Below are 114,028 nucleotides of genomic sequence, written 5' to 3'. Positions count from 1 at the left end.
GTTCGAGGTCGGCAAGGACCGGCTCGGCACCGGCGGCGTGGTGCGCAGCGCCGAACTGCGGGCCGAGACCGTGCGCGAGGTGGCGCGCCAGGCCTGGGGGCTCGGCCTCGGGGTGCGCGGGGTGACCGCGAGCCCGCTGCCCGGACCTTCCGGGAATGTCGAGTACTTTCTGTGGCTGCGTGCCGGGGCTCCCGAACTGGACCCGGCGGACGTTGACCGTGCCGTGGCGGAGGGGCCCCGTTGACCCAGACCCGAGTGACCCAGACCCGAGCTCGTACCGTCTTCCTGCTCGCGCACACGGGACGGCCCGCGGCCATCCGCAGCGCCGAGCTCGTCGTGCAGGGGCTGCTCCGCAGCGGCCTCGGCGTACGGGTCCTCGAGGCGGAGGCCGCCGACCTGCCGCTGCCCGACGAGGTCGAGACGGTCAAGGAGGCCACCGCCGAGTGCATCGACGACTGTGAGCTGATCGTCGTGCTCGGCGGCGACGGGACGCTGCTGCGCGGCGCCGAGTTCGCGCGCGCCTCCGGGGTGCCGATGCTCGGCGTCAACCTCGGACGCGTCGGCTTCCTCGCCGAGGCCGAGCGCGACGACCTCGACAAGGTCGTCGACCGGGTGGTCACCAAGGCGTACGAGGTCGAGGAGCGCATGACGATCGACGTCGTCGTGCACCGCAACGGCGACGTCGTGCACCGCGACTGGGCCCTGAACGAGGCCGCCGTGCAGAAGGTCTCGCCCGAGCGGATGCTCGAAGTCGTCCTGGAGATCGACGGGCGGCCCGTCACCGGCTTCGGCTGCGACGGCATCGTCTGTGCGACGCCGACCGGATCGACGGCGTACGCGTTCTCGGCGGGCGGGCCCGTGGTGTGGCCCGAGGTCGAGGCGCTGCTCATGGTGCCGATCAGCGCGCACGCGCTGTTCGCCAAGCCCCTGGTGACCTCGCCCGACTCGGTGCTCGCCGTAGAGGTCCAGCCGCACACGCCGCACGGAGTGCTCTGGTGCGACGGGCGGCGGACCGTCGAACTGCCCGCGGGCGCGCGGGTCGAGGTGCGCAGGGGAGAGGTGCCGGTGCGGCTCGCGCGGCTGCACCACGCCTCGTTCACGGATCGACTTGTCGCCAAGTTCGCACTGCCGGTCTCCGGGTGGCGGGGGGCGCCGCACTGACCCTCGGGGTCAGGTCGTGCCGACCACCGAGATCGCCCGCTTGCGCATCACGGCGCGGACCGGCAGACCGGTGGCGAGCAGGGTCAGCAGCAGCGTGCCCGTCGCGACCCCGCCCGGCACGGTCCAGGGTAGGTACGGCAGCGCGGAGCCGAACGCGGTGCTGAGGATCGGCGCCAGCGTGCCGAGCGCGATCGCGCCGCCGAGCAGCAGCGCCGTCCCCGCGACGACCACGGCCTCCCAGGCCGCCATCGCCCGCACCTGCGCGCGCTGACTGCCGACGACCCGCAGCAGGGCCACGTCGCGGCGGCGTTCGAAGGAGATCATCGCGAGGGTGTTCGCCGCGGCGATGGCGGCGAAACCCGCGTACAGACCCGTGCCCACGTAGTCGAGCCAGACCTCGCCGGGGCTGCCCGCCGATCCGGTGCGGTGCTGTGCCGTCGTATGCATGCCGATCTTGGTGAGCCCGAAGCCCACGACGAGGACGAGCGGCACGACCGCGGCGGAGAACCGGCGGGGCTGCGAGCGGATGTTGAGCATCGCGAGCCGCGCGCTCGGGCCGAACCGGCCCACCATCGAGGAGACCAGCCAGGCCGCGGGGCCGACGATGCGCGGGCCGAGCAGCCCGGCGCCGGCGCAGAAGAGGATCAGCACGAGGAACGCGCCCTCGCCCGCCTCGTCCGCCGGCTGCTTCGACAGGAGTACGGCGACCACGCACGCCCCCGCGATCGCGATCACCCCGAGCGGCGCGCGCAGGAACCCGAGGCCGCGCCGTCCGGTCGCCGCCTCGCCGAGCGCGCGGGCCGGGCGCAGCAGGGAGAAGCGCAGCGCGGAGAGGAACGCGGCGATGGTCGTCGTCACCACGGCCACGCCGACGCACACGGGCAGCGCGAGCCAGCTGAAGCGGAAGACGGCCTCGGCGGGCAGCAGCCCGTGCGAGACCATCCCCGCGTGCCACCAGCGGGCCGCGAGACCGCCCAGGGCGAAGCCGACGAGGGCGGCGGGGACCGACGCGCCGAGCGCCTGGACCGCCACGGCACGGCGGACCTGGCGCGGCCGGGCGCCGATCGAGCGGACCATGGCCAGCTCGCGGTGCTGCTGTGCCACGGCCGTGCCCATCGTCGACGCGACCACGAATATCGACATGTAGATCGAACCGATCAGCAGGACGACCGCCATGTCGCCCACGCCGTTCTCCGCGATCCGCGCGCGGGCGGCCGCGGAAAGCCCCTCGGTGGCTCCCGAGCCCGTCGCGGCGAGCATCATCGTGGACGCGCTCACCACGGTCGCGGCGAAGAGCGCGGCCACCGCCGTGCCCACGAAGGCCGGTCGGTGTGCGCTGAGAGCGGCTCGTGCCAGTCCTGTTGCCATGTGGATCATGGTCCTGCTCGGCGGCGGGTGAGGGCCATGTGGCGGGCCGGTGGATCTTTGGGGGGTTAACCCCACCGCGTGCCGGGGCCCGGCGACGCGGCGCGAGCCCTGGCCGTTCGGCGGCCCCGGGGGCGCCCACCAGGCGCCCACTCCCGCGAGTGACAGCGCCCCGGGGTGCGCCGCCGCCACCTGCGTCTTCGCGGAAGGAGGCCAGGGCCCGTCGCACACCGGGTCCCTGACCTCGTAAGGTCTTGTCCGTGTTGGAGGAGATGCGGATACGGTCGCTCGGAGTCATCGACGACGCGGTCGTCGAGCTGTCACCAGGTTTCACCGCCGTGACGGGTGAGACGGGTGCGGGCAAGACGATGGTGGTCACGAGCCTGGGCCTGCTGCTCGGCGGGCGCGCTGATCCCGCCCTGGTGCGGATCGGCGCGAAGTCGGCGGTGGTGGAGGGGCGCATCAGCGTGCCCGACGGTGCCTCGGCGGTCGTCCGCGCGGAGGAGGCCGGGGCCGAACTCGACGACGGAGCGCTGCTCATCAGCCGTACCGTTTCCGCCGAGGGGCGCTCGCGCGCGCATCTCGGCGGGCGTTCGGTGCCGGTCGGCCTGCTGTCCGAACTCGCCGACGACCTCGTCGCCGTGCACGGCCAGACCGACCAGCAGGGGCTGCTCAAGCCCGCCAGACAGCGCGGCGCCCTCGACCGGTACGCGGGCGACGCCGTCGCCGTGCCGCTGGCCAAGTACACGGCCGCCTACCGCAGGCTGCGGGCCGTCACCACCGAGGTCGACGAGATCACCACGCGCGCGCGTGAACGGGCCCAGGAAGCGGATCTGCTGCGTTTCGGCCTCGACGAGATCGCCGGCGTCGAGCCGCGCGCCGGCGAGGACGTCGAACTGGCGGGCGAGGCGGAGCGGCTCGGCCACGCGGAGGCCCTCGCCTCCGCCGCCACGTCCGCGCACGCCGCCCTCGCGGGCAATCCGGAGGACCCCGAGGGCGTCGACGCCACCACCCTGGTGGCGGGCGCCTCACGGGCCCTCGAAGCCGTCCGCTCCCACGACCCCGCGCTGTCCGCGCTCGCCGACCGGCTCGGCGAGATCGGGATCCTGCTCGGCGACGTCGCGGGCGAGCTCGCCGGATACGCGGACGACCTCGACGCCGACCCGCTGCGCCTGGCGGCCGTGGAGGAGCGGCGGGCCGCGCTGACCCAGCTCACCCGGAAGTACGGCGCGGACGTCGACGCCGTCCTCTCCTGGGCGGAGGAGGGGTCCGCGCGCCTCGGCGAACTGGAGGGCGACGACGACCGGTTGGGCGACCTGACGGCCGAGCGGGACGCGCTGCGGGCCGAACTCGCCGGGCTCGCCGCGGCGTTGACCGACGCGCGGCAGGAAGCGGCGTCGCGGTTCGCCGCGGCGGTCACGGAGGAACTGGCCTCCCTCGCGATGCCGCACGCGCGCGTGTCGATCGCCATCAGCGCCACGGAGGTTGCCGACGGCGGGGACGGGGTGGTCGTCGGTGACCGCACGGTCGCGTACGGGCCCGCGGGCGTCGACGAGGTCGAGCTCCTGCTCGCCCCGCATCCGGGCGCGCCGCCGCGGCCCATCGCCAAGGGGGCGTCGGGCGGTGAGCTGTCGCGCGTGATGCTCGCGGTCGAGGTCGTCTTCGCCGGTACGGATCCGGTGCCGACGTATCTGTTCGACGAGGTCGACGCGGGGGTAGGCGGCAAGGCGGCGGTCGAGATCGGCCGACGCCTCGCACGCCTGGCCAAGTCCGCCCAGGTCGTGGTCGTCACGCACCTGCCCCAGGTGGCGGCGTTCGCCGACCGGCAGCTGCTGGTGGAGAAGACGAACGACGGAATGGTGACGCGGTCCGGGGTCCAGGTGCTGGAGGGGGAGGACCGGGTACGGGAGCTCTCGCGGATGCTGGCGGGCCAGGAGGACTCGGAGACGGCGCGGGCGCATGCGGAGGAGCTGTTGGCGACGGCTCGGGGGGACGGGTAGGGGGCGGGTCGCTGGGCGCGGGCCGGGGCGGGGATTGTCTGCGGGTCTGGGTGGGCTGGTGCGCGGGGTTCGTCTGTGGGGCGGGGCCGTGGGGGTATGTACGTACTCGCTATCCCGGGGCGGGGCTCACTTGGACTTGCTTCCTTGCCTCGGTGGCCGCTTGTGCTCCGTGCGCACATACCCCCACGTCCCCTCGGGACGGCTGCGCGGCCGTCGGCCGGTGGGGGTCGCCCCACATGCACCCGGACCGTGCCGCTGTCCCACCGGTCCGCAGTCGCGAGACGGCCTGAGGGGACGTGGCGGTATGTCTGCCCGGAGCACAGAGGGCCGCGTGCCGAGGTGCATGAGGGTGGCGGCTCACCGGGATAGCGAGGACGGACATACCGCCGCGGCCCCGCCCCACGACGCACACCCGGCGAGACAGGAGCCACCGGCCCCTACAGGCCACCCACAAAGGCAACAGATTCACCCGTGTGGGTGATAGCTAACTGGGAGTTGCCCGTTCAAACGTGGAAGTGACCTTTCGGCGGTGCCGGAACGCCCGTGCGGACTGGCATCCTTGGCGCAGCATCTGCCCGACCCGCCCGAGCACCTACCGACGCAGACTCAGGAGCCCCGGCCACGTGAGCCACGTGAGCAGCCACTCGCCGCACGGACAGACGTCGCTGCACACCGTTCAAGTCCTCGGCGGCGGCAGCGCGGGCAGCAGCGCGCATGTCAGATCGCTGGCGGCGGGACTTGCCGCCCGGGGCGTACGGGTCACCGTGTGCGCCCCCGAAGAGGCCGCCCGCGCGTACGACTTCGCGGCCACCGGCGCCCGGCACGTCCCGGTGCCGCGCAGCGGTGACCCCGCGTCCGTCGCCGCCCTGCGCGCGGCCTGCGCCGAGGCCGACCTCGTGCACGCGCACGGACTGCACGCAGCCCTGCGCGCCTCCGTGGCGCTGACCGGACGCCGTACCCCGCTCGTCGTCACCTGGCACACCCGCTCGCACGCGGAAGGCTCCCGCGCCCGGGTGCTGCGCCTCCTGGAGCGGCGCGTGGCGAAGGCCGCGGCCGTGGTGCTCGGCACCTCGTCCGACCTCGTGGACCGGGCCCGCAGCAGGGGCGCCCGCGACGCCAGGCTCGCGGCCGTCGCGCTGCCCCCGCCGCGCAGGACGGGACCACCCGAGGAACCGGACGGCCTCCTGCACAAGGCCCGTGCCGAACTCGGCGCCGTGGACCGCCCGTTGATCCTGGCCGTCGGCGCGCTCGAACGGCACCGCGGCTACGACCACCTCCTGGACGCCACCCGAGGCTGGCGGCACCTGGATCCGCTGCCGCTGCTCGTCGTCGCGGGGGAGGGGCCCGAACGGGGCGCCCTGCAACGGCGCATCGAGGCCGAGGGGCTGCCCGCCCGGCTGGTGGGGCGGCGCGACGACGTGCCCGAGCTGCTCGCGGCCGCCGATCTCGCGGTGGTGCCGGGCAGCTGGGAGTCCCGTTCCGTGCTCGCCCAGGAGGCCCTGCACGCGCGCGTGCCGCTCGTGGCGACCGCCGTGGGCGGCATCCCCGAACTGGTCGGCGACGCCGCCGAGCTCGTCCCGTACGGCGACGCGGAGGCCCTCGGCACCGCTGTGGCACGCCTGCTGGCCGATCCGGTGCGCAGGGACGAGCTGAAGGACAGGGGCGACGCGCAGATCGCCACCTGGCCGACCGAGGACGACACCGTCACCCAGGTGCTCAGCGTGTACGACGAGTTGACGCAGCCCGTGCCGTACAGCTGAGGCGCCTCACGTCACGTGGCGGCGCGCCCGCAGGGCCAGACTCAGGGCGAGCACCGTCTGGGGGTCGTCCAGGTCGGTGCCGAGGAGTTCGCTTATCCGGGCCAGGCGGTTGTACAGGGTCTGGCGATTGAGGTGGAGTTCGCGTGCCGTCTCCGCCTTGCGGCCCGCGTGCGCCAGATACGTCTGGAGCGTGGGCAGCAGCGGCGGCTTGGAGCGTTCGTCGTGGGCGCGCAGTGGGCCGATCGCGCGGTCCACGAAGGCCGCCAGGTCGGGGTGGTCGCGCAGCCGCCACAGGAGCAGGTCGATGTCCAGGCGCCGCGCGTCGTACCAGGGGCGGTCGGACAGGCCCTGCGCGGCGGCCGCCGTCTCCGCCGCGTGCCGCAGGCCCGCGGAGGCCGCGGCCCAGCCGCCCGCGACCCCGACCACGACGACCGGCGGCTGCGCCCCGGGGCGTCGCATCCCGGCCCGCTCCACACCGGCCCGCAGCGCGGCCGCCACGCGGTCGGCCACGGCGGTGCGCTCCGACTCCGAGCGCAGCCCCAGGAGCAGGGGTACGCGGCCCTCCACGGGACGTACGCCGAGGAGTACGGGCACCCCCACCGACGCCAGCTCCTCGGCGACGGCGCGGGCGAGGACCGCCCAGCCGCCGCCGGTCGGCAGCCCGTCGGCGAGCCGCATCACGACCGGCAGGAGCGGGCTCTCGCCGGGCTTGAAGCCGAGGACGCGGGCCTGCGCGGGCGCGTCGTCGGCGGCGATCCTGCCCTCCGCGAGATCGGTGAGGAAGTCACCGCGGCCGCGCGCCGCGAGCTCCTCCTCCTGGCGGGCCTGCATGAGCACCACCGCGAGGCTGCTCGCGGCCCGCTCCGCGGCGATGCGGTGCACGGGGAGCGGCGCGGCCTCCACGGCGAGCAGTACGAGCCTGGCCCGCACCGAGCCGGTTCCCGGGCCGCCGCCGGGCACGTCGACGAGGACCGCGCCCGCGGGCGGCCCGTCCTTGCGGTGCCCCCGAAGTCCCTCCCACACCTGGAGCGGGTCGGCGCACTCGGTGCCCGCGCCCGCGGCGTACAGGAGCTGGCCGTCGGCCGTCTCCAGGAAGACCGGGTTGCCGCTGAACTCGGCGAGGATGCCGAGCACTTGGGGCACCCCGCCGCCGCCGAGGAGCGCCTCGGTGCAGCGCCTGTGCACCTCCTCGGCCCGCTGGAGGAGCGCGTAGTGGCCGTTGACGATCTCGGTGTGCACTTCTTCGGTGACCGTCACGAACGGCACCTCGCGGTGCAGCTGCACCAGTGGCAGACCGGCCGCCCGCGCGGTGTCCACGATCGCCGCGGGCAGCCGGGTGAAGCGCGGACCCAGCTCGACCACGAGCGCCGCGATGCCGCGCTCGGCGAGGTTGCGCACGAAGGCCCGCTGTTCGGCGGGGCGCGCGCCGAGGCCGAGGCCGGTGGTGAGCAGCAGCTCGCCGCCCTTGAGCAGCGACGCGATGTTGGGCACCTCGCCCGCGTGTACCCACCGCACGGTCCGCTGCAGCCGCTCCGCGCCCGCGACGATCTCGGGGAGGCCGCTGCGCAGGCCCGGCAGTTCCAGCGCGCGCTGCACGGTGATGCCGGCCTGAGTGCTGCCCTGACTGTCCATGGCGCGGACGCTACCGGGGCGCACGTTCCCGGCACATCTCCGGCCGATCGCGGCCCGGGGCGAACGGCCGGGCGGGGCGACAACTCATCGCTTTTCCGCGGGAATTGCGCGACCCCCTGTCGGTTGTGACGTACGTCACAACCGACAGGGGGTCGGGGTGCTATCCGCCGTACGCGCCCGACGCCGTCAGCCGCAGTGCCGTGTCGATCAGCGGCACGTGGCTGAAGGCCTGCGGGAAGTTGCCGACCTGGCGTTGCAGGCGCGGGTCCCACTCCTCGGCGAGCAGGCCGAGGTCGTTGCGGAGCGCGAGCAGCTTCTCGAAGAGCTTGCGGGCCTCGTCGACCCGGCCGATCATCGCGAGGTCGTCGGCCATCCAGAACGAGCAGGCGAGGAACGCCCCCTCGTCCCCTTCGAGGCCGTCCACGCCCGCGTCGTCGCCGGAGGTGGGGTAGCGCAGGATGAAGCCGTCCGACGTGGACAGCTCGCGCTGGATCGCCTCGATCGTGCCGATGACGCGCTTGTCGTCGGGCGGCAGGAAGCCCATCTGCGGGATGAGCAGCAGCGAGGCGTCCAGCTCCTTGGAGCCGTACGACTGCGTGAAGGTGTTCCGCTCCTTGTCGTAGCCCTTCTCGCACACGTCCCGGTGGATGTCGTCGCGCAGCTCGCGCCACTTCTCCAGCGGGCCGTCCGCGTCGCCGGACTCGATGAGCTTGATGGTGCGGTCCACCGCGACCCAGACCATCACCTTGGAGTGCACGAAGTGGCGGCGCGGCCCGCGCACCTCCCAGATGCCCTCGTCCGGCTGGTCCCAGTGCGTCTCCAGGTAGCGGATCAGCTTGAGCTGGAGCAGCGAGGCGTAGTCGTTGCGGGCCAGGCCCGTCATGTGGGCCAGGTGCAGGGCCTCGGTGACCTCGCCGTACACGTCGAGCTGGAGCTGGTGCGCGGCGCCGTTGCCCGCCCGGACCGGCTGGGAGTTCTCGTACCCGGGAAGCCAGTCGAGCTCGGTCTCGCCCAGCTCGCGCTCGCCCGCGATGCCGTACATGATCTGCAGGTTCTCCGGGTCGCCCGCGACCGCCCGCAGGAGCCACTCGCGCCAGGCGCGGGCCTCCTCGCGGTAGCCGGTGCGCAGCAGCGAGGAGAGCGTGATCGCGGCGTCGCGCAGCCAGGTGAAGCGGTAGTCCCAGTTGCGCGAGCCCCCGATGTCCTCGGGCAGTGAGGTGGTGGGTGCCGCGACGATCCCGCCGGTCGGCGCGTAGGTGAGCGCCTTGAGCGTGATCAGCGAGCGGACCACGGCCTCCCGATAGGGGCCGTGGTACGTACAGTGCTCGACCCACTCCCGCCAGAAGGTCTCCGTGGCGGTGAGCGCCGCCTCGGGCTCGGGCAGCGCGGGCGGCTCTTTGTGCGAGGGCTGCCACGAGATGGTGAACGCGATCCGGTCGCCCGGCGCCACCGTGAAGTCCGAGTAGGTGGTCAGGTCCTTGCCGAAGGTCTCGGCCGAGGTGTCCAGCCAGACCGAGTCGGGTCCCGCGACGGCCACCGTGCGCCCGTCGACCTTGTGGACCCAGGGGACCACTCGGCCGTAGCTGAAGCGCATGCGCAGTGCCGAGCGCATCGGCACCCGGCCGCTGACGCCCTCGACGATCCGCACGAGCTGCGGGGCGTCGGTGTCGCGCGGCGGCATGAAATCGATCACGCGGACGGTGCCGCGGGGGGTGTCCCACTCGGATTCGAGCACCAGGGAGTCGCCGCGATAGGTGCGGCGCGCGGCAGCCGGTGGCTGCGCTTCCGGTGCGTGTGCGGGCCCGAGGCGCCAGAAGCCGTGCTCCTCGGTGCCCAACAGGCCGGCGAATACGGCGTGGGAGTCGAAGCGGGGCAGGCACAGCCAGTCGACTGTGCCGTCCCGGCAGACCAAAGCGGCGGTCTGCATGTCTCCGATGAGTGCGTAGTCCTCGATGCGCCCGGCCACGTGCATCTCCAGTCGAACGGCCACGTTCGCCCCGCGGGGCGCTTACTGGTCAGCGGTCAAGTGATCGTTGACGAGCGCTTGTTCCGGGTGCAGGGCGGGGTGATGCCGTGTGCCGGAGGGGGCTCGGCAGCGAGTGTCCGAGCAGGATACGACGCACCCTAGTGATCTGCGCGCCCCTCCGGACAACGCGGCTACGCCGAACGGGTGAGCGCCTGGTGAGAGGGGGTGTGCGGGCCCACAAGAGGGGCGTGCGGGTCTGGTGACCGAGATGTGTGCGCCCCGTGGCGGAGCGTGGCCGGAAGCGGTCCCGTCCCGTCGCTGATACCCTGGTAGCCCGTGAGCCGGTGGTCATAGAACCCCCGAACCGCAGCGACGGCGCCTCCCCGAACCCCTGGTGAGGGCGCCGGAACGCACCTCCAGACCGCGACCACGGGAGCCCCCCTTTGGCTATGCAGCCCGCTGCTTTTCGAAACAGCACAGCCACGACGACCAAGCACATCTTCGTCACCGGGGGTGTCGCCTCCTCGCTCGGCAAGGGGCTGACGGCCTCCAGCCTTGGCGCGCTGCTCAAGGCACGGGGTCTGCGCGTCACCATGCAGAAGCTCGACCCGTACCTGAACGTCGACCCGGGCACGATGAACCCGTTCCAGCACGGCGAGGTGTTCGTCACCAACGACGGCGCCGAGACCGACCTGGACATCGGCCACTACGAGCGCTTCCTCGACGTCGACCTCGACGGCTCGGCGAACGTGACCACGGGCCAGGTCTACTCCCAGGTGATCGCCAAGGAGCGGCGCGGCGAGTACCTCGGCGACACCGTCCAGGTCATCCCGCACATCACCAACGAGATCAAGCACCGCATCCGCCGCATGGCCACGGACGACGTCGACGTCGTGATCACCGAGGTCGGCGGCACCGTCGGCGACATCGAGTCGCTGCCGTTCCTGGAGACCGTCCGCCAGGTCCGCCACGAGGTCGGCCGCGACAACGTCTTCGTCGTGCACATCTCGCTGCTGCCCTACATCGGCCCCTCCGGCGAGCTGAAGACCAAGCCGACCCAGCACTCCGTCGCCGCCCTGCGCAACATCGGCATCCAGCCCGACGCGATCGTGCTGCGCGCCGATCGCGAGGTGCCGACCGCCATCAAGCGCAAGATCTCGCTGATGTGCGACGTCGACGAGGCCGCCGTGGTCGCCGCCATCGACGCCAAGTCGATCTACGACATCCCGAAGGTCCTGCACACCGAGGGCCTGGATGCCTACGTGGTGCGCAAGCTCGACCTGCCGTTCCGCGACGTCGACTGGACCCAGTGGGACGACCTGCTCGACCGCGTGCACAACCCCGAGCACGAGGTCACCGTCGCCCTGGTCGGCAAGTACATCGACCTGCCCGACGCCTACCTGTCGATCACCGAGGCCATGCGCGCCGGCGGCTTCGCCAACAAGGCCCGCGTCAAGGTCAAGTGGGTCACCTCGGACGACTGCAAGACCCCGGCGGGCGCCAAGAAGCAGCTCGGCGACGTCGACGCGATCCTCATCCCCGGCGGCTTCGGCGACCGCGGTGTGAACGGCAAGATCGGCGCGATCCAGTTCGCCCGCGAGAACAAGGTGCCGCTGCTCGGCATCTGCCTCGGCCTCCAGTGCATCGTGATCGAGGCCGCCCGCAACCTCGCGGACATCCCCGACGCCAACTCCACCGAGTTCGACGCCGCCACCGCCCACCCGGTGATCTCCACCATGGCCGAGCAGCTCGACATCGTCGCGGGCGACGGCGACATGGGCGGCACGATGCGCCTGGGCATGTACCCCGCCAAGCTCGCCGAGGGCTCCATCGCCCGTGAGGTGTACGACGGCAAGGAGTACGTGGAGGAGCGCCACCGTCACCGTTACGAGGTGAACAACGGCTACCGCGCCGAGCTGGAGAAGAAGGCCGGGCTGCAGTTCTCCGGCACCTCCCCGGACGGCAAGCTCGTCGAGTACGTCGAGTACCCGCGCGAGGTGCACCCCTACCTGGTCGCCACGCAGGCCCACCCGGAGCTGCGCTCGCGCCCGACGCGTCCGCACCCGCTCTTCGCCGGTCTGGTGAAGGCCGCCGTCGAGCGCCAGCAGGGCGGCAAGCCGGGCGCCAAGTCCGGTAAGTAACACCGGGGAGTTACCGTTGCCGGGGTGCGTGCCTGAAGAGGCGCGCACCCCGGTTTCTGTTTGCACGTGTGGGAGGACAGGGCGACATGACGATCAAGGACACCGCCGAGGAGTGGCAGGTCACGGCGAGCCGGACGCCGTTCGTCGGGAACAAGACGTCCGTCCGCACCGATGACGTGGTCATGCCCGACGGCACCGTGGCGCACCGTGACTACCAGGTGCACCCCGGCTCGGTGGCGGTCCTCGCGCTCGACGACGCGGGCCGCGTCCTGGTCATCCGTCAGTACCGCCACCCCGTCCGCCAGAAGCTCTGGGAGATCCCCGCGGGGCTCCTGGACGTCCCCGGCGAGAACCCGCTGCACGCCGCCCAGCGCGAGCTCTACGAAGAGGCGCACGTCAAGGCCGAGGACTGGCGCGTCCTGACCGACGTCTACACCACGCCCGGCGGCTGCGACGAGGCCGTGCGGGTCTTCCTCGCCCGTGATCTCTCCGAGGCGGAGGGCGAGCGCTTCGAGGTCTCCGAGGAGGAGGCCGACATGGAGCTGGCCCGCGTTCCGCTGGCGGAGCTCGTGCGGGGTGTGCTCGCGGGGGAGTTGCACAACAACTGTCTCGTGGTGGGTGTGCTTTCGCTGGCCGCGGCGTTGGGGGGTGACGGGGTTGATGTGTTGCGCTCTGCCGAGGTGGCGTGGCCTGCGCGGCCCTTTGAGGTGTGAGTACGTTTCTGGCGGGGCGCGGCGGGGGAATCTGCGGGCCGGTTGTGGCTGGTCGCGCAGTTCCCCGCGCCCCTGAAGGATTGCGCCGTTCCTCGCGCCCCTAAAAGATTGCGCAGTTCCCCGCGCCCCTAATCCGCCGCGCCCCTAACCTTCCGCGCCTCCCGCCCCCCCCGCGCCCCTGACACCCCTCGCCGCTCGACCCCGCGGCAGTTGGCCCTTCCGATATGACGATCCACTGATCCGATCGGGGGACTTGTGCGCGGCGTGCGGCCGGGAGGGGTGTGGGGGCTGAACTAGGCTCTGAAAGCGTCCCGCCCGGAGTCCCGGCGGGTTCGTGCAGGCGGACGGGAGCGTGGCCCGTGACGGATCAGGCGGTCGACACGGACGGTGCGGCGGCGGGTGGCGCTGTGCCGTCGCCCGTGGGTGCCGCGGCCCGGCCGACGAAGGATCAGTTCGTCGGCAGACGCCGGGAGTTGAAGGAACTCCGCGCCGACATCGACCGGGCGGGCCTCGACACCCTCGCGGGCCGCAAGACGCCCCGGGCACGCGTTCTGCTGATCGCCGGACGCCCCGGCTCCGGCCGCACCTCGCTCGCGGTGGAACTCGCGCGGCAGCTCGCGGACGACTACCCCGACGGGGTGCTCCGCGCCCGCCTCACCGAACCCGACGGCGCCCGGGTCCCCACCGAGCGCACCGCCCGTGAGCTGCTCGACGCGCTGGCCGTGCCCGCGCCGCCCGGAGCCTGTGAGGACGACCTCTCCGGCGCGCTCAGGGACGCGCTCGCCGACCGCAGGGCGCTGCTCCTGCTGGACGACGCGGCCGACGCCGAACAGGTCGACCCGCTGCTCCCCGACGCCCCCGACTGCCTGGTCGTCGCCGTCTCCGAGGGGCCGCTCACCGGCATCCCCGACGTACGGCCGTGCACGCTGGGCGGTCTGGACAAGGGCGCAGCCGTCGAGCTGCTCGCGCGGGCCTCGGGCCCCGTGCGCATCACCGTCGACCCGCGCTCGGCCGAGTCCCTCGTCGAGGCGTGCCAGGCGCACCCCGAGGCGCTGGTGCTGGCCGGCGGCTGGCTCTCGGTGCGGCCCAAGGCCGCCGTCGCCGACCTGGCCAAGCAGGTGCACGACATGCCGGACGAGGGGTCCGCCCTCGCGCGTGTCTTCCACCACACGTACGCCTCGCTGCCCGCGCCCGCCGCGCGGATACTGCGATTCCTCTCGCTCGCCCCGGCGGGTCACGTCGACCCGCACACCGCGTCCGCTCTCGCGGGCTGCTCGGTCTCCGCCGCCCGCACCACCCTGGACGACTTCGTGGCGCTCGGCCTGGTGCGCGCCGTGGACTCGCCGCTGCCGCAGTACGAGGTGCCGGGCTGTCTGGTGCCGCTCCTGCGGGCCCGCACCGAGAGCCAGGACCGGCCCGCCGAGGTCCAGCTGGCCAGGGCCAGGATGCTGGAGCGGACCGTGCGGCTGCTCCAGTCCTGCCGCGCCGTCACCGAGCCGGACGGCTCGGCGGCCCGCAAGAAGCTCGCGGGGCTGCCGCGCGCGCTGCGCTTCCCCTCCGCCGCCGCTGCCGCCGAGTGGCTGGCGATCCGGCAGCCCGCGCTGCTCGCCGCCGCCCGCCTCGCGGTGGCCGACGGGGAGCTCGACACCCTGGCGCGGCGCCTGATGGCCGCCCTGGTCAGGGCCCTGGTCGCGCACCGCGGCACGGAGGACGCGGCGCCGGTCCTCTACGGGATCCATCAGCTGGTGCTCGACGTCGCCGAGCGGCGGAAGCTGCCGCGTGAGCAGGCCGCCGCGCTGCTGAACCTCGCGGACCTGGACGCGCAGACCGGACGTACGCGGGAGGCGCTGGCCCGCTACCGGGCGGCGCTGGACGCGGGACGCGCGGCGGGCGACCCGTACGCGACCGGACGCGCGATGGAATCCGTAGGCGGTGCCTATCAGGAGCTGGGGGACTGGCCGCGGGCCTCCGACTGGTACGGCAGGGCGCTCGCCCAGCGCCTTGCCCGCGACGAGCGCGCGGACGCCGCCAGGCTCTACGGCCGGATCGGTGCGGTGCACACCTACGCGGGCCGCTACGGAGAGGCGCTGCGCAACTGGAGTTCGTCCGTCACCGGGCACCGCAAGAACGGCGATGTGGCCGCCCAGGCGCGGGCGTTGAGCGAGATGGCGCGGGTCCAGGAGTACGCGGGGCGGCCCGAGGAGTCGCTCCGTACCTGCCAGGAGGCCGTGGAGTGGGCGCGGCACGCCAAGGACGTACGCCTCCAGGCCGCGTTGCAGCTCAGGCTCGCGGACACCCTGGAGCGCCTCGGCGACCCGGCGGCCGCCCGGCTGCACCGGGGCGCGGCCGAGCGCATGCTGGGAACGGAGTTCCCGGCAGCCGCCAGGCTTGAAACGAACGGTGGAGCGGAGCCTTCCGCCTGCGAAATCCGTAGTGCATCCACAGAAGATTGAAGTATTGAAAGGCTAGACAGCGAGAAATCCTTCATTAGACTGGCTCCGCCGCGTACATCCGTGGTGTCTCCCGTTGCGCCCTCGTGTGCACCGGTCTGTGTTGCATTGCCCGAGAAATCCCCTGAGCCAAGGACCGTGATCCACGATGAAGGTCGGCATCCCCCGCGAGGTCAAGAACAACGAGTTCCGGGTGGCCATCACCCCCGCCGGCGTGCACGAGCTGGTGCGCCACGGCCACCAGGTCGTCATCGAGCGGAACGCCGGCGTCGGCTCCTCGATCACGGACGCCGAGTACGTCTCGGCCGGCGCACGGATCCTGGAGACCGCCGACGAGGTCTGGGCCACCGCCGACCTGCTGCTGAAGGTCAAGGAGCCCATCGCGGAGGAGTACCACCGCCTGCGCAAGGACCAGACCCTCTTCACCTACCTCCACCTGGCCGCGTCCAAGGAGTGCACGGACGCGCTCCTGGAGTCGGGCACCACCGCCATCGCGTACGAGACCGTGGAGACCGCGGGCCGCGCGCTCCCGCTGCTCGCCCCGATGTCCGAGGTCGCGGGTCGGCTCGCCCCGCAGGTCGGCGCCTACCACCTGATGGCGGCCAACGGCGGCCGCGGCGTGCTGCCCGGCGGCGTCCCCGGCGTGGCCGCGGGCAAGGCCGTCGTCATCGGCGGCGGCGTCTCGGGCTGGAACGCCGCGCAGATCGCCATCGGCATGGGCTTCCACGTGACCCTGCTCGACAAGGACATCAACAAGCTCAAGGAAGCCGACAAGATCTTCGGCACGAAGATCCAGACCGTCGTCTCCAACGCCTTCGAGCTGGAGAAGGCCTGCCTGGAGGCCGACCTCGTCATCGGCGCCGTGCTGATCCCGGGTGCCAAGGCCCCGAAGCTGGTCACCAACGAGCTCGTCTCGCGGATGAAGCCGGGAAGTGTCCTTGTCGACATCGCGATCGACCAGGGCGGCTGCTTCGAGGACTCGCACGCCACCACGCACGCCGAGCCGACCTTCCCGGTCCACAACTCGGTCTTCTACTGTGTCGCGAACATGCCCGGCGCGGTGCCCAACACCTCGACGTACGCGCTGACCAACGCGACGATGCCGTACATCGTCGAGCTGGCGAACCGCGGCTGGGTCGAGGCCCTGCGCCGCGACCCCGCGCTCGCCCTGGGTCTCAACACCCATGACGGCAAGGTCGTTTACAAGGAGGTCGCCGAGGCCCACGGTCTGGAGCACCTCGAGCTGGAGACGCTCCTCGGCTGACCCAGGTGACTGACTTCGGTCAGTCTCCGACACTTTCGTCAACGAGAGTCGTCAATCTCACGCCAACGGCCGGACCTTGAGAGGGGTCCGGCCGTATGCGTATCAGTGTGGACACGCTCAACTCGCCTTGAACGTAACCCTTTAACCGTTTCGCCCACCCCTGAAACGTGCCGATGGCATGCCGCACACCCTTGACATCAGGGTGTTCCGTTGCCGACACATCGGGTCCGGTCCGGCGGATTGTGTTGCTGTGGACCGGTGACACGCCATAGAGTCGCCAACCGTCGGCATGGTGCCACGCTGACCTATCGAGAAATTTCCTGGTCACCAAGGAGGTAAGACGACTTGTGAATGAGTCGACATTTGCTCCCGGGGGTGGTCAACCAGGAACCTCTGTGCGGGGCCAAGGACCCGTGGGGCTCGAGGCCGTCGGCTCGGTCGCTGTCCGCACCTTCGAAGCCAGGCAGAGTCCCCAGCCGACACAGTCAGCACCCCAGAGCATGGATGGCCATCACGTGAACGCCATGGCCGGCGACCGGAGTGGCGATAACACCCACACCCACCTCGCCGACTACGAGGAACTGCCCCAGGGGCACTTCTACGACCCCGACGCCGAGTACGAGCCCGATCCGGAGTACGCGGCCACGCTCGCGCCGGACGCCGCCCGTCAGCGCCGCGAGCGCATCGGCCCCACGGGACGCCCGCTGCCGTACTTCCCGATCCCGGGCCCGCTGACCGACCACGGTCCCGCGAAGATCATCGCGATGTGCAACCAGAAGGGCGGCGTCGGCAAGACGACGTCGACCATCAACCTGGGCGCGGCCCTCGCGGAGTACGGACGCCGGGTCCTGCTCGTCGACTTCGACCCGCAGGGCGCCCTCTCGGTGGGCCTCGGGGTGAACCCGATGGAGCTGGACCTGACGGTCTACAACCTCCTCATGGAGCGCGGCATGTCCGCGGACGAGGTGCTCCTGAAGACGGCGGTCCCCAACATGGACCTGCTGCCCAGCAACATCGACCTGTCCGCCGCCGAAGTGCAGTTGGTGAGCGAGGTCGCCCGCGAGTCCACGCTGCAGCGCGCCCTGAAGCCGCTGATGCAGGACTACGACTACATCGTGATCGACTGTCAGCCCTCGCTCGGCCTGCTCACCGTGAACGCCCTGACGGCGGCTCACAAGGTGATCGTGCCGCTCGAATGCGAGTTCTTCGCGCTGCGCGGTGTGGCCCTGCTGACCGAGACGATCGAGAAGGTCCAGGAGCGGCTCAACCCCGACCTGGAGCTCGACGGCATCCTCGCGACCATGTACGACTCCCGCACGGTGCACAGCCGTGAGGTGCTCGCGCGCGTGGTCGAGGCCTTCGACGACCACGTCTACCACACGGTCATCGGGCGCACGGTGCGCTTCCCGGAGACCACGGTCGCCGGTGAGCCCATCACGACGTACGCCTCCAACTCGGTCGGTGCGGCCGCCTATCGCCAGCTCGCCAGGGAGGTGCTCGCCCGGTGTCACGCCGAGTGAGTCTGCCCGGGGCCGACGAACTGTTCCGTACGACCGGGGGGATGGCGCTGCAGTCGTCGTCTCCGCGGCGCCCGGCCAACGGCGAGGCACGCGTGCCGGGGCCCGCGGGCGAGAGCGACGAGACGGCGGCGTCCGACGAAGCCGCCGCACAGGGCGACGGCGGTGAGCCCGCCGAACACGCGGCCGCGGACGCCGAGTCCGGCTCCGAGTCGCGCAGCAGGGCGGCCGCCGCCGGCGAGGCCGAGAAGGGCGCGGGGCGCCGTGCGGCACCGGCGCAGGAAGGTTCGGCCACCCAGGGCGGCGGCAAGTCCGGCGCCTCCACCGCGCAGGCCCGGCGGCGGGCCAGGGCGGCCAACCGGCGGCCCAGCGGGCGCGAGCGGCACGACGAGAAGATCACCGTGTACGTCTCCGCCGAGGAACTCATGGACCTCGAACACGCGCGCTTGGTGCTGCGCGGCGAGCACGGGCTCGCGGTCGACCGCGGGCGCATCGTGCGCGAAGCGGTCGCCGTCGTCCTCGCCGACCTGGAGTCGCGCGGGGACGCGAGCATTCTCGTACGACGGCTTCGCGGGCGGTAGGGGTAGCGTTCCCGCCTGATGGCCACGAACGACTGCTCCGCACCGCCTCCCGCCGCTCCCCGCCGTGCCTTGGGGCGCGGTCCAGGGGCGGCTCCCGCGGAACCGGAGCCGGAGCCTGTCGGGCCGGAGCCCGTGGAGCCGGCACCTGCGGAGCCAGCACCCGTGGAGCCGGAACCCGTGGAGCCCGGACCCGCCGTGGTCGAGGCCCCGGAGTCGCTGGTACCCGCCGAGCCCGATGACGGGCGGTTCAAGGTCCGGCTCGCGAACTTCGAGGGCCCCTTCGACCTGCTGCTCCAGCTGATCTCCAAGCACAAGCTCGATGTCACCGAAGTCGCGCTGTCGAAGGTGACCGACGAGTTCATGGCGTACATCCGGGCGATGGGGCCCGACTGGGACCTGGACCAGACGACCGAGTTCCTCGTGGTCGCGGCCACCCTGCTCGATCTGAAGGCGGCGCGGCTGCTGCCCGCCGCCGAGGTCGAGGACGAGGCCGACCTGGCGTTGCTGGAGGCGCGGGACCTGCTGTTCGCGCGGCTGCTCCAGTACCGCGCGTACAAACAGATCGCGGACATCTTCAGCGCGCGGCTCGAGGAGGAGGCGCGGCGCTATCCGCGGACCGTGGGCCTTGAGACCCATCACGCCGAGCTGCTGCCCGAGGTCGTCATCAGCATCGGGGCCGAGGGGTTCGCCAAGCTCGCCGTGAAGGCCATGCAGCCGCGGGCCAAGCCGCAGGTGTACATCGACCACATCCACGCCCCGCTGGTCTCCGTGCGGGAGCAGGCGGCCGTCGTGGTGGCCCGGCTGCGGGAGCGGGGCGAGCTGAGCTTCCGGGTGCTCGTCGAGGACGTGGGGGAGGACACCCTCACCGTCGTCGCGCGCTTCCTCGCGCTCCTCGAGCTGTACCGCGAGAAGGCCGTCGCCCTGGACCAGGAGGACCCCCTGGGCGAGCTGATGGTGCGGTGGACCGGCGGGGAGGGTGCCGACGAGCCGACCGTGACCGACGAGTTCGACCGGGCCCCCGAGCCGCTTGACCGTGAGGACCAGGAGGAGAAGGCGTGAGTGGCGTGAGTGCGGAACGTCCCGTGGGTGAGCTCGCCGGTGCCGTCGCGGAGCTTGAGCTGCGGCCCGCCCTCGAAGCCGTCCTGATGGTGGTGGACGAGCCCGCCACCGAGGAGCACCTCGCCAAGATCCTCCAGCGGCCCAGGCGCCAGGTCTCCGACGCGCTGCGGGAGCTCGCCGACGAGTACACGGTGCAGAAGCGGGGCTTCGAGCTGCGGCTCGTGGCGGGCGGCTGGCGGTTCTACACGCGGCCCGAGTACGCCGCGGCGGTGGAGGGCTTCGTCCTGGACGGCCAGCAGGCGCGGCTCACCCAGGCGGCCCTGGAGACCCTCGCGGTGGTCGCGTACCGCCAGCCGGTCAGCCGTTCCAGGGTCTCCGCGGTGCGCGGGGTGAACTGTGACGGGGTGATGCGGACGCTTCTCCAGAGGGGTCTGGTGGAGGAGGCGGGCGCGGAACCCGAAACAGGTGCGATCCTGTACAGGACGACGAACTACTTTCTGGAGCGGATGGGCCTGCGTGGCCTTGACGAGCTTCCGGAGCTCGCGCCCTTCCTCCCCGAGGCGGACGCGATCGAGTCGGAGACGCTGGAAGGTGTCCCGTCGTTCGATCCGGACGCACCCGATGCGCCGGGTTACGAGTACACCCAGGACACAGCCGACTAGACGGAACTTTGATGCGAAGCAGCAGCGGCAGGAACAGCAGCGGAAACAACGGCGGGAGCCGTGGTGGCAACAGCGGCGGCCGCGGCAACGGCGGCGGCCGGGGAGGCTCCGGCGGCCGCGGCAACAGCGGCGGCCAGGGCGGCTCCGGCGGCCGCGGCAACTACCGGGGTGCCGGTAACGGCCGTGACGACAAGCAGGACGGCGGCAGGCCCAGCAAGCCGCGTCCCGAGGAGCGGCGCTACGACGTGAGCCCCGCCGACGGCGGCGGCGCCCCCAAGCGGGGCCGTGGCGCGGCGGCGCGCGGCGGCGCCAAGGGCGGCCCCCGCACCTCCCAGGGCACGGGAGCCCGCGGCAGCCGTCGCGGCGCCTCCCCGGCGACCTCGCGGGAGTACGACGCCCGGCAGGAGGAGCGCAACCGCGAGCGGTACGCGGGCAAGCCCAAGGTGAGCCCGCCCAAGACCTTCCCGGGCGCCGAGCAGGAGGGCGAGCGCCTCCAGAAGGTGCTCGCCCGTGCGGGCTACGGCTCGCGCCGTGCCTGTGAGGAGCTGGTCGACGAGGCCCGCGTCGAGGTCAACGGCGAGATCGTCCTGGAGCAGGGTCTGCGCGTCGACCCCGAGAAGGACGAGATCAAGGTCGACGGCCTGACCGTCGCCACGCAGTCGTACCAGTTCTTCGCGCTGAACAAGCCGGCCGGTGTCGTGGCCACCATGGAGGACCCCGACGGCCGCCAGTGCCTGGGCGACTACACGAACAACCGTGAGACGCGGCTGTTCCACGTGGGGCGTCTGGACACCGAGACCGAGGGCGTCATCCTGCTCACCAACCACGGCGAGCTCTCGCACCGGCTGACCCACCCCAAGTACGGCGTGAAGAAGACCTACCTCGCGCACATCGTGGGTCCCATCCCGCGCGACCTGGGCAAGCAGCTCAAGGACGGCATCCAGCTGGAGGACGGGTACGCGAAGGCGGACCACTTCCGCGTCGTCGAGCAGACCGGAAAGAACTACCTGGTCGAGGTCACCCTGCACGAGGGCCGCAAGCACATCGTGCGGCGCATGCTCGCCGAGGCGGGCTTCCCGGTGGACAAGCTGGTGCGGGTGGCCTTCGGGCCGATCACCCTGGGCGACCAGAAGTCCGGGTGGCTGCGCCGGCTCTCCAACACGGAGGTCGGGATGCTCATGAAGGAAGTCGATCTGTAGACCCGCGCGGATCTTCGGGTCCTCAGGGGTTGTGACCGCCCGCCCGCTCTCTTTATAGTCGTAACGACTATTAAGGGGGTGGGCGGGCATGTCCGTGTCCGGGACCTACGACAAACACGCCTACGAGCCGTTCGCCGTCACCGTCGACCTGGCGGTGTTCACCATCCGCGACGGCGCGCTGCACGTGCTGCTCGTCGAGCGCGGCCAGGAGCCGTACGCGGGGCGCTGGGCGCTGCCCGGCGGCTTCGTGCAGCCCGACGAGTCCGCGGAGCGGGCCGCCGCGCGCGAGCTCGCCGAGGAGACCGGGCTCGCGGACGTCAGCGGGCTCCATCTGGAACAGGTGCGCACCTACAGCGAGCCGGGCCGCGATCCGCGCATGCGGGTCGTCTCCGTCGCGTTCGCCGCGCTGGTGCCCGATCCGCCCGAGGCCCGGGGCGGCGGTGACGCGGCCCGCGCGGCCTGGCTGCCCTACACCCCGGCGACCTACCGGCCGCTCGCCTTCGACCACGACCGGATCCTCGCCGACGCCCACGACCGGGTCGGCGGCAAGCTCGAGTACACCGGCCTGGCCACCGCCTTCTGCGCGCCCCAGTTCACCCTCGGCGAGCTGCGGCAGGTCTACGAAGCGGTCTGGGGCGCCGAACTCGACCCCGCCAACTTCCGCCGCAAGGTCGTCGGCACCGCCGGGCTCGTCGAGGCGATCCCCGGCGCGGCACGGCTGACCGGCGGCCGCGGCAAGCCCGCCGCGCTCTTCAGGGCGGGCACCGCCAGCGCCCTGCACCCGCCGCTGCTCCGCCCCGTCCCGGAAGGAACCTCCTCATGAAGCGCGCCGCCACCGGATCCCTGCTCGGGCTCGCCCTCGGGGACGCGCTGGGCTTCCCGACCGAGTTCAACGACGTGCCGTCCATCCTCACCAAGTGCGGCCCCTGGCGCGAGATGGAGCTGCCGAGCCCGGCCTTCATCACGGACGACACCCAGATGACGCTGGCGCTGGCCCGCGCGCTGCGCACCGCCATGGACCGGGGGATGCTCGGCCCCAAGCGTCTGGAGCGGCCCCTGCGCGAGGAGTTCGTGGACTGGTACCAGTCGCCGGACAACAACCGCGCGCCCGGCAACACCTGCCTGCGGGCCTGCAACCTCCTCAAGGACGGCAGGCCCTGGGAGCAGGCCAGCCAGGTGCACTCCAAGGGCTGCGGCGCCAACATGCGCGTCGCGCCCGTCGGGCTCGCGCAGGGGCTCAGCGACGAACAGCGGGCGGGCGCCGCCCAGTTGCAGTCCGCGCTCACCCACGGCCACCCCACCGCGCTCGCGGCCTCCGACCTCACCGCGCACGCCGTCCGGCTGCTCGCCGAGGGCGTCGAGCCGACCGGCCTCGTCGGGCTCCTTCGCTCCTACGCGTACGAGAACCGCGAGACGTACCACGAGCGCTGGCTCGGCGAGCTGTGGCGGCGGGGCGAGGCGCCGACGCCGGGGGCGTTCATCGCGCAGGGCTGGGACGAGTGCCTCGGGGTCCTGGAGCGGGTCAGGGACGCGCTGCGCTCGCCCTCGCCCGAGACCGACCCGTGCCTGGCCACCGGCGCGGGCTGGATCGCCGAGGAGGCGTTCGCCACCGGCCTGCTGTGCTTCCTGCTGTTCGTCGACGAGCCGGTCACCGCGCTGCGCAGGGCCGCCTGCACGTCCGGCGACTCGGACTCGATCGCCTGCCTGGCCGGGGCCTTCGCGGGCGCCCACCTCGGGGCGGACGCCTGGCCCGCCGCGTGGACGGCCCGTATCGAACACCGGGACGAGCTGCGCGCGTTCGGCGCGCTCTGGGATTCCTGAGTCATGAACGCTGATCTCGGCCTCGCCGTCGACCTGGAATCCGTCGTCGCCGAGCAGGCCGACCCGCTGCTCTTCGCGACGGTCTCCGGCGCGCATCTGTACGGCTTTCCGTCCCGTGACTCGGACGTCGACCTGCGCGGCGTGCACCTGCTGCCGGTGGCCGACCTGGTGGGGCTGCGCGAGCCGGACGAGACCAGGTCACGGATGTGGCTGAGCGACGGGGTCGAGATGGACCTGGTCACGCACGACCTGCGCAAGTTCGCGCGGCTGATGCTGCGGCACAACGGCTACGTCCTGGAGCAGCTGCTCTCGCCCCTGATGGTGCACACCAGCGAGGCGCACGCGGAGCTCGTCGCGCTCGCGCCGGCCGTCCTCACCAGCCACCACGCCCACCACTACCGGGGGTTCGCCAGGACGCAGTGGCGGCTCTTCGAGAAGAACGGCGAGCTCAAGCCGCTGCTCTACACGTACCGGGTGCTGCTCACCGGCATCCATCTGATGCGCAGCGGCCAGGTGGTCGCCGATCTGCCCACGCTGGTGGGCGAGGTGGCGCAGGCGCCGGACCGGCTGCCCGAGCTCATCGACGCCAAGCGCGCCGCGGAGCACGGGCGCGCCGACGTGGACCACGCGCGCGTGGCCGCCGAAGTGGAGCGCCTGCACGCCGTCCTCGACGAGGCGCAGGCCGGCTCAGTCCTGCCCGGGACGCACTCCGCCCACGGTGCCCTGCACGACCTCGTCGTCCGGGTGCGGCTGCGCGGAGCCGAGGGCTGACGCCCGCCGCGTACGGAAGAGGAAGTCCTCGACGCGCCGCCGGTCGGGCCCGGCGGGCAGCGGGCTGTGTGCCGCCGCCTCGTCGGCCTCGGCGGCCAGCCGGTTCATCCAGGACTCGACCTCCGGCCAGCCGAGTTCGCCGCGCTTCACCGCGAGCAGCTCCTCGCGCCGGTCGCCGACGTCGATCGTCAGCTCGCCGGTGCGCAGCAGGTCGCGGCAGGAGATCAGCAGGCGCAGCAGGTGCATCGCGTGCTTCCAGCGCGGGGCGCCGTGCGTGCGGACGTCGGCGTCGAGCTTCTTGCGCTGGCCGAGCGCGTAGCGGGCGAAGGTGTCGTGGGCCTGGCGGGAGAGGAACGCCTCGCGCAGGGCGAGCAGTTCGCGGCCGGTGTCCGTGAGCCGCTCCACGAGCGGGGAGTGCAGGCATTCGAGGACGTTCGGATTGGCGCGCAGCGCGAGCTCGCAGAACCGCTCCAGCTCCCAGCCGAACTGTTCGTCGGCGGGCCCTTCCACATGCGTCGGCGGCTTCTCGAAGCGCCAGAACAGCGGCGTGGGGGCCAGGAAGACGCCCCTGCGGTCGGTGTCGCTGCCCTCCGTGGCCAGGCCGAAGGCGCGCGAGCCCATCACGCAGGAGTAGACCGTGTGGTCGCGTACCAGGTCCTGAGGGTGCATGCCGGGAGCGTACGGGGAGCGGCTAGCCGAGCGTGATCGAATTTCCGGTGACGGTGATCTTCCGAGGGGGCAGCGGGCGCGGCGCGGGTCCGTCGGCGACCGAGGCGTCGGCCACGCGGTACTTGCTGCCGTGGCAGGGGCAGTTGATCGTGCCGTCCGCGACCTCGGAGACCGTGCAGCCCTGGTGGGTGCAGACCGCGGAGAAGGCCTTGAACTCGCCGCTCACCGGCTGGGTGACCACGACCTTCTCGTCCTTGACGACCTTGCCGCCGCCGACCGGGATGTCGGAGGTCTTCGCCAGCTCGGGGCCCGCGGGCGGCTTCGCGGACCCGGGCGCGGAGGACTTCCCGCCCGGGGCGGAACCGGACGGGGACACCGAGGATGCCGCGGGCTCCGACGCCTCCGGCTCCGCACCCTCGTCGCCGTACTTGCTGCACCCCGCCGCGAGCGCGCCCGCGCCCGCCACGATCACCGCACGGCGCGACGCCCGCCCCGCGCCGCTCACGTCGTGACCCCGACCGTGCGGAAGAACCAGAGCGCCGACGTCAGCCAGAGCACCGTGAGCGTCACGAACACCACGCCCGCGACCACCGGGAGCAGCCAGCCGGGCAGCCGCTGCGAGCGGAGCAGCAGCATCTTGGCGCTGAACGCGCCGAAGAAGAAGCAGCCGAGCAGCGAGTGCCACATCACGCGGGTCGAGTACGTCTGGTAGCCGAGCGCGTAGAGGCAGTGCACCGCCACGGGGACGGCGATCAGGAACGCGATCCGGCCCGACCAGCGGTGCAGGGCCGCCGACCAGGAGGGCCCCGGGATCCTGCCGTACAGCATCAGGGCCGAGACGACCTGCACCAGCGCGAAGGCGAACGCCGTCGTGGCCAGCCAGGACTTGACGGCGCTCGTGCTGCTGAACCCCGCGAGGTTGAAGGCGGTGCCCGCCGGGTCGTGGACCTTGCCGTACGCCCCGAGGCCCACCGCGACGGCCGCCGCGAACAGCGCGGGCACCAGATAGCGGGCGGCGCCCGGCCTGCGGTGCTCGCCCGCGCCCGGGGGCACGGGGAAGCCGCCCTGGGTGGGGGCGTTGGGGTCGACGCTCATGAGGGCTCCCTCTCGGCGTGAGTGGTACGGACGCCCGGCGGCGGGGCGGACGGGCGGCTCTACGGCGTGACGGGGCGGGCGGTGACGACGTCGCCGTCGACCCGTGCGGTGCCGGTGCGCGGGTCGAGCCGCGGGGCCTTCGCGGGCTTGCCGTCGCGCTTGACGATGCCGACCTGACTGCCGTCCGGCAGGACGATCCAGCCGCCGTCGAGCTTGGCGCCGCGCACCTCGGTGGTGGCCCGGTAGAGGCCGGACGGCTTGACGGCCTTGGCGGCGGTGAACGCGTGGCGTCCGTCGGTGGCGTCGACCGTGCCGCGGACCCGCTTGCCGGTGAGCTGCCCGGTCAGCTTCGCGCCGTGCTTGCCGGTCAGGCGCATCGACCCGTCGTCCTCGACGTCGCCCTTCAGCCAGGACTCGGTGTCGCGGCCGTCGCAGTAGTACGCGATGGCCTTGCCGTCGCGCAGCGAGAGGGAGACGGCCGAGGTGTCGTCGTCGGTGCGGCCCGCGTAGTCGGCGTTGGGCGGTGGCTTCTCGTCGGGGCTCTTCGACGGGCTCTTCGACGGGGTCGGGCTCTTCGTCGGCGTCGGGGAGGGCTTCCCCTGGCCCGTCGCGGGGGAGGAGGCCGCGGTGCCGGGCGCGTCCCCTCCGTACGACGAACTGCCCGTCCCCGTCGTCGCGTTGAGCGACAGCATGAACAGGGCGAGCAGCAGCCCGGCGAGAAGGGTGTACAGAGGTCCTGAGCGCTTCATACGAGCCCCCCGAGGCGCTGTGCCTGCCGGCCCTTCCATGCAAGCGGACCCGCCCGTCCGCGTCCATAGCCAGTCCGTAGCGAAACGACCCCCAATCGGCCCAAGTGGCGACAGGGGGCGATTCGGGTGACATTGGCAGGGTCTGAGGCCCCGCCGCGCACCCGGCGCGGGCCCGGCCACTCACTCGAAAGGCACGACCATGGCGGGTAACGATCTCGGCAGCCTTCTCGGCGGTCTCCTCGGCGGCGGCCAGCAGGGCGGCGGCTCGTCCGGCGGTGGCGGTGGCGGCAACATCCTCGCCGCGCTGCTCGGCGCCCTGATGAGCAAGGGCGGCGGCGCGGGCGGGAGCAACCCGCTCTCCGGCCTCCTGGAGGGGCTGACCAAGGCCGGACTCGCCGACCAGGCCCAGTCCTGGGTCGGCACCGGCGAGAACAAGGACGTCTCCGGCGCCCAGGTGCGCGACGCCCTGCCGGACGACACCCTCCGCCAGGTCGCCGAGGAGGCCGGAGTCTCTCCTGAGCAGGCCGCGAACGAGATCGCTCAGGTGCTGCCGCAGGCCGTCGACAAGCTGACGCCCGAGGGCCAGGTGCCCTCCGGCTCGCTGGAGGACCTGATCAAGCAGCAGCAGCTCTGACCCACCCCGGTATGGTGCGCGGCGTCCGTCTCGGCAGACGGGCGCCGCGCACTCCTGTGCCGGGCGCTGACTACGCTTGTCGTACGAAGGCGGCGGCGGAAGCCGTCGGCACGCGAGCGAGGAGCAGCACTGTGGCGGTACGAGCGGTCCGGGGCGCCGTCCAACTGGAACGGGACGAGGCCGGGCACATGGCCGAGCAGGTCAGCGCGCTGCTCACCGCCGTCCTCGAGCGGAACGGGCTGACCCAGGAGGACCTGATCAGCATCTGGTTCACGGCCACGCCCGATCTGCACTGCGACTTCCCCGCGGCCGCCGCGCGCGGCCTCGGCATCGTGGACGTACCGCTGATCTGCGCCCAGGAGCTGGACATCGAGGGGGCCATGCCCCGCGTGGTCCGGGTCCTCGCGCACATCGACACCGACCGGCCGCGCTCCGAGGTCGCCCACGTCTACCTCGGCACCGCCGCCGCACTCCGCAAGGACATCGCCCAGTGAGAACCGCCCTCGTCATCGGCACCGGCCTGATCGGCACCTCAGCCGCCCTCGCCCTCGTGTCCCGCGGTGTCACCGTCCACCTCGCCGACCACGACCAGGCCCAGGCCCGCACCGCGGCCGCGCTCGGCGCGGGCACCGACGAGGCGCCCGCCGGGCCCGTCGACCTGTGCGTCGTCGCCGTGCCGCCCGCGCACGTCGCGGCGACCCTGGCCGACGTGATGCGGCGCGGCGCCGCGCGCGCCTACCTCGACGTGGCCAGCGTCAAGGGCGGCCCCCGCCGCGACCTGGAGGCGCTGGGCCTCGACCTCACCCCGTACATCGGCACGCACCCCATGTCGGGCCGGGAGCGCAGCGGCCCGCTCGCCGCCACCGCCGACCTCTTCGAGGGTCGGCCCTGGGTGCTCACGCCGACCAGGGACACCGACACCGAGGTCCTCAACCTCGCCCTGGAGCTCGTCGCGCTCTGCCGCGCCGTCCCCGTCGTCATGGACGCCGACGCCCACGACCGCGCGGTCGCCCTCGTCTCGCACATGCCGCACCTGGTCTCCAGCATGGTCGCGGCCCGCCTCGAACACGCCGACGAGACCGCCGTACGGCTCTGCGGCCAGGGCATCAGGGACGTGACGCGGATCGCCGCGTCCGACCCGCGCATGTGGATCGACATCCTCTCCGCCAACCCGGGCCCGGTCGCCGACCTGCTCGCCGCCGTCGCCACCGACCTGGACGACACGGTGGCGGCACTGCGCGCGCTCCAGTCCGCCGACGAGACGCAGCGCACCGAGGGCGTGGCGGGCGTCGAGAACGTGCTGCGGCGCGGCAACGCGGGCCAGACCCGGGTGCCCGGCAAGCACGGCGCTGCCCCGGCCTCGTACGAGGTCGTCGCGGTGCTCATCGACGACAAGGCGGGCCAGCTGGCCCGGATCTTCGCCGACGCGGACCTGGCGGGCGTCAACATCGAGGACGTGCGCATCGAGCACGCCACGGGACAGCAGGCCGGCCTGGTCCAGCTGATGGTCGAGCCGAAGGCGGCGCCCGTGCTGAGCGCGGCGCTGCGGGAGCGCGGCTGGTCGATCCGGCAGTAGCGGCGGCGGGCGGCCCGGGGGCCGCGAGGGCCGGTGCGCGGGGGCTGCAAGGGCAGTGTGTGCGAGCCAGTAACCTTGTGCGGGGCGTGTTCGCGCCCCGCTTCCCCGCTCCGAGTACTGCGAAAGGTGTCCGCTCCCCGTGGAAACCGCAGCAACCGCCGCCCCGGCAGCCGTGATCGTCGCCATCGACGGGCCCTCCGGCACGGGCAAGTCGAGCACCTCGAAGGCCGTCGCCGCCCAGCTCGGCCTCAGCTACCTGGACACCGGCGCCCAGTACCGGGCGATCACCTGGTGGATGGTGCACAACGGCATCGACCTCACCGACCCGAGCGCCATCGCCGCCGTCGCGGGCAAGCCCGAGATCGTCTCCGGCACCGACCCGGCCGCGCCGACCATCTCGGTCGACGGCACGGACGTCGCGGGCCCGATCCGGACCACCGAGGTCACCTCCAAGGTCAGCGCCGTCAGCGCGGTGCCCGAGGTGCGCACCCGCATCACCGAGCTGCAGCGCTCCATCGCGGGCTCCGCCGAGCTGGGGATCGTCGTCGAGGGCCGGGACATCGGTACGACCGTGCTGCCCGACGCCGACCTGAAGATCTTCCTGACCGCGTCGCCCGAGGCGCGCGCCGCCCGCCGCTCCGGCGAGCTCAAGGGCGCCGACGTCAAGGCGACCCAGGAGGCCCTGATCAAGCGGGACGCGGCCGACTCCAGCCGCAAGACGTCCCCGCTGGCCAAGGCCGACGACGCCGTCGAGGTCGACACCACCGAGCTCACGCTCCAGCAGGTCATCGAGTGTGTCGTCACCCTCGTCGGGGAGAAGCGGGCGGCGAAGTGAGCGAGGCTCCCGCAGGCCGGGGCGGCGCCGACCGGGGTGCTGCCGAGCGCGGCGCTTCCGAGCGCGGTGCTTCCGAGCGCGGTGCGGAGGTCGGCCGCCGGATCGGCGTCGGCCTCATGTACGGGCTGTGGAAGCCGCGGGTGCTCGGCGCCTGGCGGGTCCCCGCCACCGGCCCGGTGATCCTGGCCGTGAACCACTCGCACAACGTCGACGGCCCGATGGTCATGGGCGTGGCGCCCCGGCCGACGCACTTCCTGATCAAGAAGGAAGCGTTCATCGGACCGCTCGGCTCCTTCCTGCACGGCATCGGCCAGGTCGAGGTGGACCGGTCGATCGCCGACCGCACCGCCATCACCAGGGCCCTGGGCGTCCTCTCGGACGGCGGCGTCCTCGGGATCTTCCCCGAGGGCACCAGGGGCGAGGGCGACTTCGCCTCGCTGCGCGCGGGCCTCGCGTACTTCGCGGTACGCGGCGGAGCGCCGATCGTCCCGGTCGCCGTGCTCGGCAGCACGGAGAAGCGCGGACGGCTGATAAAGCAGCTGCCCCCGCTGCGCAGCCGGGTCGACGTCGTCTTCGGAGACCCCTTCGAAGCGGGCGACGGCAGCGGGCGGCGCACGCGCAAGGCGCTGGACGAGGCGACCGTGCGCATCCAGGAGCGGCTCACCGGCCACCTGGAAAACGCCAGGCGCCTGACCGGGCGCTGAGCGAGACTTATCAAGTAGTGCGCAGGACCGATACGCGGTGCGGCGCACCGATCACCACGATGAACGACGAGGTACGGACTTCATGAACGACCAGACACAGCCCGAGGGCGACGGCTTCGCCGAGCACGACCACGGGGCGCTCGGCGACGCCGAGTACGCACAGTTCATGGAGCTCGCCGCCGAAGAGGGCTTCGACATCGAGGACGTCGAGGGCGCCATCGAGGAGGCGGGCCACGGCCCGCTGCCCGTCCTCGCCATCGTCGGCCGCCCCAACGTCGGCAAGTCGACCCTGGTGAACCGCATCATCGGCCGCCGCGAGGCCGTCGTGGAGGACAAGCCGGGCGTCACCCGCGACCGCGTCACCTATGAGGCGGAGTGGGCGGGCCGCCGCTTCAAGGTCGTCGACACCGGCGGCTGGGAGCAGGACGTCCTCGGCATCGACGCCTCGGTGGCCGCCCAGGCCGAGTACGCGATCGAGACCGCGGACGCCGTCGTCTTCGTCGTCGACTCCACGGTCGGCGTCACCGACACCGACGAGGCGGTCGTACGCCTGCTGCGCAAGGCCAACAAGCCGGTCGTGCTCTGCGCCAACAAGGTCGACGGCCAGTCCGGCGAGGCCGACGCCACCGCCCTGTGGGCCCTGGGCATCGGCGAGCCGCACCCGGTCTCCTCGCTGCACGGCCGCGGCACCGGCGACATGCTCGACGCCGTCCTCGAAGCACTGCCCGAGGCGCCCGCGCAGACCTTCGGCGCGGGCATCGGCGGCCCCCGCCGCATCGCGCTCATCGGCCGTCCGAACGTCGGCAAGTCCTCGCTCCTGAACAAGGTGGCCAACGAGGACCGCGTCGTGGTCAACGAGCTGGCGGGCACCACCCGAGACCCGGTCGACGAGCTCATCGAGCTGGGCGGCATCACCTGGAAGTTCGTCGACACGGCGGGCATCCGCAAGCGCGTCCACCTCCAGCAGGGCGCCGACTACTACGCCTCGCTGCGCACCGCCGCCGCCGTCGAGAAGGCGGAGGTCGCGGTGATCCTCATCGACGCCTCCGAGACCATCTCGGTCCAGGACCAGCGCATCGTGACGATGGCCGTCGAGGCGGGCCGCGCGATCGTCGTGGCGTACAACAAGTGGGACACCCTCGACGAAGAGCGCCGCTACTACCTGGAGCGGGAGATCGAGACCGAGCTCGCCCAGGTGGCCTGGGCGCCGCGGGTCAACGTCTCCGCGGCCACCGGGCGGCACATGGAGAAGCTCGTCCCGGCGATCGAGACGGCCATCGCGGGCTGGGAGACGCGCGTGCCGACCGGGCGTCTGAACGCGTTCCTCGGCGAGATCGTCGCCTCGCACCCGCACCCGGTGCGCGGTGGCAAGCAGCCCCGCATCCTCTTCGGCACCCAGGCCGGCACGAAGCCGCCGCGGTTCGTCTTCTTCGCCTCCGGCTTCATCGAGGCGGGCTACCGCCGCTTCCTCGAGCGCCGGCTGCGCGAGGAGTTCGGCTTCGACGGCACGCCGATCCACATCTCGGTGCGGGTCCGCGAGAAGCGCGGCCGCAAGAAGTAGCAGTAGAAGTAGCAGCAGCAGGAGAACAGGCGAATGCCCGGCTTCCCCTCGGTGGGAAGGCCGGGCATTTCTCTGTTCGCTGTGCTCCCGGGCTCCGTGCTCAGTGCTCGCGGCGCGGGCCGGGCGGCAGTGCGGCGGGGAACTGGTGGTGGCCCGTCGCGTGGTGGTGCGTCGCGTGGTGGTCGTGCTGGCCGTAGCGGGCGACCTGGAACTGGCCGAAGGCGCGGGCGTCGTGCCGAGGGTCGTGGCCGCGGTGCTGGATGCCGTACGGCCCCGAGCCGAAGGCCGTGAACCCGAGGTCCTCCTCGCCGGTCCGGTCGCCCGGCAGCGCCCTGAAGGCCCTGAGGTACTCCGAGTACAGCGTGTCGTAGATCGGCGTGGCCGAGTGGTCGCCCGATGTGTCCTGCGCCGTGCGCATGGACGGGATCGGGTTCTGGTACACGGGCCGGGGGCGTGAGGGGTCGTATGTGTGCACGTCTGTGCCAACGAAACGACCGGCAGACAGATGCGGGGGCCGCGCCGCTTTCCCGGACCGGTGGGGGTGTGACCGGCGCATTCGGGTCGGCGACGCGGCCCCCGCGGGAGGCCGGACCGTCAGGTTCCGGCGAGCGGCATCGCGCTGGCGACCAACTGGCCGTGCGCCGCGGCCTTGTCCAGGGCGTCGCGCAGCAGGTCCTCGCGCGGCTGGCGGCCGATCACGCCGACCGGGGCGGCGAAGAGCAGCACGGTCTGCGTCTTGTTGGCCGCGGCCCGCCAGGCCTCGGTGACCTGGAGCGGGTGGTGCGCCTGCCACCAGGCGACGGGGGAGCCGTTGGTGCCGGGCTGGAGGATGGCGTGCAGCTGGCCCATGGCGAGCAGCACGGACCAGCCGGGCAGCGCGGGCGGTACGCCGTCGAGCGAGGTCACCGGCATGAAGCCCTGCTCGATCAGGAGCGGCAGGAAGTCGTCGCCGCGGCCGGTGCCCGGCGCGGTGCCGGGGCGGGAGATGGGGCCCGTCGGTTCGACGACGAGGGCGGGCCGCAGCTCGCCGTCGATCAGGACGAGGCCGCTGGTCACGCCGAGTACGGCCTGGTCGGGGACGACGTCGGCGGCGCCTTCGCCGTCCTCACCGGTGATCGACCGCACGGCGCCCTGCAACTGCTCCTCGGAGACCGCGACGATCTGGGAGGGCAGGCAGGTGGCGTGGGCGAAGGCGAGCACGGCGGTCTCGTCGCCGACGAACAGGACGGTGCTGGTGCGCTCCTGCTCCGCGTCGCCTGGGGTGCGGCAGGAAGTGCAGTCGTAACTGCCGGGGGTGTTGTCTCCGGCGAGCAGCCGGTCGGCTTCTTCGTCGCCGATCTCGGCGCGTACGTCGTCGCTGACGTCGAGCATGCGCGGCACGGTGGCTCCTCGCGATCATCACATTGGGGTGCGTGGGATGGGTGTGACGGCCGGGCGGTGCCCGGCTCATAAGAAGACAACGGTGGATCAGTGGCGCAAGTCACGCACGGAAGCGAACGGAATCGAACCATCCGCAGCGGAGGGTGAGCCGGGCGGCGGAATCTGTCACTCCGCGCCAACACGTGCTGGGTGCACAGAACTTCGGCCGGTGAGGTGGGTCACAGATCACCGGGTCAACTGGTCGACAAATGCCGAAATCCACGAATGAAGTGGGTGGCCGAAAGTCGCCGATACCCCGGGTAACGCTCAACTGGCCTGGAATGACAAGGAGTTGGTTGATAGCGGGGCGAGAGGGCTCCTAGATTCCACCGCCGTGTGCAGCGAGCACCGCTCGGGTACGTCCGCCGGTCGCACCAGCCAGCTCAAGCACCGACACCGGCGGTCGGGGCCGGACGGGACCCCAGGCGCCGGATGCGCGAGGGACCCGTACGGCCAGGGGGAGCCCGGGTCCTTCGAGAGGGAAATTCATGTCCGCACGTCCCAAGTGCATTCGCAAGACGGCAGTGATCGCAGGGGCGACGCTGATCGCCCCGCTGGCACTGCTCGCCGCGACCGGCCAGGCCGGCGCGGCGGACAGCGGAGTGTGGGACCGCATCGCACGGTGTGAGAGCGGCGGAAACTGGCAGACCAACACCGGGAACGGCTACTACGGCGGGCTGCAGTTCTCCGCCGGTACCTGGCGCGCGTACGGCGGTGGGGCCTACGCGTCCACCGCCGACAGGGCGTCCAAGGCGCAGCAGATCGCTGTCGCCGCCAAGGTGCAGCGCGCGCAGGGCTGGGGTGCCTGGCCCACCTGTGCGGCCAGGGCGGGCGCGTACGGCAGCGCGCCGTCCGCCGCGGCCCCGGTGCCGAAGGCGGCCAAGCCCGCGCCCAAGGCCCTGCCGCGGCGTGCCGAGCGGGCACCCGACCGGGTCGACCGGGGGGCCTCGCGGGGCGCCGTCGGCAACTACACCGTGCGGCAGGGCGACACCCTCAGCCGCATCGCCGCCCGGCACGGCACCAGTTGGCAGCGGGTGTACGCGGTGAACAGGGCGGTCATCGGCGGAGATCCCGACATGATCGTGCCGGGCCAGCGGATCCGCGTCTGAGACGCGCGAGATCCGGCATCGCGCCTGGTCGGCCGACCGGGTGGGGTCGCATCCGCGGCGGCGCGGCACGCCCTGGGGCTGTCGTGAGGCCGCCTAGCGTGACCCGATGCACCCGAAGCTGAAGCTGAAACCGACCAGGCGTTCCCGGTCCGTGTCCCTGCTGCTCGGCGCGCTCCTGGCAGCGGTGGCACTGCCGGGGACCTCCGCTTCCGCGGCTCCGCCACCGCCGCTGCCGGGGGCCGCTTCCGCGGCGTACGACTGTTCGCTGGCCAAGGGTCCGTGGCACTGCCTCGCCGAGTGCGAGAGCAGCGGGCGCTGGCACGCGAACACCGGCAACGACTACTACGGCGGACTCCAGTTCTGGCAGCCCACCTGGGAGGAGCACGGCGGGCTCAAGTACGCGCCGCGCGCCGACCTCGCCACCAGGGCGGAGCAGATCAAGGTCGCCGAGGCGGTGTTGCGCACCCAGGGGTGGGAGGCCTGGCCCGTCTGCTCCAAGAAGGTGCGGATCGACCGGTTCGAAAAGCCTCGTGACAAGGGGCGCGCCGACCGGCGCGTCCACACCGTCAAGACCGGGGAGACACTGAGCTCCATCGCCCGGCACTACCGGGTCAAGGGCGGCTGGCAGGCGCTCTACAAGGCCAACCGCGGCATGATCGGAAGCTCTCCCGACCGGCTCAATCCCGGGACGCTGCTGGTCATTCCCGGGGGCAAGAAGGGCTGACCCCGGCCGGTGACGGGCCGGGGCCGGTTCCGCCGAACTCGCCCGGTTCGCCGCTGAACACCACGGTGCCGCGGCGCAGTTCGTGCACCAGCGCCGTTCGTCCTGTGCCCCCGCCGGGGCGCAGGGCGGGCGGCAGCCGCTGTTCCGCCACGACGACGCAGGCGTCCAGGGCGTCGAGCAGCTCGTACGTACGTGCCGCGAGGGCGGGCGACATGCCCTGGGTCGGCTCGTCCACGAGAACCACACCGGCGCCCGACAGGGGAGCCCTGGACAGGGCGAGGATGCGCTGCTCGCCGCCGGAGAGGGTGCCCGCCCGGCGCGGGAGCAGGGCGCGCAGCTCGGGGTAGATCTCCAGGGCTTCGGTGAAGTCGCCCTCGGGATGGGCCAGTTCGAGGTTCTCGCGCACGGTGAGCGAGGCGAACACGGTCTGCCGGTCCGGGATGAAGCAGAGACCGGCGGCGGCGCGCGCGTGCGCAGGCCGGTGCGTGATGTCCCTGCCGTCCCGTACGACGCTGCCCCGGGTGAGGGGGAGGGTGCCCGCGAGGGCGCGCAGGGTCGTGGTGCGGCCCGAGCCGTTGCGGCCGAGGAGGACGGTGAGGGCGGCGGCCGGGGCGGCGAGGGTGATGCCGTGGAGGGCCTCCAGGGGGCCGTAGTGGACATGCGCCTCGCGGAGCTCGACTCCCCTCATGACGTGGCCAGGACCTGGTCCGGCGGGCCCGTGGTGACGATGCGGCCCGCCGTCATCACATGCACGGTGTCGGCCAGGTCCGCCACCAGGTCGAGGTCGTGCTCCACCACCAGGATCGCCGTGCCGTCGGCCGCGAGCGCGCGCAACAGGGTTGCAAGGGCGGCCACTTCGGCGGTGTCCAGGCCCGCGGCCGGCTCGTCCAGGAGCAGGGTGTGGGGTGCGCCCGCCAGGGCCCTGGCCAGTTCCGTGCGTCTGAGGGCGCCGGTGGGGAGCTCCGTCGCGGGGTGGGTGCGCAGGGCCTCCAGGGAGAGGAGGGCGAGGGTGGTGCGGGGCCCGGGGGCGGCGCGGCGCCGGGTCTGGTCCTCGGCCACCCGGATGTTCTCCTCGATCGTCAACGACGGGAAGACCGCGAGCTGTTGGAACGTGCGGCCCATGCCCAGGCGGGTGCGGGCGTGGGCCGGGAGCCTGGTGATGTCCCTGGCCGCCAGCGTGATGCTGCCGGAGTCGGGGCGCAGCGTTCCCGCCAGGCAGTGGAACAGGGTGCTCTTGCCCGCTCCGTTGGGGCCGACGATCGCGGTGACGCGGCCCCGGGGGACCGTCAGGGAGACATCGGTCAGCGCGGTGAAACCGTCGTAGGCCAGGGTGATGTGATGGGCCGTCAGAGGGGCTCGCGCCGTGCCTTCCCCGCGTCGCGGGTGCGGGGCCACGGAGGCGTCCGCGGGCTCCCCGTCCCGTGGCTCGCGCCCGCGGAGTGTGCTCCCGCCCGCGCCGGTACTCCGCTCCTCGGCGGTGACGGGTGCCGGGCCTCGTGTGGCCAGGAGCGTGTCGCGCAGGTGCGCGCCCCTCGCCGTCAGGGCCGGGGTGCGGCGGAAGACGCGGGTCGCCTTGCGCAGGGCCTCGTAGGGGCCGCCGGGGAAGCGGCCGATCAGGATGGCCAGGAGGCCGATGAGGGCCGCGGCCACGCCGCCCCGGGTGCCCGCGTCCAGGCCGACCAGGAGCGCCGCGGCGGCCAGCGCGCCGAGGACGCTGTCCGAGCCGAGGACCAGGACCGCCGCGAACCAGAGGAGGCCGCGCACCGGGTCGTACGACCCGGCGTCGAAGGCCCGTTGGCCCATGGCGAGCATCCCGCCGCCCAGCGCGGCGAGCGCCGCGCCGGTGACGAAGGCCGCCAGCTTGAGCGCGGGGACCCGGACCCCTGCCGCCGCCGCGCCCTCCTCGTGGTCCCGCATCGCCGCGAGCGCGCGGCCCGTGCGGCCCCGGCGCAAGGCGGTGACCAGGAGCAACGCGCCGGTCAGCAGGGCGAGTTCGAGGACGTAGTACGCGCGGTCGCCGGTGAAGCCCGCGGGGCGGTCCAGGGTCAGGCCCGACGTCGCGTACGGCTGCGCGAAGACGAAGCGGCTGACGCCCACGCCCACCGCGAACGTCGCGAGGGCCAGCGCCAGGCCGCGTCTGCTGATCGCGGGCCAGCCGGTCAGGAGGCCCAGCGGCGCCACGAGGAGCACCGCCACCGCCAGGGCGGGGAGGTGCGGGAGTTCGGGGACGCCGGGGAAGCGGCCCGCCGTGAGGAGCGCGGTGAACAGCGCGCCGAGGCCCGCGTACGCGGCCTGGCCCAGGGAGATCTGGCCTCCCCTGCCCGTCACGATCACCAGCGAGAGCAGGATCACCGCGAGGGCGGGGACCTGGACGGACGTGGTGAGGTCCGAGCCCGCGAAGCCCAGCGGGATGAGGAAGAGGACCGTGGCCACGATCCAGGCGCCGGGGGGTGTGGGGACGCGGGCCGTCGCCGTGCGGGGGAGCGCGTCCTGGGCGCCGATGCCGGGCAGGACGAGGGCCGCGACCAGCAGGGCGATGACGAACAGGTTCGCGCCCGCCGTCTGGAGGAGTTGCTCCTGCCAGCCGGCCGGGTGCAGCCGGGTCAGCTGGCTCTGCGCCACGCCCAGGCCGAGGGCCACCAGGACGGCGACGGGCAGGCTGCGCATGCCCGCGGCCACCGCCACGGCGAGCACCTCCATCACCAGGAGCGGCATGCCGTACGGATCCAGGCGCAGGTAAGGGGCGAGGAGTACGCCGGTGAGGCCCGCGGAGAAGGAGCCGAAGGCCCAGCCCGCCGCGGCCACCCGGTCCGCGTCGATGCCGGAGAGCACGGCGAGGCGGCGGTTGTCGACCACGGCGCGCAGTTCACCGCCGAAGCGGGTCCAGCGGGTGACCGCGCCCACCGCGACGGCGAGCGCCACCGCCGTCGCCAACTGGGCCCAGGGGTCCGCCGACAGGAGGGTCGGCGCGTCCGCGCGGGCCCCCGGGCCCCAGAGCAGTGCCGCGGCCCCGACGAGCAGGATGAAGACGCCGATGGAGGCGACCAGTGTCTGCGCCTGGGCGCCGCCGCGCACCGCGAGCGGGCGGAAGACCGCGCGTTCCAGGAGCAGGCCGATGGCCGGGGCGACGACGAGCAGGGTGACCGCGGCGGCCAGCGGGAGCGGCCAGTGCCACTCCGCCGTGAACTGGCGCAGGACGTACGCGCACACCATCGCGATCGCGCCGTGCGCGAAGTTGAGGACGCCGGTCGCGCGGTAGGTGACGATCAGTCCGATGCCGGTGAGGGCGGCCGCGCTGCCGACCGAGAGCCCGGCCAGCGTGAGGTCGTAGCTCAGGGACGCCACCGCGTCAGCGCTCCGGGGCGGGGTCGGCCGGGGGCTCGCAGATCGGACAGGGGTCGAGGCCGCCGCGCGCGAGGATCGTGGCGTCCGCGGGGACCGCCCCTGGCTTGCCCGCGACCAGGGGGCAGTCCGCGCGGTGCCAGAGCGTGCCGCCGGGGACCATCCGCAGGTCGTCGCTGGTCGCCACCGCGTGCCGCGCCCCCGGCGAGGGCGCGGCCGGGGGTTCCGCCGCCACCAGGAGGCCGTACAGCTCCTCCACGCGCGCCGCGGCCAGCGTGCTCCTGCCGTGGGTGAACAGGACGGTGCCCGCGATGATCAGCGCGGCGCCCGGCACCGTGCACGAGGCGAGATAGGGCAACTGCCGTTCGGCGAACCGTTCCCCCGAGATGCCGTACCAGCCGATCACACAGAGCACGGCACCGGCCGCGAGTGCCGCGAAGGCCGCCCACAGGGCGGGGTGCACCGCGCGCAGCCGGGCCGAACGGGACGCGCCGGCCGTCGGATCTGTCCGAGCCACCCGCATCGAGGCCCCCTGGGAACACGTCAGTCACGTCGATGGGCTGTCCATGTCAGCCAATGGATTGCACTATGCCTTCTGGAAGCTGACCCTGAAAGCTCCGGGCGCGCACGGCCCGGACCGATACCCGGTGGTGAGCCAGATGGTGCTCGGGAGCAGCCCAAGGCGGGGGACGGACCGCGGGCGGGGCAGGGCGCGGGGCGCGGTGCCGGCGGCCGCCGCGGTCCTGCTGATCGCTTCGGCCGCCGTGGCCTGCGGTGACGACAGCGGGGGCGGGGACGGCGGTTCACCGCCCGAGCCGTCCGTGGAGAAGACGACGCAGACACCGCAGGAGAGCGCGAGCGCGCCCGCCGACGTGGCGGCCGCGGAGAAGCAAGTCCGCACCAACTGGGAGAAGTTCTTCGATCCCGATGTGTCCATGAAGGACAAGGAGGCCGTTCTGGAGAACGGCTCCAAGATGCGGGACGTGCTGGAGGGCTTCAGCGGCGACCGGCGAGGCAAACAGGTCGCCGCCGAGGTCGGCAAGGTCGAGTTCACCTCGCCGGACGCCGCCGACGTGACGTACGCGCTGACACTGAAGGGCGCCACCGCGCTGCCCACCGCGTCCGGCACAGCGGTGAACCAGGACGACACCTGGAAGGTGTCGGTCAAGACGCTGTGCGCGCTGGTGAAGCTGAGCGGGAATGCGTCGCCGGGTCCCGGCTGCTGAGGTGCTGTGCGCCGTCGCGCTCCTGGTGGCGGGCGCGGCCTGCGGGAGCCGGCTGCCGGAGAGCGACTTCGAGGGGCGGGGCACGGCGCCCGCGCCGACGGGCGGCGCGCCGGTCAGGGTCGGCATCGTCACCAGTGCCACCAGCCCGGTCGGCGGCTCCGCGTTCACCGGCCCGCGCGACGGGGCGAAGGCCTACTTCGACCGGCTCAACGCGCGCGGCGGCCTCGGCGGCCGCAAGGTCGAGGTGCTCACCTGCGACGACGGCGGCAGCGGCGTCGGCAACAACGACTGTGTGCACAAGCTCGTCGAGGAGCGGAAGGTCGTCGCGCTGGTGGCCACCGCGTCCCTGGACTACGCGGGCGCCGCACGGGTCTCCCGGGCGGGCGTGCCCGACATCGGCGGGCAGCCGATCGGGGCAGCGTACGACACGTATCCGCATCTCTACGGGATCTACGGCAGCCTCGCCCCGCGCAACGGCAAGCCCGGGTGGGGCGGGAAGCTGTACGGCGGCACGGAGGTCTACCGCTACTTCAAGCGCGAGCAGGGCGCGCGGACCGCGGCCGTCGTCTCCTACAACCAGGCCGCCTCTGCCGCGTACGCCCGGCTCGTCACCCGCGGTCTGAAGGCCGAGGGGTACAAGGTGGTCACCGAGCAGGTCGACTTCGCGCTGCCCAACTTCCGCGCCGCGGCCGCCGACCTGAAGGAACAGGGCGCCGACCTCGTCTTCGACGCGATGGACACGCACGGCAACGCGCAATTGTGCGAGGCGATGGACGACGTGGGGGCCGAGGTCACCGCGAAGGTCACCAACGTGCAGAACTGGACGTCGTCGGTGGCCGAGGACTACAAGGACGCGCCGCGCTGCCGCAACGCCCTGTGGGCGACCGGGTCGAGCCGCAACTACGACGACACGGCCTCCGGGCACCCGGCCGTACGCGAGTTCCGCGCGGGCATGAAGGCGGCGGGCAAGGGGGACGCGCTCTCCCAGTGGCAGCTGGAGGGCTGGGCGGCCGCCATGTGGTTCACCGACGCGGCGAAGTCCTGCGCGGGCGGCGACGTCACGCGCGCGTGCCTGGACCGCTTCATGAACAGGGACCGGCCCTACGACGCGCGCGGGCTGCTGCTTCCGGTCGTCTTCGAGCACCGGGCCGAGCCGCCGAAGACCCGCAGGACGTGTGTGTCCGTCGCCCGCTGGCGGGACGGGAAGGGCTGGGTCACGCAGGGCGGGGACATGAACGACAACTGCTTCGATGTCCCGCAGCTCTCCTACCAGCCGTGATCGGCCGGATCGTCGGATAGTTCCCGATCAGTGCTACCGATCATGCATCTGTTGCGAAACAAAGTGATGATGAAACCCAACCCTTGGCCAGGAATCCCGGTCTAACCCTGCGGTAGGCGGATGAGGGGGACTGTCCGCATGGAAACGCGGGATACGGGGACGTATGCACATCTCTTTCCTGATTCACAACGCGTACGGAATCGGAGGGACCATCCGGACGACGTACAACCTCGCGAACACGCTGGCCCAGCAGCATGACGTCGAGGTCGTGTCCGTCTTCCGGCACCGTGACGAGCCCGTCTTCGCGCCTGACCCGCGCGTGCGGCTGAGTCACCTCGTCGACCTGCGCAAGGGCACCTCGGGATACGAGGGAGACGACCCCCAGCACCTGCTCCCGGCGCGGACGTTCCCCAGCGCCGAGGGCCGCTACGACCAGTACAGCGCGCTGACGGACCGGCGCATCGCCGACCACCTGACCCGGCTCGACGCGGACGTCGTCGTGGGCACCCGTCCCGGCCTCAACGTGCACGTCGCCCGGCAGACCGCGCGCGGCCCGCTGCGCGTCGGGCAGGAGCACCTGACGCTGGACAGTCACTCCAAGGAGCTCCGCCGCCAGCTGCGCAGCGTCTACCCGCGCCTCGACGTCCTGACCACGACGACCGAGGCCGACGCCCGCGCCTACGGCCGCAAGATGCGGCTGCCCGGCGTGCACGTCCAGGCGGTGCCCAACCCCGTGCCCGCGCCCGGCATCGAGCCCGCCGACGGCTCCCACAAGTGGGTCGTGGCGGCCGGCAGGCTCGCCCCCGTCAAGCGCTACGACCTGCTGATCAGGGCGTTCGACAAGGTCCGGCGCGAGCGCCCGGACTGGCGCCTGCGGATCTACGGCGGCGGCAAGCAGAAGGAGAAGCTGCGCGCCCTGATCGACGAACTCGGGCTCTACAACCACGTGTTCCTGATGGGCCCCGCGCACCCCATCGAGCCCGAGTGGGCCAAGGGCTCCATCGCCGCCGTCACCTCCAGCCTGGAGTCGTTCGGCATGACGATCGTCGAGGCGATGCGCTGCGGGCTGCCCGTGGTGGCCACCGACTGCCCGCACGGCCCCGGCGAAATCATCGACAACGGTGTCGACGGGCGGCTCGTCGAGGTCGGCAACCCCGACGCGATAGCGGGCGGGCTGCTCGAACTGATCAATGACGACGCGCTGCGGCGCGAGATGGCGGGCGCCGCGCTCCAGGACTCGGAGCGCTTCGACCCGGCCCGCATCGCCGAGCGGTACGACGCGATGTTCTCCGGGATGCTCACCCGCGGGAGCTCGTTCGGGGGCCGGATGCGCGGCTCCCTGCACCGCACGCGCGGCGCGCTGCTCGGGGGCGCGTACGCGGTGCGGGACCTGACAGGAGCACGACGCGGCGCACAGATGAAGGGATCACCCGCATGACGGCCTTGGCCACCTCGCAGGCGCAGGCGAACGCCGAGGACGACCGGGCGGCGGCGACGGCGCCACGTGCCGACTGCATAGCCGACTCCGCGGGGGGCCTCACCTTCGACGTGACGGACTCCGGCGAGCCCGGCATGCGGGACGCGGCGTACCTGCTCCTGCGCCGTCGCGAGGCCGCGGCCGCGGAGGACTACGTGCGCCTGCCGCTCTCGCCGTCCGCGGACGGCAGGCTGCGCGCCGCGCTGCCCAGCAGCGTCGAGCTCGCCGAGGGCCGCTGGAACGCCTACGTCCAGGTCGCGGGCGGCGAGCCGCGCCGCCTCATGCCCGGCGTGAACGACCTGCGCTCGCTGGTGGACCGCGCGCCGAGCGGCGCCCGCGGTCATGTCGCGGTGCGCATCCCGTACGCGACGAAGCAGGGCAACCTCTCGGTGCGCAGCTGGCTGCGCGCGCCGCACGCCGAGGTCGGCGAGATCCACATAGCCGACGCGGCCATGTCGGTGCAGGGCCGGGTGTACGGCACCGCGCTGACCGGCGCCGCGTACGCCGAGGCCGTCAGGCGCGCCGAGCCCGACCTGGTCCGACGGGCCGAAGTGGCCGCGGAAGGGCCCGAGTTCACCTTCGTGCTCGGCCACGGGCCGCTCGCGGACAGCGGCCCCGGACCCTGGGACCTGTGGCTGCGCCCGGCGGGCGGGAGCGGGCCGCGCATCCGTCTGGCCAGGCTCCTCGACGACGTCCCGGACAAGAAGGCGATCTTCACCTACCCGGTGGTGCGCGTCGGCGCGCCGGACGGCCCGGTCGAGTCGGGGCCGTACTACACCAACGACAACGACCTCTCGGTGCGGATCAGGGAGGCGCGCGCGGAGGAGACGGGCGGTACGCAGGAGTCGGGCGGCGCGGAGGACTAGCGCGCCATCGCGGACCGTGGCTGTCCGCGACTGCGGGCACAATCACCTTCATGTTGGAGACATCGGCACGACTGCTCCGCCTGCTCTCCCTGTTGCAGGCCCACCGCGACTGGTCGGGCGCGGACCTCGCGGAGCGGCTCGGCGTCACCCCGCGCACGGTGCGCCGTGACGTGGACCGGCTGCGCGAGCTCGGCTACCCGGTCAACGCGAGCCCCGGCACCGGCGGCGGCTACCAGCTGGGCGCGGGCGCCGAGCTGCCGCCGCTGCTCCTGGACGACGACGAGGCGGTCGCGGTCGCCGTCGGCCTGCGCACCGCGGCGGGGCAGGGCATCGAGGGCATCGGTGAGACCTCGGTCCGCGCGCTCGCCAAGCTCGAACAGGTCCTGCCGGACCGGCTGCGCCGCCGGGTGGGCGCCCTGAACGCGTTCACCGTGCCGCTGCTGCGCGCCCCGCAGGCGCAGGGCGTGGACCCGGCGGTCCTCAGCGAACTGGCCCATCTCTGCCGGGACTCGGAGCGGCTGCGCTTCGACTACCGCGACCACGAGGGCAGTTCGACGCGCCGTACCGTCGAACCGCACCGCCTGGTGTGCACCGAGCGCCGCTGGTACCTCGTCGCCTGGGACCTGGACCGCGCCGACTGGCGGACCTTCCGCGCGGACCGGATCGCCCCGAGACCCCCGCACGGCCCGCGCTTCGAGCCCCGCACCCCGCCGGACGACGACCTGGCCGCCTACGTCGCCCGGGGCGTCTCCACGCACGCGTACGCCGCGCGGGCCGTGGTCAGGCTCCTGGTCCCGCTGGCGGACGCGGCCCAGCGGCTCTCGCCCGCGGACGGCACCCTGGAGGCCGAGACCGAGCACACCTGTCTGCTGCGCACGGGCGCGGCGAGCCTGGACGTGATGGTCTTCCACGTGCTCTTCATGGGCATGGAGTTCGAGGTCGTCGAGCCCGCCGAACTCACCGGGCGGATCGAGGCGTCCAGGGACCTGCTCAGCCGGGCCCTGGACCGGGGTGATCCGTCTGCGGATCGGGGCGGGGCTCCTCGGCGGCCTGACTGACGTCCCGCGCGGCGAACGCCGCGTACTCGGGATGGTGCAGATCGAAGGCGGGGGACTCCGAGCGGATCCGGGGCAGCGTGACGAAGTTGTGCCGGGGCGGCGGGCAGGAGGTCGCCCACTCCAGGGAGCGGCCGAAGCCCCAGGGGTCGTCGACGTCGACCTTCTCGCCGTACTTGGCGGTCTTCCAGACGTTGTAGAGGAACGGCAGCGTGGACAGGCCGAGCAGGAACGCGCCGATGGAGGAGACGGTGTTGAGCACCGTGAAGCCGTCCGCCGCCAGATAGTCCGCGTACCGCCGCGGCATGCCCTCGGCGCCCAGCCAGTGCTGGACCAGGAACGTGGTGTGGAAGCCGACGAAGAGCGTCCAGAAGTGGATCTTCCCGAGCCGCTCGTCGAGCATCTTGCCGGTCAGCTTCGGCCACCAGAAGTAGAAGCCGCCGAAGGTCGCGAAGACGACGGTGCCGAACACCACGTAGTGGAAGTGCGCGACGACGAAGTACGTGTCGGTGACGTGGAAGTCGATGGGCGGCGAGGCGAGCAGCACGCCGGTGAGGCCGCCGAACAGGAAGCTCACCAGGAAGCCGACCGCCCACAGCATGGGTGTCTCGAAGGACAGCGAGCCCTTGAGCATGGTGCCGGTCCAGTTGAAGAACTTCACGCCCGTCGGGACCGCGATGAGGAAGGACACGAAGGAGAAGAAGGGCAGCAGGACCGCGCCGGTGGCGAACATGTGGTGCGCCCACACGACGATGGACAGCCCGGTGATGGCCGTCGTCGCGCCGACGAGCGGCAGATAGCCGAAGATCGGCTTGCGGCTGAAGACCGGGATGATCTCCGTGATGATGCCGAAGAACGGCAGCGCGATGATGTAGACCTCGGGATGCCCGAAGAACCAGAAGAGGTGCTGCCACAGCAGCGCACCGCCGAACTCCGCCTCGAAGACCACCGAGCCGAACCGCCGGTCCGCCTCCAGGACGAGCAGCGCGGCGGCGAGCACGGGGAACGCGATCAGCACCAGGATCGAGGTGAACAGGACGTTCCAGGTGAAGATGGGCATCCGGAACATCGTCATGCCGGGCGCCCGCATCCCGATGATGGTCGTCAGGAAGTTCACCGAGCCGAGGATCGTGCCGAAGCCGGAGAGCGCGAGACCCATGATCCACAGGTCGGCGCCGATGCCGGGGGAGCGCGTCATGCTGTTGAGCGGGGCGTAGGCGAACCAGCCGAAGGCGGCGGGCCCGCCGGGCACGAGCAGCGAGCCGAGCACCATCAGGCCGCCGAAGAGGAACAGCCAGTACGAGAGCATGTTCAGGCGCGGGAAGGCGACGTCGGGCGAGCCGATCTGCAACGGCATGATCTCGTTGGCGAAGCCCGCGAACGTCGGCGTCGCGAAGAGCAGCAGCATGATCGTGCCGTGCATGGTGAACGCCTGGTTGAACTGCTCGTTGGTCATCAGCTGGAGGCCCGGCCTGGCGAGTTCGGCCCGCATGAGCAGCGCGAGGAGCCCGGCGATCAGGAAGAAGAGGAACGACGTGATCAGGTAGAGGTGGCCGATCTTCTTGTGGTCCGTGGTGGTCAGCCAGTCCACGATCACCCGGCCGGGGCGCCGTTCCCGCACCGGCCCTTCGGTCGCCCGCGCCGTCTCGGTCCCCATCGCCCGCCCCTTCGCCGTCGCGCCCTGGGTCTGCCCGCAGCCCTGCTCGAAGCTCACGCCATGATGCTCGCGTCGCCCCGGCTGCGACAGAGGGCGTACACCGCTTCCGCGCGGCCCGCGGATCGGCCCGCGCGCGGGCGAGGAGTCGGTTTCTGTGCAGGAACCGTGAATTCCCTATGCGTCGTCACATCCCGGCACGGGGCCGGGATTCGGAAATGCGGCGGATCCGTAAAGAAGACTCCGCGGTATTTCCGCCGAGGTATTCGGACGATCGCGGGGTGATCCTTCGCCGATCTTTCGAGTGATGGCGCAGTAGCTCGGAGAAGCGTCCGAATTACGTCGCGACAAGTACGGAACCGCCCGTACGTGTGACGGAGTTCGGTCGAAACGCACGTGGTGATCCTGTGACATAAGCGTGACCGGAGAGGTATCAGTGACGCATGGTGCACGGCTACCGTCCGTCCTCCGGGGCCCCGGACTTCCCCGGTGCGGCCCGGCCGCCTAACGTGGCGCCATGGCACCTATTCCGACCCCTCCCGCACAGCCCCAGGACAACCCGGACAGCTATGTCGGCCTGCTGGCCGAAGGCGCCGAGCGGCAGGCGCGCGAGCGCGGCTGGTCCACCGTCAGGACGCTGCCGCCGGGCGCGATGATCACGATGGAGTTCCTCGCGGGGCGACTCAACTTCGAGGTCCAGGAAGACGTCGTGACGCGCTGCTGGAAGGGCTGAGCGACCGCCGCCGCCCGACCGCACGACGAAGGCCCCGGTTCCGAGAGGAACCGGGGCCTTCGCGATGCGGGGGATGGGCTGTGCGTACCGGCCCCCGCCGTCGGTGGGTCAGCCGCCCGCCACCGGGCGGGCCGACGTGGTGCCGCGCGGCACCCGGTCGGCGTGCGGCGGCCTGCGGCTGCCCGCCGGAGTGACCGGACTCCGCTCCGAGCGCGCGGTGTGCGGGCCCGGCGCGAGGTAGGCGGGCGCCCTCGCGGAGCGGGCCGCGCCGATGGTCTCGCGCAGCGGCGGCTCCTCGTCCAGGACGGCGCGCTGCGGGACCATCGCGGTGACGCCGCTGGGCGCATGGGCGGGCGCGATGCCGAAGCGGCGGGCCCGCCAGGCCTCGCGGAGGCTGAAGATCACGGTCTCGACGCGGGTGATCAGCGGCTCGAACCAGGGCAGCGCGAGCAGGATGAGCAGTCCGGCGGCCCAGCCGAGGAAGACGTCGCTGATCCAGTGGGTGCCCAGGTAGACGGTGGTGAGGCCGACGCTGAGGGAGACCACGGCCGAGAGCGCCGACAGATAGCGGCGGGTGCGCGGGGTCGAGGCGAGATACGCCAGGATTCCCCAGGTCACCACGGCGTTGGCGGTGTGACCGGAGGGGAATATATCGCCGCCGAGGCCCATCTCGTTCGAGCCGATGGTGGTGGCGTAGTGCGGGCCGAGGCGGCCCATGCCGATCTTGGCGGCGCCGACCGTGACGTTGAGCAGGAGCAGCGCGGCGCCGAACGTGAGCAGCGGGCGCAGCGTGTGCTGGCGCCAGGAGCGCCAGCCCAGCCAGGCGGCGACCATGACGGCGGTCGGGCCGCGCTGGCCGAGGACCACCCAGTAGTCGAGGAAGGCGTGGATCTCGGGCCACTGCTGGTAGGGCCGGAAGAACATGACCTGCCAGTCGAACCGCACCAGCCACGAGGTGGTCAGCACGGCGACGACGATGGCCAGGTAGAAGGCCAGGGTCGCGCTGAAGAGCACGACCCTGTGCCGGCTCATCCTCGGCACATCGAGGTGGGCCGGTCGTTCCGGCTCACGGTCCAGCCGGGCGAAGACCCGGTCAAGACGGGTGAGGTTTCGTTCGGTACGCACCCAATCGACGTTACAGCGGGTGAGTGCGGCACTAGGCCGAATCAGTGGCTTTGTGATGACGATGTGATGTGGGATTGATCTCAGGAGGAGGTTTATTCCCGGGGATTTATTAATGCCCGGGGAGGCCCTTACCCAATTCGTTGATCGTTTCCGGCGTCGTTTTATGGCCCTTATGAATTCGTTCACCGGGTCCTGGTGCGGAATTTCCCGTTCGATCACCGGGAGGCGGCGCCGGGGCCCGGAAATGATCATGACGTGATCACGGTGGGCCCGAGCCGTGCAGCCAGAACGCCCCGTACACCGCGCTCACCAGCGCCACACCCCCCAGGACCAGCGCCGACCTGGACGTACGCAGCCTGGCCAGCGCCACGGCGAGCGGCAGGAGCAGCGGGAAGGCGGGCAGCAGGAGCCGTGGCTTCGAGCCGAAGTAGCCCGCGGCGCACAGCGCGAGCGCCACGACGATGCCCGTGTAGACGAGCAGCGGCAGCGGCTGCCTCTGCCGGACGCCGACGACGTACAGCCAGATCACCAGCGCGACCCCGACGATCAGCCCGACACCGGCGAGGGCGCCGGGGACCGAGGTGAACTTCTCCCCGACGAAGCGCGCGAAGGCGTAGCCGAAGTCGAAGCCGTTGCCCCAGCCCGCCTGCACGTCGAGATAGCCGAGGAGCCCGCCGCCGGTGCGGTGGCCCACCCAGAGCACATAGCCCGCGGCGCCCAGCGGGGCGAGCACCACCCCGAGGAGCATGCGCGGCGTGGCCCGCCGCTCCCGGTACACCTGGGCGGCCGCCGCCACCCAGATCGCGGCCACCACCGCGGCGCCCACGGGCCGGGTCAGGCCCGCGCAGGAGGCGAGCAGGCCCGCCGTCACCCAGCGGCCCCTGAGCACCGCGTACAGCGACCAGGCGGCGAGCGCCGTGAACAGGGACTCGCTGTACGCCATCGACTGCACGATGCCGACCGGGAGCACCGCCCAGATCCCGGCCGCGCAGATCCCCGCCCGCCGGCCGTACACATGGTCGGCGACCGCGAAGATCCCCGCCGCGGCGAACAGCGAGGCGACCCAGCTCACCACCAGGCCCGCGTCCGCGTACGACAACGGGCTGAGCGCCGAGACGAGCCGCTCCAGCCACGGCAGGAGCGGGAAGAACGCCAGGTTCGAGTGCACGCTGCCGTCCGGGAGCGTCACCTCCCAGCCGTAGCCGTGCTCGGCGACGCGGGTGTACCAGAGGGAGTCCCAGCGGGCGGTCAGCAGCGTGTGCGGGCTCTTGCCCGCCGCGGCGCCCCAGATCGCGAGCACCGCGACACCCAGCGCGCGCACCCCCGCGTACAGGAGGAGCGCGGGCGCCGCGCGGCGCAGCGCGTGGCCCGTGGGGGAGGGCGCGGGGCGTTGAACAAGATCAGTCACGGGCTCGATTATCGGCCGAAGGGGGAACCGGACGCCCGCCCGGGGGCGTGGTCCACGGGCGGGGCGTGGCGTACGCCACAGGGCATCCGCACAACCATGAGAGGTCCGCCACGCGCCCCAGGCGTGGACTCGCGTACTCTGACGGCTCACTCGCCTTATTCCGCGCCGCCGGAGCAGGAAGTCCACATCCCGCAGGCCGCCGATGCGAGGGATCACTGGGAGGTACGCACATGTCCGGGACGTCCACGGCCGCAGCACCCTTCGGCCGTCGGGGACCCGGAACGGGCGTCGGGGCGAACCGCTGGCTCGTCCTCGTCGTCCTCTGCGTCAGCCTGCTGCTGGTCGCCGTCGACGCCACCGTGCTGCACGTGGCCGTGCCCGCCGTCACCGAGGACCTGCGGCCCGGCGCGATCGAGCTGCTGTGGATCGTCGACATCTATCCGCTGGTCTGCGCCTCGCTCCTGATCCTCTTCGGCACGCTCGGCGACCGCGTCGGCCGCCGCCGCGTCCTCCTCCTCGGCTACGCCCTCTTCGGTGTGGCGTCGGCCGTCGCCGCGCTCGCCGACAACGCGCAGGTCCTGATCGCCGCCCGCGCGCTGCTCGGCGTCGGCGGCGCGATGATCATGCCCGCGACCCTGTCGATCCTGCGCCAGGTCTTCCCCGACCGGCGCGAGCGCGCCGTCGCCATCGGCATCTGGAGCGCGGTGGCCGCCGTGGGCGCGGCGGTGGGGCCGCTGCTCGGCGGATTCCTCCTGGAGCACTTCTGGTGGGGCTCGGTCTTCCTCATAAACATCCCGCTGATGCTCGTCAGCCTGCCCATCGGGCGCTGGCTCCTGCCCGAGTCCACGGGCGGCAAGGACGGACCGTGGGACGTGGTCGGCGCGCTGATGGCCGCGGCCGGGCTCTTCGGCGTGGTGCTCGGCGTGAAGCGGCTCGGCGGCGGCGAGTCGCCGCTCGGCGCCACCACCCTCGTCGCGCTCGCGGTCGGCGGCGCGCTGCTCGTCGGCTTCGTGCGCAGACAGCGGCGGCGCACGCATCCGCTCGTCGACCTGTCGATGTTCGGGCGGCCCGCGTTCAGCACGTCGGTCGGCTGCATCGTCCTCGCCATGCTCGCCCTGGTGGGCCTGGAACTGATCGCCGCGCAGTACCTCCAGCTGGTGCTCGGCCTCTCCCCGCTGGAGACGGGGCTCAGGCTGCTGCCGCTCACCGTCGCCGCGATGGCCGCGGGGCTCGCCGGATCGCAGCTCCTGCACCGCTTCGGACCGCGCGTGATGGTCTGCTCCGGCTTCGCGCTGACCGCGATCGCCGTGGTGGTCCTGACCGGCATGGGCGACCACGCCAACGACGCGCTGCTGCTCACCGGCTTCGTGCTGCTCGGCTTCGGCCTGGAGACCACGCTGTTCGGCGCGTACGAGTCGATGCTGAGCGAGGCGCCGCCGTCCCAGGCGGGCGGCGCGGCGGCGATCGGCGAGACCTCCTACCAGCTGGGCGCGGGCATCGGCATCGCGCTGCTCGGCAGCGTGATGAACGCGGCGTACGCGCCGGGGCTCTCCTCGGTGCGGGGGGTGCCGGCCGCGGACAGCGCGGCGGCGAGCCACTCGCTCGGCGAGGCCTACGACGTCGCCGAGCGGCTCGGCGGTGGGCCCGGGGCGGCCCTGCGGGACGCGGCGCGTGACTCCTTCGTGCACGGGCTGCATGTGACGCTGCTGGTCAGCGCCGGGTTGCTGTTGCTCGGGGCGCTTGCCGCGCTGCGGTTGCCCCGGGTCATGGAGTGCGGGGCGCCTGCGGTGCGGGGCGATGCGGGGGTGCCTTCACCTCGGGACCCCGCCGGGGTGGGGGTCACCTCTTCCGTGGACGCCTGACCTCTTTGGGGGCCGGGTCCTCGCGTGCGGGTGCTTCGTGGCTGGGCGCGCCGTTCCCCGCGCCCCTTACGGGGCCCGGCCTCACGAGCAGGGGACACCCTGGACGTGCGGGAGACTGCGTCGTAACGTCAGCGCGAGTCGTAGATAACTACCGCTGCTAGTTTTGTGTCGCCGGAGGTCCGCATGTCCGCACGCGCCCGCACGCCGCTCCCGCCCTTCGACCGCGCCGACCCGCTCGGCATCGACGACCTGCTCGACCCGGAGGACCTCGCGATCCGCGGCACGGTCCGTGACTGGGCCGCCGACCGGGTCCTGCCGCACATCGCCGAGTGGTACGAGAAGGGCGAGCTGCCCGGCATCCGCGAGCTGGCCAGGGAGCTCGGTTCCCTCGGGGCGCTCGGCATGTCCCTGGAGGGCTACGGCTGCGCGGGCGCAAGCGCCGTCCAGTACGGACTCGCCTGTCTGGAGCTTGAGGCCGCCGACTCCGGCATCCGCTCCCTCGTCTCGGTGCAGGGCTCCCTCGCCATGTACGCCATCCACCGCTTCGGCTCCGAGGAGCAGAAGCAGCGGTGGCTGCCCGGCATGGCCGCGGGCGAGATCATCGGCTGCTTCGGCCTCACCGAGCCCGACCACGGCTCCGACCCGGCCGCCATGCGGACCTTCGCGAAGAAGGACGGCGCCGACTGGGTGCTCACCGGACGCAAGATGTGGATCACCAACGGCTCGGTGGCGGGCGTCGCCGTGGTGTGGGCGCAGACCGACGACGGCATCAGGGGTTTCGTCGTACCGACCGACGCGGCGGGCTTCTCGGCGCCGGAGATCAAGCACAAGTGGTCGCTGCGCGCGAGCGTCACCAGCGAGCTGGTCATGGACGAGGTGCGGCTGCCGGGGGACGCCGTGCTGCCCGAGGTCGTCGGCCTCAAGGGCCCGCTCAGCTGTCTGTCCCACGCCCGCTACGGCATCGTCTGGGGGGCCATGGGCGCGGCCCGCTCGTCCTTCGACGCGGCCGTCGAGTACGCCAGGACGCGCGAGCAGTTCGGCCGGCCCATCGGCGGCTTCCAGCTCACCCAGGCCAAGCTCGCCGACATGGCCGTCGAGCTGCACAAGGGCGTCCTGCTCGCCCATCACCTCGGGCGGCGCATGGACGCGGGCCGGCTCAGGCCCGAGCAGGTCAGCTTCGGCAAGCTGAACAACGTGCGGGAGGCGATCGAGATCTGCCGGACGTCCAGGACGATCCTGGGCGCCAACGGGATCTCGCTCGAATACCCGGTCATGCGGCACGCGACGAACCTCGAGTCGGTCCTCACCTACGAGGGCACCGTCGAGATGCATCAGCTGGTACTGGGCAAGGCGCTCACCGGACTCGACGCCTTCCGGTAGTCCGGCGCCCGTACGGGTCGCGGTGAGCGGCCTTGCCTAGCTCTGGTTGAAGAAGCCGTCCGCGGGGCGGTTCGCCGCCTCGCCGTTCACGATCTGGGTGTGCGCGGGGGTGAGCAGGAAGACCCGCGTCGCCACGCGCTCGATCGAACCGCGCAGACCGAAGGTGAGGCCGGCCGCGAAGTCCACCACGCGCTTGGCGTCGGTGGGCTCCATGGCCGTGAGGTTCATGATCACCGGGACGCCGTCCCGGAAGAGCTCGCCGATGGCCCGCGCGTCCCGGAAGCTGTCCGGGGTCACGGTCCCGATGCGACGCCCCTCCTCCTCGGCCGTCTCGCTCGCCACCCGCACGCGCGGGTCGGTGACCCAGGCCTCCGCCTTGTCGGGCCCCTCGGCCCGGTCGTCCTCGTAGCCGTCGTCGTAGTAACGCTCGTCATTGTTGTCGTCGACGAGGCCAAGCCAGGCACTCGCCTTGCGCACCGATCCCATGGACGCCTCCTCTCACAGCGGTTTCCCTGCGTTCCGCATCCCCATGTTCGTCCATGATGCGGATGATGCGCCAAGTGGATAGTCGCCGCGCGGGGGTTTCGTGACGGTACTGGTGCAGAGTCAACACGCCGACGCGCGTTGTCCTCCAAGGGTCTTGCCGTGTACGGCTGCTGACAGAGAGTGAAATATGATTCTTCACGGCGTATGGGTGACGGCCGGTGCGTCCGGGTGAACGGGACCCTCGCTACGATGCCGGAGTTGATCAGTTTCCGGGCTCTCGGGGGAGTCGTCTTGTTCGGAATCGTCAGGCCCTGCAGCCATCGGCTCGGTGAAGGGCTCAAGACCCAGTGGATGGCGCACCTGTGCGGGCTCTGCCTCGCGCTGCGCGGTGACCACGGGCAGTTCGCCCGCGTCGTCACCAACTACGACGGGCTCATCATCTCGGTTCTGACGGAGGCTCAGGCCGAGCGCGCCACCGGCCGGCGGCGCACGGCGGGCCCCTGTCCGCTGCGCGGGATGCGGACGGCGTCCGTCGCGCGGGGCGAGGGCGCGCGGCTCGCCGCGGCTGTCTCGCTGGTGCTCGCCTCGGCGAAGGTCCGTGACCACGTGGTCGACGGGGACGGGCTGCTCGCGCGCAAGCCGGTGGCCGTCGCGGCCCGCCGCGTGGCCAGGAGCTGGGACAAGGCGGGCGCGCGCAGCGGCGCCGCGGTGGGATTCGACACGGCCGTCCTGGTCGACGCCGTCGAACGGCAGGTCGCCGTCGAGTCCTTGGCGGGGCCCGGCACCGGACTGCTCACCGTCACCGAGCCGACCGAGACGGCGACCGCCGCGGCCTTCGCGCACACCGCCGTGCTCGCCGGGCGGCCCGGCAACGCGGGTCCGCTCGCCGAGGCCGGACGGCTCTTCGGCAGGCTCGCGCATCTCCTGGATGCCGTGGAGGACCAGGAAGCTGACGCCGCGTCGGGTGCGTGGAACCCGCTCACGGCGACCGGCACCTCGCGGGCCGAGGCACGCCGGCTCGCCGACGACGCGCTGCACGGCATACGTCTCGCACTGCGGGACGCCGAGTTCACCGACGGCAAGCTCGCGCACCTGCTGCTCGCACACGAGCTGGGCAGGTCGATCGACAGGGCCTTCGGTACCGGGTCGTGCGGGCACAGCCATGAGGTGACGGCCCATCAGGGTGGCGCCTACGGGCCGCCGCAGGGCGGGCAGGGACAGGGCCAGGGGTCAGGGCAGGGGTACGGCGGGCAGCAGGGCGGTCCGTACGGGTCGCAGAATCCCTACGGGGGCGGCAATCCGTACGGGGGCGGGGCGCCGGGCGGTCCCGGTGGGCCTGTGGGTCCCGGCGGCTCCGGTGGTCCTGGTGGCTCCGGTGGCTTCGGTGGCTTCGGCGGTGGACCCGGTGGCTTCGGCGGCGGGCCCGACTTCGGGAAGCCGCCGAAGCCGGGCAAGCGCGGGTTCTGGGCGGGATGTGCCGTCGCCATCGGCCTGTGCTGCACGTGCAAGGTGTGCTGCGCCGACGAGTACGAGGGCGCCTGGTCCCGCAAGAAGCGCGAGGGCTGCTGCTCGAACTGTGACTGCGGCGGCGACGGTGGCTGCTGCGAGTGCTGTGAATGCTGCTCGTGCTGCGACTGCGGGCTCTAGGACCGGTCGTCTGGATCAGGCTCTAGCCTTCGGTTGACGGTGGGTCAGTCCTTGATCTCCGGCGGGGAGATCCGCGACTTCTCGATCGCCGAGCCCTGCGTACCCCACTTCTTCAGGATGCGGTCGTACGTGCCGTCCTTGATCAGCTGATCCACCGCCGCCCGGAACGCGGGCGCCAGCTTCGTGCCCTTCTTGAAGGCGAAGCCGACGTCGAGCCGGTGGTACTCGCCGAGGAACTTCAGGCCCTCCTGCTGCTTCACGGCGTACCGCAGGCCGTTGATGGTGGACATCACCACGTCGGCGCGGCCCTGCTGGAGGGCGGGCCAGATCGCGCCCTGCTCGGCGTACGTCTTCACGTCGTACGGCTTCTTGCCGGCGTCGGCGCAGACGTGCTTGTTGTCCTCCAGGGTCACCTCGAAGGTGGTGCCCGCGCCGGTCGCCACGTTCAGGCCGCAGAGCTGCTCGAAGTCGGTGACCTCGGCCAGCTTGCTGTCCTTGCGGACGGCGAAGCCCTGGCCGTCGTTGATGTAGGTCACGAAGTCGATGGTCCTGCGGCGCTCCTCGGTGACGCCGAAGTTGCCGGTGCCCAGGTCGTACTTGCCGCTGTCCAGGGCGGGCAGGATCGCCTCGAAGCTCGCGGTCTGCCGGTCGAGCTTCAGGCCGAGGACCTTGCCGACGGCGTCCGCGAAGTCGATGTCCTGGCCGACGACCGTCCTGCCGTCCTCCAGGTAGGTGGCGTTGGGCGGGGTACCGCCGACGGAGGCGGCGAGGCTGAGGGTGCCGCGGTCGCGGACGTCAGCGGGCAGCAGTGCCGCGGCGGCCCGGTTCTTCTTGACGGAGGACACCACGTCCGCGGTCGGGATCCCGGCGCTCTTGCCGGCGGGGGCCGCGCCGCCCGCGGTGTCCGTGGTGCCGCCGGAGCCGCACGCGGTCAGCGCGAGGGTGGCGGCGGTGATCAGGGCGAAGGCCGCCGGGACGCGGCGGGACTGCGGGGGCGTGCTCATGGCGTGACGTTCTCCAGCTCGGCAGGGCAGGGCGAAGCGGACGTACAACTCGGCAGGGCGAAGCGGACGTACGAGGGGAGGGGTGTCGCCGCTCGCGACGGGGGAGCGGTGACGTACGCGTGTGAAGGCGGGGCCGACATCCGTGCGGGGCGCGGGCGTCGGGACGGGGAAGGCGCGCAGAAACCGATTCCCCCGGAGCCGGACGGCTCAGGGCCCGACGAGGTCAGGGCCTGCCGGGCTCAGGGTGCGGAGATCGCAGGGGGTCGGCTCAGGAGGACATCAACAAGACGCCGACCACACTCGACCGAAGTCGATGTGGGAGCGCGTGACCAGCCACTGCTGCGGATGCATGGGGCAAGTGGAACAGGCATCCGTTTCCGCGTCAACTGCCGTGAGACGTACGGCTCATATTCTGGACAGCCTTGACAGCGGGCGGAAAGCGCACCGTAATCTCGGGGTCGGATCGTGCTGAGGGGCTCGGTCCGTGTGAAGGCACCACCTGTGTTCGAGCTTCTGCATCCACGGAGCCTTCCGCATGTCTTCCGACACCCTCGCCAAGGTCGCGACCGCCCCTCCTCCCGAAGATCCCGCACCACTGCCCGACGCCCCGCGCATCGTGCCGAGGCCCCGCGCGGGCCAGTGGACGGCCGCCGCGCTCGTCCTGGTCCTGCTCGCGCTCGCCGCGCACTCCGTGATCCGCAACGAGGCGTTCCAATGGGACGTCGTCGCCGACTACTTCACCACCGCGTCCGTGCTGCGCGGCCTCGGGCTCACGCTCTGGCTGACCGCGCTCGTCATGGCGCTCGGCTTCGCGCTCGGCACGCTGCTCGCCATGGCCAGACTCTCCGCCAACCCCGTGCTGCGCGCGGTCAGTTGGGGGTACGTCTGGTTCTTCAGGTCGATGCCGATCCTGGTGCAGCTGCTGTTCTGGTTCAACATCGGCGCCCTGTACCCCGAGGTGTTCGGGGTCAGGACGGTGAACCTGATGGGCCCGGTCACCATCGCCGTCGTCGGCCTGACGCTGCACGAGGCCGCGTACGCCGCCGAGGTGGTGCGCGGCGGGATCCTCTCCGTGGACCGGGGGCAGATCGAGGCCGCGCAGTCGCTCGGGCTCGGCCGGTGGCGGCGCTGGCGGCGGATCGTGCTGCCGCAGGCCATGCGGTCCATCGTGCCGCCCGCGGGGAACATGCTGATCGGCACGCTCAAGGGCACCTCGATCGTGAGCGTCATCGCCGTGCAGGACCTGCTCTACTCCGTGCAGCTCGTCTACCACCGCACCTACCAGGTCGTCCCGCTCCTCATGGTCGCCACCCTCTGGTACGTCGTGGTCACCTCGGTGCTCAGCGTCGGCCAGCACTACGTGGAACGGCACTACGCGCGCGGCTCGGAGCGTGTCCGGTGAGGCGCTCGCTGGTGATCGTGGGCGCCGGGCCGCGCGGCACCGGAATCCTGGAGCGCATCGGCGCCAACGCGCCTTCCCTGTACGGGGATCAGGGGCTCGACATCCACCTCGTCGACCCGTACCCGCCGGGCGGCGGCCGCATCTGGCGGCACGACCAGTCGCCGCTCCTGTGGATGAACTCGCAGGCCCAGGACGTCACGATGTTCACCGACGAGACGGTCGAGGTGGCCGGGCCCGTCCTGCCGGGACCCGCGCTCGACGAGTGGTCCGGGCAGGACGGGCGCACCTTCGCCAGTCGCCGCGAGCAGAGCCGGTACCTGTCCTGGGTGTACGAGCGGGCGGTGGCGGGCCTGCCGCGCGACGCCGTCGTCCGCCACCACCGGCGCAGGGCGGTGCGCGTCACCGGCGGGCGCGCCGACCGTCAGGACGTCTGGCTGGAGGGCGTCGAGACGCCGCTCGCCGCCGATCTCGTCATCCTCGCCCAAGGCCATCTGGACGCCGAACTCGACGACGAACAGGCCCAGTTGACGTCGTACGCCGAACGGCACGGGCTCGTGCACCTGCCGCCCGACTTCACCGCCGACACCGACCTGTCCCGCCTCGCCCCCGGCGCACCCGTCCTCGTACGCGGCTTCGGGCTCGCCTTCGTCGACCTGATGGTGCTGCTCACCGAGGGGCGCGGCGGGCGGTACGAGGGAGATACGTACCTGCCGTCCGGGCGCGAGCCCGTCCTCTACGTCGGCTCGCGGCGCGGCGTGCCCTACCACTCCAAGATCGGCTACGACTGGACCGGTGAACGGCCGCCGTTGCCACGCTACTTGGGGCCCGCCGAGATCGACGCCCTGCTCGCGAGGCCGGACGGATTCGACTTCCGGCGCGACGTCTGGCCGCTCATCGAGAAGGAACTCGGCTTCGCCCACTACCACCGCCTCTTCACCGCCCACCCCGAGCGCACCCGCGCCGCCTGGACGGACTTCGACGAGAAGTACGCGGCCTGCCCGCCCGGCAGCCCCGAACTGGACGCCCTCGTCGCCTCCGCCGTGCCCGACCCCGCCGACCGGATCGACCTCACCGCCCTCGACCACCCCCTCGCCGGGGTGCGCCACACCTCCTACGAAGCGCTCCAGGACGGACTGCGCGGCCACATCACCGACGACCTCACCCGCAGACACGACCCCCGACACAGCCCCGACCTCGCCGTCTTCCTCGGACTCCTCTCCGTCTACGGGCAGTTGATGCGCCTCGGCGACGTGGGGGAGTGGTGGCACGGCTTCTTCAGCTACCTCGCGTCCGGCCCGCCGGGCCCCCGGCTGCGGCAATTGCTCGCGCTCTCCCGCGCCGGTGTCGTGCGCTTCCTCGGCGCCGACGTGCGGGTCACCGCCGAGGGCGGGGTGTTCCGCGCGCAGAGCCCCACCCTGCCGGGGCACGTCACCGAGACCCGCGCGCTCGTCGAGGCCCGCCTGCCGCAGCCCACCCTGGCCCGCACCCGCGACCCGCTCCTTCGCGCGCTGCACGCCGAGGGGGCCGCGGTGACCGCCGCGGGACTGCTCGCCGTCGACCCCGCCGACGGCCGGGTCCTGGACGGCACGGGAGCGCCGCATCCGCGCCGCTTCGCGCTCGGCCCGCACACCGACGCGCGCGGCGCGGGCGCCTTCACCAGGCCGCGCACCAACAGCCCCTCGTTCCGCCAGAACGACGCCACCGCGCGCGCCGTACTCGACTTCCTGCGCACCCTCTGAGCCCCCGAGGAACCCATGTCTTCCCTGACCAGCGATCCCCCCGTCGGCGCCGCCGGCACCGGCACGAGCCCACCGGGCAAGGACCACGCAGCCCTGAAGGTGGTGCCCGTGCGCCACCCCCTGCGGTGGGCCGCCGTCGCCGTGACCGCCGTCCTGATCGCCCAGTTCGCGCACGGCCTCGCCACCAACCCCGCCTGGGAATGGGAGGTGTTCGCCGAGTTCTTCACCGCCGACGTGATCCTCGACGCGGTCTGGGTCACCCTCCAGCTCACCTTCTACGGCACCGCCATCGGCTTCGCGCTCGGCATCGTCATCGCCTTCATGCGGCTCTCCGCGAGCCCCTTCCTCAAGTCGGTGGCCTTCGGCTACATCTGGGCGTTCCGGTCCATCCCGCTCATCGTGCAACTGCTCTTCTGGTTCAACCTGGCCTACCTCTACAAGGAGATCAGCTTCGGGATCCCCTTCGGTCCCGGCTTCCTCTCCTTCGACACGATGGGCCTGGTCGGCGCGATGAGCGCGGCCGTGCTCGGACTCGCCCTGCACCAGGCCGCGTACGCCGCCGAGATCGTGCGCGCGGGCGTACTGGCCGTCGACAGCGGCCAGTTGGAGGCGGCCGCCGCGCTCGGCATCCCCCGGCTGCGCCAGGTGCGCAGGATCGTCCTCCCGCAGGCCATGCGGGCGATCCTGCCCAACGCGGCCAACGAGATCATCTCGCTCTTCAAGGGCACCTCGATCGTCTCCGTGATGGCGATCGGCGAACTCTTCTACCAGGTGCAGGTCATCTACGGCCGCAACGGCAGGGTCGTGCCGCTCCTGATGGTCGCCACCGTCTGGTACATCCTCCTGACCAGCGCCCTCTCCGTCCTCCAGCACTACGTCGAACGACACTTCTCGAAGGGGGCCACGCGATGAGCGCCCAGCTCGCCGACGCCACGAACGCCATGGTCGAACTCCGTTCCGTACACAAGTCCTTCGGCTCACTGGAGGTCCTCAAGGGGGTCGACCTGGTGGTCGGGGCGGGCGAGGTGACCGTCATCCTCGGGCCCTCCGGGTCCGGCAAGTCGACGCTCCTGCGCACCATCAACCACCTGGAGAAGGTGGACGGCGGCTGGGTCGGCGTCGACGGCGCGCTGATCGGCTACCGGCGCTCCGGCGACAAGCTGTACGAGCTGCGCGAGCGCGAGGTGCTCAAGCAGCGCACCCGGATCGGCTTCGTCTTCCAGAACTTCAACCTCTTCCCCCATCTGACCGTCCTGGAGAACATCGTCGAGGCCCCCGTCTCCGCGCTGAAGCGGCCCCGCAAGGACGCCGTCGCGAGCGCCGGGGCGCTGCTCGCCAGGGTCGGCCTCGCCGACAAGGCCGACGCCTACCCCAAGCAGCTCTCCGGCGGGCAGCAGCAGCGCGTCGCCATCGCCCGCGCGCTCGCCCTGGAGCCGAAACTGCTCCTCTTCGACGAGCCGACCTCCGCGCTCGACCCGGAGCTGGTCGGCGAAGTCCTCGACGTCATCAAGGACTTGGCGGGCCAGGGCACCACGATGATCGTCGTCACGCACGAGATCGGCTTCGCCCGCGAGGTGGCCGACACGGTCGTCTTCATGGACGACGGGCGCGTGGTCGAACAGGGCGCCCCCGCCGACGTGCTCGACGCGCCCCGCCACCCGCGCACCCGCGCCTTCCTCTCCAAGGTCCTCTAGGAGCCCCCGCATGCCATCCCGACGCACCACGCTCACCTACGCCGTCGCCGCCCTGGCCGCGGTGCCCCTGCTCGGTGCCTGCGGCGGTGACAGCGACGCCGCGACCGGCGGCGGGCGGCCGGGCACCCAGAAGGTCGGCGACATCAACATCGGACCCGACCAGCACCGCGTGCGCGGCAAGAAGGTCGCGGCGATCGCCGCGCTCGTCCCTGAGAGGGTCCGCGAGCGCGGCACGCTGCGGCTCGGCGGCGGCGCCGACTCGACCGCCCCGCTCGGCTTCTACGCCACCGACGACAGGACCCGCATCGGCTCCGAGGTCGACCTCGCGATCCTGGTCGCCGACACCCTCGGCCTGAAGCCCGCCTTCGAGCAGGTCTCCTGGGAGAACCTCTTCGTCGGCCTGGACAGCGGCAAGTTCGACGGCGTCTTCGGCAACGTCACGGTGACCGAGGAACGCAAGCAGAAGTACGACTTCGCCACCTACCGCCTGGACAACATCGCCTTCGAGGCGAAGAAGGGCGCGGCCTGGAAGGTGAAGGGGCCCGCCGACGTGGCGGGCAAGTCCGTCGCGGTCTCCTCCGGCACCAACCAGGAGAAGATCCTCGTCGACTGGAGCAGGCGCAACGAGCGGGCCGGACGCGCACCGGTCGACATCAAGTACTTCCAGAAGGACTCCGACTACTACCTGGCCCTCCAGTCCGGGCGCATCGACGCCTACCTCGGCCCGAGCCCCTCGGTCTCGTACCACGTGGCGTCCGCGGGCCGGACGAAGGTGGTGGGCTCGCTGTCCGGCGGCGGCACTTCGGTCCAGGGAGAGATCGCCGCCACCACGAAGAAGGGCAGCGGGCTCGTCGACGCCTACGCCGCCGCGCTCAACCACGTGATCAAGGACGGGAGTTACGCGAAGGTCCTCAAGCGCTGGGGCCTGTCCGGTGAGGCCGTGACCACGTCGCGGATCAACCCGCCGGGACTGCCGAAACCGTAGTCGTTCCGCTGCGGGCGCCCCCTTCCAAGGGCGCCCTCCATCTCGGAAAGGATTAGCTGATGTCGCTCCATCTCGCCGCCGCCATCGATCTGTCAGGGGCCTACGAAGCCGGTCCCTACGCCGAGTTGGCGCTGCTCGCCGAGGGCGGCGCGCTCGACTTCGTGACGCTCGGGGACTCCTTCGCGAGGCCCGGCCTCGACGCGCTCGCCGTCCTGACCAGACTCGCGCCCGCCACCGGGCGGATCGGGCTCGTGCCGGCCGTCACGACCACGCACACCGAGCCGTTCCACGTGCAGGCCGCCGTCGCCACCCTGGACTGGGTCAGCCACGGGCGGGCCGGCTGGACGGTCGAGGTGTCGGCGACCGAGGCGGAGGCCCGGCTGTTCGGGCGGCGGAGGGCCGCGCCGCGCGAGGAACTGTGGCAGGAGGCCGCCGAGTTCGCCGACGTGGCGGCGCGGCTTTGGGACAGCTGGGAGGACGACGCGGAGATCCGGGACGTGCCGACCGGCCGCTTCATCGACCGCGACAAGCTGCACTACGTGGACTTCGAGGGCCGCGCCTTCTCCGTACGGGGCCCGTCGATCGTGCCCAGGCCCCCGCAGGGCCACCCGGTGACCGTCGTCGACGCCACCGAGCCGCGGGCCCGCGAGGCCGCGGCCCGGCACGCGGACGTCGCCCTGGTCCATGCCGCCTCCGCCGCCCAGGCCGATGCCGCGCGGGCCGAACTGCGCGAGCTCGCCGCCCGGTCCGGGCGCGACCCGGACACGCTGCGGGTGTTCGCCGCGCTCGTCGTCGACCTCGGCGGCGGCGAGCACGCCGCCGAAAGGGGCCACGGCGGCGGGCCGCTGCCCACCGCCGAGGGGCCCGCCTACCGGGGCGGGCCCGTCGACCTCGCCGAGCTGATCGCGGCCTGGCACCGGACGGGCGCCGTCGACGGCTTCCACCTCACGCCCGTCGAGCCGCGCCGTGACCTGGAGCGGCTCGTCAACGGCACCGTCGCGCTGCTCCAGCACCGCGGCCTGTTCCGCACCTTCTACCCGGGCAGCACGCTGCGGGAGCACCTGGGCCTGGCCCGGCCCGCCAACCGTTACGCCGCGCTCGCGGGGGAGCCCTCATGACCCGACGTACGACCGGTAAGCAGATCCACCTCGCCGCCCACTTCCCCGGCGTCAACAGCACCACCGTCTGGTCCGACCCCAGGTCCCGCTCGCACATCGACTTCTCGTCCTTCGCGCACCTGGCCCGCACCGCCGAGCGGGGCCTGTTCGACTTCTTCTTCCTCGCCGAGGGGCTGCGGCTGCGCGAGCACAAGGGGCGCATCCACGACCTGGACGTCGTCGGACGGCCCGAGGCGCTGACCGTGCTGACCGCGCTCGCCGCCGTCACCGACCGGATCGGCCTCGCGGGCACCGTCAACGCGACCTTCAACGAACCCTATGAACTGGCCCGCAGGCTCGCCTCCCTGGACCACCTCAGCGCCGGCCGCGCCGCCTGGAACGTGGTCACCACGTCGGACGCCTTCACCGGCGAGAACTTCCGGCGCGGCGGCTACCTCGACCGGGCCGACCGCTACACCCGCGCCGCCGAGTTCCTCGCCACCGCGCGCGAGCTGTGGGACTCCTGGACGCCGGACGGACGCCGGCGGAGCTTCGCCCACCACGGCGAACACTTCGCGATCGAGGGCGAGTTCACCGTCCCGCGCACCCCGCAGGGCCACCCCGTCGTCATCCAGGCAGGGGACTCTCCGGAGGGCCGCGAGTTCGCCGCCTCGGCCGCCGACATCATCTTCACCCGGCACGGCACGCCCGAGGCGGGCCGGGAGTTCTACGCCGACGTGAAGAGGCGCCTCGCCGCGTACGGAAGGGAGCCCGACGACCTGCTGATCATGCCCGGGGTCAGCTACGTCCTCGGCGACACCGCGGCCGAGGCGCAGGAGAAGGCCGTCGAGATCCGCCGCAGGCAGGTCTCCCCGCAGAACGCGATCCTCGCCCTGGAACAGGTGTGGGGCGTGGACCTCTCCGCGTACGACCCGGACGGGCCGCTGCCCGACATCGACCCCGACCCCGCATCGGAACTCGTGCAGGGCCGCGTGAAGATCAAGGACCCCTTCGCCGTCGCCGCGAAGTGGCGGGCCCTGTCCGAGGCCAAGGGCCTGTCCATCCGGCAGACCGTCATCGAGACCACCGCCCGCCAGTCCTTCATCGGCACGCCGGACGCGGTCGCCGCCGACCTCGCGGAGTTCGTGGCGGCCGACGCGGCCGACGGCTTCATCCTCGTCCCGCACCTCACCCCCGGCGGGCTCGACGACTTCGTCGACCGGGTGGTGCCCCTGCTCCAGGAACGCGGCGTGTACCGCACGGAATACCGGGGCGCGACGCTGCGCTCCCATCTGGGGCTGCGCGAGCCCGTATGGAAGGGTTGATCATCATGAGCACCGAACACGACACCGCCGCCGACGCCGTACGGGAGTGGAAGCACTGGCACGAGGGGCGCACCGAGAGCGTCTCGGCCCCCTACGGGCCGCTCGCCCTCCAGGGCACCCACTGGCTCGCGGACCATCCGGAGGGCGAGATCCCGGGTCTGCCGGGGCGGTGGACCGGGACGCCCGACGCGGTCGTCCTGACCGCGGGTCCCGACGACGGCCTCACCGTCGACGGTCGTCCGGTGACGGGCGAGGTGCGGCTGACCGCCGACAGCGGCCCGGTCGCCGACGCCCGCGTCGCGCACGGCGCGCGCCGCCTCCTCGTGCTGCGCAGGGAAGGGCTCTGGGCGGTACGGGACTTCGACCCGGACGCCGCCGCGCGCCGCGCGTTCACGGGCATCGACGCCACCGCGTACGACGCGCGCTGGGCGGTGCCCGGACGCTTCACCCCGTACGCCGAGGACCGCACGGTCACCGTGGGCAACGCCGACGGCAAGGAGCGCGGCCTCGGCCTCGGCGGTGAACTCGCCTTCCGCCTCGGGGGAGTCGAGCACACCCTCCAGGTCACCGTGGAGGGCGACGGCTCGCTGTGGGCCGTCTTCGCCGACGCCACCAGCGGCACCTCCAGCTACCGCTTCCGCTTCCTGCGGCCCGCAGCGCCGGACGCCGAGGGGCGCACCACGGTGGACTTCAACCGGGCGCTGCTGCCGCCGTGCGCCTTCGCCGACCACTTCCTGTGCCCCTTCCCGCCGCCCGGCAACACCCTCGTCGGCGAGGTCGCGGCGGGGGAGCGGAACCTTATCGACCGCTGACACGTCCGACAGCGGGGACGGTGTGAAAGCGGCACCGCACCCCGGCCGATGACCCAAGCCCCGGTGGCGTACGACAGGTACGGAACCCGCCGGGGCCGGTCGTCGTGTATCGGTCGGGGCGGCCGAAAGACGCCCTTGTGCGGCCTGTCCCGCCCCCCAATACTCCCGAGAAGCGCTTGTCAGGAGCACGGCGTATCCGGAATCAGGGCTTGCTCTTTGGCTGCGCCTCACGGGTCCCCACCCACAAGGACCCACTGACTTCCCTCGGGAGGAACAAACGTGAGGATCAAGCGCACCATCCCCCGCAGCGGCCTTGCGAGACGCACCTCGATGCTCGCCGTGGCCACCGGCCTCGTCGCCGCAGGCGCGCTCGCCGTCCCCGCCGCCAGTGCCCACGACAGCTCCGCGACGTTCAGCGCCGCACAGCTGGAACAGGCCAGTGACGCGGTGCTCGGCGCCGATGTCGCGGGCACCTCCTGGGGCGTCGACCCCACGACCAAGCAGGTCGTCGTCACCGCCGACAGCACGGTCTCCAAGGCGGAGATCGCCGAACTCAAGGCGGCGGCGGGCAGCAACGCGGACGCCCTGAAGATCGAGCGCACGCCGGGCAAGTTCCAGAAGTACATCTCCGGCGGGGACGCCATCTACGCGTCCAGCTGGCGCTGCTCGCTCGGCTTCAACGTCCGCAGCGGCAGCACCTATTACTTCCTGACCGCCGGGCACTGCACCGACGGCGCGGGCACCTGGTGGTCCAACTCGGCGAAGACCACCGTGCTCGGCACCACGTCGGGATCCAGTTTCCCGACGAACGACTACGGCATCGTCAAGTACACGAACAACTCGGTCACCAAGTCCGGCACCGTGGGCAGCCAGGACATCACGCGCGCCGCCGACCCGACGGTCGGCCAGAACGTGACCCGCCGCGGCTCCACGACCGGTACGCACAGCGGCCGGGTCACCGCACTGAACCAGACCGTCAACTACGGCGGCGGCGACGTCGTCTACGGCATGATCAAGACGACGGTCTGCGCCGAACCCGGCGACAGCGGCGGCCCGCTGTACGCGGGTTCCACGGCGCTGGGTCTGACCTCCGGCGGCAGCGGCAACTGCTCGTCGGGCGGCACGACCTTCTTCCAGCCGGTCACCGAGGCACTGCGCGCGTACAACGTCAGCGTCTACTGACTCCGGCGCGCCGAGCGGCGACCGAGTCCGCAGCCAGCGGTGGGTGAGCCCCCGTCCGACACCCCGGACGGGGGCTCACCCTTGTGTCCCGTCACCCCCTCCCTTTGTGTCCGGCCCGGGGTTACCTTCGAAGAGGACGCCCAACACGCCCAATTCGGACCCTGGGGGGCCGGCATGGTCGAGGAGCTGGTGGCGGCGGGAGTGACCGTCGGGTCTCTCGGAGTGGTCTACGCGATGGCGGCGGCGCGCGTCGTCAAACAGTACGAACGCGGAGTGGTGCTGCGCCTCGGCAAGTTGCAGCGGTCGGTGCGGGGTCCGGGGCTCACCATGATCGTGCCCGGTGTGGACCGGCTCCGTAAGGTCAACATGCAGATCGTCACGATGCCGGTGCCCGCGCAGGACGGCATCACCCGCGACAACGTGACGGTCCGGGTGGACGCCGTCATCTACTTCAAGGTCGTGGACGCCGCCGACGCCGTCGTGCAGGTGGAGGACTACCGCTTCGCGGTCTCGCAGATGGCGCAGACCTCGCTGCGCTCGATCATCGGCAAGAGCGACCTGGACGACCTGCTGTCCAACCGCGAGAAGCTCAACCAGGGCCTTGAGCTGATGATCGATTCCCCGGCGATCGGCTGGGGCGTGCAGATCGACCGCGTCGAGATCAAGGACGTCTCGCTGCCGGAGACGATGAAGCGGTCCATGGCCCGGCAGGCCGAGGCGGACCGGGAGCGGCGGGCGCGGGTCATCAACGCCGACGCCGAACTCCAGGCGTCCAAGAAGCTCGCCGAGGCCGCGCACGAGATGTCCGAGGAGCCCGCGGCGCTCCAACTCCGTTTGTTGCAGACCGTGGTGGCGGTCGCCGCCGAGAAGAACTCCACCCTCGTCCTGCCCTTCCCCGTCGAACTGCTCCGCTTCCTGGAGCGCGCCCAGCAGGCCCTGCCGCAGCAGCCGCAGCAGCCGCAGGGACAGCCGGTGAGCCGGCCCGGGAAGAGCGGCACGGAGATGCCCGCGGCGGATGCGCCGGTTCCGGTGGACCCGGCGAAGCTGCCGGAATCCGGAGCCGAAGAGGCGGAAACCGGAGCACCCGGCCATCCCGCAAGGGCGAGAACCGGACAGGACTAGTCCTCACAGGCTGACGATCGCCCCCTCGCTCGCGGTGTTTGCAACGGGAACCGACGTGGCGAGACCGAGATCGTCCAACCGGCCGGGGGCGCGCGGTGGTTGTCGTGCGCGCGTCCTGAAGTAGACCTTGTGTGCGACCGGAAGGCGTCGGGATAGTGGGCGAGGCCAAATTGGCATGGACGCGGCTTCTTCAGCGTGGTGACTCCGTGCCGCGTACGCCCTGCGGTCCGTCGGGCCCCCACGCCTGACGGGTCGTTCCCCCCACAGGAGGTCGTGACTTTGAAGCACCGACGCATACCCAAGCGGCGTGCCGCCGTGGCAGGCGCGGGCATCGCCGCGCTGGTTGCCGCGGGCATCACCTTCCAGACTGCGAACGCGAGCGAGAACTCCCCGGAGCCCACGCCGGACACCCTCTCGGCGGCGAAGGCCGGAAAGCTCGCCTCGTCCCTCGGCAAGGAGCTCGGCGGCCAGGCCGCGGGCACGTACTACGACGCCAAGGCCAAGGCCCTGGTCGTCAACGTGCTCGACCGGAGCGCGGCGGACGCCGTGGAGTCGGCGGGCGGCAAGGCCAGAATCGTCGAGAACTCCCTCGCCGAGCTGAAGAGCGCCCGCGCCACGCTGGACCACGAGGCGGCCGTCCCCGGCACCTCGTGGGCGATGGACCCGGCGACCAACAAGGTCGTCGTCACGGCCGACCGCACGGTCAAGGGCGCCGCGCTCGACAAGGTCACCGCCACCGTGAAGAGCCTCGGCGGCAAGGCCCAGCTCAAGCACAGCAAGGGCGAGTACAAGGCCCTCATCGCCGGTGGCGACGCGATCTGGGGGAGCGGTTCGCGCTGCTCGCTCGGCTTCAACGTCGTCAAGGGCGGCCAGCCCTACTTCCTGACGGCGGGCCACTGCGGCAACGCGGTCAAGAGCTGGTCGGACTCGCAGGGCGGCTCGGAGATCGCCACCACCGAGGAGTCGAGCTTCCCGGGCAACGACTACGCCCTCGTGAAGTACACGGGCGACACCCCGCACCCCAGCGAGGTGAACCTCTACGGCGGCACCCAGGCGATCAGCAAGGCCGGGGACGCCACGGTCGGCCAGAAGGTGACGCGCAGCGGCAGCACCACCCAGGTCCACGACGGTGACGTCACCGCGCTGAACGCCACGGTCAACTACCAGGAGGGCCAGGTCGACGGTCTGATCCAGACCACGGTCTGCGCCGAGCCCGGTGACAGCGGCGGCGCGCTCTTCGCCGGTGACACCGCGCTGGGCCTCACCTCGGGCGGCAGCGGTGACTGCTCCTCGGGCGGCGAGACGTTCTTCCAGCCGGTGCCGGAGGCCTTGTCGGCCTACGGCGCGGAAATCGGCTGACGCGCTCCCGCGCACGGGTAGCGGAGTTTAGGGCGCCGGTCCGCAGGAGCGGACCGGCGCTTTTTCTCATTTCTTGTGAAAAGTTTCACAAGCGCTCAAGGGGCTTTAGTCCCATCACGTATCAGCAGGTCAGGCTGGTGTTTTCTCGCGCGGCAGCCACTTTCGAATGGACCTACGTCCCCCGGTTAGGGTCTTTTTCGGCCGGGCGGGCGCAGTGAAAAGGTGTGGAATTGGAGGCGTAAAGAAAAGGTCTGAAGAAGGAGTACCTGCCATGCAGGCCAAGGAGATGGTGGACGGACTGGTCGAAGGGGCGCTCGCCGCGCTCGGCCGGTTCGAGTCGTACGACCAGGAGCAGGTCGACCACATCGTCAAGAAGGCCTCCCTCGCCGCGCTGAGCCAGCACGGGGAACTGGCGCGGCAGGCGGTCGAGGAGACCGGTCGCGGTCTCTTCGAGGACAAGGCCGTCAAGAACCTCTTCGCGTGCGAGCACGTCGTCAACTCGCTGCGCGGACTGAAGACCGCGGGCGTCATCTCCCGCGACGAGCTGAACGGCATCACCGAGATCGCCGAACCGGTCGGCGTCGTCTGCGCGATGACCCCGGTCACCAACCCGACCTCGACGACCATCTTCAAGGCGCTCATCGCCCTGAAGACCCGCAACCCGATCATCTTCGCCTTCCACCCCAGCGCCCAGCGCTGCTCCGCCGAGGCCGCCCGCGTGGTGCGCGACGCCGCGATCGAGGCGGGCGCGCCCGAGAACTGCGTGCAGTGGGTCGAGGAGCCCTCGATGGAGGCGACCGGCCTCCTGATGAACCACGAGGGCGTCTCCACCATCCTCGCCACCGGCGGCAACGCGATGGTCAAGGCCGCCTACTCGTGCGGCAAGCCCGCGCTCGGCGTCGGCGCGGGCAACGTGCCCGCGTACGTCACGCGCAGCGGCAAGCTGCGCCGCGCCGTGCACGACATCGTGCTCTCCAAGTCCTTCGACAACGGCATGATCTGCGCCTCCGAGCAGGCCGTCATCCTCGACCGGGAGATCTACGAGGAGGGGCTCGCGGAGTTCCGCAGGCTCGGCGCGTACGTCGTCACGGCGGCCGAGAAGACCAAGCTGGAGGAGTTCGTCTTCGGCACCACCGCCTTCGCCAACAACTGCTCGGGCGCCAAGCTGAACGCGTCCGTCGTCGGCAAGTCCCCGCGGTGGATCGCCGAACAGGCCGGTTTCGAGGTCCCCGACGGCACCTCGATCATCGTCGCCGAGTGCGCGGAGGTCGGCGAGGGCGAGCCGCTCACCCGCGAGAAGCTCTCCCCGATCCTGGCCGCGCTGAAGGCCGAGGACACCGCGCACGGGCTCGAACTCTCCGCGCGGATGGTCGAGTTCCACGGACTCGGGCACAGCGCCGCCATCCACACCGAGGACGAGGACCTCGCCGAGGAGTTCGGCAAGCGCGTCAAGGCGATCCGCGTGATCGTCAACGCGCCCTCCACCTTCGGCGGCATCGGCGACGTCTACAACTCCTTCCTCCCCTCGCTCACCCTCGGCTGCGGCTCCTACGGGCACAACTCGGTGTCCGACAACGTCTCCGCGGTCAACCTCGTCAACGTCAAGCGGATCGGACGGCGCAACAACAACATGCAGTGGTTCAAGGTCCCGCCGAAGATCTACTTCGAGCGCAACTCGCTGCGCTACCTCGGTGAGATGGAGGGCATCAAGCGCGTCTCGATCGTCACCGACAAGACCATGTCGACGCTCGGCTTCGTGCAGCGCGTGACCGACATCCTCGCGGCGCGCGAGTCCGCCGTCACCGTCCAGATCATCGACAACGTCGAGCCGAACCCGGAGCTGGCGACCGTGCGGGCCGGTGCCGCGCTGATGCGGGACTTCCAGCCGGACACCATCATCGGCCTCGGCGGCGGCTCGCCGATGGACGCGGCGAAGATCATGTGGCTGATGTACGAGCACCCGGAGATCGAGTTCGCGGACACCAAGGAGAAGTTCTTCGACATCCGCAAGCGGGCCTTCAAGTTCCCCGGGCTCGGCAAGAAGGCGCAGATGGTGGCCGTCCCGACCACCTCGGGCACCGGCTCGGAGGTCACCCCCTTCGCGGTCATCTCCGACCCGGAGGCCGCGCAGAAGTACCCGCTCGCCGACTACGCGCTCACCCCGAACGTGGCGATCGTCGACCCGGTCCTGCCGATGGGGCTGCCCGCCACCGTCACCGCCGACTCCGGCTTCGACGCGCTGACCCACGCCACCGAGGCGTACGTCTCCGCCTACTCGAACGACTACACCGACGGGCTCTGCCTCCAGGCCATCAAGCTGATCTTCGAGAACCTGGAGCGGTGCGTCGTCAACGGGCCCAAGGACCCCGAGGCGCGCGAGAAGATGCACAACGCCTCGACCGTCGCGGGCATGGCCTTCGCCAACGCCTTCCTCGGCCTGGTGCACGCCATGGCGCACACCCTCGGCAACACCTTCCACGTCGCCCACGGCCGCACCAACGCGCTGCTCCTGCCGCACGTCATCCGGCACAACGGCACGGTCTCCGGCAAGGCGACGCCGTGGCCGAAGGCGGAGGTCTACCGGGCGCCCGAGCGGTTCCAGGAGATCGCCCGGATGCTGGGTCTGGCGGCGGAGACCCCCGAGGAGGGAGTGGAGTCCTATGCCCGTGCGGTCGAGGAACTGCGTGCCAAGTGCGGGATCCCCGCGTCCTTCCAGGAGGAGGGTGTGGACGAGGAGGCCTTCCTGGCGGCTCTGCCGCAGCAGGCGATGAACGCGTACGCCGATCAGTGCGCGCCCGCCAACCCCCGGATGCCGATGATCGACGAGATGCAGCGGTTGATGCGGCAGGCGTACTACGGGAACGGGACAGGTGCCTGATCTGGTCCGCCGGCCGCGGGTCGTGCGTGGTTGCTCGCGCGGTTCCCCGCGTCCCTGACGGGGCCGCCCCTGACCGGGCGGCCCCGTCAGCGCTTGGGCCAGTACCAGAGCGGCTCGTCCAAGAGGCTTTCCCGGCCCGCCACCGTCGTTTGACCCGACTCCTTGAGCAGACCTAGGGAGTTGACGTCGACGCGGTGGCGGGCCGCTCCCTCGGCCACCGCGTCGGCGAGCGGACGGGCGTGGGTCACCAGGACGATCTGCGTGTCCCTCGTCGCCGTGAGGATCAGATCGGCGAGGGGGCGCAGGAGGTCGGGGTGGAGGCTCGTCTCCGGCTCGTTCAGGACGAGCAGGGACGGGGGACGGGGGGTGAGGAGCGCCGCGGTCCAGAGCAGATAGCGCAGCGTGCCGTCGGACAGCTCGGCGGGGCCCAGCGGGCGGAGCAGTCCGTGCTGGTGCAGCTGGAGTTCGAAGCGGCCGCCGCTGTCGGCGATCCGCACCCGGCTGCCGGGGAAGGCGTCGTCCACCGCGTCGTCGAGGGCGCTCGGGTCGCCGATCTCGCGGATCGTCTGGAGGGCGGCCGCCAGGTCCGCGCCGTCGTGGGCGAGGACCGGGGTGCGGGTGCCGATGCGGGCGGCGCGGGCGGGGGCCGCCGCGTCGGTGCGCACATGGTCGTAGAACCGCCAGGAGCGGATCAGCTCGCGCAGTCTGAGCAGGTCGGGGGCGAGCTGTGGGTCGGCCAGCTCGCCGAGCATGCTGTCGTAGGGCCGCAGGCCCTGGGTGCGGTGCCAGCCGCCGTCGGCGGTGCGGGTGCGCACGGCGGGGCCCGCGCGGTCGCAGAGCAGGGCCGCGGGGCGCAGCACGGGACCGGCCCAGGTGCACTCGCGCTTGATCTCCGGGTCGAGGTTGAACATGGAGGGCTCGGCGCCGGAGCCCGAGGTGGGGATCGGGTGGCCGAAGTCCACCGCGTACCCGAACTCGTCGCCCGCGAAGCCGAGGCGGAGGCTGGTCGCCTCCGCCTTCGCCGGGCCGGCCCAGAGCGCGGACGGCAGCCCGCCCTCGCGGGCCAGGGCGGCCACCGCGCCGCCGCGCGCGGAGTCGGCGAGCAGCCGCAGCGCGCGGTACAGGCTGGACTTCCCCGCGCCGTTGGCACCGGTGATCACGTTGAGCCGGTCCAGCGGGACGATCAGTTTGCGCAGGGAGCGGTAGTTCTCGACGGCGAGTGTGCGGATCATGCGTTTCAGCCTCGCACCCGGGTCTGACAATCCCCCTGGGGAAGCACGCGTCTCACGTCTCCGGCTGGACGTCCGGTGCGTCCGGCGCCAGGAAGCGGCCCATCGGCAGGACCGGGCGGCCCCAGGTGGAGGCCATCACCTGCCCGGCCAGCAGATAGAGCGCCCCGGCGCTCGCGCCGAGTCCGAACCAGCCCGCGACGCGGTTCCAGCCGACCTCGCCGGTGAAGCCGTTGCAGGTCATCGCGACGAAGACGACGAGGACGCAGGTGAAGGTGAGGAGCAGCGCCAGATGGATGCGGAAGCTCGCCATCCACAGCACGAAGACCACGAACACCCAGGGCAGCGTGAACAGGCCCATCGTGTCGCCGCGCAGCGCCGGGTCGAGGCCGGGCAGGACCCAGAGCAGCATCAGCGACTTCGCCATCCAGAAGAGCCCGAAGCCGCCGAAGACCGTGGCGTGCCAGGTGTCGCCGCGCTGCGCCTGGAAGAGCCCGGCGAGCAGCTGCGCGAGCCCGCCGATGAAGAAGCCCACCAGGGGCACGACCGAGTGCAGGAGCTTCTCGGGGAAGACGCCCGCGTCGATGCCGGTGGCGATCATCGTGACGACGATGAAGCCGGTGAGCCCGAGCGGACCCAGCTGGGCCTGCGCGGTGGGCTCCATGCGTTTGACGGAGACCGCCTGGGCCGCGGGGCCCGTGCGGTGCGGGAAGTTCACGCGGTGCCCTTGCCGAATCCGCTGGCCGTCAGGTCGATCGAGCCGTTGCTGTTCCTGCTCCGCTGCCGGGCGGACAGGGCGAGGGTGACGGCGACGCCGACGATCGCCCAGGCGGCGAGGACCAGGAGCGGACCGGTGACCGCGTTCCCCTCGAAGTACGCGATGGAGCGCGCCACCCAGGTGCCCGCGCCCGGCGGCAGCCAGGGCCCGATCGCCTCCCAGAAGGGCGGCAGCATCGGCAGCGGGAAGGCGCCGCCGGCGCTCGGGTTGCCCGCGATGACGACGAGGAGGACGGCGAGGCCGATGCCCACGATGCCGGTCAGCGACTGCAGGGCCAGCGTGATCGCGCCGACCCCGAAGATCACCAGGGCGCCGAGGCTCCACAGGCCCATGACGCTGCCGGGCAGGGCGCCGAGGATCGGCCCGATGATGATCGCGCCGCCGAGTCCGCCGACGATCGAGTAGAGCGCCATGGTGCCGAGCCTGATCACCGCGCGCGGCACGTTGGCGGCCCGGGAGCCCGCGCTGATGGCGAGGATCGAGGCGCACAGATAGCCGCCGACGCACCAGCCGACGACCAGGTAGAAGGACGAGAGCCCGTTGAAGTCCTGCTTCGACGCGGGGGCCACGTCGACGGTCTTCACCGAGCGCTTCTCGGCGCCCTCGATCTTGGCGGTGAGCTCGGTCAGGGTCCTGGAGAGGGCGGTGCCGCCGCCGGAGGCGACCAGGAGGGTGTCGGTGCTGCCGCGCGGGTCGACGAGCAGGGCGCCGTCGATGTCGCGGTTCATGATCTTGTGGCGGGCCACGCCCTCGTTCTCGACCACGCGGGGGTCGAGCGGCTCGCCGGGGAGCTTCTTCAGCCGGTCGGCGGTCTGCTGGGCCGCGGGTCCCGGGGCGACCACTCCGAAGGGCACGTCCGTCGGTTTCGGGTTGTGCAGGGCCCCTACGTAGGAGGCGATGAACAACAGCTGGAGGGCGAGTACGCCGATGACGAGCAGGGCTGCTCGCGGAGTGACGGCGCTCTTCAATTCGTCGGCGAACCTCATGCCACCACGCTCCGGGGCTTTGGGCGTTTCCGCAGGTGGGATGGTCCGAACGGACGACAGGAGCGGGGCGGGAGTACTCCGTGCCAGCTAATCGAACATTCGTGTCGTACGTGAGTTCGAAACTGGTCTATGGTGGAGGGAGGGGGATACGAGGTCGGATCGGTTCAGGGTTACAGGAGGTGCGTGTGCCCGGGTTCACGCATCTGCACACCGTCTCCGGGTTCTCCCTGCGGTACGGCGCATCCCACCCGGAGCGGCTCGCCGAGCGTGCCGCCGAGCGGGGCATGGACGCCCTCGCGCTCACCGACAGGGACACCCTCGCGGGCGCCGTCCGGTTCGCCAAGGCCTGCGCGAAGGCCGGGGTGCGGCCGCTGTTCGGCGCCGAGCTCGCGGTGGGCGGGCCCGCCCCGGCCGGCGGCGGGCACCGGCGGGCCCCCGTGCGCGGCGGTGCCTTCATCGACGAGTCGACCCCGCGCGTCACCTTCCTCGCCCGCGACGGCGCCACCGGCTGGGCCACGCTCTGCCGCCTGGTCACCGCCGCGCACCGGGCCCCGGAGGGACCGCCCGTGCTGCCGTGGCAGGAGAACCACGGCGAAGGACTGACCGTGCTGCTCGGTCCCGCGTCCGACGTGGGCCGCGCGCTCGCCGCCGGCCGTCCCGACCGGGCGGCCCGGCTCCTGGCCCCCTGGCGCGAGCGCTACGGCGACGCGCTGCGCCTGGAATCCGTCTGGCACGGCCGCGAGGGCACCGGGCCGGGATCGCTCCGGCTCGCCGCGCGCACCGTCGGCTTCGCCGCCGAGCAGGGTGTACGCCCGGTCCTGAGCAACGCCGTGCGCTACGCCGACCCGGGGCAGGGGCCCGTCGCCGATGTGCTCGACGCCGCGCGCCGCCTCGTCCCCGTCGACCCGACCAAGGAACTCGACGGCGGCGAACGGTGGTTGAAGGGCGCGGACGCCATGCTCGGCATCGCCGAACGGGTCGTCGAGGCGGCCGGGTTCCGCCGCGACACCGCCCACCGGCTGATCGAACAGACCAGGACGGCCGCCGCCGAGTGCCTCGTCGACGCCGAGGACGACATCGGCGTCGGAACCGTGCACTTCCCCGAGCCGCGCCTGGTCGGCGCCGGGCGCCGCACCGCGCAGCGAGTCCTCGCCTCACGGGCGTCGGCGGGCATGGTGCTGCGCGGCTACGACCGCGCCCCCGGGGCCCGCGCGTACTGGGAGCGGCTCCACCGCGAGCTGGACATCATCGCGTACCACGGCTTCGCCTCCTACTTCCTGACCGTGGCCCAAGTCGTCGACGACGTAAGGGATCTGGGCATCCGGGTCGCGGCGCGCGGCTCCGGCGCGGGATCGCTCGTCAACCACCTCGTCGGCATCGCGCACGCCGACCCCGTCGAGCACGGGCTGCTCATGGAGCGGTTCCTGTCCAAGCGGCGGTCGGTGCTCCCCGACATCGACATCGACGTCGAGTCGGCCCGCAGGATCGAGGTCTACCGCGCGATCATCGGCCGCTTCGGCACCGAGCGGGTCGCGACGGTCGCCATGCCCGAGACCTACCGGGTGCGGCACGCCGTGCGCGACGTCGGCGCCGCGCTGTCCATGGATCCCGCCGACATCGACCGGATCGCCAAGGCGTTCCCGCACATCCGCGCCCGCGACGCCCGCGCCGCGATGGAGGAGCTGCCCGAACTGCGCCAGATCTCGGCGGAGTTGGGTGACCGTGACCGGCTGTGGGATCTCGTCGAGGCGCTCGACGCGCTGCCGCGCGGGGTCGCCATGCACCCGTGCGGGGTGCTGCTCTCCGACGCCTCGCTGCTCGCGCGCACGCCCGTCGTGCCGACCAGCGGCGAGGGCCTGCCCATGTCGCAGTTCGACAAGGAGGACGTGGAGGAGCTCGGGCTGCTCAAGCTGGACGTGCTCGGTGTGCGGATGCAGTCGGCGATGGCGCACGCGGTGGGGGAGGTCGAGCGGGCCACGGGTGACCGGGTGGACATCGACGCGGTGCCGCCGGGCGATCCTGCGACGTACCGGCTCATCAAGTCCGCCGAGACGCTGGGCTGCTTCCAGATCGAGTCGCCGGGCCAGCGCGACCTGGTCGGGCGCCTTCAGCCGGCGACCTTCCACGACCTGGTGGTCGACATCTCGCTGTTCCGGCCGGGACCCGTCGCCGCCGACATGGTGCGGCCCTTCATCGAGGCCAGGCACGGCCGCGCGCCGGTCCGCTATCCGCACCCCGACCTCGCGGGCCCGCTGGAGGACACGTACGGCGTCGTCGTCTTCCACGAGCAGATCATCGAGATCGTGGACATCATGACCGGCTGCGGGCGCGACGAGGCGGACCGGGTGCGGCGCGGGCTCTCCGACCCCGAGTCGCAGGGCCGGATCCGCTTCTGGTTCGCGCAGCACGCGGCGGCCAGGGGCTATGACGCGGAGACGATCGGCCGCACCTGGGAGATCGTCGAGGCCTTCGGCTCGTACGGCTTCTGCAAGGCGCACGCGGTGGCCTTCGCCGTGCCGACGTACCAGTCGGCGTGGCTGAAGGCCCATCACCCGGCCGCGTTCTACGCCGGGTTGCTCACGCACGACCCCGGGATGTACCCGAAGCGGTTGCTGCTCGCGGACGCGCGGCGGCGCGGGGTGCCGATCCTGCCGCTGGACGTGAACCGGTCCGCGGTCGCTCACCGTATCGAACTGGTGTCCGATGCCAAGGGGTCGGGGGAAGCGTGGGGGCTGCGCCTCGGGCTCGGTGACGTGCACGGCATCGGCGAGGCCGAGTCCGCTCGGATCGCCGCGGGGCAGCCCTACGCCTCGCTCGTCGACTTCTGGGAGCGGGCCAGGCCCTCGAAGCCCCTCGCGCAGCGGCTCGCGCAGGTCGGCGCGCTCGACGCGTTCGGCGCCAACCGCCGCGATCTACAACTGCACCTGGCCGAACTGCGGCGGGGCTCGCGCGGCGCCGCGGGCGGTCAGCTGCCGCTGGCCGGCGGGCGCGGCACCGCACCCGCCGGTCTTCCCGACCTGGACGACGCCGAGCGGCTCAGCGCCGAACTCGGCGTCCTCGGCATGGACTCGTCCCGTCATCTCATGGGCGACCACGAGGAGTTCCTGCGCGAGCTCGGCGCGCTCTCCGCGCGCCGCCTGCGCGAGGCCGAGCACGGCGCGACCGTCCTGGTCGCGGGCGCCAAGGCCGCCACGCAGACCCCGCCGATCCGCTCCGGCAAGCGGGTCATCTTCACCACCCTGGACGACGGCACGGGCCTGGTCGACCTGGCCTTCTTCGACGACGCGCACGAACGGTGCGCGCACACCGTCTTCCACTCCTGGCTGCTGCTCGTGCGCGGCGTGGTGCAGCGCAGGGGCCCGCGCAGCCTCAGCGTGGTCGGCTCGGCCGCGTGGAACCTGGCGGACCTGGTGGAGGTGCGCAAGGAGGGGGGCCTCGACGCGGTGGCGCTGCGCCTGGCGGAGCCGGGCCCGGAACAGGAACCGGAGCCGGGGTCCGCCCCCGAGGCGGGGGAGGGGCGCCGCATCCGCATGGCCACCGGGTACGAGATGCACCCCTGGGCGGATCTGCGCCCGGCGGGCGAAGGCGTGGCGGGGACAAGGAAGTTGTGGCACCAGAGTCCAGGGAGCGCGGGATGACGAACACCGGTCACGGCGGCGCGAGCACCCTCTACGTACGCTTCCTGCTGCCCCCCATGCACGAGGCGCTCCTGCCCCAACTCCTCGGCCTGCTCGGTGAGTTCACCCCCGAGGTCGAGGCGCTTCCGCCCGACGCCGCGCTCGTCGACGTGCGCGGCGCGCGGCGCTACTTCGGGCGCAGCGCCGTCGAGCTCGCCGCGCTGATCAGGGTGCGGGCGCTCGCGCTGTACGGAGTGGAGTGCGCGATCGGCGCGGGGCCAGGACCGATGCTGGCCCGGATGGCCGCACGCGGGGCCGCCCCGGGCGTGACCCGCGCGATACCCGAAGGGGCGGACGGCGTAAGGGAGTTCCTCGCCGAGCGGCCCGTCGGCGAGCTGCCGGGCATCGGCCGCGCCACCGCCCGCACCCTGTGCGAGTACGGACTCGACTCCCTCGGCAAGGTCGCCGCCGCGCCCCTGTCCACCCTGCAGCGGCTCGTCGGCGCCAGGGCGGGCCGCGAGCTGCGCGAGAAGGCGCGGGGCGTCGACCGCACCCGGGTCGTGCCGAACGCCGCCTCGCGCTCCCTCTCTGCCGAACGGCCCTTCCCGCGCGACGAGTTGGACCCCTTCCGGCACCGCCGCGCGCTGCTCTCGATCGCCGGGGAGCTGGGCGCGGGGATGCGCGGCGAGGACCAGGTGTGCCGCGCCCTGACCCTGACCGTGCGGTACGCGGACCGCACCACCACGACCAGGACGCGGACGCTGTCCGAGCCGACCGCGCACTCGGTCGCGCTGACCACCGCCGCGTACCGCATGTACGAGACGCTCGGCCTGCAACGGGCCCGGGTGCGCGCCGTGGCCCTGCGCGCCGAGGGCCTCGGCCCCGCCGAACACGCCGCCCGCCAGCTGACGTTCGACCCGGCGGACGAGAAGGCCCGCAGGATCGAGGAGGTGGCCGACCGGGCGCGGGCGAGGTTCGGGCCCGGGGCGATCGTGCCGGGGACGCTGGCGGCGTAGGGGCCAGCGCGGACCCCGTTTAGACGTCGCGGCGCCGTACCACCACCACCGTCACCACCGCCGCGACCAGCGGCCACGCGGCGAAGACGGTCCACGCCTCGGCGATCGTCTCCGGGTATTTGCTCGCCGAGTAGTGCATCGACGGGTTCTCGACCAGCGCGTGCCATGCGGTGAGCGGCATCGCGTTGCCGATCTCCTTGGCCCAGCGGTACGTCTCGCCGCCGAAGAGGGCGGGCAGCAGCAACGTCAGCAGGGTCGCGACGACGGAGCCCGCCGCGTGCCGGACCAGCGCGCCGAGCGCCATGCCGACCAGTGCGCACAACGGGGCGAGCAGCGCGGACGCCACGACGGCCCGCAGTGCGCCGGGGGCACCGATCGACAGGCCGATGGTGTCGCTCAGCAGGGCCTGGGTCAGCCAGAAGGAGGCCCCCGCCACGACCGCGCCGAGTGCGAGCATGACCGTCGTCACGACGGTCATCTTGGCGAACACCACCGCGCGGCGGTCCGGAACGGCCGTGAACGTCGTACGGATCAGACCGCTGGTGTACTCGCCGAAGACCGCGATGGCGCCGACGCTGCCGGCCACGACCATCAGGATCTGGTAGGCGGGGTCGACGAAGGAGGTGCGCATCGGGTCGATCTGGAAGGACCCGTCCGGGGACATGGCCGGGATCTGCGTCAGCAGGGCCGCGTTGGACCGGGCGGAGTTGACGTTGATCCCGATGACCACGAGCGCGCCGATGCCGAGGATCCAGGCGGTCGAGCGCAGCGACCACAGTTTGATCCACTCGGCGGCGACGAGGTCGGTGAACCGGGCTCGGCGTTCGGCGGGGGCCGCCTTGCCGGGCTTCCCCGGCGCGCTCATGGGCGTACTCGCCGCTGTGCTCATCGGTGTGCTCATCGGGCTTCTCCTGCCGCGTACTCGACGCTTCCTGCGGTGAGTTGCATGAACGCCTCTTCCAAGGAGGCCGACCGTGGGGTGAGTTCGTGCAGGGGAAACCGGTGCAGGTGGGCGAGGTGTCCGATGCGGTCGGCGGGCAGGCCCGTGACCGTGCGGGCGTCCTCGTCCCCGTTCCCGTCAGCCGTCTCCACGGTGGCGCCCTCCGCGGTGAGCACCGCCGCCAGGCCGGCCGCCTCGGGGCTGCGCACGTACACGCTGAGCCGGGTGCCGCGCGCGGCGAACTCCGCCACGCTCTCCGCGGCGATCAGCCTGCCCCTGCCGATGACGACCAGCTGCTCGGCGGTGTTCTCCATCTCGCCCATCTGGTGGCTGGAGACGAAGACCGTGCGCCCCTCCTCGGCGAGGCGCTGGAAGAGCCCGCGCACCCACAACACCCCTTCCGGGTCGAGTCCGTTGAGCGGCTCGTCGAAGAGCAGCACCGGAGGATCGCCGAGCAGCGCGGCGGCGATGCCGAGCCGCTGTTTCATGCCGAGCGAGAAGCTCCCGACACGGCGCCCCGCCGCCTGGCCGAGCCCCACCTCCTGGAGCACCTCGGTCACGCGCTCCCGGGGGATGCCGTTGCCGCGCGCGAGGGCCGCCAGATGCGCCCGCGCGGTGCGCCCGCCGTGCACATCGCCCGCGTCCAGCACCGCTCCGACGTGGCGCAGGCCGCGCGGGCGGTCGCCGAACGGGCGGCCGTCGAGCGTCGCGGTGCCGCCGCTCGGCTCGACCAGGCCGAGGAGCATCCGCAGCGTGGTGGTCTTGCCCGCTCCGTTCGGCCCGAGGAAGCCGGTCACCAGGCCCGGTCGGACCGTGAAGCTCAGGGAGTCCACGGCGGTGGTGCCGCCGTAGCGCTTGGTCAGTTCATTGACTTCGATCACCCGTCCCACGGTGCCCGCGCCGGGCGGCACGGGCATCGGCCCACCGGGCACAACCAGGGGTGCCGGGGTAGCCCACGGGCGTAAGTCCATGGGCCAATACCCAGGTCAGAGGCGGGCGCCTACCATTCAGCACATGCCTGCCGACGCCGTTCCCGAGACCCCGTGGCCCACGCGCCGACTGCCGCGCGCGTGGAACGTGGCGGCTTGGTGCGGGGCGCTCGTCTATCCCGTCGCCCTCTACTTCGCGATGGTCGGCGGACGCGGCGGGTTCACCGCCCAGGTGGTCGTCGCCCTCATCGCCTTGACCGCTCTCACCGGCCTGCTGCTGCGGGTCAGCCCGCTGTCCGGGCTCGCGCTGCTGCTCATCGGCTGGACCGCCGCGCGCACCCAGATGCAGAACGTCGAGATCGTGTATCTGCAAGTGCTGCTCGGCGATCTGGCCGTCGGCTACATCGCCGCGGTCCGCCCGCGCCGCACCTCGGTCGCGGCGGCGTTGCTGGCCTGCGGCGCGCAGCTCGGCACCCATCTGTTCGGCTCGGGGCAGACCACGGACCGGATCGTCCAGCTCGCCGTGCTCATCGCCCTCGCGACGCTCGCCGCCTGGCTGGCGGGTGACTCCGTCCGGGCGCGGCGCAGGCACGCCGCCGAGCTCGGCGCCCGCGCCGCCACGGAAGCCGTCACCGCCGAACGGCTGCGCATCGCGCGGGAGTTGCACGACATGATCGCGCACAGCATCGGCGTCATCGCCATCCAGGCGGGGGTGGGCAGCCGGGTCATCGACACCCAGCCCGCCGAGGCGCGCAACGCGCTCAGCACCATCGAGGCCACCAGCAGGGAGACCCTCGCGGGACTGCGCCGTACGCTCGTCGCGTTGCGCGCCTCGGCCGCGGCGGACGCGCCCCTTGACCCCGCCCCCGGCCTCGCGGGCCTGGACCGTCTCGTCGCATCGACCCTGGACGCGGGGGTCCGCGCGCAGGTGCGGCTGAGCGGTGAACGGCGGCCGCTGCCCGCCGACATCGACCTGGCCGCGTTCCGGATCCTCCAGGAGGCGCTCACCAATGTCGTACGGCACGCGGGGACGGACGAGTGCCGGGTGACCGTCGCGTACGAAGCGGAGGCGGTGCGCGTCGAGGTCGAGGACGACGGTGGCGGCGGGCTCTCCGGGGGCAACGGCTACGGCATCGTCGGCATGCGCGAACGCGTCGGTCTGCTGCACGGACGCTTCACCGCGGGCCCGCGCCCCGAGGGCGGCTTCCGGGTGAGCGCCCGGCTGCCCACGCCCGCTCCCGCTCCCGCGTCTGTAGTGGAGGCGGCCGAGTGACCGCGGGCGACGTCCGCGTGGTCCTCGCCGACGACCAGCCGCTGGTCCGCGCGGGCCTGCGCGTGCTGATGGCCGACACCCCGGACATCGAGGTGGTGGGGGAGGCGGGCACCGGGGACGACGCGGTCCTGCTGGCCGCCGAACTGCGCCCCGACGTCGTCGTCATGGACATCCGCATGCCCGGCACCGACGGCATCGAGGCCACCCGCCTGATCAGGAGGGACGCGGCGGCGCCGCGCGTCCTCATGCTGACCACCTTCGACGACGACGCGTACGTCTACGGCGCGCTGCGCGCGGGCGCGAGCGGATTCCTGGTCAAGGACATGGCCCTGGAGGACATCCTCGCGGCGATCCGGGTGGTCGCGGCAGGGGACGGGCTGATCGCGCCGAGCGTCACCCGGCGGCTGATCGAGGAGTTCGCGGCCCGCCCCGAGCAGGTGCCGCCGTCGCGGCCGCGCGCGGTGGAGGGCATCACCGACCGTGAGTGCGAGGTCCTGACCCTGGTCGGCCGCGGCCTGTCCAACGCGGAGATCGCCGCCGAGCTCGTCATCACGGTGGCCACGGTCAAGGCGCACGTCGCGCGCCTGTTCACCAAGCTCGACGCCCGCGACCGGGTCCAACTGGTCATCATCGCCTACGAGACGGGCCTCGTGGCGCCGTCCCGGTGAGGGGGCGACAGAGGATCGCGCCAGTGGTCACTGGAACTTTTTACTGACGCGTAACTTCACTCTTCGCCTATCGGCCCCTAGCTTGGCATGCGCACGGCACATCCCGTGATCCGGATCACAGGGCCCCCGCAACTCCCTTGAGCCGCAAGGAGATCACACGATGCTGCCCTGGAGACGCGCGCTGCACGCGTTCGCCGCCGCCCTGCTCGCCGCGGGCGCGCTCACGCTCACCCCCACCGCCGCCACGGCCGCGACACCGGACGCGACCGCGGTCACGACCACGTCGAGCGGCTGGAACGACTACGGCTGCAAGCCGTCCGCGGCCCACCCGCGCCCGGTCGTCCTCGTCCACGGAACCTTCGGCAACTCCATCGACAACTGGCTCGTCCTCGCGCCCTACCTGGTCAAGCGCGGCTACTGCGTCTACTCGCTCGACTACGGCCAGCTGCCCGGCGTGCCCTTCTTCAACGGGCTCGGCCCGATCGACAAGTCGGCCGAGCAACTGGACGCCTTCGTCGACAAGGTGCTCGCCGCCACCGGCGCGAAGAAGGCGGACCTGGTGGGCCACTCGCAGGGCGGCATGATGCCCCGCCAGTACCTGAAGTTCCTCGGCGGCGCCGCCAAGGTGAACGCGCTGATCGGGCTCGCGCCGGACAACCACGGCACCACCCTGCTCGGCCTCACCAAGCTGCTGCCGTACTTCCCCGGCGCCGAGGACCTGCTCACCGAGAAGACCCCCGGCCTCGCCGACCAGGTGGCGGGCTCCGCGTTCCTGACCAAGCTCAACGCGGGCGGCGACACGGTGCCCGGGGTGCGCTACACCGTCATCTCCACCAAGTACGACGAGGTGGTCACCCCGTACCGCAGCCAGTTCCTGAACGGGCCGAACGTCCACAACGTGACCCTTCAGGACCTGTGCCCGGTCGACATCGCCGAGCACGTGACGATCGGCATCCTCGACCGCGTCGCCCACCACGAGGTGGCCAACGCGCTCGACCCGGCGCACGCGACGCCGAGCACGTGCCTCTCGTAGCACGTGCCCGGCGTCGTACCCGCGTCCTGTCGGATCAGCGGCCGTGCCGGCCCGCGGCGGCGCGGCGGCGGGTCGTGGCGAACATCGCCGCGGCGCCGACGGCGAGGGCGGCGGCACCACCGATCGCGATGAACGGGGTGGTGCTGTCGCCGCCGGTCTCGGCCAGGTTGTCGTTCGCGGTCCGCTGCGCGCCCGTGACCGGCTTCTCGGCGCCGCCGTTGACCTCGGGCTCGTTGCCCGTCGAGGCGTCCTCACCCGCGGCGGGAGCGGGCGCGGTGGCCTCCGCGCCGGTCTTCGCGTCCGCGTCACCATGGCCGTGGTGCTCGACCGTGGACTTCTCCGCGCCGGCCGCGATGTCCTTCTCCGAGGGGGCCGAAGCGGTCGGGGCGGGGGCGCCCGAGCCGCCGCTGTCCTTGCCGAAGACGACGTCGGAGCAGGTGTAGAAGGCCTCGGGGGAATCCGAGCGCTGCCAGATCGAGTAGATCAGGTGACGGCCCGAACGGGCCGGGATCTTCCCGTCGAAGACGTAGTCGCCGTTCTCCATCTTCGGGTCGGCGACGTCCACGAACGGCTTCGCCTCCAGGTCCGACCACTTCAGGGGCTTCGAGGGGTCGTAGGAGTCCTTCGTGATGTACAGCTCGAAGGAGCCCTTGTGCGGGGCGGTGCCCTTGTAGCGGAAGGTGTGGTTGCCCGCGGCGAGCTTGGTCGAGGGCCAGTCGGCGCGCGGCAGGTCGAGGCCCTGGTACTTGTCGTTGCCCGCGCTGCACAGCTTGCCGTCGGGGATGATCTCCTTCGACTTGCCCGCCGCGTTGGCGATGTTCACGCCGTTCCAGTCGTAGAACGCCTGGGCCCCACTGGCGGCCACCGCGGCCTTGCAGGCGGCCGACTTCGGCGACTCGGGGCCCTCCTGGAAACAGGCGGAGACCCGGCTGACCGGGTCCGTCATCGACCCGTGCGCGGCGGCGGGCGCGGCCGACAGGGCGGTCAGGGCCAGCGGGACGACACCTGCGGCGGCGAACGCGGCGACCTTGCGACGAGCAGTCATTGGGGGTTCTCCTCAAACGGTGGTTCAGGGGGACACGGGGCGAGGGCGAACGGGCGGCACGGCCCCCCGATCACCAGCGGTACCGACGGTTCGTCATCGCCCCGGCGACCAGAAAGCTAGCCCCTGAAATCCACGAAATCGCCTGCTGAGGGCGGGTGATGGCGATCCTTATGGTCGCTTTAAGGAAGGGCTAACCGGGGGCTCAGACTGGGTCCTGGAATGTCCGCCTCGCGCCCTTCACCGCCTCCGCCTAGGCTGCTCGCACCGGGCGGTCGACGCCGCGGGAGGGGACGGGGCATGGCACGGGGCGAGAGCGGGAGCAGGGTCGGCGGGGGAGTCGGGAACGGCAGGGCCTGCGGCGGCCGGGCGGTGGCGATGACCCGGCTCGGTGGCGGCCGATGGCGGGTGACCCGGCCCTGGCCCGCCGCGCTGCGGCCGTACCTGCACAGCTACGCCGGTTACTGGGAGACGACGGTCTCGCCCTACCGGGTCCGCCTCGTCCCCACCGGCCGCGCCGTCGTGGTGATCAGCCTGGGGGAGCCGTTCGCGCAGGTGCGCAGGCTGGGGGAGACGAGGCCCGCCGGCGGCGTGGTGGGCTCGCTGGTCTCGGGCCTTGAGGACGGGCCCCGGGTGTGCGACCACCCCGGCGGCCAGGAGGCGATACGGCTGGAGCTGACACCGCTGGGCGCCTACCGTCTCTTCGCGGTGCCGATGCGCGAACTGACCAACACCGTGGTGGAGTTACAGGCGGTCCTCGGGCCCCGCGCGGGCGAACTGGTGGAGCGCATCGCGCTCACCGGCGACTGGGCCACCCGCTTCGACCTGCTGGACCGCGCGCTGCTCGGCAGGATCGCGCGCGGGCCGGAGCCCGCGCCCGAGGTGCGCCACGCCTGGCGGCTGCTCGCCCGGTCGGGCGGGGCGGTCCCGGTCGCCGCGATCGCCGCCGAAGTGGGCTGGAGCCACGGCTACTTGGTCCGCCGCTTCACCCAACAGGTCGGCCTGACACCGAAGACGTCCGCCCGGGTGCTGCGCTTCCACCGGGCCGTGGGACTGCTCGCCCGCGAGAGTGCCGACCTCCACGCGACGGCCGCCGCCTGCGGCTTCTACGACCAGGCGCACCTCAACCGCGAGTTCCGCGCCCTGGCCGGCCTGACCCCCGGCCGACTGGCCGCGGGGCGCCTCGCGGAGGGGGCCGTGCCGCTTCAGGACGGGTGAGCGGCGAGGTCAAATTTGTCCAAGCCAGCCCGTCCGTACGTCGCTAGGGTCCCGACAGTGATCATCAGGCCGCCACGGCCTGGGTGCAGTCAGGGGGATCTTCATGTCGCATCAGAATCCCGGGGCGGGCACGCCCGCACGGCGCGGGCGGTGGGAGCGCTACAAGGTGACGGGCCCGTTCTCGCCCCAGGACCTGGCCGCCCTGTGGGGCGCCATCGTGGGCATCGTGCTCCTCGCCGTCCTGCTCGGCTGGGCGCTCGACATGAAGGGCGGCGTGGTGATCGTCGCCGCGATCCCGTTCATCTCGTCCTGGTTCGACGCCAAGCGCATCCTCTTCCAGTTCGACGCGGCGGGCGCGCGGGTCGGCACCGTACTGCTGCCCTGGAGCGACGTCACCGAGTTCGTCGTGGCGACGCCCCCGAACGGCGCGGACGTCCTGATCGGCGTACGGCTGCGGCAGAGCGCGACGCTGCCGGCCGGGGCGCAGCTCCCGCCCGCGCACCCGGACATGCCCGCGCCGCTCCACGTGGCCGTCCAGCGGCAGAAGTTCGACCTGGCCAAGATGGTCACCAAGGCCCGCAAGTACGCCCCCGCGCACATCCGGGTCATCGTCGCCGAGCCGTCCGGGGAACGCGTCGCGTCCTGACGCTGGAGCGCGTCGCGTCCTGACGCTCAGCCCAGCCACCGGTAGCGCCGCTCGGGCCGCCCCGTCCCGCCGTACCGGAGCGACACCTCCGCGCGCCTGGTCTCCGCGAAGAACTCCAGATAGCGCCGCGCGCTCACCCGCGACAGCGAGCCCGCCTCCGCGCACTCGGACGCGGAGAGGCCGCCCGGGTGGGCGCGCAGGGTCTGTTCCACCAGCTCCGCCGTGTGCGCGGCGAGCCCCTTGGGCAGTTCGCGCGAGCCCGGCGGACGGGTGCCGAAGATCTGGTCGACGTCCTCCTGGCGTGCCTCCGCCAGGCCGTCCAGGCGCGCCCGCAGGGCCGCCACATGCCGCAACTGCTCCTGTAGTGCCGCCTGGTTGAACGGTTTGATCAGATAGTGCAGGGCGCCCGCCCGCAGCGCGGCCCGCACGATCTCCGCGTCCCGCGCCGCCGTGATGAACAGGGCGTCCACCGGCTGCCGCGCCGGATCCCGCTCCTCCGCCGCCCGCAGCTCGCGCAGCACCGCGATGCCGTCCATGTCGGGCAGATAGACGTCGAGGAGCACGAGATCGGGGCGCAGGCGCTCCACCGCGCCGACCGCCTCGGCACCGCTGTGGGCGACGCCGACCACCGTGAATCCGGCCACCGACGTCACGTACCGACTGTGCAGCTTGGCGACCATGAAGTCGTCGTCCACGACCAGCACCCTTGTCATCGCCGCAGGCTATGGGCGCGACCACAACGACCACAACGTCCGTTGATTCCGGAAGAGAGACAGGTTGTTAACGCGCGGGCAACATGTGGGCCACCTCACACCCGACTACGTACCGACAGGTGGTGGCACACGTGCGCCTGCGCACACCCCTCGCCCTGCTCGGGGCCGCGCTCCTCGTGCTCGTGGCGCCGCCGCTGCTCACCACGGGCAGCGGCGCCGAGACCGGCACCCAGATCCCCGGCCTTCGCCTCATGGTCCCCAACACGCCCGGCGGCGGTTACGACATCACCGCCCGCACCGCGGCGAAGAACGCCGAGGACGCCGAACTCACCCACAACATCGAGGTGTTCAACCTGCCGGGCGCGGGCGGCACCGTCGGCCTGACCCGCCTCGTCGGCGAGCACGGCAACGGCAAGCTCGCCATGTCCATGGGCCTCGGCGTGGTGGGCGCCGCACGTTCCAACCACTCCCCGAAGACCCTCGCCGACACCACCCCGATCGCCCGGCTCACCGAGGAGCAGGACGTCGTCGTGGTCGCGAAGAGCTCCCCGTACAAGACCATCGGGCAGCTCGTCGACGCCTGGAGGAAGAACCCGGGCAAGCTGCCCGTGGGCGGCGGCTCCTCGCCCGGCGGGCCCGACCACCTCGCGCCGATGCTGATGGCGCGCGCTGCGGGGATCGCCCCCAAGGACGTCAACTACGTGCCCTTCGACGGCGGCGGCGAACTGCTCGCCTCGATCCTCGGCAGCAAGGTCGCCTTCGGCGTCTCCGGAGTCGGCGAGTACCTCGACCAGATCAAGTCCGGCGAGCTGCGGCTGCTCGCCGTCACCGGACCGAAGCGGGTCAAGGGCCTGGACGGACCCACTCTCAAGGAGTCCGGCTACGACGTGAACTTCACCAACTGGCGCGGCATCGTCGCCCCGCCAGGACTCAGCGACGCCGAACGCGAGAAGCTCACCGGGCTCATCAGGAAGCTGCACGCGTCGCCCGAATGGAAGAAGTCCCTCAAGACCAACGGCTGGGACGACGCCTTCCTGACCGGCGACGAGTTCGGCGACTTCCTGGCCGCCCAGGACAAGCGCGTCGTGTCCGTCCTGAAGGAGCTGGGACTGTGACCACCACCGGCATCCCCGAGCAGGAGACCCCGGCCGGCGGCCGCCGCTCCTGGCTGCGCGAACACTCCGAACTCGGCCTCTGCGTCCTGCTGCTGGCGCTCGGCGCGCTCGTCCTGACCGACGCGCTCACCATGGACGTGGAGATCACCCAGCGCGGCCCGGTCGGCCCCAAGACCGTGCCGGTCGTCGTCGGCATCGGACTGCTCGTCGTCGCCGTACTGCTCGCCGTCGACGTGCTGCGCGGCGGGCGCGGCGAGGCGGAGGGCGGCGAGGACATCGACCTGTCCGAACCCGCCGACTGGCGCACCGTGCTGCTCCTGGCGGGCGTCTTCCTCGCCACCGCCGTCCTCATCGAACCGCTCGGCTTCCCGATCACGGGAGCCCTGCTCTTCTGGGGCTCCGCCTACGCGCTCGGCAGCCGCCACTTCGACCGCGATCCGCTGATCGCCGCCGGCCTGTCCGTCGTCACGTACGAAGTGTTCAACAACCTGCTCGGCGTGCCCCTGCCGGGCGGACCCCTGATGGGAGTGCTGTGACATGAACGCCTTCAACTCCCTGATGGACGGCTTCGGAACCGCCCTCACCCCGATCAACCTCCTGTGGGCCGCGGTCGGCGTGCTCCTCGGCACCGCGATCGGCGTGCTGCCCGGCATCGGCCCCGCGATGGCGGTGGCGCTGCTGCTCCCGGTGACGTACGGCCTCGAACCCACCGGCGCGTTCATCATGTTCGCGGGCATCTACTACGGAGCGATGTTCGGCGGCTCCACCACCTCGATCCTGCTCAACACGCCCGGCGAGAGCGCCGCCGTCGTCGCCGCCATGGAAGGCCATCCGATGGCCAAGTCCGGGCGCGGCTCGCAGGCCCTCGCGGCCGCCGCCATCGGGCACTTCGCGGGCGGCATGATCGGCACGCTTCTGCTCGTCGCGCTCGCGCCGACCGTCGCCGACCTCGCCGTCGACATCGGCGCGCCCGACTACTTCGCCATCATGGTGCTCGCCTTCATCGCCGTCACCTCCGTGCTCGGCTCATCCCGGGTGCGCGGCCTCGCCTCGCTCCTGATCGGCCTGACCATCGGCCTGGTCGGCCTGGACCAGATGACCGGACAGCAGCGGCTCACCTTCGGCTCGCTGCAACTCGCCGACGGCATCGACGTGGTGATCGTCGCGGTCGGCCTCTTCGCGATCGGCGAGGCCCTGTGGGTCGCCGCCCATCTGCGCCGCTCCAGCGCGCAGGCGATCCCCGTCGGCCGTCCCTGGCTCGCCAAGAAGGACGTCAGGCGCACCTGGAAGTCCTGGCTGCGCGGCCCCCTCATCGGCTTCCCGTTCGGCGCGATCCCGGCCGGTGGTGCGGAGATCCCGACGTTCCTCTCCTACGTCACCGAGAAGCGCCTGTCCAAGCACAAGGACGAGTTCGGCAAGGGCGCCATCGAGGGGGTCGCGGGCCCCGAGTCCGCGGCCTCCGCATCGGCGGCGGGCACCCTCGTCTCCATGCTGACACTCGGCCTGCCCACCACGGCCGTCGCGGCCGTGATGCTCGCCGCGTTCCAGCAGTACGGCATCCAGCCGGGACCGCTGCTCTTCGAACGCGAACCCGACCTGGTCTGGGGCCTGATCGCCTCCCTGTTCGTCGGCATGGCGCTGCTGCTCGCGCTCAACCTTCCCCTGGCCCCCGTCTGGGCGAAGCTCCTGCGCATCCCCAGGCCCTACCTCTACGCGGGCATCCTGTTCTTCGCGGCCGTCGGCGCCTACGCGGTCGGCGGTGAGCCGCTCGACCTGGTCATCCTGCTCGTCATCGGCCTGATCGGCTTCGGCATGCGGCGCTACGGGCTGCCGATCCTGCCCGCCGTCATCGGCGTCATCCTCGGCCCCAACGCCGAACAACAGCTGCGCCGCGCCCTGCAGATCAGCGACGGCAGCGTACGCGGACTCGTCGACACACCGTTCTCCGTGACGGTCTATGTCCTCATCGTCCTGATCGTGGCGTGGCCCTTGGTGAAGAAGGCGGTGGTGCGGGCGCGCGGGCGTGGCGTAGACGTAGAGGCATGACCACGACCGAGCCCACCGCAGGGGGACCCGAGGCCGTCCGCCTCGCCACCGCCGCCGACGTTCCCGCCGTCAAGGCCGTCACCGACGCCGCGTACCGGCACTACATCGAACGGATCGGGGTCGTGCCCGCGCCGATGGAGGCCGATCACGCCGCGGACGTGGCGGCGGGGCGGGTGTACGTCACCGGGGACCCGGTGACCGGCCTCCTGGTGCTCGTCCCGCGTCCGTACGAGGGCCGGCTCCTCCTGGAGTCGATCGCGGTCCACCCCGCTGCCGCAGGGCAGGGGGCGGGCCGCCGACTGCTCGCCTTCGTGGAGGCACACGCGCGTGCGCTCGGATTCATCGAAGTCACGCTCTACACCAACGCGTTGATGTGGGAGAACCAGAAGATCTATCCCCGGTACGGGTACGAGGTCGTGGAGCGCCGCGTGGACGGGCCCTACGACCGGGTGCACTACCGCAAGCGACTGCGGCCGCCGTCCGGGGACTGAGGGCTCACCCGTCCGGCCACCAGGTCCGCTGGATGTCCTTGCGGACCTCCGGCCTCTCATGCGGCCGGGACTCGGCCTCCTGACGCTCCCGCACTCGGCGGGTGACGGGTCGGCCAACGGGCTTGTGCGTGGTCACTCGGCGCATGGCTGCCTCCCTCTCCCTATCCGATGTCCATTTCCGAGGTGGCGTAGACCTCCATGGACACGCTTTTCTGAATTGTCAGTGGCGAATGCCACGATCGGGACATGACGATCAACGAGGGTTCCGGGGGCACGGGTTGGGACGCGGCGGGGGCCGCGTTCGACGACGGACCGGACCACGGCCTGCGCGATCCCGACGTGCGGGCGGCCTGGTCGGAGCGGCTGCGTCAATGGCTGCCGGAGGCGCCGGGTGACGTGCTGGACCTCGGGTGCGGCACCGGCGGCCTCGCCCTGCTCGCCGCCGAGCAGGGGCACCGCGTCACCGGTGTCGACCTCGCGCCGGGGATGGTGGCACGGGCCCGCGGGAAGCTGGCGGGCCACGCGGCCGAGGTGCTGATCGGCGACGCGGCCCTGCCGCCGGTCGGGGACCGGCGGTTCGACGCGGTCCTCGCCCGCCACGTCCTGTGGACCCTCCCGGACCCGGAAGCGGCCCTGCGCCACTGGCGCACGCTGCTGCGTCCGGGCGGCCGACTGATCCTGATCGAGGGCGTCCGGGGCACGACGCCCCCCGTCGGCCTCCCGCTGCCCCGTCTGGTGCGGGCCCTCACCCCCCTCGCCCACCACCTCCACTCCGAACGCCTCTCGGCGGACGCGCGCCTGTGGGACGGCCAGACGACCGACGAGCGCTACGCCCTGATCGCCGTCCTGCCGACCGGACCACTGCGCCACAGGGAGATCATCGACGTCCACCTGATCCTGCGCCAAGACGACAAGGTCCTCCTCGCCCGCCGCGCGAACACCGGCTACGGGGACGGCTTGTGGAACCTTCCCTCGGGGCATGTGGAGGACGGGGAGGACGTCCGCGCGGCACTGCTCCGTGAGACCCGCGAGGAGATCGCCGTCGACCTCGCCCCTGATGACGTCCGGGTGGAACTGGTCATGCAGCACAGGAGCCCTTCGGGGGCGCCAAGGACGGGCTGGTTCTTCGCGGCGGAGCACCGAGCGGAGCGTGCGCCGGTCAACGCCGAGCCGGACAAGTGCGCGGAGCTCGCCTGGTATCCGTTGGGCGCGTTGCCGAGGGACATGGTGGCGTACTGCCGTGCGGGCCTCGCGGCCTGGCAGGCGGGCGAGCGATTCGCCCTGCACTGGCAGCACGACGGGGAGAGCGTCGCCTACGACGACGAACGCACCGCCGAGCCGGTCCCGCTGGCCCCCGCACCGGCGGGCGGAGTCCACCACGTGGAGCTGTGGGTGCCCGACCTCGCGGCGGCGGAGGCCTCCTGGGGTTGGCTGCTCGGCGAGTTGGGCCATGTCCCGTACCAACGCTGGGAGCACGGCCGCAGCTGGCGGCGCGACAGCACCTACGTCGTGCTCGAACGCTCGCCGGACCAGCGGCCTGGCCGCCACGACCGGCGGCGGCCAGGCCTGAACCACCTCGCGTTCCACGTGGCGGGCCGGGCCCACCTCGACCGGCTGGTGGCCGCCGCGCCCGGCCGCGGCTGGACCCTGCTCTTCCCGGAACGCCATCCGCACGCGGGCGGCGAGGGGCAGTACGCGGCCTATCTGGAGGACGGGCAGGGCTATGAGGTCGAGCTGGTCGCCGAGTAGCCCGCCGACCCGGGTCCGTGGCCGGTGCCGGGGCCGGTCAGAGCGCGCCGAAGCCCGCCCCGCGTGCCAGGGACTCCAGCTCGTCGAGGGCCCGGACGGCCGCCCGCGCCGCCTTCGGGTCGGTCGTGCGCAGGTCGCTCTCCTCGAACTCGTCCTCGTCCAGGCGCAGGACCGTGTCGCCGTTCGCCGAGACCCACAGGTCCAGGTCGAGGTCCTCCACCGTCAGGGTGTCGGCGGTGCGGACCGTGGGGCGGGTGATGTCGCAGTACCAGCCCTTCAGGGTGCGGTCCGCCGCGTACACCTCCTTGATCGCATACCAGCGGTCGCGCCAGTAGTGCTCGGTGAACACGTCGCCCGGCTCGAAGCGGACGAAGCCGAAGTCGCGGACGTGCGGGGCCGCCCAGGGGGCCCGCACGGTGAGCTTCGTGCCGTCGTCGTGGAGCAGCTCGGCCGGGTAGCGGATCTTGGTGCGGCCCGCCTTGACCAGGGCCACCTCCACGGTCGTGGGGCGTGCCTCAGCCGAGGTCCCTGACATGGCGCACCTCCGTCCCGCAGATCTCGTAGCCGAACCACTTGTTGATCGCCAGCATCGGCTCGTTGCCCGCGTCGTTGCCGGTGAACGCCTCCGTGCAGCCCGCCGCGCGGGCCCGGTGCAGGGAGTCGTTCTTGGCGAGCTTGGCCAGGCCCTTGCCCCGGTGGGCGCGGGCCGTGCCGGTCATGCCTGACGCGTAGCGGCCCACGCCGTCCGTGCGCGCCAGGCTGAACGCCGCGGGGCGCCCGTCCACCAGCGCCACCGTGGTGAGCTCCTGGCTGACCAGCGGGTGGTGCCAGGTCTCGGCGAGCCAGTGCGCGTAGTCCGTGAACTCCGCCGCGATGTCGCTCGGTTCGTCCGCGACCGTCTCCGCGTCCAGGTCGAACAGCGGCCGCGCGTCGTCCGCGAACACCGAACCGCTCACCAACTCGACCCCGGCGGGCGGCTCCTGGCGGAGCGGCAGCGTGCCGTGCGCCAGGTCCAGGCGCAGGAAGTGCGCGGAGCGGCTCGCGCGGTAGCCGCGGCGGGCGGCGAAGGCCAGGTTCGCCGGTCCGTCCATCACCCACGCGTAGACGGTGGTCGTGCCCTCGCCCGCCAGATACTCCTCCGCCGTGCGCAGCAGCAGCGTCCCCGCACCCGCGCCGAGCCGGTCCGGGTGGACGTAGACGTTGGCGTACCCCTGGCCGGGCTCCGGGCTGTCGTACGCGAGGCCCACCTGCGCCGTGCCGATGATCTCGCCGTCCACCTCGGCGATCAACTGCCGGTAGCCGGAGTCGGGATGGGCGTGCGCGCGGTCGAAGGCGACCGACTCGGGGGTGGCGAGCATGGCGGGTACGGCGGCCCGGCGTACGGCGGCGAATCCCGCGGCGTCCCCCGGGAGCTCGGGACTGAGGGGTCGGACGATCACTGTCATGGAGCCGCACGGTACGCGCGGTGTGCGCCGGGGTGCCTCTCATTTTCGGAGCGTGCGGGACAATCGGTCCGTGACTTTGAAGATCGACATCGACGGGGGCGCGAGCGACGCGCCGTACGAGCAGGTGCGGGCCCAGATCGCCGGGCAGGCGCGGTCGGGGGCGCTGCCGGTCGGCTACAAGCTGCCGACGGTGCGCGGGCTCGCCGAGTCCCTGGGACTCGCCGCGAACACGGTGGCCAAGGCCTACCGGGCCCTTGAGGCGGACGGGGTCATCGAGACCCGGGGGCGCAACGGCACGTTCGTCGCCGCAGCGGGGGACGCGGCGGCGAAGGAGGCGTCCGCCGCGGCGCAGTCGTACGCCGAGCGCGTCCGGCGGCTCGGGCTCTCCGAGGAAGCGGCGCTGGCCGCGGCGCGGGACGCGCTGCGTGCGGCTTACGGGACTTCTGGCTGAGCCCCGTAAGGGGCGCGGGGAACCGCGCGGCCAGCCACGACGTGCCTGCGGGTGCCCACCGGCCGTGCCGCAGGAGGCGCTTCCCCGCAGGGGCGGCGGGCGCTACAGGTACAGACCCGCGTCCGCGCCCTCCCGCTGGTCGGGGACCGAGGTCGGCGGCGTGCCCCTGCGCAGGGCGAAGAGCTCGGCGAGGGTCGCGCCCTCGCGGGCGACGCCCTCCTCCGTGCCGAGCCACTCCACCGCCTCGGGGCGGGTCAGCGGCCCGACCTCGATGCGGGCGAGGCAGCGGCCGGGGCGGACGACGGCGGGGTGCAGGCGCTCCAGGTCCTCGTTGGTCGTGACGCCCACCAGCACGTTGCGCCCCTGCCCGAGGAGTCCGTCGGTGAGGTTGAGCAGCCGGGACAGCGCCTGCCCCGCCGTGTGCTTCGCCTCGCCGCGGATCAGCTCGTCGCAGTCCTCCAGGAGCAGCAGCCGCCAGCGGCCCTTCGCCGTGCCGTCGTCCTCGCCGATCGCGATGTCCATCAGATAGCCGACGTCGCTGAACAGCCGCTCCGGGTCCAGGACGCAGTCCACCTGGCACCAGTCGCGCCAGGACCGCGCGAGCGTGCGCAGCGCCGACGTCTTGCCCGTGCCCGGCGGGCCGTGCAGCAGCAGGAGGCGGCCCGAGATGTCCTCGGGCGTGGTCTTCATCAGCTTGTCCATGGCGTCGGCGACCGGCGCCGTGTAGTTGGACCTGACCTCCTCCCACGTGCCGGCCGAGATCTGCCGCGTCGTGCGGTGCGGGCCGCGCCGGGGGGAGACGTACCAGAAGCCCATCGTGACGTTCTCCGGCTGCGGTTCCGGCTCGTCCTGCGCGCCGTCCGTGGCCTGTCCGAGGACCTTCGCCGCGAGGTCGGCGGTGGTCGCCGTCACCGTGACGTCCGCGCCCCGGTTCCAGCGGGAGATCAGCAGCGTCCAGCCGTCGCCCTCGGCGAGCGTCGCGCTGCGGTCGTCGTCGCGGGCGGCCCGCAGCACCGTGGCCCCGGGCGGCAGCAGCGTGGAACCGGCCTTGACACGGTCGATGTTGGCACTGTGCGAGAAGGGCTGCTCGCCCGTGGCGAAGCGGCCGAGGAACAGGGCGTCCACGACATCCGACGGGGAGTCGCTGTCGTCGACGTTGAGCCGGATCGGCAGGGTGTCCTGAGGGTTCGCAGACATGCCGCCATGATCCGGCACGCACGCGTGCTTGTGCATCCGGTTTCCGTAGTGCGTCCCTTGTGTCCCGGTCCGGGCGCTGTTACATACCTGTCGTCCGGAACCTGCCCCACCGCCAATTCGCCCCGATACCCTTGCCTTTGATGGCACGCCATGGGTGGAAATCGGACGCGCAGCGGTGGCGGCTCACCGCGTTGATCGGTGTAGCCCTGGCCGCGCTGGCCCTGGTGGTCACCTTGATGAACACGTTTCCCGGGGACAAGGCCGGCACGAGCGGCACCACCCGTGACGGGGACAAGGTGCACGGCACGCCCGCCGTCCCGCCCGGCGACGCGAGCGCCGAGGTGGGCTGGGGCTTCACGCACACCCAGTACAGCGCGGACGAGGGCGAGGCGCGCGCCACGGACCGCGTCAAGAAGGAACTCGCGGGACAGGGGCGGTCCGTCCCGCAGATCCAGCACATCATGGGCTGGGGCGCGGGCAATCCGGAGCCGGTCGAGGGGCGTTACGACTTCTCCGAGATGGACCGCAGGGTGGACTTCATCCGGGAGACCGACGGCACGCCCGTCATCACCCTGTGCTGCGCGCCCGACTGGATGAAGGGCGGCAAGCCGGGCTCGGACAACACCGACTGGAGCCAGCAGTCCCTGGAGACGGCGCCGCAGCGCGCGCACTACGCGGACTACGCGCGGCTCGCCGCGACCGTCGCCAAGCGCTACCCCGACGTACGCCACTTCATCGTGTGGAACGAGTTCAAGGGCTTCTGGAACAACGAGCGGGGCCGCTGGGACTACGAGGGGTACACGGAGCTCTACAACCTCGTCTACAAGGCGCTCAAGAAGGTCAACAAGGACATCATGGTCGGCGGCCCCTACCTGGTGATGGACAGCCTCGACCCGCGTCAGACCGAGGGCACGTCGAAGACGCTCAAGGGCCCCTGGGGCCGCATGGACCAGCGGGCGCTCGACGCCTTCGAGTACTGGAACAAGCACAAGGCGGGCGCGGACTTCGTCGTCGTCGACGGCTCCAGCTACACCGAGGACGACGAGATGCTCCCCGACGAGTTCAAGGCCACCGACAAGCTGACGGCCGTGAGCGAGTGGGTGCGCGCGCGGACCGGCGATCTGCCCCTGTGGTGGGCCGAGTACTACGTGGAGCCCGGCGACAGCCAGGACAACCGCGACGACTGGTCCGAGGCGCACCGCGTCGCCGTGCAGGCCTCGGGGCTGATGGCGATGGCCCGCGGCGGCGCCACCAGCGGCTTCTACTGGAACCCGCAGAAGCGCGGCGACAAGTGCGCGGGCTGCCTGTGGACTCCGACCCAACGGGAGGACGGCGGTGCCGAGTTGCCCATGCTGGAGCTCATCGAGCGGTTCGGCAAGGAGTTCGGGCCCGGCACGAAGTACGAGGACGTCTCCGTCGCCGCCGACGACCGGCCGAACGTACGCGTCATCGCCGACGACGACGCGGTCCTCGTCGTGAACACCCTGGACCGCCCGATCAGCGCGAAGGTCGACGGACAGCGGTTCTCGATGAAGGGGTACGAGGTGAAGTGGCTGAAGCGGTAGTCCGTGCCGACGCCACGGCGGCACCCCCTCACGCCATCGTCACGAACCGCTGGATGAGCGAGGCGACGAGCACCGCGAGCAGCGGCAGCGAGAACCAGAAGCTGCCCTGAAGGCGGCGCTGCTGCCGCACGCTCGGCGCGGTGGCCACCCGCACCACCTCGCGCGCCGCGAGGAGCAGCACCAGCGCGACCGCCGCGAGCGCCCCGACCACCGACCAGGGCGTCCAGGTGACCTGTGGACCGATCGGTCCCGGCGCGGCCTTCGCGACCTTGCCGTCCGGCTGTTCGCGCAGCGTGTAGAGGGTCGCGTCGTCGTTGGTGAAGACCTTCTTGAGCTCCTGGCGGTTGTCGAGGTTGTGGATGAGCCGCGGCTCCCACGTCGTCGCGTAGCCCGCGTCCAGCTGGAGGTAGACCGTCTGGCTGCGGTTGATCATCAGGTACGAGTGGGGGCCCGCGTCCTTGAGCGCCTTCACCAGGCCGGAGACCAGGACCGGATCGGCGGGCGCGAGCGTCGGGACGTACTCGACCTTCTCCATGTCACGGGCGCCCCACGGCATCGCGGGCGTCACGTTGTCGACCGTGTCGTTGCTCATCCAGAGCAGCCGCACCGTCGGGTCGTCGTGCGCGTACACGTACTCCATGGCCGTGACCTCGCCGGGCCTGGTCCGTTCGAAGGACTCGTTGCCCCAGCGGGCCACCAGGAAGCCGCCCATCAGGAGCAGCCCGGCCATCAGCGCGGCGAGCGGCGCGAGGCTGACCCGGTCGCGGTCGCGTTCCTCCGGGGTCAGTCCCGCGCGCGGGAACAGCGCGAGGCCCGCGAGCAGACAGGCGCCCGGCAGCGCGAACATGAAGACGCGCAGGGCCATCTCGCCGCCGTACGACTGCATGCCGAAGCCCAGGAACGGGACGAAGGTGAGGATGAGCAGCGAGCGTTCGGTGTACTTGTAGAAGCGCCGCCGCCACCAGCCCCAGCAGGCGAACGCCAGTACGGCGCCGGCCATCGCCACGCGCACGTACAGCACGAGTTGATGCGTCGAACTGCCGCCCTCGATGCGCCCGGAGACGGACGAGGACACGTTGCCGCCGACGCCGCCCACCCCGCCGAACAGCTCGTCGAAGTGCCCCGACCAGTACGGCTCGGCGAGGAAGCCCAGCCACACGGCGACGAAGACCCCGAACAGGATCGGCAGACCGCGCAGTTCGGAACGGCCGAAGACGACCAGGGCGGCGAGCACGCCGAGCATCACGAACGGCGTGAGCTGATGCGCGGGGACCGTCGCGGCGAAGAGCCCGATGAGGACGAGCAGCAGGAGCGCGCGCTCCTTGCGGCCCGTCGACTCGACCTCCGTCTCGCCGGGGCGCCGCTTGGCCCACAGCACGCGCGGGGCCCGGAACCAGACGAGCAGGATCGCGACGAAGGCGATGTAGAGCAGATACGTGAAGCCCTGCGGCGAGAAGTAGTCCTGGCCCACCCAGCCGCTCAGGACGAAGATCCACAGCCCGACCCACTTGGCGCGCCAGCCCGCCCGCATCGCGCGCACGAGCAGGAACATCGGTGCCAGATAGAGCAGTTGCATGGCCAGCGGCCACCAGCGGATCACCTCGGTCATGTCCGAGACGCCGCACGCCCGTGCGACGAAGGCGGCCGCGGCGAAGAAGCCGGGCCAGCTCCAGCGCGCGTCCAGGTCGGGCACCGCGGACCCGGTCCTGTCGATGTACTCCAGGAAGCCGAGGTGCTGCCAGGCCGTGGCGAACCGCGGCTCGCTCTCGATGACCGCGGGCAGCGCGTGCAGCGACACCACCGTGGCCAGCAGCGTCACCAGGAGCAGGCCCTTGACCGGCTTGTCCGTCCAGAGCAGCGCGGCGAACACGATGATCAGGAGCGCGGCGCCGGCGAGCGTCGGCAGCGGCAGCACGGAGATCAGACCCAGCCCGCCCATGCGGTCCAGGTCCTTGTCGCCGAGCCCGAGCACCGGCAGCCAGTACAGGGCGAGCGCGGTGGCCAGGAGCAGCGCCATGACGAGGACGCGGCGGCGCGGGGCCTTCTCGGGGGCGTCGTTTTCTTCGGGCAAGGGCCCCTCGGGCAACGGGCCCTCGGGCAGCGGCACTTCGCGGGCGGGGTCTTCGGGGCCGGGTGACGCCTCAGAGGTCGCAGAGGTCGCAGAGGTCCCAGAGGGCGCAGGGGCCATAGGGGTCACGGGGACCGCAGGAGTCACAGGGAACTCAGGCGCATCCACCGGCTCGGGCTTCTCCACCGGCGCGGGCTTCACCGAGGAGGACGGACCGGGAGCGGGAGTTCTCAGCGCCCACGTGGGCCGGTGATCCATGTCGTCCCCCTCGCTCGCCGCCACGGGCCGCACGTCCGGCCTGCGCTCCTGGTGTTCGAAGTCGACCTGTACGGCGAGGTGGAGCGTGTCCGAGTCCAGCGACTCGCGCAGCGCCCACGCGGGCCCGTGCCGCTCCCTGCTCCTGGCCGGGGCCCCGACGGCGTCCGCCCGCACCCGCTCGGCGGGCGCGTCAGGCGTGCCCAGGTCGGCGAGGTCGCCGTCGGGCGCCGCGCCGTCGGCGGCACCGGCCGAGGGGGCCGTACGCGTCACGCGGTACAGCTTCGGCGCGGCGATCGCCACGATCACCGCGAGGCTGGAGATCTCCGCGACGCCCGCGCCCGTCAGGCCCATGCGCGGCAGCAGGATGAGCGTCAGACCGAGCACCAGGACGCACAACAGGCCCTGCAGCCAGGCGATCCCGGAGGTCTTGCTCTGGGCGCGCTGCACCGCGAAGTAGGTCTCCATGACGACCCTGAGGAGCGCGCCGACCGCGAACCAGCGCAGCAGCGGCGTGGCCGCGTCCGCGTACCCTTTGCCGAACATGCTCAGCACGACGGGCGCGGCGACGAAGAGGATCCCGCACACCGGCAGCATGATCATCGCCATCCGGCGCAGCGCGGAGCGGGTGTTGGCCGCGAGCAGCGCCGGGTCGTGCGCGCCCTCGACGGTGAGGGAAGCGCCCATGTTGATGGCGAGCAGGTTGACGGTGCCGCCGATGGTGGTGGTGATGTAGAAGTACGCGTTGTCGACCGAGCTGACCTGCGAGGCGACGATCACCGGGACGAGGTAGACCACGGCGAGCGAGAAGAGCGAGCCGGTGTAGTCGCCGGCCAGGAAGCGGCCGATCTCGCGCAGCGTCGGCGGTTTCGCCTTGCCGTCGGTGGCCTTCACATGGCGCGGCACCAGGCGCCGGAAGACCAGCCAGCCGAGCGGGATCACCGAGACGAGGATGGAGGCGACCCAGGAGACGAAGACGCCCGCGGTGGGGATGGCGGTGGCGATCGCGATGAGAAGGCCGAGCTTGGCGACCGAGAAGACGGTGTTGCCGACGGGCACCCACAGCGCGTTGCGCAGGCCGGTCAGTACGCCGTCCTGGAGCGTCAGGAGCGACCAGGCGACGACGGCGAGGATGAAGCCGATGCCGTGCACGGGGCCGTGCAGGAAGCGGTACGAGGGGCCCCACAGGTCGAGCGTGAGCAGGAAGACCGCGGCGGCGAGCGCCACGGCGGCCGAACTCCCCGCGTACGTACGGAAGATGAGCCTGCCGGTGGCGCGGCCCGCGACGGGGATGAAGCGGACCAGGGCGCCCGTCAGCGTCAGCGCGGTGAGGCCCGCGAGGAGCTTCATGGCCGCGATCGCCGCCGAGCCCTGGCCGACCGCCGACTCCGAGTAGTACCGGGCGGCGGCCAGCCAGAAGCCGACGCCGAGCACGCCGGAGATGCCGGTGTTCAGCATCAGCGCGTAGGCGTTGCGGAACAACGGGCTGCCGCCGTCGCCCCTCCCCGGCAGGCGCATTCTGCGGGGCCTGCCGGACTTGGCGGCCGGCTGCCGCGCCGACGGGCTCGCGGAGCCGGTCACGTCGGCCTGGGCGGTGGACGTGTCAGACACGGGAACTAATGGCCTTCCGGCGGACCTGTCGGGCTCGGCGGACCACGGCGTACCCCTTGGTCAGGGCGTGGTCCCTGGCGAAACTCCGGTGGATCGCGCGGCCCTCGACGAGCCGCTCGAACTCCTCGGTCTCGGTGGTGCGGCGCACCGTGATCCGCCGCAGGGCGTACGGCCCCTGGGCGCGGCGGGCCAGCGCATTGCCGACGGCGAGGGACTGGGCGTACCCCGTCTCGCGCACGCGTTCGCGCACCCGGCGGCTGGAGTAGCCGTACGGGAACGCCAGTGAGCGGGGCCGGGTGCCCAGCTCGTCGGTGATGATGTCCCGGCAGGACCGCAGCTCGAAGCGGAGCCCGTTGTCGGAGAGCTGGTCGAGTTCGGGGTGGGTGTGGCTGTGGCCCCCTATCTCGGCGCCCGCCGCGGCGAGTTCGCGCACCTGGTCCCAGTCGAGCATGCGGTCGAGGCCGCCCCCGGTGTCGTACTTCCCGCGCAGCCAGCCGGTGGCGACGAAGACGGTGGAGGCGAAGCCGTGCTTGGCGAGCACGGGCAGCGCGTACCGGTGCACGCCCTCGTAGCCGTCGTCGAAGGTGATCAGGACCGGGCGGTCGGGCAGTGGGGCGCCCGCGGAGCGCCAGGCGGCGGCCAGCTGGTCGGTGGTGAGCGGTGTGAAGCCCCGCTCGCCGAGGACCTCCATCTGGTGCCCGAACGCGGCGGGCGACACCGACAGGTCGTGCGTCGCCTCGTTCGGCACGTGCGCCACCGAGTGGTACATCAGTATCGGCACGGGTCTCTCACTCATGCCGGGCCCCCTCGCCGCCCGTGTCGGCCCCGATCTCCGCCACGGAGAACGTCGCGCCCGCCCTGCGCGCGCGGACGCTCCCGATGACGTACCCACCCGCCGCGGCGCACACGCCCGTCACGATGGCGCAGGCCCGGCCCGCGCCGCCGGGACGCCCGAGCACGGCGTCCCGCAGGCCGCGGACGACCCCGGCGGGCAGCACGCGCGTGGTGTAGCGGCGCTCCGACTCAAGGCCCTTGTCGGAGCCGACGCTGGCGGACACCAGGGCCTTGGAGAGGCCCTCGGCGTAGGTCCGGGTGCGGAAGTAGTGGAACCGCTCCCGCGCGGCGGGCACCCGGTGGTGGATCACCGCGCGGTCGTCCATCAGGAGCACCGCGTCGGGTCTGGCCCGGGTGAGCCGGATGCAGAACTCCGTCTCCTCGCAGCCGAGCGGCCGCTTGTCGCCGTCCCGCCCGATGCCGGTCGCGAAGCCGCCCGCCACGTCGAAGGCGGTGCGCCGGAACGCGGCGTTCCCGCCGAGCACGTTGCGCACCCGCACCCGGCCCCTCGGGTGCCCCTTGTACATGCAGCCGACGACCCAGTCGAACTCCTCGGGGAACCAGGCGGGCCTGCGCCTGGACTCCCAGACGGGCACGGTGCGTCCGCCGACGGCCAGCACGGCCGGGTCGTCGAAGGCCTCGGCGAAGTGGCGCAGCCAGTCCCGCTCGGCGACGGCGTCGTCGTCGAGGAAGGCGACGAGGGCGCCGCGGGCTGCCGCGATGCCGGTGTTGCGCCCGGCCGACAGGCCGCGGGGGCCCGCGTTGGCGAGCACCCGCACCCCCTCGGTCTCCTTGTACTCCCTGGTGAGCCGGTCCAGGAGCACGGTGTTGTGGTCGACCACGAGAAGGGTCTCCAGGGCCGTCAGCGACTGCGCGCGCACGGAGGAGACCGCCGCGAGGATGTCCTCCCAGCGGTCCTCGGTGTACACGCAGACGACGACCGACATCTCTGCGCTCAAGACGCCTCTCCCTGACCCTCGCGGAACGGCAACCCGCGCGAACGCGTCCGCTGCGTACGGCGGTTGGAGCGCTCGGCGAGGATCACCTTCAGCACCCGGATGCCGTCTCTGACGGCTCTGAGGTTGCTGGCGCCGTGGATCCGCAGGTATTCGTGGCTGGGGATCTCCTGGACCTTGAGGCCCGCCTTGACGACCCGGATGTTCATCAGGGTCTCGACCTCGAAGCCGGTGCAGTCGAGCTCGATCTTGTCGAGGCAGTGCCGCCAGAAGGCGTTGTAGCCGTAGCACAAATCGGTGTAGCGGGCACCGAATTTGGCGTTGACGACCGAGCACAGGACGTGGTTGCCGAGCTTGCGGATGGGCGTCATGTCGTCCGTGCCGCCGCCGTTGGCGAACCGCGAGCCCTTGGCGAAGTCCGCGCCCGAGACGAGGGCGGACACGTAGGAGACGATCTCGCTGCCGTCGGCGGAGCCGTCGGCGTCGACCATCACGATGATGTCGCCCGTGCACGCGGCGAAGCCGGTGATCAGGGCGTCGCCCTTGCCCTTGCCGAGCTGGCGGACGACCTTCACGTCGGGCCACAGCTCACGGGCGACGGCCACCGTGTCGTCCGTGGAGTTGCCGTCCACGAGGACGACCTCGTGGATCCACTCGGGCAGCGTCTTGAAGACGTACGGGAGGTTCTCCGCCTCGTTCATCGCGGGTATGACCACGCTGACCGGCGGCGTGATCGCCAAGTGGGTGGAGATCGGCCGGTAGTTCCTCGAGATCTTGTTTAACGGGTCTTCCTGCCCGGCGTCCGCCGGGCGCACGAAAGAAGTCATGAGTCCGTTGGTCCCTCTCGTCCGGTGGACCGCCCGCCCCCGGGCGGTCCGGTAATTGATCCGGTTCGAAAGGGGGGTTCTCACACGAGCATGACGAAATGGATCTCCGTGCATGCCGAGTGAGCTGGCATTGCGCGGGACGTGACCCGGCTGAATTCCGATCACCGGGCACGGCACCCCCCTACCGCGCCCCGCACGGGCACCATCGCGACCTTGAGCCCTCCCCTAGATCGCATTGCGTGATGGACCGTATGCGGGTGGATGTACGACGGTATTGACGATTGAGACTGTATGGCAAGACCTGGAACGTGGCCTCACGTTTTTGATGATTTGAGTAATCTATGCGGTCACATTCGGACGGTGCTATTCACGTCCCAGTGATCGAATTTTGCCCAATCTCTTGAGCAATTTGTCGGCCGGCTCGAAGAGTTCCGGTCGCGACACCACCGTGTTGCGCAGCGCCCGGACCGGGGCGCGGTGCGCCCGGTGTCCGAATGCCACGGGGTGGCGCAGCGCCACCCACCCCTCGGAGACGGCGAGTTCCCGCGTCTTGAGGGAGTCCTTGTAGGCCTTCTGGCCGCGGCCGAGATCCAGATACGCGATGCCGTCGGCGGCCGCCGCCTCGGCCATGTGCAGGTGCATCGTCATGCCCGGCGAATATCGCCCGTAGGCGGGATCGTAGGCGGGGAACCAATTGACGAGCACCCGTTCGGTGCGTAGCCCGAAGTGGGCCGCTACCGGCACGTCGGCCGCGTACAGGACGGACAGGATCCCGGCGAACGAGTCGGACCTGGTGTGGAAGAGGCGGCGTACCAGCTGGCTGATCCAGGGGTGCGCGAAGCGGTCGCTGCGGCCCGTCCTGCGGTACTGGGCGGACTTCCAGCCCATCAGGGTGGCCAGGACCGCGGGGTCGCGCTCGTCGTGCACGTAGCGGACCGCGCCGTGGTCGCGGACGAGTCTTCGCTCCTTCGCCAGCGTGCGCCGGGCGAACTTCGACGCGCGCTCGTGCAGCTGCTCGAGGTAGGCGTCGAACCCCTGGTCGAGGTCCATGACGGGGGAGGGGAAGGTGGCGTAGGCGCCCGCCTCGAACGCTCCCTGGCCGCCCGCCAGATGATCGAATTCCCAGACGGCGAGCCCGCAGGCCCGCAGCAGCTCCCGGGCGTCCCATCCGAAGCCGGGCCGGTGCACCAGGCCCTGGCAGTCGGAGAGGCCCAGGCCGATGGCCCGGCCGACGCCGGTGATGGATCTCTGGAACGGGAAGAACGCGGCCGGCTCGCCGTCCTCGCGCACCACCGCGATGTACACCCCGCGTCTCGCCTGCCCCATCGCGAGTGTGAACTCCGGCGACAGGAAGGGGTTCGCCAGCTCCGGCGAGCCGTTGAGATGGGCCTTGGACTGGAACGCGGTCCACGCGGCCCGGTCGGCCGCGGTCAGTTCCCCGGGGCGGTGCACGGTGATGTCCACGTCAGGAGGTCCGCCTTCTCTCCGTAGTACGGCGGCGCGCACGCCGTAGCAGTACCAGCAGGAGGGTGAGCGAGCTGAACACGGTCACGGCGACGACGCCGCCGCGCACCGACCACACATGCAGCGCCAGCATGGCCTGTGCCACAAGGAGGTTGACCGCGACCGACCCCGATGCGGAAGCCACGATCCGGCCCCATGGCGTCAGTGCGCGCAGCGCGTGCCAGCAGGCCGCGGCGGGCGCGACGAGCAGGAAGAAGAGGACGAACGGGCCGCGCAGCGGCGAGGACAGATCGATGAGCGCGAGCGTCGCCCCGACGCCTCCCACGGCGACGGCGACCCCCGCGAGCAGGGGCGGCAGGTCCTGTCGTCGACCTTGCCCGATCTGCCGTTCGGTGTCTGATGACAGTGCCTTGGTGCCAATGGTCTGCATGGGCGACTTTGCCCCCCGAAGCGCCGGATGCCGGGCTTCAATGTCGCGCAGTCCCGGGCGGCCCGTCAAGATGCGGAGGGAGTGTGGAGATGTTCCTGTCGGACCCCTTATTCGGCGGATGAACTCCGCCTACGGGAAGGGAACTTGTTGACGAATTCATTGACATGCCCACTACCCGTTACTGGTGGTGCGTGCTATCACTGACGAGGCAGAAATCCTGCTAAGGGAGGTTCCATGAGATTGTCCCGAATCACGGCATACATGTCCTCGCTCCTCCTCGCCCTCGCCTTTGCCCTTACCGGGGCCGCGGCGGCACAGGCGGACCAGTCGACCGATCAAAAGGCCGCTGCCACCGGCTATGTGGCCCTCGGCGATTCCTACGCATCGGGCGTCGGCGCCGGCAGTTACGACAGCGCGAGCGGCAACTGCAAGCGCAGCAAGGTCGCGTACCCCGTGCTGTGGGCGGCCGCCAACTCACCCTCCAGCTTCAACTTCACCGCTTGCTCGGGCGCTCGTACGAGTGACGTCCTGGCCAACCAGCTCGGCCCGCTCGGCTCCGGCACCGGCCTGGTCTCGCTCTCGGTCGGCGGCAACGACGCGGGCTTCGCCGACGTCATGACGACCTGTGTGCTCCAGTCCGACGCCAACTGTCTGGCGCGGGTCAACCAGGCGCGCGCCTTCGTCGACTCCACGCTGCCCGGCAACCTCGACAAGGTCTACTCGGCGATCGAGGCCAAGGCCCCCGCCGCCCACGTCGTCGTCCTCGGCTACCCCCGCTTCTACAAGCTCAACGGCCAGTGCGCGGCCGGTCTCTCGGAGAAGGAGCGGTCCGCGATCAACGACGCGGCCGACTACCTGAACGCGGCCACCGAGAAGCGCGCCGCCGACCACGGCTTCACGTTCGCCGATGTCACGTCCGCGTTCACCGGACACGAGATCTGCTCGGGCAGCCCCTGGCTGCACAGCGTGGAGTGGCTCAACCCCAGCGAGTCCTACCACCCCACGGCCCCCGGCCACTCCGGCGCCTACCTGCCGGTCTTCACCGCGGCTGCGTGATACCCGCCGATCCGCCGTACCCACCTGGCGAAGAGGAGGAGGCCCCGCCCGTCGGGGTCTCCTTCGCGCAGGTGACCGAGTACGACACCGAGTTGGACGTCACCCGCACCGGGCCGCGCACCTCCACGGCGATGGTGTTCTCGTACGTCCCGCCCCCCTTGTCGTACGCCGTCTCGACGTGGTTGACCGTCCGTGTCTTGCCCGTCCCCGTCGAGAACGCCAGCGTCTTCCAGCCGGGGTCGCTCGGCTCGCCCGACCCCGTGACCCAGCGGTACTCGACCGTGACCGGGACCCGCCCGACCGTGAACGTCGCCGTGAACACCGGCGCCTGACCGGACGTCGGCGGACAGGGCCCCTCGTACCGGGTGTTGGCCCCGGAGACGTGCACCTTCACGGACTGGGCCGGGGTGCTGCTCCCGCCGTTGCCCCCGTTGCCGTTGTTCCCGCTCCCGCCGTGGGACGAGCCGCCGTTCGAGCCGCCGTCGCCGGTCGCCGAGCTGCTCGAACCACCGCTTCCTGAACCGGCGTTCGAGCCCGCTGACGTACTGCTGCCCCCGGACTTGCCGCCGGAGGTGCCGCCCCCGCCCACGCCGGTCGACTGGCCGTCCCCGCCGTTGTCGCGGTTCATCAGCGCGTACGCCAGGCCGCCCAGGGCGAGCGCCAGCGCGATCACGCCCGCGACGAGCACGAAGACCGTCCGGCGGGAGCGCTTGGCCCCTGCCGTCCCCGTCGCCGTCGTCGGCGCCGTACCGTACGCGGAACCCGGCGCCGGATGGGGCGAGGCCACCGGCAGGGGTGCGGGCGGGGTCGGTGCGTAAGGGCCCCGCTCGGCCGTGACCGTCGGCGGGTACGGGAAGGCGGGCCCGGTGCGCGGGGCCGCGCCCGAAGCCACCAGGCGCAGCTCGCGCTCGGCCTCGTCGGCCGACATCCGCTCGGCCGGGTCCTTGTGGAGCAGCCCCTGGATGACGTGCGCCAGCGGCCCCGCGTCACGGGCCGGCGGCAGCTCCTCGTCCACCACCGCGCGCAGCGTGCTCAGCGGGGTGTCCTGGCGGAACGGCGAACTGCCCTCCACGGCGGCGTAGAGCAGCACGCCGAGCGACCACAGGTCGGACGCGGGTCCCGGCCGCTGCCCCAACGCCCGTTCGGGAGCGAGGAATTCGGGCGATCCGACGACCTCGCCCGTCATCGTCAGGGCCGAGCTGCCCTCGACCGTCGCGATCCCGAAGTCGGTCAGGACGACCCGGCCGTCATTGGCGATCAGTACGTTGCCCGGCTTGACGTCGCGGTGCAGCACGCCCGCGTCGTGGGCGGCGCGCAGGGCCGCGAGCACCTCGGCGCCGATGTGCGCGGCGCGCTGCGGGGGCAGCGGCCCCTCGGCGTCGAGCACGTCCGAGAGGGAGAGCCCGCGCACGATCTCCATGACGATCCAGGGGCGGCCGCCCTCGTTCGCCACGTCGTAGACCGTGACCACATTGCGGTGCGGGATACGGGCCGCGGCCCAGGCCTCGCGCTCCAGACGGGCGTAGAGCCGCTCCACCTCGTCGGCGGGGAGCCCGGCGGGCGCCCGCACCTCCTTGACGGCCACCTCGCGCCCGAGCACCTCGTCCCTGGCTCTCCAGACCGTGCCCATGCCGCCCTCGCCCAGTGGGGTCAGGAGGCGGTAACGCCCCGCGATCACGCGCTCTGCCTCGCTCACGGGCGCCCCCATTCGCAGCGGTGCGATTCTGAACAAAAGTAGCTCAACCGAGCGCTGTTGCGGCCCCCTTGAGCACCAATCCACACCCGAGGGCGAGCACCACGCAGGCCGAACCCAGCGGCAGGAACCGTCCGGCGGCCCGCCGCAGCCCCGCCGGCACCGCGCCGCCGAGCCGTCCGTGCGCGAAGGCCCCCGCGCGGACCACGAGGAACCCGGCCGTCGTGAGCGTCAGGGCGAGCCCCGCGCCGTACGCCACCACCAGCAGCAGCCCGAACCAGGCGGCGCCGAGCGCGGTGGCGCCGACCAGCACGACCACGGCGGAGGGACTGGGCACGAGCCCGCCCGCGAACCCGAGGAAGAGGGCACCGCGCACGCCGCCTCCGGCGGGCCCGTGGTGGTGGGGGTGGGGGCGCGGGGGAGTGTGGTCGTGCGGGTGGCCGTGGGGACGCGGATGTGGATGCGGGTGCGCGTGGTCATGGGTGTGGCCCGCGGGGCTGCCGCGGCGTCGCCACGCCCTGCGTACGAGGAGGGCGCCCGCGCCCGTGACGAGCACCCCGCTGGTCACGCCGAGCCAGGCGACGACCGAGGGACCCGCGGCCGAACTGCCGCTCACCAGCAGGCCGAGCGCGACCACGCCGAGGGTGTGGGTGACCGTCACCGAGGCGGCGAGGGGCAGCACGTCCCGCACGGACGCCCGGCCCCGGGCGGCCGCGGTGGCGGCCATCAGCGTCTTGCCGTGGCCCGGCGCGAGCGCGTGCAGGGCGCCGAGGAGCACGGCCGTGCCGAGGGCGAGCGCGGCGAAGGCGGGCGTGAGCCGGTGCCTGCCGACCAGCCCGGTGAGCGCCCGCGTCCACCGGTCGGCGCCGCGCGGGAGCACGGAGACGTCCTGCGCGTCCGCGGCCCGCTCCGCCTTGCCGAACTCGCCGGTCCTGCCGGTCTCGTCGGGGGCGGGTCCGCCGGGCACGATCCGCAGGTCCGCGGTCGCGGTCGCGGGCGGGTCGGACCGGAGCTCCGCCGGGTAGCGGGTCAGCCGCCGCGAGGGGGAGTCCTCGGGTACGTCGGAGCGGGCGAGCGTCATCCGGTCGCCGCGGGCGGTGATCTCACGCCAGCCGCCGGTTTCGGACTCCCCGCCCGCGAACCGGAGTTCGACGGCCCTGTCGCGGGGCAGGGGAGCGGTCAGCGCGCACTCCACGCGCAGGGTGTCGAGGCCCGCCTGACCCGGGCGGACCCGGACCCGGGCGTCCCCGACCCGCAGCGGCGCGCGCCGCCCGTCCACGTCGGCCCGCGCGTCCCCGGCGGCCGCCCGGCACCGTTCCCACGCCCAGCGCTGCCGGCCCACCTCGCGGATGCGGGGCCCCGCCTGGGTGGCGGGGATCTCGGCGAGGTCCTCCACGTGCTCCACCCGCAACCGGCCCGGCTCGACCACGAGTCCGTCGTAGTGGTTGACCGTGAAGTTCCCCAACGGATGCGCCAGCGCCACCCCGCCGCCCAGTCCCCACACCAGGAGGACCAGAACCGCGCCGCACCCGGACCGCACCCGCCGGGCGCCCCGACCGCCCCGACCCTGCCGTCCCCTCCAGAGCCCCACGGCTAACCCCCCAACTCCCGCAACGCGTCCCGCGCCTTCGCCGCCCCCAGCGGCGAGAAGCCCGGGTTCTCGCGCAGCGCCGCCCGCAGGGACCTGCGGGCCGCCTCCGGATGGCCCGTGGCGCGTTCGACGATGCCTCGGTGGTAGCGGAAGGACGCCTCGCCGAAGCCCGTCGCCGTGGCCCGGCGGACGTAGCGGAGCGCCTCCTCGTCCTGTCCGTTGACGTGCAGTGCCCAGCCGAGCGCGTCGGCCGTGTGGACGGTCTCGCGGCGGGCCCACTCCGCCCGTGCCGCCCGCAGGGCCGCCGCCGCGTCCCCGTGGTCGGCCGCGGCGAGTGCCGTGTCCAGGTCCGCCTCGACGCCGTGCGCGCGGGCGAGCGCGACCCAGGCGTCCACCAGGCGGTACTGCTCGCGGGCCCGGTCCCGTTCGCCCCGTGCCTCGTACAGCTCGCCGAGCGCGATGAGCGGACCCGGCAGCGCCTGGCGGGCCACCACCTCGCGCAGCTCGGCGATCGCCGCCGCCCCGTCGCCGAGGGCCGCCCGCGCCCTGGCCCGGCACTCCCGGGCCGGCAGATACCCGGAGTCCGCCCGCAGTGCGGCCCCGCAGCGCCGCAGTGCGCCCGTGTAGTCGCCCTGGCGCCAGGCGAGTTGGCCCAGCGCGGTCGACACGTACGCCACGTCCCCCGGGGCCGTGGCGCCCGCCAGGGCCTGCTCAAGGACGCGCCGGGCCGTCGTGACGTCGCCGCGCAGTTCCCGTACGTAGGCGTAGCGCGTGAACACCGGCACCCCGGGCCGCCGGGCGTCCGCCGTGCGGGCGGCGCGGGCCGCGTCGGCGTAGCGCCCGAGTTCGACCAGGGCGTCGATGCGGGAGGCCAACGCCCGCTCGTTGTAGGGGTTCTCGGCGAGTGCGGCCGAGGCGTGGCGCAGCGCGCCGCGGAAGTCGTGCCGGGCGGCGGCCACCGCGGCGCGCCCCGCGAGCGCCGCGTCGTTGCCGGGGCGAAGCCGCAGGGACCGGCCGATGGCACGGTCGGCCGCGTCGTACAGGGCCGGGTCACCGCGCGTGCGGGCCTGTTCCACGTGGGCCGTGCCGAGCGTCGCCCAGGAGACGAAGTCCCGTGGCTGGGCCCGCAGATGGGCCCGCAGGGCGGCCACGCCCCGGTCCAGGTCGCCGTCCCCGGGCAGCGCGCTCGGCACGGCGGGCCCGGCCGCGGCGGGGGGCCGCCCGGCCCCCGCGCCGCCGCCGAGTGCGACGGCACCTCCCGTGAGGGCGAGTGCCAGGGCCACGACGGCCGCGGCGGTGCGCGCCGTACCGCGTGCCGTGCTCAAGTGGCCCGCCCCCGCCTGCGCCACCACAGGAGGCCGAGTCCCACGAGGAGCACGCCCGCGGTGCCCGCCGCCGCGGAGCCGATCAGGACCGCGTCACTGGTGCCGCCCGACGCGGACGCCGTTTCGGCGCCGCCGCCGACGAGCGCGTCGCGCGCGGAGCCACCGGCCGCGTCGTCCTTGCCGCCCTTGCCCGCCAGTGGTCCGCGGGATCCGGCCGTGGGCAGCGCCAGATACGGGAAGGTCCCGCCGAACGCCCGGTCGTTGGCGTTCACCGCGTCGCCCAAGTCGTTCTCGGCGCCGACCAGTTCACCGGCGACGGCCTGCAACTCGATGTCGACGACGTCGTCGGTGAGCCGCCGTCCGTTGGGGAATCCCGCGTTGTCGCCGTCCAGGACGCCGAGCCGCTCGGGGTCGGCGGCGGGCTTGACGGAGGTGTTGAGGCGCAGCGCCTCCGCGGGGCGCACGCCGGGCGGCTGGTTGAGCCCCTTCACTCCGGTCAGGAAGACGGAGACCAGGTCCTTGCGCGGCTCGTCGGGAGCCTTGACCTTGTAGAACTTCTCCAGGAGCTTCGCCAGCTCGGGCCGCTGCACATAGGGCAGGAAGTCGGCGTCCTTCCAGGGCGACGACGCGTTGAACTCGTCCTTGTCGCGCAGCGGCACGACCACCTCGTTGACCAGCGGGCTGCCGAGCCGCGACACCTGCGTCCAGTCGCCCTCGGCGTTCTTGCGCTGCGTCGTCGACCAGATGCCGACCGTCGGCTGCGCGGCGGACTGGCGTATGTCGGCGCTCGGCACCTGGAGGGCGACGGTGTTCACGTTGTAGCCCTTGAGCGTGTCCCTGCCGACCTCGGAGAGGTTTCCGCCGTACAGCAGGTCGAAGACCCGCAGGTCCAGGAAGAAGGGATCGTCGGCCTGCCCCACGTAGGAGGTGCCGCCGCCGGAGACCTGCCGCACGGCCTGGTCGCGCAGCTTCTTGTAGTCGGGCATCGACGCCTTGCCCACGTGCGAGGGGGCGACCGGCAGATCGTCGGCGATCTTCTTGGTGGAGACGACCTTCTGGTGGTCCAGCTTCAGCAGATCGATGTCGTACGTCTGGGAGATGTTGAGGTCGGGGTCGTCCAGGCTGGTCACCTGGCCGGTGTTGTAGAGGAAGGTGTCCTTGTTCCTGACCCGGGTGTCGAACGTCCACCGGTAGATCAGGTCGCCCTGCGCGTCCCCGTCGCTGTCGATGTGCACGTCGTACCGGGCGTCCTCGGGGAACGGGTAGAAGTTGGGCCCGCCCGCGGGTTCCTCGAAGGGGATCCAGTTCGCCACGATCGTCGTGGTGTCGGGCTTGTCGGGGCTGACGAACGCGTACACGTCCGTGTTGTCGTACGGGGGCTGCCCCGATATCAGCGGGGCCTCCCGGTGGCTGGAGGCCCCGGCGGCCCCCGGTTCCAGCGCGCTCACCCCGGCGGCCGTGAGCCCTCCGGTGGCCAGCGCACCGCAGACGAGGGCGGCGAGCCCGCGCCGCCCCGTCCCGGTCCTGGCGATTGCTGTCATCGCGTTTGTCCTCGTGTCCCTGTGGTGCCCTGCGCGACCGCCCGTGCGTGCCGGGGGCCGCCTGACACAAGGCCATTCGGGACGGCGGACCGGGTGGATTGGGGGCGCGCGGCGAGGCCCGGCCTCCTGTCGTCCGCTCCGTGCGACAGGTGGCGGGGCCGGGTACGGCGGACGCATCAGGCCCCGGTCGCGGAACCTGCGCACGTGAGATGGGCCACGTCGGGGGCGGCGGCCGCGCGGACCCCGGGGACCTGCGCGGATCGGGGGCCGAGGTCGCCGCAGCCGCTCTGTGGGGCGGCTGCGGGGCGGCGCGGGGCGGCGGGGCCGCCGTCCGGCACACCCTTAGGCAGGATGTCCAACTCGCCCTGGAATCAGTTGTATTCGGAGAGTAATCGTCAACCTCCTTGTGGGGGAGGTGAATCCTGCGACCGGGATACACGAGTGTCACGATGGGGCGATAGGGTTAACCTGCCCTGGGCCGGGTGCCCTCGTACGGGTGGGGAGTGACATGGAACAGATAACGGTGCGCAGCAGGGCGCGTGTCCCTGCGATCACCTGTGGGAGCAGCGCGACCAGCTCGCGCCTCGACCGCCATCTCTCGGTGCTGGGCGGTCCCGCCGTCCCGCAGCGCGAGTCGCACGAGGCGACGTTGCTGATGCGTGAGCTCACCTCGCGTGATGCCGCGCACGCCCGCAGCAGCAGGGGTGCCCGAGTGAGGCGTGTCTCGCTCTTCGCGCCGCTGCGCCGGTTGCGTCGGTCGCTTTTCGGGGGTCGTCGCTAGACCGCGGGTGGTCTGGGGGTACTGAACCGCCGCACCGCGGCGGCCGGCTGCCCAGGGCCCCCCCCCCCCCCCCCCCCCCCCCCAGTTTTTTTTTAACCCCCCCCCCCCCACAACCCCACGGCCCCCCCGTGGGTGTGTTTAGGGAGCCCGGGGCCCACGACGCCCCCCCCCCC

General features: G+C 72.2%; 98 protein-coding genes (1 of these 98 cut by a window edge). 61 read left to right on the top strand and 37 right to left on the bottom strand.

Annotated elements, in window-relative coordinates; genetic code table 11:
• Window positions 1–244, top strand: partial view of a TlyA family RNA methyltransferase gene (locus tag ACIO9J_RS40965; protein ID WP_402010515.1) — the 3' portion only. Its footprint begins 572 nt before the window's first position; 244 of the gene's 816 nt are visible here — the last part of the coding sequence; its start codon lies off the left edge, out of view; its stop codon occupies window positions 242–244.
• An 11-nt stretch (window positions 245–255) separates the two neighbouring features.
• Window positions 256–1,161, top strand: a complete 906-nt coding sequence (locus ACIO9J_RS40960; protein ID WP_384555101.1) for an NAD kinase — start codon at window positions 256–258, stop codon at window positions 1,159–1,161.
• A 9-nt stretch (window positions 1,162–1,170) separates the two neighbouring features.
• Here ACIO9J_RS40960 and ACIO9J_RS40955 read toward each other — a convergent pair whose 3' ends face one another.
• Window positions 1,171–2,529, bottom strand: coding sequence for an FtsX-like permease family protein (locus ACIO9J_RS40955; protein WP_402010513.1), 1,359 nt, complete (start codon window positions 2,527–2,529; stop codon window positions 1,171–1,173).
• Between the two features lie 269 nt (window positions 2,530–2,798).
• Here ACIO9J_RS40955 and recN point away from each other — a divergent pair, with 269 nt between their 5' ends.
• Together recN and ACIO9J_RS40945 are read left to right on the top strand one after the other, a co-directional pair.
• Window positions 2,799–4,526, top strand: coding sequence for a DNA repair protein RecN (gene recN, locus ACIO9J_RS40950; protein ID WP_402010550.1), 1,728 nt, complete (start codon window positions 2,799–2,801; stop codon window positions 4,524–4,526).
• Window positions 4,527–5,149: 623 nt separating this feature from the next.
• Window positions 5,150–6,286, top strand: a complete 1,137-nt coding sequence (locus ACIO9J_RS40945; RefSeq protein ID WP_402010511.1) for a glycosyltransferase family 4 protein — start codon at window positions 5,150–5,152, stop codon at window positions 6,284–6,286.
• 6 nt (window positions 6,287–6,292) lie between these two features.
• On the opposite strand, the gene ACIO9J_RS40940 is transcribed toward ACIO9J_RS40945, so the two are convergent.
• On the bottom strand, window positions 6,293–7,918 hold the full coding sequence (locus ACIO9J_RS40940; protein ID WP_402010509.1) for a PucR family transcriptional regulator: 1,626 nt from the start codon (window positions 7,916–7,918) through the stop codon (window positions 6,293–6,295).
• A gap of 160 nt (window positions 7,919–8,078) precedes the next feature.
• On the bottom strand, window positions 8,079–9,890 hold the full coding sequence (locus ACIO9J_RS40935) for a glycoside hydrolase family 15 protein (RefSeq protein WP_402010548.1): 1,812 nt from the start codon (window positions 9,888–9,890) through the stop codon (window positions 8,079–8,081).
• Window positions 9,891–10,333: 443 nt separating this feature from the next.
• On the opposite strand from ACIO9J_RS40935, the gene ACIO9J_RS40930 reads away from it, so the two are divergent.
• The 12 genes from ACIO9J_RS40930 to ACIO9J_RS40875 all read left to right on the top strand — a co-directional run bounded on the left by ACIO9J_RS40930 (window position 10,334) and on the right by ACIO9J_RS40875 (window position 24,062).
• Window positions 10,334–12,025, top strand: a complete 1,692-nt coding sequence (locus tag ACIO9J_RS40930) for a CTP synthase (RefSeq protein ID WP_402010547.1) — start codon at window positions 10,334–10,336, stop codon at window positions 12,023–12,025.
• An 86-nt stretch (window positions 12,026–12,111) separates the two neighbouring features.
• Window positions 12,112–12,738 (top strand): NUDIX domain-containing protein, encoded by a 627-nt coding sequence (locus tag ACIO9J_RS40925; RefSeq protein ID WP_402010507.1) that lies wholly within the window; start codon window positions 12,112–12,114, stop codon window positions 12,736–12,738.
• 359 nt (window positions 12,739–13,097) lie between these two features.
• Complete coding sequence (locus ACIO9J_RS40920) at window positions 13,098–15,191, top strand: tetratricopeptide repeat protein (protein WP_402010505.1); 2,094 nt, start codon at window positions 13,098–13,100, stop codon at window positions 15,189–15,191.
• 145 nt (window positions 15,192–15,336) lie between these two features.
• On the top strand, window positions 15,337–16,452 hold the full coding sequence (gene ald, locus ACIO9J_RS40915) for an alanine dehydrogenase (protein WP_402010503.1): 1,116 nt from the start codon (window positions 15,337–15,339) through the stop codon (window positions 16,450–16,452).
• A gap of 347 nt (window positions 16,453–16,799) precedes the next feature.
• On the top strand, window positions 16,800–17,972 hold the full coding sequence (locus ACIO9J_RS40910) for a ParA family protein (protein ID WP_402010502.1): 1,173 nt from the start codon (window positions 16,800–16,802) through the stop codon (window positions 17,970–17,972).
• Window positions 17,957–18,550 (top strand): hypothetical protein, encoded by a 594-nt coding sequence (locus ACIO9J_RS40905; protein ID WP_402010500.1) that lies wholly within the window; start codon window positions 17,957–17,959, stop codon window positions 18,548–18,550. Before ACIO9J_RS40910 ends, ACIO9J_RS40905 begins: the two co-directional genes overlap by 16 nt.
• 18 nt (window positions 18,551–18,568) lie before the next feature.
• Window positions 18,569–19,609, top strand: a complete 1,041-nt coding sequence (locus tag ACIO9J_RS40900; protein WP_402010498.1) for a segregation and condensation protein A — start codon at window positions 18,569–18,571, stop codon at window positions 19,607–19,609.
• A gap of 86 nt (window positions 19,610–19,695) precedes the next feature.
• Window positions 19,696–20,271 (top strand): SMC-Scp complex subunit ScpB, encoded by a 576-nt coding sequence (gene scpB / locus ACIO9J_RS40895; RefSeq protein WP_402010546.1) that lies wholly within the window; start codon window positions 19,696–19,698, stop codon window positions 20,269–20,271.
• Window positions 20,272–20,282: 11 nt separating this feature from the next.
• Window positions 20,283–21,470 carry a pseudouridine synthase gene (locus tag ACIO9J_RS40890; protein ID WP_402010496.1) on the top strand — a complete coding sequence of 396 codons (1,188 nt, stop codon included), beginning with the start codon at window positions 20,283–20,285 and terminating at the stop codon, window positions 21,468–21,470.
• 88 nt (window positions 21,471–21,558) lie between these two features.
• Entirely contained in the window at window positions 21,559–22,293 is a 735-nt protein-coding gene (locus ACIO9J_RS40885; RefSeq protein WP_402010494.1) for an NUDIX hydrolase, read from the top strand.
• Window positions 22,290–23,291, top strand: a complete 1,002-nt coding sequence (locus tag ACIO9J_RS40880) for an ADP-ribosylglycohydrolase family protein (RefSeq protein WP_402010493.1) — start codon at window positions 22,290–22,292, stop codon at window positions 23,289–23,291. The genes ACIO9J_RS40885 and ACIO9J_RS40880 overlap by 4 nt, the downstream gene beginning before the upstream one ends.
• Window positions 23,292–23,294: 3 nt before the next feature.
• Window positions 23,295–24,062 carry a DNA polymerase beta superfamily protein gene (locus ACIO9J_RS40875; protein WP_402010491.1) on the top strand — a complete coding sequence of 256 codons (768 nt, stop codon included), beginning with the start codon at window positions 23,295–23,297 and terminating at the stop codon, window positions 24,060–24,062.
• On the opposite strand, the gene ACIO9J_RS40870 is transcribed toward ACIO9J_RS40875, so the two are convergent.
• Genes ACIO9J_RS40870 through ACIO9J_RS40855 form a run of 4 tightly spaced genes read right to left on the bottom strand, consistent with a single transcriptional unit; the run spans window position 23,979 to window position 26,575 of the window.
• Window positions 23,979–24,731, bottom strand: coding sequence for a DNA polymerase beta superfamily protein (locus ACIO9J_RS40870; RefSeq protein ID WP_402010490.1), 753 nt, complete (start codon window positions 24,729–24,731; stop codon window positions 23,979–23,981). The two genes, ACIO9J_RS40875 and ACIO9J_RS40870, sit on opposite strands and share 84 nt — an antisense overlap.
• 22 nt (window positions 24,732–24,753) lie before the next feature.
• Window positions 24,754–25,236, bottom strand: coding sequence for a Rieske (2Fe-2S) protein (locus ACIO9J_RS40865; RefSeq protein WP_402010488.1), 483 nt, complete (start codon window positions 25,234–25,236; stop codon window positions 24,754–24,756).
• Window positions 25,233–25,826, bottom strand: coding sequence for a DUF6529 family protein (locus tag ACIO9J_RS40860; protein WP_402010486.1), 594 nt, complete (start codon window positions 25,824–25,826; stop codon window positions 25,233–25,235). The genes ACIO9J_RS40865 and ACIO9J_RS40860 overlap by 4 nt, the downstream gene beginning before the upstream one ends.
• 59 nt (window positions 25,827–25,885) lie before the next feature.
• Window positions 25,886–26,575, bottom strand: coding sequence for a hypothetical protein (locus ACIO9J_RS40855; RefSeq protein ID WP_402010484.1), 690 nt, complete (start codon window positions 26,573–26,575; stop codon window positions 25,886–25,888).
• Window positions 26,576–26,717: 142 nt separating this feature from the next.
• Here ACIO9J_RS40855 and ACIO9J_RS40850 point away from each other — a divergent pair, with 142 nt between their 5' ends.
• The 6 genes from ACIO9J_RS40850 to der all read left to right on the top strand — a co-directional run bounded on the left by ACIO9J_RS40850 (window position 26,718) and on the right by der (window position 31,885).
• Entirely contained in the window at window positions 26,718–27,209 is a 492-nt protein-coding gene (locus tag ACIO9J_RS40850; protein WP_402010544.1) for a YidB family protein, read from the top strand.
• A gap of 131 nt (window positions 27,210–27,340) precedes the next feature.
• Window positions 27,341–27,703: a chorismate mutase gene (gene aroH, locus ACIO9J_RS40845; protein ID WP_402010483.1), complete on the top strand. Its 363-nt coding sequence runs from the start codon at window positions 27,341–27,343 to the stop codon at window positions 27,701–27,703.
• Complete coding sequence (locus ACIO9J_RS40840; RefSeq protein WP_402010481.1) at window positions 27,700–28,785, top strand: prephenate dehydrogenase; 1,086 nt, start codon at window positions 27,700–27,702, stop codon at window positions 28,783–28,785. The genes aroH and ACIO9J_RS40840 overlap by 4 nt, the downstream gene beginning before the upstream one ends.
• Before the next feature lie 139 nt (window positions 28,786–28,924).
• The gene (gene cmk, locus ACIO9J_RS40835) at window positions 28,925–29,620 is read left to right on the top strand and encodes a (d)CMP kinase (RefSeq protein ID WP_402010479.1); all 696 of its coding nucleotides are present in this window, start codon (window positions 28,925–28,927) and stop codon (window positions 29,618–29,620) included.
• Window positions 29,578–30,324, top strand: a complete 747-nt coding sequence (locus ACIO9J_RS40830; RefSeq protein WP_402010477.1) for a lysophospholipid acyltransferase family protein — start codon at window positions 29,578–29,580, stop codon at window positions 30,322–30,324. Before cmk ends, ACIO9J_RS40830 begins: the two co-directional genes overlap by 43 nt.
• 82 nt (window positions 30,325–30,406) lie before the next feature.
• Entirely contained in the window at window positions 30,407–31,885 is a 1,479-nt protein-coding gene (gene der, locus ACIO9J_RS40825) for a ribosome biogenesis GTPase Der (RefSeq protein ID WP_402010475.1), read from the top strand.
• Between the two features lie 100 nt (window positions 31,886–31,985).
• Here the strand turns inward: der and ACIO9J_RS40820 are convergent, their stop codons facing one another.
• Complete coding sequence (locus ACIO9J_RS40820; protein ID WP_402010474.1) at window positions 31,986–32,303, bottom strand: hypothetical protein; 318 nt, start codon at window positions 32,301–32,303, stop codon at window positions 31,986–31,988.
• 176 nt (window positions 32,304–32,479) lie between these two features.
• Window positions 32,480–33,265 carry a hypothetical protein gene (locus ACIO9J_RS40815; protein WP_402010473.1) on the bottom strand — a complete coding sequence of 262 codons (786 nt, stop codon included), beginning with the start codon at window positions 33,263–33,265 and terminating at the stop codon, window positions 32,480–32,482.
• A 527-nt stretch (window positions 33,266–33,792) separates the two neighbouring features.
• Between ACIO9J_RS40815 and ACIO9J_RS40810 the strand changes: the two genes are divergently transcribed.
• Window positions 33,793–34,413 (top strand): transglycosylase family protein, encoded by a 621-nt coding sequence (locus tag ACIO9J_RS40810; protein WP_402010471.1) that lies wholly within the window; start codon window positions 33,793–33,795, stop codon window positions 34,411–34,413.
• 106 nt (window positions 34,414–34,519) lie between these two features.
• Window positions 34,520–35,137, top strand: a complete 618-nt coding sequence (locus ACIO9J_RS40805) for a transglycosylase family protein (RefSeq protein ID WP_402010469.1) — start codon at window positions 34,520–34,522, stop codon at window positions 35,135–35,137.
• On the opposite strand, the gene ACIO9J_RS40800 is transcribed toward ACIO9J_RS40805, so the two are convergent.
• From ACIO9J_RS40800 to ACIO9J_RS40790, 3 genes are read right to left on the bottom strand one after another with little or no spacing between them, the layout of a single operon-like run.
• Window positions 35,112–35,825, bottom strand: a complete 714-nt coding sequence (locus ACIO9J_RS40800) for an ATP-binding cassette domain-containing protein (protein WP_402010467.1) — start codon at window positions 35,823–35,825, stop codon at window positions 35,112–35,114. The two genes, ACIO9J_RS40805 and ACIO9J_RS40800, sit on opposite strands and share 26 nt — an antisense overlap.
• Window positions 35,822–38,482 (bottom strand): ATP-binding cassette domain-containing protein, encoded by a 2,661-nt coding sequence (locus ACIO9J_RS40795; protein ID WP_402010465.1) that lies wholly within the window; start codon window positions 38,480–38,482, stop codon window positions 35,822–35,824. Before ACIO9J_RS40795 ends, ACIO9J_RS40800 begins: the two co-directional genes overlap by 4 nt.
• Before the next feature lie 4 nt (window positions 38,483–38,486).
• Window positions 38,487–39,002 (bottom strand): hypothetical protein, encoded by a 516-nt coding sequence (locus ACIO9J_RS40790; RefSeq protein ID WP_402010464.1) that lies wholly within the window; start codon window positions 39,000–39,002, stop codon window positions 38,487–38,489.
• Window positions 39,003–39,138: 136 nt separating this feature from the next.
• On the opposite strand from ACIO9J_RS40790, the gene ACIO9J_RS40785 reads away from it, so the two are divergent.
• The 5 genes from ACIO9J_RS40785 (at window position 39,139) to ACIO9J_RS40765 (ending at window position 44,385) form a co-directional block, all read left to right on the top strand.
• Window positions 39,139–39,705 carry a hypothetical protein gene (locus ACIO9J_RS40785; protein ID WP_402010542.1) on the top strand — a complete coding sequence of 189 codons (567 nt, stop codon included), beginning with the start codon at window positions 39,139–39,141 and terminating at the stop codon, window positions 39,703–39,705.
• On the top strand, window positions 39,680–40,984 hold the full coding sequence (locus tag ACIO9J_RS40780; RefSeq protein WP_402010463.1) for an ABC transporter substrate-binding protein: 1,305 nt from the start codon (window positions 39,680–39,682) through the stop codon (window positions 40,982–40,984). The genes ACIO9J_RS40785 and ACIO9J_RS40780 overlap by 26 nt, the downstream gene beginning before the upstream one ends.
• Before the next feature lie 163 nt (window positions 40,985–41,147).
• Window positions 41,148–42,422, top strand: coding sequence for a glycosyltransferase family 4 protein (locus ACIO9J_RS40775; RefSeq protein WP_402010461.1), 1,275 nt, complete (start codon window positions 41,148–41,150; stop codon window positions 42,420–42,422).
• The gene (locus tag ACIO9J_RS40770; RefSeq protein WP_402010460.1) at window positions 42,419–43,327 is read left to right on the top strand and encodes a hypothetical protein; all 909 of its coding nucleotides are present in this window, start codon (window positions 42,419–42,421) and stop codon (window positions 43,325–43,327) included. The genes ACIO9J_RS40775 and ACIO9J_RS40770 overlap by 4 nt, the downstream gene beginning before the upstream one ends.
• Before the next feature lie 50 nt (window positions 43,328–43,377).
• Complete coding sequence (locus tag ACIO9J_RS40765; protein ID WP_402010458.1) at window positions 43,378–44,385, top strand: helix-turn-helix transcriptional regulator; 1,008 nt, start codon at window positions 43,378–43,380, stop codon at window positions 44,383–44,385.
• Here the strand turns inward: ACIO9J_RS40765 and ctaD are convergent.
• Window positions 44,318–46,039, bottom strand: a complete 1,722-nt coding sequence (gene ctaD / locus ACIO9J_RS40760) for a cytochrome c oxidase subunit I (RefSeq protein ID WP_402010540.1) — start codon at window positions 46,037–46,039, stop codon at window positions 44,318–44,320. The genes ACIO9J_RS40765 and ctaD overlap by 68 nt on opposite strands.
• A 514-nt stretch (window positions 46,040–46,553) precedes the next feature.
• Between ctaD and ACIO9J_RS40755 the strand changes: the two genes are divergently transcribed.
• A complete protein-coding gene (locus ACIO9J_RS40755; protein WP_402010457.1) occupies window positions 46,554–46,769 on the top strand; it encodes an I78 family peptidase inhibitor in 216 nt (71 codons plus the stop codon).
• Between the two features lie 108 nt (window positions 46,770–46,877).
• Here the strand turns inward: ACIO9J_RS40755 and ACIO9J_RS40750 are convergent, their stop codons facing one another.
• Together ACIO9J_RS40750 and ACIO9J_RS40745 are read right to left on the bottom strand one after the other, a co-directional pair.
• A complete protein-coding gene (locus ACIO9J_RS40750) occupies window positions 46,878–47,894 on the bottom strand; it encodes a phosphatase PAP2 family protein (RefSeq protein ID WP_402010455.1) in 1,017 nt (338 codons plus the stop codon).
• Between the two features lie 259 nt (window positions 47,895–48,153).
• Window positions 48,154–49,302, bottom strand: coding sequence for a mannosyltransferase family protein (locus ACIO9J_RS40745; RefSeq protein ID WP_402010453.1), 1,149 nt, complete (start codon window positions 49,300–49,302; stop codon window positions 48,154–48,156).
• A 230-nt stretch (window positions 49,303–49,532) separates the two neighbouring features.
• Between ACIO9J_RS40745 and ACIO9J_RS40740 the strand changes: the two genes are divergently transcribed.
• Both ACIO9J_RS40740 and ACIO9J_RS40735 read left to right on the top strand, forming a co-directional pair.
• On the top strand, window positions 49,533–51,164 hold the full coding sequence (locus tag ACIO9J_RS40740) for an MFS transporter (RefSeq protein ID WP_402010451.1): 1,632 nt from the start codon (window positions 49,533–49,535) through the stop codon (window positions 51,162–51,164).
• Between the two features lie 183 nt (window positions 51,165–51,347).
• Complete coding sequence (locus ACIO9J_RS40735) at window positions 51,348–52,544, top strand: acyl-CoA dehydrogenase family protein (RefSeq protein WP_402010449.1); 1,197 nt, start codon at window positions 51,348–51,350, stop codon at window positions 52,542–52,544.
• A 36-nt stretch (window positions 52,545–52,580) separates the two neighbouring features.
• On the opposite strand, the gene ACIO9J_RS40730 is transcribed toward ACIO9J_RS40735, so the two are convergent.
• A complete protein-coding gene (locus ACIO9J_RS40730) occupies window positions 52,581–53,030 on the bottom strand; it encodes a cell division protein SepF (RefSeq protein ID WP_402010448.1) in 450 nt (149 codons plus the stop codon).
• Between the two features lie 291 nt (window positions 53,031–53,321).
• Here ACIO9J_RS40730 and ACIO9J_RS40725 point away from each other — a divergent pair, with 291 nt between their 5' ends.
• A complete protein-coding gene (locus ACIO9J_RS40725; protein ID WP_402010446.1) occupies window positions 53,322–54,677 on the top strand; it encodes a DUF5685 family protein in 1,356 nt (451 codons plus the stop codon).
• Between the two features lie 44 nt (window positions 54,678–54,721).
• Here the strand turns inward: ACIO9J_RS40725 and ACIO9J_RS40720 are convergent, their stop codons facing one another.
• On the bottom strand, window positions 54,722–55,681 hold the full coding sequence (locus ACIO9J_RS40720) for a transporter substrate-binding domain-containing protein (protein WP_402010445.1): 960 nt from the start codon (window positions 55,679–55,681) through the stop codon (window positions 54,722–54,724).
• A 535-nt stretch (window positions 55,682–56,216) separates the two neighbouring features.
• Here ACIO9J_RS40720 and ACIO9J_RS40715 point away from each other — a divergent pair.
• The 12 genes from ACIO9J_RS40715 (at window position 56,217) to adhE (ending at window position 71,276) form a co-directional block, all read left to right on the top strand.
• On the top strand, window positions 56,217–57,083 hold the full coding sequence (locus ACIO9J_RS40715; protein ID WP_402010444.1) for an amino acid ABC transporter permease: 867 nt from the start codon (window positions 56,217–56,219) through the stop codon (window positions 57,081–57,083).
• Window positions 57,080–58,822 carry an FAD/NAD(P)-binding protein gene (locus ACIO9J_RS40710; RefSeq protein WP_402010443.1) on the top strand — a complete coding sequence of 581 codons (1,743 nt, stop codon included), beginning with the start codon at window positions 57,080–57,082 and terminating at the stop codon, window positions 58,820–58,822. Before ACIO9J_RS40715 ends, ACIO9J_RS40710 begins: the two co-directional genes overlap by 4 nt.
• Window positions 58,823–58,837: 15 nt before the next feature.
• Complete coding sequence (locus ACIO9J_RS40705; protein WP_402010442.1) at window positions 58,838–59,734, top strand: amino acid ABC transporter permease; 897 nt, start codon at window positions 58,838–58,840, stop codon at window positions 59,732–59,734.
• Window positions 59,731–60,516 carry an amino acid ABC transporter ATP-binding protein gene (locus ACIO9J_RS40700; RefSeq protein WP_402010440.1) on the top strand — a complete coding sequence of 262 codons (786 nt, stop codon included), beginning with the start codon at window positions 59,731–59,733 and terminating at the stop codon, window positions 60,514–60,516. Before ACIO9J_RS40705 ends, ACIO9J_RS40700 begins: the two co-directional genes overlap by 4 nt.
• 10 nt (window positions 60,517–60,526) lie before the next feature.
• Window positions 60,527–61,501: an ABC transporter substrate-binding protein gene (locus ACIO9J_RS40695; RefSeq protein WP_402010439.1), complete on the top strand. Its 975-nt coding sequence runs from the start codon at window positions 60,527–60,529 to the stop codon at window positions 61,499–61,501.
• Between the two features lie 59 nt (window positions 61,502–61,560).
• A complete protein-coding gene (locus ACIO9J_RS40690; protein WP_402010438.1) occupies window positions 61,561–62,619 on the top strand; it encodes an LLM class flavin-dependent oxidoreductase in 1,059 nt (352 codons plus the stop codon).
• The gene (locus ACIO9J_RS40685) at window positions 62,616–63,923 is read left to right on the top strand and encodes an NtaA/DmoA family FMN-dependent monooxygenase (RefSeq protein ID WP_402010437.1); all 1,308 of its coding nucleotides are present in this window, start codon (window positions 62,616–62,618) and stop codon (window positions 63,921–63,923) included. The genes ACIO9J_RS40690 and ACIO9J_RS40685 overlap by 4 nt, the downstream gene beginning before the upstream one ends.
• Before the next feature lie 5 nt (window positions 63,924–63,928).
• Window positions 63,929–64,735 (top strand): DUF1684 domain-containing protein, encoded by an 807-nt coding sequence (locus ACIO9J_RS40680; RefSeq protein WP_402010435.1) that lies wholly within the window; start codon window positions 63,929–63,931, stop codon window positions 64,733–64,735.
• Window positions 64,736–65,014: 279 nt separating this feature from the next.
• Entirely contained in the window at window positions 65,015–65,917 is a 903-nt protein-coding gene (locus ACIO9J_RS40675) for a S1 family peptidase (RefSeq protein WP_402010433.1), read from the top strand.
• 174 nt (window positions 65,918–66,091) lie between these two features.
• Window positions 66,092–67,039, top strand: a complete 948-nt coding sequence (locus ACIO9J_RS40670) for a slipin family protein (protein ID WP_402010431.1) — start codon at window positions 66,092–66,094, stop codon at window positions 67,037–67,039.
• A 279-nt stretch (window positions 67,040–67,318) separates the two neighbouring features.
• Complete coding sequence (locus tag ACIO9J_RS40665; RefSeq protein ID WP_402010538.1) at window positions 67,319–68,398, top strand: S1 family peptidase; 1,080 nt, start codon at window positions 67,319–67,321, stop codon at window positions 68,396–68,398.
• Window positions 68,399–68,669: 271 nt separating this feature from the next.
• Entirely contained in the window at window positions 68,670–71,276 is a 2,607-nt protein-coding gene (gene adhE / locus ACIO9J_RS40660; RefSeq protein ID WP_402010430.1) for a bifunctional acetaldehyde-CoA/alcohol dehydrogenase, read from the top strand.
• An 86-nt stretch (window positions 71,277–71,362) separates the two neighbouring features.
• Here adhE and ACIO9J_RS40655 read toward each other — a convergent pair whose 3' ends face one another.
• Genes ACIO9J_RS40655 through ACIO9J_RS40645 form a run of 3 tightly spaced genes read right to left on the bottom strand, consistent with a single transcriptional unit; the run spans window position 71,363 to window position 74,269 of the window.
• Entirely contained in the window at window positions 71,363–72,508 is a 1,146-nt protein-coding gene (locus tag ACIO9J_RS40655) for an AAA family ATPase (RefSeq protein WP_402010429.1), read from the bottom strand.
• A 52-nt stretch (window positions 72,509–72,560) separates the two neighbouring features.
• Window positions 72,561–73,223 (bottom strand): acetate uptake transporter, encoded by a 663-nt coding sequence (locus ACIO9J_RS40650; protein WP_402010427.1) that lies wholly within the window; start codon window positions 73,221–73,223, stop codon window positions 72,561–72,563.
• Window positions 73,220–74,269: a DUF3533 domain-containing protein gene (locus ACIO9J_RS40645; RefSeq protein ID WP_402010425.1), complete on the bottom strand. Its 1,050-nt coding sequence runs from the start codon at window positions 74,267–74,269 to the stop codon at window positions 73,220–73,222. The genes ACIO9J_RS40650 and ACIO9J_RS40645 overlap by 4 nt, the downstream gene beginning before the upstream one ends.
• A 185-nt stretch (window positions 74,270–74,454) precedes the next feature.
• Here ACIO9J_RS40645 and ACIO9J_RS40640 point away from each other — a divergent pair, with 185 nt between their 5' ends.
• A complete protein-coding gene (locus ACIO9J_RS40640) occupies window positions 74,455–77,907 on the top strand; it encodes a DNA polymerase III subunit alpha (RefSeq protein ID WP_402010424.1) in 3,453 nt (1,150 codons plus the stop codon).
• Entirely contained in the window at window positions 77,904–78,902 is a 999-nt protein-coding gene (locus tag ACIO9J_RS40635) for a DNA polymerase thumb domain-containing protein (protein ID WP_402010422.1), read from the top strand. The genes ACIO9J_RS40640 and ACIO9J_RS40635 overlap by 4 nt, the downstream gene beginning before the upstream one ends.
• A gap of 19 nt (window positions 78,903–78,921) precedes the next feature.
• Here ACIO9J_RS40635 and ACIO9J_RS40630 read toward each other — a convergent pair whose 3' ends face one another.
• Window positions 78,922–79,803: an ABC transporter permease gene (locus ACIO9J_RS40630; RefSeq protein WP_402010420.1), complete on the bottom strand. Its 882-nt coding sequence runs from the start codon at window positions 79,801–79,803 to the stop codon at window positions 78,922–78,924.
• Window positions 79,800–80,723 (bottom strand): ATP-binding cassette domain-containing protein, encoded by a 924-nt coding sequence (locus ACIO9J_RS40625; RefSeq protein WP_402010419.1) that lies wholly within the window; start codon window positions 80,721–80,723, stop codon window positions 79,800–79,802. Before ACIO9J_RS40625 ends, ACIO9J_RS40630 begins: the two co-directional genes overlap by 4 nt.
• 133 nt (window positions 80,724–80,856) lie before the next feature.
• On the opposite strand from ACIO9J_RS40625, the gene ACIO9J_RS40620 reads away from it, so the two are divergent.
• The 3 genes from ACIO9J_RS40620 to ACIO9J_RS40610 all read left to right on the top strand — a co-directional run bounded on the left by ACIO9J_RS40620 (window position 80,857) and on the right by ACIO9J_RS40610 (window position 83,745).
• Window positions 80,857–82,044, top strand: coding sequence for a sensor histidine kinase (locus tag ACIO9J_RS40620; RefSeq protein ID WP_402010417.1), 1,188 nt, complete (start codon window positions 80,857–80,859; stop codon window positions 82,042–82,044).
• Window positions 82,041–82,712, top strand: coding sequence for a response regulator (locus tag ACIO9J_RS40615; protein WP_402010415.1), 672 nt, complete (start codon window positions 82,041–82,043; stop codon window positions 82,710–82,712). The genes ACIO9J_RS40620 and ACIO9J_RS40615 overlap by 4 nt, the downstream gene beginning before the upstream one ends.
• A gap of 160 nt (window positions 82,713–82,872) precedes the next feature.
• Window positions 82,873–83,745, top strand: a complete 873-nt coding sequence (locus tag ACIO9J_RS40610; protein WP_402010413.1) for an esterase/lipase family protein — start codon at window positions 82,873–82,875, stop codon at window positions 83,743–83,745.
• Window positions 83,746–83,779: 34 nt separating this feature from the next.
• Here ACIO9J_RS40610 and ACIO9J_RS40605 read toward each other — a convergent pair whose 3' ends face one another.
• Window positions 83,780–84,790 (bottom strand): lytic polysaccharide monooxygenase, encoded by a 1,011-nt coding sequence (locus ACIO9J_RS40605; protein WP_402010411.1) that lies wholly within the window; start codon window positions 84,788–84,790, stop codon window positions 83,780–83,782.
• A 297-nt stretch (window positions 84,791–85,087) separates the two neighbouring features.
• Between ACIO9J_RS40605 and ACIO9J_RS40600 the strand changes: the two genes are divergently transcribed.
• Window positions 85,088–86,005 carry a helix-turn-helix domain-containing protein gene (locus ACIO9J_RS40600; protein ID WP_402010409.1) on the top strand — a complete coding sequence of 306 codons (918 nt, stop codon included), beginning with the start codon at window positions 85,088–85,090 and terminating at the stop codon, window positions 86,003–86,005.
• Window positions 86,006–86,108: 103 nt separating this feature from the next.
• Complete coding sequence (locus tag ACIO9J_RS40595; protein ID WP_402010407.1) at window positions 86,109–86,651, top strand: hypothetical protein; 543 nt, start codon at window positions 86,109–86,111, stop codon at window positions 86,649–86,651.
• Window positions 86,652–86,677: 26 nt separating this feature from the next.
• Here ACIO9J_RS40595 and ACIO9J_RS40590 read toward each other — a convergent pair whose 3' ends face one another.
• Entirely contained in the window at window positions 86,678–87,364 is a 687-nt protein-coding gene (locus ACIO9J_RS40590) for a response regulator (RefSeq protein WP_402010405.1), read from the bottom strand.
• Between the two features lie 131 nt (window positions 87,365–87,495).
• Between ACIO9J_RS40590 and ACIO9J_RS40585 the strand changes: the two genes are divergently transcribed.
• The 5 genes from ACIO9J_RS40585 to ACIO9J_RS40565 all read left to right on the top strand — a co-directional run bounded on the left by ACIO9J_RS40585 (window position 87,496) and on the right by ACIO9J_RS40565 (window position 92,765).
• Window positions 87,496–88,479: a Bug family tripartite tricarboxylate transporter substrate binding protein gene (locus ACIO9J_RS40585; protein ID WP_402010537.1), complete on the top strand. Its 984-nt coding sequence runs from the start codon at window positions 87,496–87,498 to the stop codon at window positions 88,477–88,479.
• Window positions 88,476–89,015, top strand: coding sequence for a tripartite tricarboxylate transporter TctB family protein (locus tag ACIO9J_RS40580; protein WP_402010403.1), 540 nt, complete (start codon window positions 88,476–88,478; stop codon window positions 89,013–89,015). The genes ACIO9J_RS40585 and ACIO9J_RS40580 overlap by 4 nt, the downstream gene beginning before the upstream one ends.
• A 1-nt stretch (window position 89,016) precedes the next feature.
• Window positions 89,017–90,525 (top strand): tripartite tricarboxylate transporter permease, encoded by a 1,509-nt coding sequence (locus ACIO9J_RS40575; RefSeq protein ID WP_402010401.1) that lies wholly within the window; start codon window positions 89,017–89,019, stop codon window positions 90,523–90,525.
• The gene (locus ACIO9J_RS40570) at window positions 90,522–91,016 is read left to right on the top strand and encodes a GNAT family N-acetyltransferase (protein ID WP_402010399.1); all 495 of its coding nucleotides are present in this window, start codon (window positions 90,522–90,524) and stop codon (window positions 91,014–91,016) included. The genes ACIO9J_RS40575 and ACIO9J_RS40570 overlap by 4 nt, the downstream gene beginning before the upstream one ends.
• A 246-nt stretch (window positions 91,017–91,262) precedes the next feature.
• Window positions 91,263–92,765, top strand: coding sequence for a trifunctional class I SAM-dependent methyltransferase/NUDIX hydrolase/VOC family protein (locus ACIO9J_RS40565; RefSeq protein ID WP_402010397.1), 1,503 nt, complete (start codon window positions 91,263–91,265; stop codon window positions 92,763–92,765).
• Window positions 92,766–92,802: 37 nt separating this feature from the next.
• Here the strand turns inward: ACIO9J_RS40565 and ACIO9J_RS40560 are convergent, their stop codons facing one another.
• A complete protein-coding gene (locus ACIO9J_RS40560) occupies window positions 92,803–93,300 on the bottom strand; it encodes a DUF402 domain-containing protein (RefSeq protein WP_402010395.1) in 498 nt (165 codons plus the stop codon).
• Window positions 93,281–94,210: a GNAT family N-acetyltransferase gene (locus ACIO9J_RS40555; RefSeq protein WP_402010394.1), complete on the bottom strand. Its 930-nt coding sequence runs from the start codon at window positions 94,208–94,210 to the stop codon at window positions 93,281–93,283. Before ACIO9J_RS40555 ends, ACIO9J_RS40560 begins: the two co-directional genes overlap by 20 nt.
• Window positions 94,211–94,280: 70 nt before the next feature.
• On the opposite strand from ACIO9J_RS40555, the gene ACIO9J_RS40550 reads away from it, so the two are divergent.
• A complete protein-coding gene (locus ACIO9J_RS40550) occupies window positions 94,281–94,661 on the top strand; it encodes a GntR family transcriptional regulator (protein ID WP_402010392.1) in 381 nt (126 codons plus the stop codon).
• 102 nt (window positions 94,662–94,763) lie between these two features.
• Here the strand turns inward: ACIO9J_RS40550 and ACIO9J_RS40545 are convergent, their stop codons facing one another.
• A complete protein-coding gene (locus ACIO9J_RS40545) occupies window positions 94,764–95,858 on the bottom strand; it encodes a DUF5925 domain-containing protein (RefSeq protein ID WP_402010390.1) in 1,095 nt (364 codons plus the stop codon).
• Window positions 95,859–95,998: 140 nt separating this feature from the next.
• On the opposite strand from ACIO9J_RS40545, the gene ACIO9J_RS40540 reads away from it, so the two are divergent.
• The gene (locus ACIO9J_RS40540; protein WP_402010388.1) at window positions 95,999–97,423 is read left to right on the top strand and encodes a xylan 1,4-beta-xylosidase; all 1,425 of its coding nucleotides are present in this window, start codon (window positions 95,999–96,001) and stop codon (window positions 97,421–97,423) included.
• Window positions 97,424–97,451: 28 nt separating this feature from the next.
• Here ACIO9J_RS40540 and ACIO9J_RS40535 read toward each other — a convergent pair whose 3' ends face one another.
• From ACIO9J_RS40535 to ACIO9J_RS40510, 6 genes are all read right to left on the bottom strand, one after another.
• Window positions 97,452–101,357, bottom strand: a complete 3,906-nt coding sequence (locus ACIO9J_RS40535) for a lipopolysaccharide biosynthesis protein (RefSeq protein WP_402010386.1) — start codon at window positions 101,355–101,357, stop codon at window positions 97,452–97,454.
• Window positions 101,350–102,153 carry a polysaccharide deacetylase family protein gene (locus ACIO9J_RS40530; RefSeq protein WP_402010384.1) on the bottom strand — a complete coding sequence of 268 codons (804 nt, stop codon included), beginning with the start codon at window positions 102,151–102,153 and terminating at the stop codon, window positions 101,350–101,352. The genes ACIO9J_RS40535 and ACIO9J_RS40530 overlap by 8 nt, the downstream gene beginning before the upstream one ends.
• The gene (locus ACIO9J_RS40525; protein WP_402010535.1) at window positions 102,146–103,138 is read right to left on the bottom strand and encodes a glycosyltransferase family 2 protein; all 993 of its coding nucleotides are present in this window, start codon (window positions 103,136–103,138) and stop codon (window positions 102,146–102,148) included. Before ACIO9J_RS40525 ends, ACIO9J_RS40530 begins: the two co-directional genes overlap by 8 nt.
• An 8-nt stretch (window positions 103,139–103,146) precedes the next feature.
• A complete protein-coding gene (locus tag ACIO9J_RS40520; RefSeq protein ID WP_402010382.1) occupies window positions 103,147–103,974 on the bottom strand; it encodes a glycosyltransferase family 2 protein in 828 nt (275 codons plus the stop codon).
• 363 nt (window positions 103,975–104,337) lie between these two features.
• Entirely contained in the window at window positions 104,338–105,438 is a 1,101-nt protein-coding gene (locus tag ACIO9J_RS40515) for a GNAT family N-acetyltransferase (protein WP_402010380.1), read from the bottom strand.
• Between the two features lies 1 nt (window position 105,439).
• Window positions 105,440–105,868 carry a hypothetical protein gene (locus ACIO9J_RS40510; RefSeq protein ID WP_402010378.1) on the bottom strand — a complete coding sequence of 143 codons (429 nt, stop codon included), beginning with the start codon at window positions 105,866–105,868 and terminating at the stop codon, window positions 105,440–105,442.
• A gap of 234 nt (window positions 105,869–106,102) precedes the next feature.
• On the opposite strand from ACIO9J_RS40510, the gene ACIO9J_RS40505 reads away from it, so the two are divergent.
• Complete coding sequence (locus ACIO9J_RS40505) at window positions 106,103–106,924, top strand: SGNH/GDSL hydrolase family protein (RefSeq protein ID WP_402010376.1); 822 nt, start codon at window positions 106,103–106,105, stop codon at window positions 106,922–106,924.
• Here the strand turns inward: ACIO9J_RS40505 and ACIO9J_RS40500 are convergent.
• The 4 genes from ACIO9J_RS40500 to ACIO9J_RS40485 all read right to left on the bottom strand — a co-directional run bounded on the left by ACIO9J_RS40500 (window position 106,908) and on the right by ACIO9J_RS40485 (window position 113,074).
• Window positions 106,908–108,632, bottom strand: coding sequence for a serine/threonine-protein kinase (locus tag ACIO9J_RS40500; RefSeq protein ID WP_402010375.1), 1,725 nt, complete (start codon window positions 108,630–108,632; stop codon window positions 106,908–106,910). The two genes, ACIO9J_RS40505 and ACIO9J_RS40500, sit on opposite strands and share 17 nt — an antisense overlap.
• A 31-nt stretch (window positions 108,633–108,663) precedes the next feature.
• Window positions 108,664–110,121 (bottom strand): nickel transporter, encoded by a 1,458-nt coding sequence (locus ACIO9J_RS40495; RefSeq protein WP_402010374.1) that lies wholly within the window; start codon window positions 110,119–110,121, stop codon window positions 108,664–108,666.
• An 89-nt stretch (window positions 110,122–110,210) separates the two neighbouring features.
• Window positions 110,211–111,533: a hypothetical protein gene (locus tag ACIO9J_RS40490; RefSeq protein ID WP_402010373.1), complete on the bottom strand. Its 1,323-nt coding sequence runs from the start codon at window positions 111,531–111,533 to the stop codon at window positions 110,211–110,213.
• A complete protein-coding gene (locus tag ACIO9J_RS40485; RefSeq protein ID WP_402010372.1) occupies window positions 111,530–113,074 on the bottom strand; it encodes a DUF4331 domain-containing protein in 1,545 nt (514 codons plus the stop codon). Before ACIO9J_RS40485 ends, ACIO9J_RS40490 begins: the two co-directional genes overlap by 4 nt.
• 508 nt (window positions 113,075–113,582) lie before the next feature.
• On the opposite strand from ACIO9J_RS40485, the gene ACIO9J_RS40480 reads away from it, so the two are divergent.
• The gene (locus ACIO9J_RS40480; protein ID WP_079044039.1) at window positions 113,583–113,855 is read left to right on the top strand and encodes a hypothetical protein; all 273 of its coding nucleotides are present in this window, start codon (window positions 113,583–113,585) and stop codon (window positions 113,853–113,855) included.
• Window positions 113,856–114,028: the final 173 nt, after the last annotated feature.

The sequence above is a fragment of the Streptomyces sp. NPDC087300 genome (assembly GCF_044744425.1).
Lineage (GTDB): Bacteria > Actinomycetota > Actinomycetes > Streptomycetales > Streptomycetaceae > Streptomyces.
Note: the sequence above shows the minus strand (reverse complement) of the source record. Positions and strands in the feature narration are given on the sequence as shown.

What these genes read in the sequence shown, in the direction of transcription:
- ACIO9J_RS40955 (WP_402010513.1), bottom strand. Translation starts at nt 2,529, where the DNA reads ATGGCAACAGGACTGGCACGAGCCGCTCTCAGCGCACACCGACCGGCC.
- recN (WP_402010550.1), top strand. Translation starts at nt 2,799, where the DNA reads ATGCGGATACGGTCGCTCGGAGTCATCGACGACGCGGTCGTCGAGCTG.
- ACIO9J_RS40940 (WP_402010509.1), bottom strand. Translation starts at nt 7,918, where the DNA reads ATGGACAGTCAGGGCAGCACTCAGGCCGGCATCACCGTGCAGCGCGCG.
- ACIO9J_RS40935 (WP_402010548.1), bottom strand. Translation starts at nt 9,890, where the DNA reads ATGCACGTGGCCGGGCGCATCGAGGACTACGCACTCATCGGAGACATG.
- ACIO9J_RS40930 (WP_402010547.1), top strand. Translation starts at nt 10,334, where the DNA reads ATGCAGCCCGCTGCTTTTCGAAACAGCACAGCCACGACGACCAAGCAC.
- ACIO9J_RS40925 (WP_402010507.1), top strand. Translation starts at nt 12,112, where the DNA reads ATGACGATCAAGGACACCGCCGAGGAGTGGCAGGTCACGGCGAGCCGG.
- ald (WP_402010503.1), top strand. Translation starts at nt 15,337, where the DNA reads ATGAAGGTCGGCATCCCCCGCGAGGTCAAGAACAACGAGTTCCGGGTG.
- ACIO9J_RS40900 (WP_402010498.1), top strand. Translation starts at nt 18,569, where the DNA reads ATGGCCACGAACGACTGCTCCGCACCGCCTCCCGCCGCTCCCCGCCGT.
- scpB (WP_402010546.1), top strand. Translation starts at nt 19,696, where the DNA reads ATGGTGGTGGACGAGCCCGCCACCGAGGAGCACCTCGCCAAGATCCTC.
- ACIO9J_RS40890 (WP_402010496.1), top strand. Translation starts at nt 20,283, where the DNA reads ATGCGAAGCAGCAGCGGCAGGAACAGCAGCGGAAACAACGGCGGGAGC.
- ACIO9J_RS40885 (WP_402010494.1), top strand. Translation starts at nt 21,559, where the DNA reads ATGTCCGTGTCCGGGACCTACGACAAACACGCCTACGAGCCGTTCGCC.
- ACIO9J_RS40880 (WP_402010493.1), top strand. Translation starts at nt 22,290, where the DNA reads ATGAAGCGCGCCGCCACCGGATCCCTGCTCGGGCTCGCCCTCGGGGAC.
- ACIO9J_RS40875 (WP_402010491.1), top strand. Translation starts at nt 23,295, where the DNA reads ATGAACGCTGATCTCGGCCTCGCCGTCGACCTGGAATCCGTCGTCGCC.
- ACIO9J_RS40870 (WP_402010490.1), bottom strand. Translation starts at nt 24,731, where the DNA reads ATGCACCCTCAGGACCTGGTACGCGACCACACGGTCTACTCCTGCGTG.
- ACIO9J_RS40860 (WP_402010486.1), bottom strand. Translation starts at nt 25,826, where the DNA reads ATGAGCGTCGACCCCAACGCCCCCACCCAGGGCGGCTTCCCCGTGCCC.
- ACIO9J_RS40855 (WP_402010484.1), bottom strand. Translation starts at nt 26,575, where the DNA reads ATGAAGCGCTCAGGACCTCTGTACACCCTTCTCGCCGGGCTGCTGCTC.
- der (WP_402010475.1), top strand. Translation starts at nt 30,407, where the DNA reads ATGAACGACCAGACACAGCCCGAGGGCGACGGCTTCGCCGAGCACGAC.
- ACIO9J_RS40820 (WP_402010474.1), bottom strand. Translation starts at nt 32,303, where the DNA reads ATGCGCACGGCGCAGGACACATCGGGCGACCACTCGGCCACGCCGATC.
- ACIO9J_RS40810 (WP_402010471.1), top strand. Translation starts at nt 33,793, where the DNA reads ATGTCCGCACGTCCCAAGTGCATTCGCAAGACGGCAGTGATCGCAGGG.
- ACIO9J_RS40805 (WP_402010469.1), top strand. Translation starts at nt 34,520, where the DNA reads ATGCACCCGAAGCTGAAGCTGAAACCGACCAGGCGTTCCCGGTCCGTG.
- ACIO9J_RS40800 (WP_402010467.1), bottom strand. Translation starts at nt 35,825, where the DNA reads ATGAGGGGAGTCGAGCTCCGCGAGGCGCATGTCCACTACGGCCCCCTG.
- ACIO9J_RS40790 (WP_402010464.1), bottom strand. Translation starts at nt 39,002, where the DNA reads ATGCGGGTGGCTCGGACAGATCCGACGGCCGGCGCGTCCCGTTCGGCC.
- ACIO9J_RS40785 (WP_402010542.1), top strand. Translation starts at nt 39,139, where the DNA reads ATGGTGCTCGGGAGCAGCCCAAGGCGGGGGACGGACCGCGGGCGGGGC.
- ACIO9J_RS40780 (WP_402010463.1), top strand. Translation starts at nt 39,680, where the DNA reads ATGCGTCGCCGGGTCCCGGCTGCTGAGGTGCTGTGCGCCGTCGCGCTC.
- ACIO9J_RS40775 (WP_402010461.1), top strand. Translation starts at nt 41,148, where the DNA reads ATGCACATCTCTTTCCTGATTCACAACGCGTACGGAATCGGAGGGACC.
- ACIO9J_RS40770 (WP_402010460.1), top strand. Translation starts at nt 42,419, where the DNA reads ATGACGGCCTTGGCCACCTCGCAGGCGCAGGCGAACGCCGAGGACGAC.
- ACIO9J_RS40765 (WP_402010458.1), top strand. Translation starts at nt 43,378, where the DNA reads ATGTTGGAGACATCGGCACGACTGCTCCGCCTGCTCTCCCTGTTGCAG.
- ctaD (WP_402010540.1), bottom strand. Translation starts at nt 46,039, where the DNA reads ATGGGGACCGAGACGGCGCGGGCGACCGAAGGGCCGGTGCGGGAACGG.
- ACIO9J_RS40755 (WP_402010457.1), top strand. Translation starts at nt 46,554, where the DNA reads ATGGCACCTATTCCGACCCCTCCCGCACAGCCCCAGGACAACCCGGAC.
- ACIO9J_RS40740 (WP_402010451.1), top strand. Translation starts at nt 49,533, where the DNA reads ATGTCCGGGACGTCCACGGCCGCAGCACCCTTCGGCCGTCGGGGACCC.
- ACIO9J_RS40735 (WP_402010449.1), top strand. Translation starts at nt 51,348, where the DNA reads ATGTCCGCACGCGCCCGCACGCCGCTCCCGCCCTTCGACCGCGCCGAC.
- ACIO9J_RS40730 (WP_402010448.1), bottom strand. Translation starts at nt 53,030, where the DNA reads ATGGGATCGGTGCGCAAGGCGAGTGCCTGGCTTGGCCTCGTCGACGAC.
- ACIO9J_RS40720 (WP_402010445.1), bottom strand. Translation starts at nt 55,681, where the DNA reads ATGAGCACGCCCCCGCAGTCCCGCCGCGTCCCGGCGGCCTTCGCCCTG.
- ACIO9J_RS40715 (WP_402010444.1), top strand. Translation starts at nt 56,217, where the DNA reads ATGTCTTCCGACACCCTCGCCAAGGTCGCGACCGCCCCTCCTCCCGAA.
- ACIO9J_RS40705 (WP_402010442.1), top strand. Translation starts at nt 58,838, where the DNA reads ATGTCTTCCCTGACCAGCGATCCCCCCGTCGGCGCCGCCGGCACCGGC.
- ACIO9J_RS40700 (WP_402010440.1), top strand. Translation starts at nt 59,731, where the DNA reads ATGAGCGCCCAGCTCGCCGACGCCACGAACGCCATGGTCGAACTCCGT.
- ACIO9J_RS40695 (WP_402010439.1), top strand. Translation starts at nt 60,527, where the DNA reads ATGCCATCCCGACGCACCACGCTCACCTACGCCGTCGCCGCCCTGGCC.
- ACIO9J_RS40690 (WP_402010438.1), top strand. Translation starts at nt 61,561, where the DNA reads ATGTCGCTCCATCTCGCCGCCGCCATCGATCTGTCAGGGGCCTACGAA.
- ACIO9J_RS40685 (WP_402010437.1), top strand. Translation starts at nt 62,616, where the DNA reads ATGACCCGACGTACGACCGGTAAGCAGATCCACCTCGCCGCCCACTTC.
- ACIO9J_RS40680 (WP_402010435.1), top strand. Translation starts at nt 63,929, where the DNA reads ATGAGCACCGAACACGACACCGCCGCCGACGCCGTACGGGAGTGGAAG.
- ACIO9J_RS40670 (WP_402010431.1), top strand. Translation starts at nt 66,092, where the DNA reads ATGGTCGAGGAGCTGGTGGCGGCGGGAGTGACCGTCGGGTCTCTCGGA.
- adhE (WP_402010430.1), top strand. Translation starts at nt 68,670, where the DNA reads ATGCAGGCCAAGGAGATGGTGGACGGACTGGTCGAAGGGGCGCTCGCC.
- ACIO9J_RS40655 (WP_402010429.1), bottom strand. Translation starts at nt 72,508, where the DNA reads ATGATCCGCACACTCGCCGTCGAGAACTACCGCTCCCTGCGCAAACTG.
- ACIO9J_RS40645 (WP_402010425.1), bottom strand. Translation starts at nt 74,269, where the DNA reads ATGAGGTTCGCCGACGAATTGAAGAGCGCCGTCACTCCGCGAGCAGCC.
- ACIO9J_RS40635 (WP_402010422.1), top strand. Translation starts at nt 77,904, where the DNA reads ATGACGAACACCGGTCACGGCGGCGCGAGCACCCTCTACGTACGCTTC.
- ACIO9J_RS40630 (WP_402010420.1), bottom strand. Translation starts at nt 79,803, where the DNA reads ATGAGCACACCGATGAGCACAGCGGCGAGTACGCCCATGAGCGCGCCG.
- ACIO9J_RS40620 (WP_402010417.1), top strand. Translation starts at nt 80,857, where the DNA reads ATGCCTGCCGACGCCGTTCCCGAGACCCCGTGGCCCACGCGCCGACTG.
- ACIO9J_RS40610 (WP_402010413.1), top strand. Translation starts at nt 82,873, where the DNA reads ATGCTGCCCTGGAGACGCGCGCTGCACGCGTTCGCCGCCGCCCTGCTC.
- ACIO9J_RS40605 (WP_402010411.1), bottom strand. Translation starts at nt 84,790, where the DNA reads ATGACTGCTCGTCGCAAGGTCGCCGCGTTCGCCGCCGCAGGTGTCGTC.
- ACIO9J_RS40600 (WP_402010409.1), top strand. Translation starts at nt 85,088, where the DNA reads ATGGCACGGGGCGAGAGCGGGAGCAGGGTCGGCGGGGGAGTCGGGAAC.
- ACIO9J_RS40595 (WP_402010407.1), top strand. Translation starts at nt 86,109, where the DNA reads ATGTCGCATCAGAATCCCGGGGCGGGCACGCCCGCACGGCGCGGGCGG.
- ACIO9J_RS40590 (WP_402010405.1), bottom strand. Translation starts at nt 87,364, where the DNA reads ATGACAAGGGTGCTGGTCGTGGACGACGACTTCATGGTCGCCAAGCTG.
- ACIO9J_RS40575 (WP_402010401.1), top strand. Translation starts at nt 89,017, where the DNA reads ATGAACGCCTTCAACTCCCTGATGGACGGCTTCGGAACCGCCCTCACC.
- ACIO9J_RS40570 (WP_402010399.1), top strand. Translation starts at nt 90,522, where the DNA reads ATGACCACGACCGAGCCCACCGCAGGGGGACCCGAGGCCGTCCGCCTC.
- ACIO9J_RS40565 (WP_402010397.1), top strand. Translation starts at nt 91,263, where the DNA reads ATGACGATCAACGAGGGTTCCGGGGGCACGGGTTGGGACGCGGCGGGG.
- ACIO9J_RS40560 (WP_402010395.1), bottom strand. Translation starts at nt 93,300, where the DNA reads ATGTCAGGGACCTCGGCTGAGGCACGCCCCACGACCGTGGAGGTGGCC.
- ACIO9J_RS40555 (WP_402010394.1), bottom strand. Translation starts at nt 94,210, where the DNA reads ATGACAGTGATCGTCCGACCCCTCAGTCCCGAGCTCCCGGGGGACGCC.
- ACIO9J_RS40545 (WP_402010390.1), bottom strand. Translation starts at nt 95,858, where the DNA reads ATGTCTGCGAACCCTCAGGACACCCTGCCGATCCGGCTCAACGTCGAC.
- ACIO9J_RS40540 (WP_402010388.1), top strand. Translation starts at nt 95,999, where the DNA reads ATGGCACGCCATGGGTGGAAATCGGACGCGCAGCGGTGGCGGCTCACC.
- ACIO9J_RS40530 (WP_402010384.1), bottom strand. Translation starts at nt 102,153, where the DNA reads ATGAGTGAGAGACCCGTGCCGATACTGATGTACCACTCGGTGGCGCAC.
- ACIO9J_RS40525 (WP_402010535.1), bottom strand. Translation starts at nt 103,138, where the DNA reads ATGTCGGTCGTCGTCTGCGTGTACACCGAGGACCGCTGGGAGGACATC.
- ACIO9J_RS40520 (WP_402010382.1), bottom strand. Translation starts at nt 103,974, where the DNA reads ATGACTTCTTTCGTGCGCCCGGCGGACGCCGGGCAGGAAGACCCGTTA.
- ACIO9J_RS40510 (WP_402010378.1), bottom strand. Translation starts at nt 105,868, where the DNA reads ATGCAGACCATTGGCACCAAGGCACTGTCATCAGACACCGAACGGCAG.
- ACIO9J_RS40505 (WP_402010376.1), top strand. Translation starts at nt 106,103, where the DNA reads ATGAGATTGTCCCGAATCACGGCATACATGTCCTCGCTCCTCCTCGCC.
- ACIO9J_RS40500 (WP_402010375.1), bottom strand. Translation starts at nt 108,632, where the DNA reads ATGGGGGCGCCCGTGAGCGAGGCAGAGCGCGTGATCGCGGGGCGTTAC.
- ACIO9J_RS40485 (WP_402010372.1), bottom strand. Translation starts at nt 113,074, where the DNA reads ATGACAGCAATCGCCAGGACCGGGACGGGGCGGCGCGGGCTCGCCGCC.
- ACIO9J_RS40480 (WP_079044039.1), top strand. Translation starts at nt 113,583, where the DNA reads ATGGAACAGATAACGGTGCGCAGCAGGGCGCGTGTCCCTGCGATCACC.